This is a genomic window from Pseudomonas guineae (assembly GCF_900113745.1).
In the GTDB taxonomy this organism is placed as follows: domain Bacteria; phylum Pseudomonadota; class Gammaproteobacteria; order Pseudomonadales; family Pseudomonadaceae; genus Aquipseudomonas; species Aquipseudomonas guineae.
On record NZ_FOQL01000002.1, the window covers coordinates 1 to 115,343 of the forward strand.

Below are 115,343 nucleotides of genomic sequence, written 5' to 3' on the forward strand. Positions count from 1 at the left end.
ATACTAATTGCCCGTGAGGCTTGACCATATAACACCCAAACAATTTGATGTTTGTGTGTCTAATACACGAAGACCGCAACAGCCGAAAATTTGTAAGAACTGCAAAACCTTTATCACATACCCAATTCGGAGCAACGTCTAACGACGGTACTCCAGCTGAATCGCTTGACGACCATAGAGCATTGGAACCACCTGATCCCATCCCGAACTCAGTAGTGAAACGATGCATCGCCGATGGTAGTGTGGGGTTTCCCCATGTGAGAGTAGGTCATCGTCAAGCACCTACACCAAAACCCCCGATCAGGAAACTGATCGGGGGTTTTACTATGCGCGCCGAAAATTTTTAAAAGCCTAGCGCTGGCTCTGTTACGAAGTGCGCTCCTGCAGAGCGCACTTAAACTCAGTTTATTGCGTCGCTTAGCGCTTTTGCGGGTACGTATTTGACGATTTTCTTGGCGGAAATTTGTAGCGCTTCACCGGTTTTGGGGTTTCGGCCGGTACGTGCAGGGCGCTCGTTCACTTTGAGTTTGCCAATGCCAGGTAGAGTGATCTCGTCACCATTTTCCAGTGCGTCGGATACGATCTCGCTCAACTGTTCGAGTGCTGCGCGTATTGTGCTTTTCGGTGTGTCGATGGCTTCCGCAATGTCGCTGATCAATTGGTCTTTAGTTATTGCCATGGTTAGTTCCTTTGGGGTTTATGCGGATTGAGTGCGAGTCAGGATATCTGACCTCGCTGAAAATTTGCGTGTGCAAAAGTCATTAGCAATGAGTCTGGGGCGCAGTCTATGCTGATGTTACTTAGTCATTGCCTTGGAGAGCCAGCATGCTGCGTGTCTTTGCTGATTTAGGTTTTCGCTGGAAGATCGCACTTCCCATTTTGTTGCTGGCGGTTTTGCTTGTTTCTATGGGCGTTCTCGGTATGCGAGGGATTACCCAGGTCGCTGACTCAAGCACGAAGCTGACTAATCGTTTCTTGCCAGGCATTAGCCTGCTGTTGAATGCGGATCGCGATCTCTATCAGGCGTTTGTTGCAGAGCGCAGCTTACTTGATGAGGGGGTGGGAGAAAATGCTGATGCGCTGACAGCTACGCATGCGGAGAACTTGCAGCAGGCTTATGACCGCGTACATAAATTCGCAGGCATGCAGCCTAGCAGTGAGGCGATGATATTAGTTACGCAGTTCGACGCGGGCTTCGAGCGCTGGAAGACAACCTCGCAAAAGGTCTTACAGTTAGCTATCAATGATCCTCAGGCGGCAAGTGTGTTGAGTTTCGGTAGCAGCGAAGAGCAGTTTGAGGCAATGCGCACCGCGATCGACAAGCTGGGCGAGATGGATGATGTGGCAGCTAATGCCGAAGGGCTAGCAGCCATAGCGCTGGGCGAAACTTTGAGCTGGCAGCAGGGGGTGATTATTGCCATCGGCTTAGTCGTTTGCCTCGTATTGGTCGTTGGTTTTCCAATCCTTATCACTGGGCCGTTACATAATTTACTTAACCGTATTGAGCAGGTCGCTGACGGTGATGGCGATCTGCGGGTGCGCTTGGATGTGTTGTCTAATGATGAGTTGGGTAAGCTCAGTCATGCATTCAATCGCTTTCTCGATAAATTGCAGCCGTTGATAAAAGAGGTTGGTCGAGTTACGGGTGAGGTCGAAAGCGCTGCGCAAAATCTGGCAGGGATGGCTGCAGCCAATGATAGGTTGATCAGCAGTGAGCACGCAGCAGTAGATCAGGTGAGTACTGCGGCAACGCAGATGAGCTCTGCTGTGCATGAAGTTGCACGTAATGCGCAAAATGCAGCTGACGCGGCTCGTGGTGCAGAAGCTCAATCACGAGAGGGTGCGCGAGTAGTTGGAGCAACGATTAACTCTATTCGTCAGTTGGCGCAAGAAGTCGAAAGCGCTTCGGTAACTATCCAAACCCTTGAGCAGGAAGCCACCAATATTGGTGCGGTACTAGCTGTTATCAGGGGCATTGCTGAGCAAACCAACTTGTTAGCATTGAATGCAGCGATTGAGGCGGCACGCGCTGGAGAGCAGGGCCGCGGTTTCGCGGTTGTGGCGGATGAGGTGCGTGCACTGGCAGCGCGCACGCAAGAATCGACCAAGGATATCCAAATGATGATCGAGCGCCTGCAAGTTGGCGTGCAGAATGCCGTTAAGGCTACTCATTCAGGAAGTACCAGGGCGCGACAAAGTGTTGAGCAAGCGGCCGGTGTAGATCAGGCACTCACTGACACTAGCGATTCGGTAAAGCGTATCAACGACATGACGGCGCAGATCGCAACAGCTTGCGAGGAGCAGAGCAGTGTGACTGAGGAGATTGCACGTAATATCAGTGATATTCGCGATCTTTCTGATGAAGCAGCAAAAACCTCTGAGCAGAGTGCCAAGGCCAGTCAGCGGCTATCTGAGCTGTCACATGGATTGACTAAGTTGGTTGGTAGGTTTCGTGTCTAGTGCGCGATTAAATAGGCTAAGTGTTTGAAACGGTTGTAACTTCAAGTCAAGCCGGTACAATACCTCGGCTCGCTTCTAGTGAGCTGCGTTATGGTGGTCCTGCCGGTCCCCTCGCAACGATCAGCCGTGAACCCGGTCAGGCCTGGAAGGGAGCAGCCGCAGCGGTGACATTGTGTGCCGAGGTGTGGCTGGTAGGGCTGCCTCCAATCTCTCCATGGTAACGACTCATCTGCAGAGTAAGTGCCAGTCTCGACACCCTCGATCGTCAAATATCCGCCTGTCAGATCTGAATCTCCCCAGGTTTTCTAGGCACTTTGAATCGCCCCGAACTGTCTAGACACTCTTCTGGCTCTTGTGTATCGAACCACCTGCGTAATGATAGATTTCACCTTCCGAATTTCTGTTATTGGGCGAAAAAGTCCGTTACTAAAGTTCGAGTCGGGTGGTCCCCGAGCGTTAGGTTAGGCTGAATTCATTGCGCTGGTCGCAGGGATTTGCCATTCACGCCGTTGCTCGACAAACTCTCGCTCCGATCCGGTCAAGGGTGCCGGTTACTGATGGTGAAAAGGGGCTGTAGTTGAACGAGCGGAAGTTGTCTATGCGTCTAGAACGTGTGGCCGCGCATGTACCAGCAGGTGCGCGGCTTGCAGATATTGGCTCGGATCACGGCTATCTGCCGGTCGCATTGATCAGCCGCGGTGCCATCGCGATTGCGGTTGCTGGTGAGGCGGGCTCGACACCTTTCCACGCTGCTGAACGTTCCGTCCGCGAGAGTGGCCTGAGCCAGTTGATCAGTGTGCGCCTGGCAGATGGTTTGGCGGCAATCGAGCCGAGAGACGAAATTACAGCAATCAGTCTCTGCGGTATGGGGGGCGAGAAGATTCGCGACATACTCGACAGTGGTAAGGCTCGATTGACTGGCCGGGAGCGTTTGATTTTGCAGCCGAATGGCGGAGAGCAGGCGCTGCGCCAATGGCTGATGGAAAATGGCTACCGTATCCTGTTTGAAGAGGTGCTCCGGGAAAATCGCTTTGCATACGAAATCATTGTTGCTGAACGCTCTGGACCGGTGACGTAAACCGCCGAGGAACTGTACTTTGGCCCTCAGCAGATGCAGAAGCGCAGCCCGGCGTTCCTAGCCAAGTGGCAGCGCATACTGTGCTTGAAGCAACAGACACTAGCCAACTTCGCTCGGGCGCAATTGTCGGTGCCCGAGGAAAAGGTGCATAAGCTAGCCCTGCAGACGCAGTGGATTATTAAGCTACTGGCTTGAGTCTGGGGCGAGGGAGGCGCAAGGGGCCACCACGATCTCAGGTCGCACAATGTAGCGTGAGGCTATATCCCTTTGGCCTTCATGATTGACTTGCTCTGACAGATGCCTCTCGCTGTTGCAGACGCCGCTTACTGGTCACTGCAATGTTAAACCTGAGAAATATAAGTGCATTGACTGGTTTCTTAGGTCAATTGTGCAACCCAGCAATAGACGACTAATCAGTCGTTAGAATGCGTACCTAATAGGCCGAAATATATTTGGGATAAATAAGGCCTGTTTGAGTTTTGTGTCCTGCTGGAAACTATTTCTTCAGGTTTTTAGCGGGCCGCAGCGGTATGCAATAGCTACTGCAAGCATTCAAATTCCTTTCTATCTAGATAGGCCTCTAGACTAACTCTGAAAAGCTTTCCTGTTTTGCCCAAAAATCGGACATCACTCGTCGAATTTCCTGATGAAGTAGGTAGTCGCTTCGACTGACCTGACATGCGTTAAAGCGCTGAAGCTCCATCAGGAAGTCCGAGAAGAATTAATCGGTGTTTTTAGCCGGCAGTTTGTCTTGTGTTTTTAGGTCGAAGTCCGAGGCGTTATGCCTTTCGTGTAGTTGCTCTGACGGTTCACCCCAGGTGCGATTTACTTTGCAGCCCCGCTGAACGGCGGGTCGCTCAAGGATATCTTCAGCCCATCGGCGCAGATGGGTGTAGCTTTCAACCTGAAGGAACTCACCTGCGCTGTAAGCCTTGCCCAGCACGAGATTGCCATACCAGGGCCAGGTGGCGATGTCAGCAATGGAGTACTCGTCGCCGCCCAGATAGCGGTGCTCGCTCAGCTCACGCTCCAATACGTCCATCTGGCGCTTCACCTCCATGGTGAAACGGTTGATTGGGTATTCGAATTTCTCGGGTGCATAGGCATAAAAGTGCCCGAAACCACCACCTAAATACGGCGCCGAACCTTGTAGCCAAAATAACCAGTTCATGACCTCAGTACGCGCGGCATTATCCTTGGGCAGGTAGTGGCCAAATTTCTCTGCTAGATAGAGCAGGATCGCCCCGCTTTCAAAGACGCGACTGCCCGTATCGGTATCGAAAAGTGCCGGAATCTTAGAGTTAGGATTGACGGCGACGAAGCCTGATGAGAACTGGTCGCCGTCACCAATCTTGATCAGGTGTGCGTCATACTCCGCTCCCGCTTCGCCCAACGCGAGAAGCTCCTCAAGCATGATGGTGATCTTCTGGCCATTGGGCGTACCCATCGAGTAGAGCTGCAGAGGGTGCTTGCCAGTGGGTAAGTCAGCCTCGTGTGTGGGGCCGGCAATGGGGCGGTTGATCTTTGCCCAATTGCCACCATTTTCACTGTTCCAAGTCCAGACTTTTGGAGGTGCGTAACTGTTCGTGGCTGACATGTTTAAGGCCTCATGGGTTCATATTCAGAGCAGGCTTGGACGCTACTGGCAGTTAGAATGCGCGCGGTTGTTATGGGCATCCCCGCGCGGTTTCTGAAGGTCGTGATGGGGCCGCCAGGCCTATGGCTGTTGCACGGGATCAGTGAGTTTCCTCAGCCAGCTGCTCAAGAATGCGCGTGTAGTTTTCCGCCCCTTGTGCGCCCGTCACCAGGTGTCGGCGGTTAAAAACCATCGCAGGAACCCCGCGAATACCTTGGTTAGTCCAGGCATTCTCAGCAGCGCGAACGTCTGCGGCAAAGCGCTGGTCGGCGAGCACGGCCAAAGCCTCGCTACGTTCCAATCCGATTTCTACAGCTACATCGGCCAATACCTGATCGTCAGACAAATTCGCGTGATGGGTGAAGTGAGCGGTAAATAGCGCCTGTTTCAAGTCGTGCATGCGCCCTTGCTGATCGGCCCAGTGCAGAAGCTGATGCAGGTTGAAGGTATTGTGCATACGCATGTCGTCAGCAAAGCGGAATTCAAACCCCAGCTCCAAACCGATCTCGGTCATTTTGATTCGACTGTCCTCGGATTGCTCCCGCGTAGTGCCGTATTTCTCGGCTACATGTTCACGTAAGTTTTGACCTTCGGGCGGCATATCAGGGTTGAGCTCGAACGGATGCCAGTGAATTTCATGCGCAGTGCCTGTTGCTTCGAGTGCCTGTGCCAACTGGCGGTAACCGATGATGCACCAAGGGCAGACCACATCCGACACGATGTCGATCCTTAATGGTTGGGGTTGGGGGGTCATGGTTGCCTCCTTGGAGTGAATGTGATGAGTAACTCTAGGCCGTAGCGCGATGGTTACGGCCTTTTGAGCAAGCCTGGTGGCTCGGAGTCATACCGAAACCTTTCTGCGACTTCCCCAGCAGGGGCTTGGGTACGCGAGGTTCGCCGCCCTGGTCCTGCAGGTTTGAAGCACTCGCTATAGGTATATTCAGTATTTGAGTGATCGCTCAAGTACTGGGCTTAGACTAAGTGCACGCTTAGTGAGCAGTCAAACTGAAGTTGAACGATCACCCAAGTTTAGTTCTGCCGGCTAAGTTAAAGCCTTTTGCCCGAGAGATGAGCCGCCTCTGTACCATTCACGTTGGTCGTCACATACCTATGATAGAGAAGTTGAAACTAAAAACTGGATCGCATTTGATTTTTTAGGTGCCTACAAGCTCTGGAAATATTGCTCTTTCAACTCTAACGGCGGCATTTCAACCGATAGCTGCCTGGGCTTTCGCCAGTCCACTGTTTGAACGCACGGTGGAATGCACTTGTTTCCCTGAAACCAACCTTCTCAGCAATCGCCGCGATGCTCAGGTCGGTATTACGCAAGCAGTCAAAGGCAATGCTGCGGCGCACTTCATCTTTGATCCCTTGAAAGGAAAAACCTTCCCGCTGCAGTTGGCGGCGAAAGCTGGTGACGCTCAGGTTATCTTCGCGGGCCAGCTCGACTAGGCTCGGCCATTGCGGGTAATGGCAGTTATGCAGCCGTCTATGCACCTGTGCGCTGAGGCCTTGGCGATTACTAAAGCGGATGATCACCCATTGCGGAGCTGTGCGCAGGAAGGCTTTTAGCGAGTCCAGATTCTGCATGACGGGCAGTTTCAGATAGTCAGCATCGAACTCGATTTCGGTTTGCGCGGCCTTGAATGTCAGATCCAGCCCCCAGAGCAGGTGGTCGTCATCATGGGCGGGGCGAGGGTGGCCGAATTGCGCGCGGCTAATCGGTATGCGTCGCCCGGCCAGCCAGCACATGAGACTGATGACCACCGTCAGGAAGGTTTCTTCGATGATGCTGCGCAGGAATGGAGCCTCTTGTCGATTGTGCAGGGTGATCACCGCGCTATTGCCGCGCAGCGATAGGCTGCCCTGGATATCCCGAAGAAACAGCCGCCAACTGGATAGGCATTGGTGCAGCGCCTGGCCAATGGTTGATGCCTGGATCAGGCCGCGACAGATCAAGGCAAAACTGCCGACGGGCATGCCGTGGGAGTCGTAGCCGAAGAACTCATCGTCCAGCTCCTCAATGACCATCAGCCATAACTTGGCAAATGCCGTAGCCGGTACCCGCGCTGCGCGCTCGGCTAGCAATCGCTTGGGAATTCCGGCCTGCGCCAAGAGCGCATCCATGCGGGCGGGTTGATCGTGCAGGCGGTACAGCGCCGCCTGGACAAAATAAACAGACACCGAGTCTTTCTCTTGCATGGCCTTGGTCCGTTGCGAATCCACCCATGTTGGGTGGCAAAAAACGTCAGCCACATCGGCTATTTTTGGCATAGGCCCAAATGGGACGCCTCTTTAGACTAAAGGACTGTTTACGTCAGGCGGCTCGATGTCGAGGTATTCCTGGTCGTAGTTGTTCAGTCGAATGTAGCCGCGCCAGTCGCGCCCATGCTGTCGGAGTGCTCTATGCCCAACCCCGAAGTTTACATCGTCAGTGCCGTCAGAACCGCAATCGGCTCCTTTGGCGGTACGCTTAAGGACACTCCGCTGTCCGCGCTGGCCACAACGGCGGTGCGCGCTGCCTTGCAGAGAAGCGGGTGTGCTGCCGCGCGCGTTGGCCATGTGGTGATGGGCAACGTGATTCCGACTGAGCCGCAGGACAGCTACATCTCGCGTGTTGCCGCCCTCAATGCAGGCATTCCACAGGAAACCCCCGCGTTCAACGTTAACCGCCTGTGTGGCTCGGGGTTACAGGCGATCATTTCGGCGGCCCAGAGTCTGCTGTTGGGCGAAACCGATATCGCCGTTGCTGGTGGTGTTGAAAGCATGAGTCGCGGCCCCTACCTGCTGCCCGGCGCTCGCTGGGGCGGGCGCCTTGGCGATATGCAGGCCGTTGATTACATGCTGGGTATTCTGCATGACCCCTTGCACCGCATTCATATGGGCATCACTGCGGAAAATGTTGCCGCGCGCTACGGCATCAGCCGTGAGGCGCAGGACAGCTTGGCCCTTGAGAGCCAACGGCGAGCCGCCCAGGCGATCGCTCAGGGGCATTTCCTCGGCCAGATCGTGCCGCTTGAAATCAAAACGCGCAAAGGCACCCAGGTGTTCGAAGTTGATGAGCATGTGCGCCATGACTTTTCACTTGAGCAACTTGCGCGCATGAAACCTGCATTCAAGGAAGGCGGCAGTGTGACGGCGGGCAATGCCTCTGGGCTGAATGACGGAGCGGCGGCGTTGCTGTTGGCCACCGGTGCGGCGCTGCAGGCCGATAATCTGCGCCCGCTGGCGCGGCTGGTCAGTTATGCGCATGCCGGTGTCGAACCTGAGTTTATGGGCTTGGGGCCAATCCCGGCGACGCGCTTGGCGCTTAAACGGGCCGGCTTGAGCATCGCCGATCTGGATGTAATTGAGTCCAACGAGGCGTTTGCCGCCCAGGCCTGTGCGGTGGCCCGTGAGCTGGATTTCGACCCGGCCAAGGTCAATCCAAATGGCTCCGGCATCTCCCTCGGTCATCCTGTGGGCGCGACGGGTGCGATCATCGTCACCAAAGCTATCCATGAACTGCATCGCACCCAGGGACGCTATGCCTTGGCGACGATGTGTATCGGTGGTGGACAGGGCATTGCCGCAATTTTCGAGCGCGTCTGATGGCTGTCGGACGCGCCACCGTTTTTAAGCGAGGCAGGGGCCGCAATGAATAGCCGGCACGCAGACTGCAACGCCTCCGTGGCACTGCAGTCATGCACCCGTGAGTCTGCGCTGTCGCGGCTTGAGCAGATTCGCTACAAGGCGCTTGAGCTGTTTGCCGAGCGCGGTTTTGCCCGGGTGAGCATGCGCGAACTCGCCCTCCACGTGGAGATTGGCTGCGGTTCCCTGTATCACCACTTTGAAAGCAAAGAGCGCCTGCTATTCGAGCTGATCGAAGAGCTGTATGACGACCTGCTGGAAGCGGTGTTTAGCACGTCTCGGGGCAGTGCTGCCGAGCGCTTGCGGGGTTTGCTAGGTGCGCACATCGCCTTGCATGAGCGGCGCGGTTTGCAATTTGTGCTGGCCGAGCAGGAGTTCCGTTGCCTTGGCGCGCAACACCGGGAGCAGATCCAGCAGATGCGCCAACGTTATGAGGACAACCTGCTGACTCGCTTGCTTGAAGTGGGGGCTGCGGGCCCGGCTCGGCTGCTTAGGCCAACGGTGCAGGGGGTGATCGCGTGGCTCAACAATCTGCCGAGCTGGTTGCCACAAACCGCCCTGGAACCTGCGGAAAAACAAGCGCTGATTGAGGACATGGTTGTTGCCATGCTCTCCAGCGTGATCAAACAACCACAGCAGGCTGCCAGCCCAGCCACGGCTGCCTTGGCGACTCATGGCGCGGCCGAATGACTTGCTGTCTCGTTGCTGAGGCATGCACACACCTACAGGGCGTTACGCTTAACGCCTGAGCAAAGGATGATTCGATGAACTATGCAACGCTGGACTGGCAGGTCGACGATGGCTTGTTGAAGCTGACACTCAACCGCCCTGAACTGATGAATGCGTTTACCGTCGAGATGGCGAATGAGCTGGAGCATGCTTTTAAGCGCGCGAGCTTGGATGATGAGGTGCGCGTGGTGTTGGTTACTGGGGCGGGGCGGGCTTTTTGCGCCGGCATGGATCTGTCGGTAGAGGGCAATGTGTTTGGCCTGGATGAAAGCCTCTCGCCCAGCCTGCGCGATATGCATGAGCGAATGGAGTCGGCGGAAATCCAAAACGGGGTTCGCGATACCGGCGGTCAAGTGACCTTGGCCATTCGCGCCTGCCGCAAGCCTGTGGTTGGCGCGATCAACGGCCCCGCCGTTGGTATCGGGGCAACGATGAGCCTTGCGATGGATTTTCGTCTAGCCTCGGAAAAAGCGCGCTTTGGTTTCGTTTTCGGTCGTCTGGGGATCGTTCCTGAAGCTTGTTCGAGCTGGTTTCTTCCGCGCATCGTTGGCTTGCAGCAGGCGCTGGAGTGGATCTACACCGCCGACATATTCGACGCTAACGAAGCCCTGCGTGGCGGCCTGGTTCGCTCGATTCACAGCGCCGACACACTGCTGCAAGAGGCTGAGGTATTTGCTCGACGTTTGGTTCATGGGCGCTCGCCCGTGGCCATCGCGCTCAGCCGGCAAATGCTCTACCGCAACAGTGCTCAGGCCGATCCGTTTGAGGCTCATCGCATCGAGTCACTGGCAATGTTCTACACCAGCATCGGTGATGGTAAAGAAGGTGTGGCCGCCTTTCTCGACAAGCGTGCACCTAACTTCACCGGCAAGGCGTCAGAGCTGCCCGCGTTCTATGAGCAGTGGGTGGCTAATAGCGCCGATGAGCAAATATAAAGGCCACATCTGAGTTGCCCGTCCTTGGCGCTAGAAGCGCCCGCGAGTATGTGCAGGCCCTGATCCGATCTACCGGGTTATGGCTTCTGGCCGGTGCAGTCGCGAGGTCAACAGGTCAACTGTAAAAACAATTCCGCCTAGGAGCTAACTTAAGGTTGTAGGTCTTGTAATAGGCGCTGTTGAAGAGGTCATCTGGAGCAATATCTCGGAGTAGTAGCAACCTTCGGCTAAGCCATCACCACACTAAGTACTGCTGCAAGAGGTAGATGCATGCCAGTCCTACCTTTATTGTTGTTGTCAGGCCCGTTGTGACCGCAGGCTCCACTATTCATGCCTAGCTTGCGCATTGCTTTACTCCGATCGGGTAGGTAAGTCACCCATCTTGCTGTACATTCGTTCAATACCGCCTAAGTCAAAAATGGAGTTGTCGGCATGACCTTGGGAACACGTTTTTCTCGCCTAGAACCTGAACAACGCAAAGCGAACCTAGTCGAAGCGACGCTGGTATGTCTCAAACGCCATGGATTTCAGGGTGCCTCGGTCCGAAAGATATGTGCCGAAGCAGGCGTGTCAGTCGGCCTTATCAATCACCACTACCAGAGCAAAGATGAGCTTGTAGCTGAAGCCTATTTGACGGTCACAGGGCGTGTGATGCGGTTGTTGCGCGATGCCATTGAGGCCAGTGCGGTCAATCCCAGGGCGCGTTTGTCTGCCTTTTTTAGCGCGTCGTTTTCCCCAGAAGTGCTGGCGCCAGAACTGCTAGACGCCTGGTTAGCTTTCTGGGGTGCGGTGCGTACGTCCGAAGTGATTAATTTGGCGCATGAGCAGTCCTACGGTGAATACCGAGCCATACTCGGCCAAGTCTTGTCCGAACTCGCTGAAAGTGAGGGCTGGCTCGACTTTGATGCTGAGCTTGCGGCCATCGGTCTCAGCGCGTTGCTTGATGGGCTTTGGCTGGAGTACGGCCTCAACTCCACGACCTTTACTGCGGTTCAAGGCGTGCAGATCTGTGAGGCCTGGGTCGATGGCCTGCAAGTCAACGGATTTCGCCGCGTGGGTTAGCCGATTACACTCTATTGATCATCTGTTCAGTAGTGGCTACATTGGCTTGCAAAACCAGTAATCGTTTCACCCCATATAAATACAAGAGTTGGCTGCGCCCATGGCGTGGTGAGGGCGCTGTAATGACGGCAACACCCTGTGTGCTGATCGTCGATGACGATCCAGTGATCCGCGAATTACTCACTTCCTATTTGCTCCGTGATGGTTATCAGGTATGCAGTGCCGAGACGGCAGAGCAGGCTGAGACCATGCTGCTGGAGTACCCGGTGGACCTGGTCATGCTGGATATTCGCTTGCCGGGCAAGGATGGCTTGACGCTGACGCGCGAGTTACGCGTCCGCTCCGAGGTCGGGATTATCCTGATCACCGGCCGCGATGATGAAATTGACCGTATCGTCGGACTGGAGTGCGGTGCCGACGATTATGTGGTCAAGCCGTTCAACCCGCGTGAGCTGGTGTCGAAGGCGAAGAATCTGGTGCGTCGTGTGCGCCACGTTCAGGCAACAACGGCGCAGGCGGAAACCCGGCAATTGAAGTATTTCGCCGGCTGGGTTCTGGACATTGACCGACGTCGATTGATCGCCGAAGACGGATGCGAGAGCCTCCTTACCCAAGGTGAATTCCAACTACTCAACGTGCTGCTGCGCAACGCCGGGCATACCCTCAGTCGTGACCAGTTGATGGATCAAATCCGTAACCGTGAATGGCTGCCGAATGATCGTTCGATCGATGTACTGGTCGGCCGTTTACGGCGCAAACTCCACGATGATCCGGCCGACCCGCAGCTGATTATCACCATTCATGGCGTCGGTTATCTGTTCAGCACCGTGGTCAGTAACCGCCCATGAGCCTGCAAGCATGCCTACTGACGTTGTTTGTCGGGATGGGCTTGAGTGCCGCGAGCCTGGCAGCGCCTGCTGCTGTGCGCTACTGCGATTATCCGGTGTACCCGCCGATTTCCTGGAGTGATGCCGCCGGTGAGATACAGGGTGTAGCACCGCGGGCGGTTCGCGAGGTCGTCGGCGCGCTTGGCTTGCCGTTACAAATGGTGGTGCTGGGCAACTGGAATCGCTGCCTGACGGATGCGGCTGAAGGCCGTGTCGACCTGGTGATTGCTTACCGCTCGGCCGAGCGCGAACGTAGCCTGGTGTTCAGTACGGTGCCTTTGTTGCGCGAAGAAGTGTCGGTGTTTTACAACCGGCGCAAGCCACTTAAGGTGTCCCGCCTAGAAGATCTTGCGCACTACCGTGGCGGCCTGCTTTTTGGTGAGAGTTACGGTCAGGCCTTTGATCGTTTTGTGGCGGACAACGGCAATATCGAGTGGGTGGCGAGCAATCAGCAGAACTTCGGCAAGCTGATCCGTGGGCGGATTGACTTCATTGCCCATGAACGGCGCACCGGCAAGTTGTTTCTCGAATACCTGCCCGGCGCTGCCGATATTGATGTGCTGCCGCTAACCCTGGCCGTGGATCATCTGTATTTCGCTGTGTCGAAACGCTCGCCACTGGTGACGCGCATGGCCGAAATAGACCTGCAGTTGCAACGCTTGAAATCCGCGAATAACGTCGAGCGCTGGTTGCACGAAAGCGAGCAGGCTTATCGCGCCTCGCAGGCGCAAGCGGATAAGCAACCATGAAGTCATGGACGGTGGCTCAATCGGGCGAATTGTCGCGGCGCTTGCTGCGTTTTATTTTGCTCTTCAGTCTGTGCTTCACCTTGTTGGCCAGCGCGCTGCAGTTGTATTTCGAATACCGCCGCGAAATGCAGGGCATAGACTCGCGCCTTGAGCTGATTCAGCGCGGCTACCTGACGAGTATCGAGCGCAACCTTTGGGATTTAAATCAGCCGCAACTGGACGTGCAACTGCGCGGGTTGGTGGATTTCCCCGACATCGCCTGGGTGCGCCTGCGCAGCGCTGATTTTGACCTGCTACACGGCCAACAACTGCCTGCCGAGGCCGCACGAATTCAGCGCTTCGATCTTGCTTACCACTTGGCTGACGCCGAGCAGCGAGCGCTCGGCTACCTTGAGGTTGGCGTCGATCTGGCCGCGGTGCACCAACGCCTGTATGCCAGTGGCTTATCTAACTTGTTGTGGATGGGCTTATTCATCTGCGGCTTGGCGATAACCCTATCCTGGTTGTTTCACCGCCTGGTAACCCGCCATCTATTGGCCATGGCGGGTTTTTCGCAGCGCCTTGCTGGTGGCGAGTGGACGGTGCCCTTGCAGTTGGAAAAGCGCCTAGGGGCTCCAGAAGACGAGATTGATGCGGTGGCCCATGCGCTAGACGAGATGCGCCAAGCAATTGTTACGGACATGCGTCAGCGTGAGGCCGATCGCCTAGTGCTGGAAGACAAGAAAGACGAACTGCAAAAAATGGTCGAGCGCCGCACCGCCAGTTTGCACAGTGCCAAGGAGGAGGCGGAAGCCGCGAACCTGGCCAAGTCGCGCTTCCTGGCCACCATGAGCCATGAACTGCGCACGCCACTCAACGGCATTCTCGGTATGGCTGAGCTGCTGCGCGATGCGTCATTGGACGAACTATCCCGGCGTCGCTTGCATGCGCTGCACCGAGCGGGCGATGGCCTGTTGGCATTGCTCAACGATCTTCTCGACTTCGCCAAGTTGGAGGAGGGTGAAGCCAGGGCCGAAATGGTGAATTTTTCTCTGCGGCAACTAATCGACGAGGTGCTTACGCTGCTTGAGCCCCGTGCGCAGATCAATGCCACGCTTCTCTTGCAGCGACTGGATCCGCAACTCGGCGAACACTTTTACGGGCCGGAGCAGTTTTTACGTCAGGTGCTGACCAACCTCTTGGCCAATGCCATCAAATTCACCCAAGACGGCACTGTCGAGTTGCGCGTTGAGTTGTTGCAGCAGTCTGAAGGTCGGCAGAGCCTACGGATCGAGGTGAAAGATAACGGTATCGGCATTCCTGAGAGCGTGCAGGCGCGAATTTTTGAACGTTTTGTTCAGGCCGATGAGCAGGTAGCGCGACGTTACGGCGGTGCCGGGCTTGGTTTGTCAATCTGCAAGCGACTGGTGCTTGCGATGGGCGGCGAGATCCAGCTGTACAGCCGTGAAGAGCAGGGCAGTCGCTTCTGGTTTGATATCTGGCTGCAACAGACGCAGCCTGCGCTTGTGCCTGTTAGCGCGGCAGTCTCTACTGCTGTAGTTAAACCGAGCTATGTGCTGGTGGTCGAGGACGTTGAGCTGAACCGCGAGGTGGCGCAAGGCCTGCTGCTACGTGAGGGGCATCGAGTGAGCCTGGCCGAGGATGCCGTGCCGGCTCTGCAGCAATGCCAGACGACGCGTTTCGATCTTATCCTGCTCGATGTGCAGTTGCCGGGGATGGGCGGCGTGGAACTCTGCCGGCGCATCCGCCTGGATTCTCAGGGCGCCAACCGGAAAACGCCTATATTCGCCTTCACCGCTAGCTTGCAGCCGGTAATGGTGCAGCGCTACCTGGATGCCGGGATGCAAGGGGTCATCGCCAAACCCATTCAACTGCCGGCCTTGCGCCAGGCCTTGGCCGGCGTGCCGCAGAGGGATGCACAAGCAGTCACTGACGAAGAGCTATTCGATGCGCATATCCTGCACGCGCACCGTGAAGCCTTGGGCGCGAGCAAGCTCAGCCAGCTGCTGCGCCTGCTCCAAACGAGCTTGGAGCAACAGGGGCCGCTGCTGTTGGAAGCCATGCAGGCATTGGATTACCCGGAAATCTCGGGCTTGGCCCATCGTCTGGCCGGCGCCTGCGAATCACTCGGTGGGCGTTCACTGGCGGCTTTGTTGCATCGCCTAGAACAGGCCGCTGAGGCGCAGGCGCAACAACTATGCCTGGAGCAGTTGGCGCCGCTGCGTGAGCTTCTCAGTGCAACTCAACAGGCGTTGCGCCACCTGCTGGTAGAGCTGTAACAGCGCTGTTACTACTTTTTACATGATCTTTCCCTATGTTCAACGGAAGCTTACATCGCTTGCCAATAATCGAGTGGGGACCGGGCGCTGACCTGGTCAAACTTTGGTTACTGGGAGACAACAATAATGAAGCTCCGCAAACTATCCGCCCTCGACGCGCTGCTGGTCGGCGCCGTCCTGCTGGCATTGATCGCTGGCTCGCTGAGCCTGTTCGACGATCCGATGTCCGGTCCGCTGCAACTCGCCCTGATCATGGTCGGCTGCTTCGCCGCGATGGTCGGCATGAAAAATGGTGTCACCTGGGAAGAGCTGGAGCGCGAGATCGTCGCCACCAACGCCAAGACGGTGGGGGCTATCTTTATCTTCCTGTCGATCGGCGTATTGATCGGCTCATTCATCATCGCCGGCACTGTGCCAACCCTGTTGTATGCCGGCCTTAGCCTGCTGTCACCGGCGTTCTTCTATCCGATGGCTTGCCTGATTTGCGCCATCGTTTCCCTGTGCATCGGCTCGTCTTGGACCACCGCCGCAACCATCGGTGTAGGCCTGATGGGCACTGCTCACGGCTTTGGTCTGTCGGCGGAAATTACCGCTGGTGCCGTGGTGGCGGGTGCTTACTTTGGCGACAAAATGTCGCCGCTCTCAGAAACCACCAACCTGGCTCCAGCTGTGGTGGGCACTGATCTGTTCGCGCATATTCGTCACATGGCCTGGGTCTCAGTGCCGAGCTTTATGATCGCCCTGGTGGTGTTTTCCATCCTAGCGCTGAACGCCGATTTACAAGGCGATGCGGTGTCGAATGTTGGTGAGCTCAAGGCGCAATTAGCCAGCTCGTTCAATATCGCTTGGTACAACCTGATTCCATTAGTCGCCTTGCTGGTCTTGTCGGTACGTAAAGCACCGGCCTTCCCGGCGATCATGCTCTGCAGCATCCTGGCCTGTGTGTTTGCGCTGCTGTTCCAGGCCCCAGTGATCGAGCGCTTCATGGCTGACAGCGGCCAGACCGGCGCACTTATGGTGGTTAAAGCACTGTGGACCGTGATGGCCACAGGCTTCGTTTCCAACAGTGGCAACGAGGTGGTCGACAGCCTGCTCAGCCGTGGCGGCATGGCCGGCATGGTGTTTATGGCCTTCCTGGTGTTCTGCTCGATGATGATGACAGCGGTACTTGAGCGTATTGGCTTTATCCGCTTACTGCTCAGCCTGATCGTGCGCAGTGTGCACTCGGTCGGAGCCTTGATCGGCGCAACGTTGGCCACCAGCATCGGCGTTAATGTGCTGACCGGTGACCAATACCTGTCCCTGGTTCTGCCTGGGCAGATGTGGAAAGAAGAGTACCGTCTGCGTGGCCTGGCCGCGGTCAACCTGTCACGCACCATCGAAGATGGCGGTACCGTGACCTCCGCGTTGATCCCCTGGAATGCTTGCGCCGTGTACATGGCCGCGACGCTGGGGGTCGCCACCCTGTCGTATGCACCGTTTGCGCTGTTTAACTGGATCAACCCGATCATCGCGCTGATCTACGGCATCTTCTGCATCAAGATCTTGCCACTGGTCAACCAAGACGCTGAGCAAGAGCCGCAGATGGCTGCCAAGCCTCTGGTGGGTGCCGCAAGCTAAGCCCGCGCGCCCTAAAGCTCTACCGCAAAGGCCTGACCGGCAACGGTCAGGCCTTTTTGCTGTAAAGGGTTGTGCAAAGTTGTAACGCGACGCCAATCTAAAATATTTAATCCTTTAAATTCAGATGGTTAGAAGTTTTTTTATATCTACGATGTCGATTGCCAGGCTACTGAACAAGTGTTTAGTATTGAGGCCGCAGAGGAAGACCATTCCGCATTTCTCGCCAGAATAAAAACCGAGGATTCTCATGAGTACTGCATCGAGCCTGTTGACCCACGTGGAAGGTGGTATCGCCTTCATCACCTTGAATCGCCCCGAGCAACGCAATGCGTTGGACATTCCCACGCTCAAGGCCTTGCACGCACTGCTCGATGAGCTCAGCGCTGATTCCGCCGTACGCGTGTTGCTGTTGACCGGCAGCGGCAGAAGCTTCTGTGCCGGCGCTGATCTGGCTGAGTGGGCCGCGGCCGAGGCGCGCGGCGATCTCGAAAGCTACGGCTGGACTGAAGCCGCCCATGCGCTGATGACTCGCCTGCATGCTTTTCCCAAACCGACCATTGCAGCCATCAACGGCACAGCCGTTGGGGCCGGCATGGACCTGACCCTGTGCTGCGATTTCCGCCTGGCCGCGCAGTCCGCGCGCTTTAAAGCCGGCTACACCAGCATGGCCTACGCACCGGATGCAGGTGCCAGCTGGCACCTGCCACGGCTGATCGGCAGCGAGCAGGCCAAGCGCCTGTTGTTCCTCGACGAACTGTGGGGCGCCGAGCGTGCCCTGGCTGTCGGCCTAGTCGGTGAAGTGTATGCCGATGAGCAGTTGCAGGCAGCGGCCGGTGAGCTGGCCGCACGTTTGGCCAGCGGGCCGACCTTCGCCTTCACCCAGACCAAACGCCTGATCGAGGCCGGCGCTCAGCGCAGCCTGCCCGAGCAGCTCGAAGCCGAGCGCCTAGCCGGCCTGCTCTGCGGTCGCAGTGAAGATGGTGATGAAGCCTTGCGCGCCGCCATCGAGAAACGTGCCCCCCTATTTATTGGCCGCTGAAGCGCCGCCTAACAGCACAGGACACAGTGATGAATTTTCAACTCAGCCATGAACACGAAATGTTGGTCGACACCGCGCGCAGTTTCGTCGAAAAAGAATTGCTGCCCCATGAGGAAGCGGTAGACCGTGCCGATGCCGTCTCCCCGGAACTGGCCGCAGAGATTCGCAACAAAGCCATCGCGGCCGGCCTGTATGCCTTCAACATGCCCGAAGAAGTGGGCGGTGGCGGCCTCGACTATTTCTCCCAGGCGCTGATCGAGCGTGAGTTGTCGAAGTGCTCATGGGCGCTGCATGTATTCGTTGCGCGGCCATCGAAAATTCTCATGGCGTGCAAAGGCCAGCAGATCGAGGACTACCTGCTGCCCACCGTGCGCGGCGAGAAGATCGACTGCTTCGCCCTCACCGAGCCAGGTGCAGGCTCCGATGCCAACGCGATCAAAACCCGTGCGCTGCGCGACGGTGATGACTTCGTCTTGAATGGCAGCAAGCACTTCATCAGCCACGCCGGCCACGCTGACTATGCGATCGTTTTTGCGGTCACCGACAGCTACGAGAAGAACGGCAAGAAGCGCAACGCTGTGACTTCCTTCCTGGTCGACCGCGACACCCCCGGCATGACCATTCGCCGTGGGCCAAAGTGCGTGAGCAACCGCGGTTATCACACCTATGAAATTTTCTTCGATGACTGCCGCGTACCCGCCAGCAAGGTCTTGGGTGAAGTCGACAAGGGCTGGGAAGTGGCCAACGCCTGGCTCACGGCTGGCCGCGTAATGGTCGCCGCCAACTGCGTTGGCCAGGCCCAGCGCGCCATGGACCTGTCGCTGCAATGGGCAGCCGACCGCCAGCAGTTCGGCAAGCCGATCGGCACCTATCAGGGCGTGTCGTTCAAGCTGGCCGATATGGCCACGCAGATTCGCGCTGCCGAATTACTGGCACTAAACGTCGCCTGGAAGATGGATCAGGGCAGCATGACCGATGCCGACGCCGGTATGGCCAAACTGTTTGCCAGTGAAGTGCTGGGCAAGGTGGCCGACGAAGCAGTACAGATCTTCGGCGGCATGGGTTTGATGGATGAGGGCCCAGTGGAGCGCATCTGGCGTAATGCGCGGATCGAGCGCGTCTGGGAAGGCACCTCTGAGATCCAACGTCACATCATTTCCCGTGAGCTGTTGCGGCCGCTGCTGCGTTGAGGAGGTCGTCATGAGCCAAAGAGATAACCTCAAACGCCTGCTGGCGCCGCGCCATCTGGCCTTTATCGGCGGCCGCAGCATGGCCCGCGCCCTCAAGCGCTGTGCCGAAGGCGGCTATGCCGGTGAGTTGTGGCTGGTCAACCCGCAGCACGCCGAGCTCGAAGGCGTGCCCTGCGTGGCTAGCATCGCCGAGCTGCCCTGTGGCCCGGATGCGGTGTTTATCGCCACGAACAAGGAATTGACCGTACAGGCCGTGGCCGAGCTGGCCGCCAAGGGTGCCGGCGGCGCTATCTGTTACGCCTCCGGCTTTGCTGAAACCGGCGCCGAAGGTGAAGCACTGCAAGCCCAGTTACTCGAGGCCGCCGGTGATATGGCCCTGCTCGGGCCAAACTGCTACGGCTTGCTCGACTACCTACACGGCGCGGCGCTGTGGCCAGTGGCCCATGGCGGCCAGTTGGTGGAGAAGGGCGTCGCGGTCCTTACCCAGAGTGGCAACTTCGCTTACAACCTGTCGATGAGCGACCGCTCACTACCCGTGGCCTATATGGCCTCGGTGGGTAATCAGGCGCAAATGGGCGTCGCCGAGTTGATGGACGTGCTGCTCGACGAGCCGCGCGTCACCGCCATTGGCCTGCACCTGGAAGGGCTGAAAAACGTCCCGGGTTTTGCCAAGGCAGCGCACAAGGCGCTGGAAAAAGGTATTCCGATTATCGCCCTGAAGACTGGCGTGTCGCAGATCGGTGCTGAGTTGGCCCTCAGCCACACCAGCTCCCTGGCTGGCTCCGATGCGCTGTATGACGCGCTGTTCGATCGCCTTGGGGTGATCCGCGTGAGCGGTCCGGTAAGCTTCGTTGAAACCCTTAAAGCGGCGGCCTGTGGCCATTTGCCGGCCGGGCCAAGCCTGGCCGCGATGGCCTGCTCCGGTGGTGATGCCGGGCTGATCGCCGACTACGCCGAACGCAACGGCCTGAGTCTGCCGCCGTTGGACGATAAGCAGCGCAGCGAGCTGGTACAGGTGCTGCCGAACTACGCCAATATCGTCAACCCACTGGATTTCACCACCGCCATCTGGGGTGATCGTGAAGCCCTCGACAGCATGCTCGACAGCGTCTTGCGCAGCCCGGCCGATGCCGCCCTGTTAGTGCTTGATTACCCCGATGAAGCGTCGGGTGAACGCCCGCAGTGCGACCTGTTGCTAGAGCTGTATTGCGCCGCACTGGCGCGCCACGGCAAAAGTGGGTTTGTCGCCTCGGCTTTCCCCGAGCTGCTTCCGGCCAGTGCCCGTGAGCGCCTGCATGCGCAGGGCGTAGCGGCGCTGCAAGGGGTCGAAGATGGCCTCGCGGCCTGGGGCCGTATCGCCCATTACCAGCAGCGCCGCACGGCCTTGCTGGCGCGCGGTGAATCGGCGCTGACGCCGATCTGCCCACAGGCCTTAAGTGATAACGGACAGTTGCTCGACGAGTGGCAAGCCAAGCAGGCTCTGAGCGCCTTTGGTCTGCCGTTGCCGCAGGGCCAGTTGAGCACCCCGCAGCATGCCGTGGAAACGGCGCAAGCATTGGGTTATCCGCTGGTGCTCAAGGTAGTCAGCGCCGACTTGCCGCACAAGACCGAGGCTGGTGGCGTAGCCCTCAATCTGGGTAACGCCGAGGCGCTGCAAACCGCGCTCGATAGCATGCGTGACAGCGTGAAGCGTTATGCCCCCGATGTGGCCTTTGACCAAGTGCTGCTGGAACGGATGGCGCCGGCGCCGTTGGCTGAGCTGATTGTCGGCATCAAGCGCGAGAATGGCTTCGGCCTGGCCCTGGTGCTTGGTGCCGGCGGGATTCTCGTCGAGTTGCTCAAGGACAGCCGCAGCCTGTTGCTGCCGACCACTGATGCGGCAATCCGCGAGGCGTTGCTGAGCCTGCGAAGTGCACCGCTGCTGCAAGGCTTTCGCGGCCGCCCGGCGGTCGATCTGGATGCGTTGGTGCAAGCGATTCGCGCAGTTGCGGATTACGCCTGCGAACACGCCGAACAGCTGCTGGAACTGGACGTCAACCCATTGTTGGTGAATGCCCAGGGCGCGGTTGCCGTGGATGCACTGATTCGTCTCGGCCAACCCGCCACTCAATGTTAAGGAATACCCCATGACCACAACCAAAGCCTTGACCGGCGGCCAGGCGCTGGTGCGCCTGCTGGCCAATTACGGCGTCGATACCGTATTCGGCATTCCCGGGGTACACACCCTGGAGCTCTATCGCGGCCTGCCCGGCAGCGGCATTCGTCACGTGCTGACCCGTCACGAGCAGGGCGCTGGCTTTATGGCTGACGGCTATGCGCGGGTGACCGGCAAACCCGGGGTGTGCTTCGTCATCACCGGTCCTGGCGTAACCAACGCCGCCACGGCGATTGGCCAGGCCCATGCTGATTCGATTCCGATGCTGGTAATTTCCAGCGTCAACCACAGCGCGAGCCTCGGCAAGGGCTGGGGTTGCCTGCACGAAACCCAAGATCAGCGCGCCATGACGGCGCCGATCACCGCCTTCTCGGCCGTGGCCAACAGCGCCGAGGATCTACCACAGCTGATCGCCCGTGCCTTCGCGGTGTTCGACAGCGAACGTCCGCGCCCAGTGCACATCTCGGTGCCGCTGGATGTACTCGCCGAACCGATCGCCCGCGACTGGAGTGCCGAGGTGGTGCGTCGTCCAGGTCGCGGTCTGCCGAGCGCCGAGGCGCTGCAACAGGCCGTCGCTAAACTGGCGGGTGCCAAGCGGCCGATGATCATCGCCGGTGGCGGTGCTCTAGACGCCGGTAACGCACTGGCCGCGCTGAGTGAGCGTCTGGCCGCGCCGTTGTTTACCAGTGTCGCCGGCAAGGGCCTGTTGCCACCGCAGGCGCCGCTGCATGCTGGCGCAACCCTATGTGTTGAGCCCGGCTGGCAGCTGATCGAACAAGCCGACGTGGTGCTGGCCGTCGGTACGGAAATGGCCGACACCGATTTCTGGCGCGAGCGTTTGCCGCTGACCGGCGAACTGCTGCGCGTGGATATCGATCCACGTAAGTTCAACGACTTCTACCCGTGCAGCGTGGCGCTCAAGGGCGATGCGCGGCAGACCGTCGAGGCGCTGCTGGCAGGCTTGCCGCAGCAGGCGCGCGACCCGGTTCAGGCGATTGCCGCCGTAGCCGGGCTGCGTGCCGCCGTCGAGGACGGCCAGGGACCGTTGCAGCGCATCCACCAGGCGATTCTGGCGCGCATCGCTGCCGTGCTGCCGGATAACGCAGTCATCAGCACCGACATGACCCAACTGGCCTACAGCGGTAACTACCTGTTTGCCAGCCGTGCGCCGCGCAGCTGGTTGCACCCCACCGGTTACGGCACCCTCGGCTACGGCCTGCCAGCCGGTATCGGCGCCAAGCTGGGCGCTCCCGAGCGTCCGGGCCTGGTGCTGGTCGGTGATGGCGGCTTCCTCTACACCGCGCAGGAACTGGCTACCGCTGTGGAAGAGCTGGACACACCGCTGGTGGTGCTGCTGTGGAACAACGATGCCCTGGGGCAGATCCGCGATGACATGATCGATCTGGACATCGAACCGATCGGCGTATTGCCGCGTAACCCGGATTTCGCCGGCCTGGCCGGCGCCTTCGGTTGCCAGGTGCGCCAGCCGCAAAGCCTGGATCAGCTGCAAGAACAGCTGGCGGAAGGCTTTAGCCATCCCGGCGTGACCCTGATCGAGCTCAAGCACGCCTGCGCCCAATAAGGCGGGCAAGGAGATGTTTATGCGTTTTTCCAACCTGACTCAACGAATCGCCGGTGACGGCGCTGCCGCCTGGGGCATCCACTACCGAGCCCTGGCCCGCCAGGCGCGTGGCGAGGACGTGCTGCTGTTGTCGGTCGGTGATCCCGATTTCGACACCCCGCAACCGGTGGTACAGGCCGCAATCGACAGCCTGCTGGCCGGCAATACCCACTACAGCGAGGTCACCGGCAAGCGTGCACTGCGCGAGAGCATCGCCAAGCGCCATAGTCAGCGCAGCGGTCAGGCGGTCGACGCCGACCAGGTGGTGGTGCTGGCCGGTGGCCAGTGCGCACTGTTTTCTGTGGCCCAGTGTGTGCTCGAAGCCGGCGATGAAGTAATAGTCGCCGAGCCGATGTACGTGACCTACGAGGCCGTATTTGGTGCCTGTGGCGCCAAGGTCATTCCGCTGCCCGTGCGTCCCGAGAACGGCTTTCGCGTGCAGGCCGAGGATGTTGCCGCGGCCATCACCCCGCGCACCCGCGCCTTGGTACTGAACAGCCCGCACAACCCGTCCGGGGCGAGCATCCCGCGCGCCACCTGGGAGGCCTTGGCCGAGCTGTGCGTCAAGCACGATCTGTGGCTGATCTCCGATGAGGTCTACAGCGAGTTGCTCTACGAGGGTGAGCACGTCAGCCCGGGCAGCCTGCCGGGCATGGCCGAACGCACCGCAACCATCAACAGCCTGTCCAAGTCCCACGCCATGACCGGCTGGCGGGTGGGTTGGGTGGTGGCGCCGCTAGCATTGGCTGAGCACCTCGGCAATCTGGCGCTGTGCATGCTGTATGGCTCGCCGGACTTTATTCAGGACGCCGCCTGCGTCGCCCTGGAGGCACAAATGCCTGAGCTGGAAGCGATGCGTGAAGCCTATCGGCAGCGTCGCGATCTGGTTTGTGAATGCCTCGCCGGCAAACCCGGGCTGCGCGCCCTGAAACCTGACGGTGGCATGTTCGTCATGGTCGATATCCGCGCCACTGGTTTGTCTGCTCAGGAATTCGCCGACCGCCTGCTCGACCGTCATGGCGTTTCGGTGCTCGCCGGTGAAGCCTTCGGCCCTAGCGCCGCTGGGCATATCCGCCTGGGTCTGGTGCTCGGCAGCGCACCGCTGCAGGACGCTTGCCAGCGCATTGCACGATGCGCTGGCGAACTGATTGAGCAACAGATTGAGGAGCCGTGCCATGCATAAGCACACGCAGTTGTTTATCGATGGCGCCTGGGTCGCGCCTGCGGGTAGCGGTTTGGCTGAAGTGCTCAACCCCGCGACCGAGCAGGTAGCTGGTCTAGTGCCGCTGGGCGATGAGCGTGATGTTGAGCGTGCGGTGCAGGCTGCGCGCCGAGCATTTCCAGCTTGGGCGGCGACCCCGTCCACGGTACGTGCCGGTTATATCCAGGCCTTGGCCGATCAGCTCGAAGCCCGCGGCGATGAGATGGCGGCATTGATTACCACCGAGCTGGGCATGCCGGTGCAATGGTGCCGGTCGATTCAGGTCGACGGCCCACTCGACGGCCTGCGTCACTACGTCGAGGTCGCTGCCCTGATGGATGAGGTGCGCGAGGTCGGCAACTCCTTGGTGATACGCGAGCCAGTAGGTGTGTGCGCCTTTATCAACCCCTGGAACTACCCGCTGCATCAGTTAATCGGCAAGCTCGCGCCGGCGCTGGCGGCTGGCTGCACCGTGGTGGTCAAGCCCAGTCAGGAGACGCCGCTGCACGCCTTCCTGCTGGCGCAGATTATCCAGTCCATCGGCTTGCCGGCAGGGGTGTTTAACCTGGTCAGCGGCCCCGGCTCCAAGGTCGGTGAAGCATTGGCCAAGCATCCTGAAGTGGACATGGTGTCGTTCACCGGGTCCACCGGTGCGGGTGTGCGCGTGGCCCAGGCGGCGGCGCCGTCGGTTAAGCGCGTGTGTCTGGAATTAGGCGGCAAGTCGCCGCTGCTGATCGCCGAGGACGCCGACCTGGCCGCCGCCGTGCGCCACGGTGTGCAGGACGTGATGATTAACTCCGGGCAGACCTGCACCGCGCTGACGCGCATGTTGCTGCCAGCCAGCCGCTACGCCGAGGCCCTGGAACTGGCCGTGGCCGAAACCGAGGCCTTGCGCCTGGGCGACCCGCTGGACCCGCAGAGCTTCCTTGGGCCGATGTGCTCGGCCGGTCAGTTGCGCACAGTGCGCGACTACATCCGTATCGGCCAGGAAGAAGGTGCGCGGCTGCTTCATGGTAGCAGCGCTGTGCCGAGTGGCTTTGAACGCGGTTTTTACCAGCTACCGACCCTGTTCGCAGACGTCGACAACCGCATGCGTATCGCCCAGGAAGAGATCTTCGGTCCGGTGCTCTGCCTGATCCCCTATGCCGACGAAGCGCAGGCCGTGCAGCTGGCCAACGACTCACCGTTTGGCCTGTCCAGCGGCGTCTGGGCCGGGACGCCCGCGCGTGCCTTGGGTTTGGCGCGGCAGTTGCGGGCGGGCCAATGTTTTATCAACGACGCAGCTTTCAACTACCACGCGCCCTTCGGCGGTTACAAACAGTCAGGAAATGGTCGCGAGTGGGGCGAAGAGGGGCTGGCCGAGTTCGTCGAGATCAAGGCCGTGCAATGCTGAGAGAGTTAACAATGACTGGAATGCCGCATACCGCTGAGCTGCATTAGCGCGGCTTGCCAAGTGAAGCCGCACTCGCTAGCGACTTCATTTGGCTTAGCGTTCGAGCCCGACGAGCAAAGGTCAGTCTCTGGCCTCAAGGGGAGGGTCGAAGGCGACAAATAGTTGATCAGCGGTGATCCCCTGCAGGTCCTGACGGATGTTGTTTTCCATCAGAGCAAAAAGGTTGAGGAATACCGAATGGACTTTGCAGTGGTCTTCCATGCCAGAAAATGGGTTATCGATTTTCTCGGCAATCAGCGAGCTTTCTTGTACCGCATCGTAGACCTCGCTGAGGGTTATTTCATGCGGAGGCCGAGCCAGGGTCAGTCCGCCACGGGCACCACGGTAAGACTTGAGAATATTGGCCTTGACCATCAGCGCAACCAAATTGCGCACCCGCGTCGGATGAGTTTTTACCCACTTGGCGATGGTCTCGGTGCGCAGCTTCTGCGGCGCGTTGGCCGCGACGAAAGAGAGGATGTAAGAAGCAGTGATCAGCCGGGTCGACTGGCTCATGGCGAGCTCCGTAATGGGTGGAAGTCGGCGCAGAAACAGCTTCCAAACGGTTGGGCTGAGCGTGCCGTACGATCGGTCAAGCTGAACAGATAAATGGTTAATATCCAAGTAACAATTAGTAAACGCTTTGTACGAGTAGCCCTTATAAAAATCAATGCTGCCATTTAACGAGGCCCTGGTAATGACTGATCTGTTGAATGCGTTACGTGAAATAGTGGGTGAGCAGGGCGTTCTGCAGGGCGAGGCTGTGCGCAGTCGGCAGAGTAGTTACTGGCATCGTCAGCCCATGCAGGCGCAAGCCATATTGCGCCCGGCAACTGTGGCTGAGCTTTCAGCTTGCCTGCGCCTATGTCATGCGGCCGGTCAACCAGTCATCCCGTTGGGCGGTAATACGGGCTTGGCAGAAGCGACCGCTAGCACCGCCGAGCACATGATGCTGTCGTTGGAGCGCATGCAGCGGATTGAGGAGGTGGATGAGGCTGGCCGGAGCATGACCGTGGAAGCGGGCGCCATCCTGCAGACGGTTCACGAGCGGGCGGTCGAGTCGGGTCTGTTATTTCCAGTGGACCTAGGGGCGCGAGGCAGTTGCACCATTGGTGGCATGATGGCGACCAATGCCGGCGGCTTCAGCGTGCTGCGCTACGGCATGATGCGCGAGCGGGTATTGGGGCTGGAGGCGGTGCTGGCCGACGGCACAGTAATCTCATCTCTCGGTGGTTACCTGAAGAACAACACCGGCTATGACCTCAAGCAGTTATTTATTGGCAGCGAAGGCACGCTGGGGGTGATCACGCGGGCGGTGTTGCGCCTGGAAGAGCTGCCTACGGCGCGAACCTGCGCGATGATCGCCGTGCGCGACTTTACCCAGGTAACGGCCTTGTTGAAGCATCTGGATCGTGCGGCAAACGGCGCACTTTGTGCGCTTGAGGTGATGTGGAGTGAGTTCTTCTCGCTCAATACCGGGGTGCATTCCGCGCATCGTTCGCCTTTCGCCGAGGTGTGGCCCTTCTATCTGTTGGTGGAGTGGCAGGGTTGTGATGAGAACGATTTGCGCGAGCGCTTTGAGCAGGCGCTGGCTGTTGCTTTCGATGAGGATCTGCTGACCGATGCGGTCATCGCGCAGTCGTTGAATGAGCGTGAAGCGCTCTGGGCGATCCGTGAGGCAAGCGAGCCGGAGGAATTATTTTTCGACCGGACCCAGGGCTTCGATGTCAGCTTGGCGATCCGCGATATGGAGGTCTTTGTCTGCCGCTTGAAGGTTGATCTGGCCGAGTTGGATGAGCGGGCGACACTTTTGGTCTTCGGGCATTTGGCAGATGGCAATTTGCACCTGACCGTGGGGCTGCATGAGTCTGGGCCGAGCCACGCTGAGGTGGAACGGGTGGTTTATACCTGCGTGCAAGCCTTCGCCGGTGCGGTATCCGCCGAGCATGGTATTGGCTTGGAGAAAAAGGCCTGGTTACCCATTAGTCGGCAGCCGGCTGAACTTGATCTGATGCGTTTACTCAAGCGCACTCTGGATCCCCGCGGAATACTCAACCCAGGGAAAATTTTCGACCTCTGAAAAGCATTGGCATGTGCGCAATTTTTGCGTTATAAAATTGTTAATGTCATCGTTGCACTAACATTTGAAAGGTAACCATTTTTCACTGAAGCGCAGTGCACATACCGGCCGAAAATCTTCAAACCTTGAAAGGGGCAACGCCATGAACAATAAGAAAAATAATCTGACTCAAGCAATTACCGACGGCCACCTGCCGCGCCGCGACTTTCTCAAGTTGGCCGGCATGGTGGGGGTGGCGGGAGCGGCTTTGTCTTTCGGCTTCCCCCTGAATGCCTGGGCGCAGGAGGGCACTCCCAAGTCCGGTGGCGTGCTGCGGCTCGGCTTGGCCGGTGGTAGCACCTCAGACTCCCTAGATCCAGGCTCATGGAGCGACACCTTTACCTTTGTTGGCTTCTCCGCTGTGTACAACAGCCTGGTGGAGATCGGGGTCGATGGCACCGCCACCCCTGAGCTGGCAGAGAGCTGGGAGGCTTCCCCGGATGCGCGCATCTGGACGTTCAAGCTGCGTCAGGGCGTGCAGTTTCATAACGGCAAGACCCTGGCCGCAGAAGACGTAGTGGCTTCGATTGAACACCACTTGGGCGAGCAGTCGACGTCTGCCGCAAAAACCGTGCTCGGTGATGTTCTCGCGGTCAAGGCACAGGGCGAGGACAGTGTGGTTTTCGAGCTGCGCTCAGGCAATGCCGACTTCCCTTATGTTATGGCCGACTACCATCTGGTCATCATGCCAAGCAAGGACGGGCTGGCTGACTGGCGCGCCGGCAGCGGTACTGGTGGCTATCGCATCAAGTCGTTTGAGCCAGGTGTGCGCATGGCCCTGGAGCGTAATCCAGGCTACTGGAAGCCGGGCCGCGCGCATTTCGACAGTGCCGAACTGATCGGTATTTCCGATGGTGCTGCGCGGATCAATGCGCTGATTACCGGTGAAGTCGATGTAATCAACAAGGTCGATCTGAAGACCATCAACTTGCTCAAGCTCAACCCCAATATGGTGATCGAGGAAACCAAGGGTGCCCAGCATTACACCTTCCCGATGCTGTGCGACAGCAAGGAGTTTGGCGACAACAATATTCGCATGGCGATGAAGCACGCCATCGACCGTGAAGCCATGCTCGGTTCTGTGTTGCGCGGCTACGGCTCGGTCGGTAATGACCACCCGCTGCAGCCCGGTCATCGATTCCTGAATACCACGCTGGAGCAGCGCACATACGATCCAGATAAAGCGCGTTTCTACCTGCGCAAGGCTGGCATGGAATCCCTCAACGTACGATTGCAAGCTTCCGATGCGGCTTATTCGGGCGCGGTGGACGCTTCGGTGCTGTTTAAAGAGCAGGCCAGAGCGGCTGGCATCAACATCGATGTGGCGCGCGAACCGGCCGACGGTTTCTTCTCCAACGTGTGGAACAAGCAACCCTTCACCACTTCCTTCTGGTACAGCAGCCTGACCGCCGATCGGATGTTCAGCATCGGCTATGCCAAGGGCGCCAGCTGGAATGAAACCCATTGGGAACACGAGCGCTTCAATGAACTTTTGAATAGCGCCCGGGGCGAGCTCAACGAGCCGCTGCGCCGTGAGATGTACAACGAGATGCAGCAGCTGTGCAGGGATGAGGGCGGTGCCTTGATCCCATTGTTCGCCAACTCGGTGGCGGCGCGCTCCAAGCGAATTGCCCACGGTCCTGAAACCGCACCCTACGGTGAGCTGGATGGGCTGCGGCTGATCGAGCGTTGGTGGCAGGCCTAAACGCTGTACGCCTGCTGCAACTAACGGCCTGTAGGGTTGGTGATTAACTCGTTTGTGGATGCTGAGAAGCGCTAACGCGCTATCAATGCATCTCGATAATGATTCATCACGCTTACCGCGCAGGTCGCTTGCAGCCACAACGTTTGCAGAGGATTGATGTGGTGAAAAGTATTTTATTGCTGCTAGTGCAGCGCCTGGCTTTAGGCCTGCTGTCGTTGTTCGCAGTATCGGTGATCATCTTTCTGGCGGTCGGTTTGCTCCCTGGAGATATTGCCCAGGCGATGCTCGGGCAGGCAGCCACGGATGAAACTGTCGCGGCCTTCCGCGCACAACTGGGGCTGGATCAACCGCCGTTGATGCGCTTCATGCAATGGATTGGCAATTTTCTGCAAGGGGACTTGGGGGTCTCCCTGGCCAACCAGCGGGAGATCTCCGAACTGGTCGGCGCACGATTGGGGAATACCCTGACCCTCGCCGCTATGGCCGCACTGGTCTCGGTGCCGCTGGCACTGTTGCTGGGCATGCTCGCGGCGCTGTACCGCAACTCCTGGTTCGATCGCGCACTTAACACTTCAGCCCTGAGTGCGGTGTCTTTCCCCGAGTTCTTCGTCGCCTACATCCTCATTATGATTTTTTCGGTGAAGCTCGGCTGGTTCCCAAGTATCTCCAATTTGGCACCGGATGCGTCCTTCGCTGAGGTGTTCGAACGTTCGGTGTTGCCGGTGGCGACTCTGAGTCTGGTGGTGATTGCACAGATGATGCGCATGACCCGTGCGGCGCTGATCAATTTGCTCGCTAGCCCCTACATTGAGATGGCCCGGCTCAAAGGTATCAGCCAGGCGCGGATCATCTTTCGCCACGCCTTGCCCAACGCCTTGGCGCCCATCGTCAACGTGGTGGCGCTGAACCTGGCCTACCTGGTGGTGGGTGTGGTGGTGGTCGAGGTGGTCTTCGTCTATCCGGGGCTAGGCCAGTTGCTGGTGGACTCGGTGGCCAAGCGCGATATCCCCGTGGTGCAGGCCTGCAGTCTGATTTTTGCGGCGACCTACGTAGTACTCAATACGCTGGCCGATGTGCTTGCCATTGCGAGCAACCCTCGCCTGATGCATCCAAAGGGGTAGGACATGACGCGTTTGTTCAAAGAGCTGTACCGAGCGCCACTGAGTGCGCAATTCGGTTTTTTAGTCATTATCGTTTACGTGTTGCTGGCTGTGCTGGCACCTGTGCTGGCGCCGTTCGGCGAAACCGAAATCGTCGGCGATGGCTTCGCTCCGTGGGGCGGAGACTTTCTACTGGGTACCGACAACCTTGGTCGGGACATGTTTAGCCGACTGATCTACGGGGCGCGCAACACCGTGGGTATCGCCTTCGCGGCCACGCTATTGGCCTTCTTGATCGGCGGCCTGGCAGGTTTGGTCGCGGCGCTCAAAAGCGGTTGGGTGGACCAGGGGCTGTCGCGCCTGGTGGACATTCTGATGGCCATTCCGCAACTGATCTTTGCCTTGCTGATCCTCAGTGTGGTGGGCACCACTGCCACATCGCTGGTTCTGGTGATTGCCTTGCTGGACGCCACGCGGGTGTTCCGTTTGACCCGTGCAGTGGCGATGAACGTGGTGGTTCAGGATTTCGTCGAGGCCGCGCGGTTGCGTGGTGAGGGCCTGTGGTGGCTGGCGACCCGCGAGGTCTTGCCCAATACCGCGGCGCCACTGATCGCCGAATTTGGTCTGCGCTTTTGCTTCGTCTTTCTGTTTATCAGCGCCTTGTCCTTCCTCGGTCTGGGCATTCAGCCACCTACGGCCGACTGGGGCAGCATGGTCCGCGATAACGCGGTGCTCATCACCTTCGGCAATGTCACGCCGCTGCTGCCCGCGCTGGCGGTTGCAGTGCTGACGGTCGGGGTCAATTTCGTTGTCGACTGGATGCTGCACAAATCCAGCGGACTCAAAGGATGATGGACATGAGCCTAAATAAACCAACCGGCGAGTTGCTGCTGGACATACGTGATCTGCACATCGAAGCGCAATGTGACGAGGGCTGGCTGTCTTTGGTTCAAGGTGTCGACCTGAGCCTGCATCGGGGCGAGGTACTGGGGCTGATTGGTGAGTCGGGCGCGGGTAAATCGACCCTTGGCCTGGCCGCTATGGGCTATACCCGTGATGGTTGCCGCATCAGCCGCGGCTCGATTCACTTCGACGGACAGGACCTGGTGAACAGCTCGGCCGAGCAGTTGCGCAAGTTGCGCGGCCTGCGCATCGCCTACGTCGCGCAGAGTGCGGCGGCCTCGTTTAATCCGGCGCAACGGCTGATTGATCAGCATGTCGAAACGGCGGTTAAAAACGGCGGAATCAAGCCTGCGCAAGCCGAAGCCGAAGCGCTGGAGTTGTACCGTGTACTGGGTCTGCCAGACCCGCAGCGGATTGCTCGCAGTTATCCGCATCAGGTTTCCGGCGGTCAGTTGCAGCGGGCCATGACCGCTATGGCGATGGCCTGTCATCCAGACCTGATTATTTTTGATGAGCCAACCACTGCACTCGATGTGACCACACAAATCGAGGTGTTGGCGGCGATCCGCAACGCGGTGGCGCATTTCGGTACGGCGGCCATCTATATCACCCACGATCTGGCGGTGGTCGCGCAGATGGCAGACCGCATCATGGTGCTGCGCCACGGCAAGTTAGTGGAGGAGGGCGCGACGCGGAAAATGCTTGCCGATCCTCAGCAGGATTACACCAAGTCGCTGTGGGCTGTTCGCTGTTTTCGCACCGAGCCCAAGCCACGCCCCGAGAATCAAACGCCTTTGCTGGAGGTGCGTAACGCTTCTGCCAGCTATGGCCAGCAGCCCGTGCTGAATGATGTGTCGCTGAGCCTGTATCGCGGGCAGACGTTGGCGGTAATTGGTGAGTCGGGGAGTGGAAAAAGCACCACGGCACGCTTGATCACTGGGTTGTTGACGCCTACAGCAGGCTCGGTGTTGCTCGATGGTGCCGAGTTGCCGCGCAGTTTCCAGCAGCGCAGTAAGGAGCAATTGCGCAGCATTCAAATGATCTACCAGATCCCCGATACGGCGCTGAACCCGAAACAGCGCATTGTCGACATCATTGGTCGGCCACTGGCGTTCTACCTCGGCCTCAAGGGCAAAGCCCTGCGGCAACGGGTCGCCGAGTTGCTGGAGATGATCGAACTGGATCCCGATGTGTACATGCACCGTCGGCCTACGGAGCTTTCCGGCGGGCAGAAACAACGTATCTGTATCGCCCGTGCGCTAGCGGCTGAGCCGCAACTGATCATCTGCGACGAAGTGACCTCAGCCCTGGATCAGTTAGTTGCTGAAGGCATCCTCAAACTGCTGGATCGGGTCCAGCGCCAGTTGGGCGTTTCCTACCTATTTATTACCCACGATGTGGCCACGGTCCGTGCCATTGCCGATGAGGTGCTGGTGATGCAGCGCGGCAAGGTGGTCGATGCAGGTCTGCGTGACGCTATCTTCACCCCTCCGCATCAGGACTATACCAGCCTGCTGTTCTCATCCGAGCCGGAAATGGACCCCGACTGGCTAGACCGCCTGCTCCACCAGCGCGACACGAATAAGCCCGTTGAACCACAGCTTTAGTTACCCTAGGAATTGTTATGAAAGTACTGATCGTCCACGCCCACCCCGAGCCACAATCCTTCACCACGGCCATGCGTGACCTGGCCCTGGAAACCCTGCAAGGGCAGGGGCATGAGGTGCAGGTTTCTGACCTCTATGCGATGAACTGGAACCCGGTTGCCAGCGCCGCTGACTTCGTCGAGCGTGAGAATTCGGACTACCTGGTGTATGCCCTCGAGCAGCGTCTAGGCGTCAAGAAAGGCTGCCTAGCTGCGGATATCCAAAGCGAGCTGGATAAGCTGCTGTGGGCCGATACGCTGATTCTTAACTTTCCCCTGTATTGGTTCTCGGTGCCGGCCATTCTTAAAGGCTGGATTGACCGAGTACTGGTGTCCGGCGTCTGTTACGGCGGCAAGCGTTTCTACGATCAGGGCGGCCTAAGTGGCAAGCGGGTGTTGGTCAGCCTGACCCTGGGCGGGCGCGAGCACATGTTTGGTGATGACGCCATTCATGGCCCACTAGAGGACATGTTGCGCCCGTTGTTACGCGGTACTTTGGCTTATGTGGGTATGGATGTGCTGCAACCATTCGTAGCCTGGCACGTGCCTTATATCAGCCACGAGGAGCGCCAGAAGTTTCTAAGTGCCTATCAACAGCGGTTAGAGACGATCGGCCAGGACCAGCCTATTGAGTTCCCACGCTTAAGCCAGTTTGACGAGTTTCTCTATCCGTTGGCACAAAAGTCTTAAAACCTCACGGACTGAGTCACAGCTGACAGGTCTGAGCGTTAAACAGGCTCGGTGGTAATGGATGGCTCGATTACTTGGTCGCGCAGCTGTGCGAGCACCTTGCAGGGTATTGGCGAGCGCACTTGTCGGCCGAGTCGTCGAGCAACTTGCAGCATCAACATGGCCTGAGCTAGGTCACGTGACCTTGCAGTTGCCAGTGGATGGAAGCGGGGCGGTAGCTATACGCCTTGCAGCCGGGTTCAGACGTTTTTGTAAGGCTGTAGCGGATTAGACCAGGGGAGGCGAGTGATGAGTGCAACGATCAGGACGACAGGAGCACTGCTGTTTAGCATGGGCTTGCTGATGCTGGGGAATGGTCTGCAAAGCTCGCTGATTAGCTTGCGCGCCTCGTTAGAGGGGTTCTCTACGCAGCTTACCGGGATCCTGATGACGGGCTATTTTGTCGGATTCCTCGTCGGCTCAACGCTAACGCCACGAATTGTCGCGCAGGTCGGGCATATCCGCGTATTTGCGGCGCTGGCTTCGCTTGCATCGAGCATGGTGTTAATCCATCCGGTACTCATTGAACCGTGGTCGTGGTTTGCGATGCGCCTGGTTACTGGCTTCTGTATCGCCGGTTTATTCATCGTCGCTGAGAGCTGGCTGAATGACAGCGCGAGCAATGCCACTCGTGGTCAGCTGCTGTCGCTGTATATGGTCATCACTACCGGCGCTATGGCCTGTGGTCAGCTGCTACTGAACCTGGCCGACCCTGGTGGGTTTGAGCTATTCATTCTGATTTCAGTGCTGGTTTCCTTAGCACTGCTGCCTATTTTGCTCAGTGCTACGCCGGCACCTAGTTTTGCTGCGCCGGAGCACATGAGCCTGTTGCGCCTATATCGCAGCTCTCCCCTGGGTATTCTTGGTTGTTTTGGTACTGGCATGTCGACGGGGGCGATGCTCGGAATGGGGGTGATCTATGCCCAGCAAATAGGGCTAGAGCTAAGCCGAATTTCTTTGTTTATGGGGCTTATATTCATTGGTGGCGTAACCCTGCAGTGGCCAATTGGCAAGCTTTCCGACACGTTTGACCGGCGCAAAGTGCTCTTCGTTGTAACATTTTTAGCCGCGCTTACCGCCTTGCTCGCAGTCGCAGTCGCAACGCTTTCAGTGCCTGGCCTGTTGGTCGTTGTGTTCTTGTTCGGCGGCTTGGCCTTGCCTATGTACTCCATGTGTGTGGCCCATACCAATGATGCGCTTGAGCCCCAGCAAATGGTTGCGGCCAGCAGTAATCTGGTGCTGACTTTTGGTATTGGCGCCGCGCTAGGGCCTAGCCTTGCCGCCGCCGTTATGGGCCTGCTGGGGCCTAATGGCTTCTTTTGGTACTTAACAGTCGTGCATGCGTGTATCGGTATCTTCGCCTTGTACCGCATGACTCGGCGCAGCTCCGTACCGACCGACGAGCAAGGGCTTTGTGTGCCTATTGGCTCGGGTACCTCCCAGGTCGCTATGGCCATGGTTCAGGAGGCTTCAGTCAACCAAGTTGTTGGCAGTGATGGAAAACCTCAGGATCTTATTTAAGTTCTGTAGGTATTCATGACGTTAGGGGCGATTCACTCGAAGGGTCGCAGCGGAGTTTGCTTAATACAGGCATCCATCAGGACATTTGTGCCAGCGTCTTACGAAAACGCAGCAGAGCCCCGGTAAAAAATAGTGCGCCGATGACGATGATTGCCAGGAACTGCGGCCAGACGGTTGTAAACCCTGCACCGCGGTAGAGGATCGCCTGGGCCAGGTCGACAAAGTGGGTAGTGGGGGCCGCCCACATGATCTGTTGCACCAGCTCGGGCATGCTCTCGCGCGGTGTGGTGCCGCCAGAGAGAATTTGCAGCGGGATCAGCACCAGAATAATCAGCAGCCCCAGCTGCGGCATCGAGCGCGCGATGGTGCCGAAGAAAATACCCATCGAGGTAGTGGCAAACAGGTGCAGTAAAGCTCCGCACAGAAACAATGGCAGCGAGCCAGCAATTGGCACCTGCAGCCAGCCTTGCACCACCAGTAGCAGCGATAGCGCAGTGGCCAGCAACACCACCAGCCCCATCGACCAGACCTTAGCCAGCATGATTTCGGGCGGTGTCACGGGCATCACCAGCAGGTGTTCGATGGTGCCGTGCTCACGCTCACGAATCAGCGCGGCACCGGTGAGGATGATCGACAGCATGGTGATCTGGTTGATCACCTCCATCACCGAGCCGAACCAGCTGCGCGTCAGGTTTGGGTTGTAGGCTATGCGCACGGCCAACTCCGCTTGCTGCGGCAGGTCGGCCCGGTAGTGACGCAAGAACGCGCTGACCTCCTGCGCGCCGATCACTTGGATATAACCGGCACCGGTGAAGGCCATGCTTACCTGAGTGGCATCGACGTTGAGTTGGATGGCTGGGCTGCGTCCGGCGAGAACGTCGCGCTGAAAGTCCGGTGGAATGTTCAAGGTAAAGGTGTACTGCCCGGAATCCATGCCGTGGTCCATCTCGCTCAGTTGGATGCGTTGTGGCGGCCGAAAAAACGGCGGTTGAAAGGCATCAATCAACCGTTCGGAGAGTGGCGAGCGATCCTCATCGACTACCGCAATCGAGGCGTTGTGCAGGCTCTCAGGCATGCTGGTGGCGGCGGTGATGATGCCCAGGCTAAAGGCCCAGATAATCAGCAGGAGTAATGCTGGATCACGCTGCAGGCTGCGCAGCTCCTTGAGCCCCAGGTGGAAAATATTGGCGAGCTGCTCCATGTCAGGCCTCCTGCTTCTTCAGCAAGCTGGTACAGAGCGCCAGCAACAACGGAATGGTGATGAGCAAAGGGATGAAGTAGCCGTACAGCTCAGTGAAGCCGAGCGCCTTGGAAAATACCCCGCGACTGATGATTAAAAAGTGCGAGGTGGGGTAAATCTGGCCAATCACTGCGCCAAAGCCTTCCAGTGACGACACCGGGTAAATCAGCCCGGAGAACTGGATGGCCGGAATCAAGGTAACAATGGCCGTGCCAAATACCGCCGCGATCTGGCTGCGAGTGAAGGTCGACATCAACAGGCCCATGGCGGTGGCACAACTGATGTACAACAAGCCTCCGGTTAGCAAAGCCAGCAGGCTGCCCTTGAGTGGTACATCGAAGACGAATACCGCCGCAATCAACAGCAGAACGAAATTGAGCATGCCCAGGGCGATATAGGGCAGTTGCTTGCCGAGCAGGAACTCCAGCCGGGTGACCGGCGTGACATACAGGTTGATGATCGAGCCCAGTTCCTTCTCACGCACCACGCCAAGAGCCGTGAGCATGGCCGGAATAAGCATTAGTAACAGCGGAATCACCGCCGGCACCATGGCGTTAAGGCTTTCCACATCAGGGTTGTAGCGGTACCGCACTTCTAACGCCGGCAGGCTGCTGCGGGTTGAAGCGCTGTCCTTACGGGCCAGTTCCTGCAAGTAACTGGCATGCAAGCCCATTACATAACCTTTAATAGTTTCGGCGCGCATCGGCATGGCGCCGTCGATCCACATGCCGATCTGCGGCACGGCCCCACGCTTGAGATCACGGCCAAAATCAGGCGGAATTTCCACCGCCAGGCTGATCTTGCCGCTGCGCATGCGCTGTTCCAAATCGTCGTAATCGTGCAAGGGTGGTTGTTCGATGAAGTAGCGCGAGCCGGCCAGGTTGAGTGCGTAGGCCTGGCTGGTAGTGGTCTGGTCACGGTCGAGCACCGCGTAGGTCAGGTCTTCAACGTCGAGGCTGATGCCATAACCAATGATGAACAACAGTAGCAGGCTGCCGAGCAGGGCCATGCTGCCTCGAATCGGGTCGCGGCGCAGCTCCAAGGCTTCGCGGCGGGTATAGCTAAACAGGCGCAGCAAACTGAAGCGTTTGCGTTTAACCGCGACTGCCTGTTGCGCTGGAACGGCGGCTGTTGCTTCAGATGTAGGTGCTTGCGTTGGTTCGCCCACCGCCTCTTTCAGGTAGGCAATAAAGGTCGCTTCCAAAGTGGGCAGGCCGCGCTTATCAATCAGTGCCTGCGGCGTGTCACTGTCCAGCACCTTGCCCGCATGCATCAAGGAGATGCGGTCGCAGCGCAACGCTTCATTCATAAAATGGGTGGAGATGAAGATGGTCACGCCGTCATCGCGCGACAGGTCGAGCATCAGCTGCCAGAACACATCGCGGGCAATGGGGTCGACGCCTGAGGTCGGCTCATCAAGAATGAGGATTTCCGGTTTGTGGATCACCGCCACGGCCAGCGATAAACGCTGACGAATGCCCAGCGGCAGACGCTCAGGCAGCTGATCCATGACGCTGCCAAGGTTGAAGCGCTCGGCCATTGCCGTCACCCGCGCAGCGATATCTTCGGTCGGTACGTGAAATAGCTGGGCATGCAACACTAAGTTTTGCCGCACGCTTAGCTCGCCGTACAGCGAGAAGGCCTGCGACATATAACCAACCCGCTTACGCGTAGCCATGTCATTGGCGTCCACGGTTTGGCCGAACAGCAGGGCTTCCCCCTCACTGGCGGGCAACAAGCCGGTAAGCATCTTCATTGTGGTGGTTTTGCCGCAGCCATTGGAACCGAGAAAACCGAAGATTTCGCCGCGCTCAATGCGAAAGTCGACGTGGTCGACCGCGACAAAATCACCGAAACGCATGGTCAGGTCACGCGCCTCAATGGCAATTGCCTGTTCGCCTGCGGGCCGTGGCGGAATGACCAATTGCGTATGACCCTTACGCTTGGCTTCCGGCATCAGGGCGATAAAGGCCTCTTCCAGACTTTTGCATCCTGTGCGTTGCAGCAGTTCGGCTGGGCTGCCGGTGGCCAATACAGCGCCGTCATCCATGGCGATCAGATGATCGAAGCGCTCGGCTTCTTCCATGTAAGCCGTGGCCACCAGCACGCTCATCTGCGGGCGCTGGGCGCGAATGCGCTCGATCAACTCCCAGAACTGGTTACGCGACAGCGGGTCGACCCCGGTGGTGGGCTCGTCGAGGATCAGCAAGTCGGGGTCGTGGATCAAGGCGCAGCACAGCCCGAGCTTTTGCTTCATGCCGCCCGATAACTTGCCTGCCGGGCGTTCGCCAAATTTACTGAGGCCGGTACTGCGCAGCAGGTCATCGATACGGCTTTTGCGCTCGGCCTCGGCCTGGCCGAAGAGGCGGGCGAAGAAGTCCAGGTTCTCGATCACCGAGAGCGTCGGGTAAAGGTTCTTACCCAACCCTTGAGGCATGTAAGCGATATGCGGGCAAACCTGTCGGCGATGATCGCGGCTGGCCATGTCGCCACCGAGCACTTCGATCTGCCCGCTCTGGATTTTACGGGCGCCGGCAATCAGTGCCAGCAAGCTGGATTTGCCCACGCCATCCGGGCCGATCAAGCCGACCATGCGTTGCGCCGGCACTTCCAGGCTGACTGCATCAAGGGCGCAGGTTTTACCGTAGTGCAGGCTGACTTCATGCAACTGTGCGACGGTTGCCGCTGCTGTGCTCACTGCGGAACCTTAATCGCCAGATGTTCAGGCCACTCGAGCTGCGGGTCGAGGCGCAGATACGCCACGCCGGGTACGCCGGTTTTTACTTGCTTGAGGTGGCGCTGCAGCAGCTCAGGATCCAGCCGTGCTTTAACGCGAAACATGAGCTTTTCGCGCTCATTGGCGGTTTCCACGGTTTTTGGGGTGAACTGAGCGACGCTGGCCACATAGCTGACTTCAGCCGGGATCACATACTGCGGTATGGCATCGATCACCAGGCGCACCTCGGCGCCCAGCGCGACTCGACCAGCCTGTTGCTCGGGCAGGAAGAAGGTCATGTACACATCACTCAGGTCGACCAGGTTAAGCACCTTGCCGCCTGCACCGATGACCTCGCCCGGTTCGGCGATGCGGTATTGCACGCGGCCCCCGCGTGGTGCTTTGAGCTGGCTGTCTTCAATGTCGATCTGCAAGCGGGCCACGCTGGCTTGAGTGGCTTCTAAGGCAGATTGCGCCTCGATCACCTGCGACTGTGCGGCGGCAATGCCCGCTTCAGCGGAGATGACTTGAGACCGCGCGGCGGCCAGTGCCGCCTGAGTGCTTTGCAGACGGGCGAGGTCATCGTCCAGTTGCTGCTGCGCCATGGCGCTGCGTTTGACCAAGATGGCGCTGCGGGCGTGGCGTTTTTGCGCGGCCGACATTTCCGCCTGGCGCTGACGGACGATCGCCTCGGCGGTGATTTTCTCGCTTTCGCGCAGACGTACCTGGGCACGTGCGGTCAGCTGGCTGTTCTGTGCCTGGCGCATTTGTGCCTGGGCCTGGGCCAACTGCGCTTCAAGTACTTGGGTGTCCATGCGCGCAATAACTTGCCCAGGTTGGATGAACTGGCCTTCCTCGACGTCGATACTGGCGATTCGTCCGGGCAGCTTGCTGGCCGCGTCGACGTCGGTGGCTTCAATGCGGCCGTTGCCGCTGGCAAAGCCATCCCCCAAGCCAGTAGGGCGCAGGGTGTACCAGAGCATACCGGCGATAATTGCCACGGCTGCAACGCTCACGGCAGGAAAGATCCATTTACGACTGACTGACATAGTTACCTTGTGAAGCTAAACAGAAGAGTTGGACAACTGCGGCTCTCGCCGTCACTTAGGGCCGGTTAGGGTTGCTCGAAGCGGTTCAAGCGTCGGCGCAGATGGTTGTTTTCCACGCGCAGGTGCTCCAGTTCATCGAGCAACTGCAACGCCAGGGCAATCCCGGCCCATTCAATTTGCAGTTCGGCTTGTAAGCGAAACGCACGCTTGACGATGGCCAGTGCGTCGGCATCGAACTGCCATTGATCGGGTGTTAGGCCTGCGGGTTCGACGATGCCATGCTCGACAATTTCCAGCACAACCGTCTGCGGCAGCTCGGCACACTGGCAGAACTCATGAATGTTAAGTTGCATGATCAGGCTACTCATCACTGACTCCACTGCGCGCGCGGATTAAAAGCGACTTGCTCGGCCAGCTGTGCCCATAGCGCACGCGTAGCCTCGTCGGCTTGAGCCGGGATGACGATCTTGAACAGCGCATACAGATCACCCGGCTCGCTGGATTTATTCAGCAGCCCCTTGCCCTTGATGCGCAGCCGTTGCCCACTTTGGGTGTTGGCGGGAATGCGCAGGTTGATTTTGCCGGTCAACGTGGGGACCGTGATTTGCCCGCCTAGCGCGGCTTCCCAGGGTGCCAACGGCACAGTGAGAATCAGGTTGTGCCCCTCAACGTCGAACAGCGGGTGCGGCACCAGGCGAATAATCAGGTACAGATCGCCATTTGCGCCGCCGCCCAACCCTGAAGCACCTTGGCCCTTCAAACGAATACGTTCGCCGTTGCTCACACCGCGTGGGATTTTTACGTTTAAGGTCTTGTTGAGGGCAGGCAGTGGCTGGCCATCGGGGCTGTACTGCGGCAATTGAAAGGCGATGGTCTTCGTCTCTTCTGCCAATGTTTCTTCGAGCAGCAGCGCCAGCTCCATTTCAACATCTTGCCCGCGCCGCGCGCTGTTGCGGCCGCCACGCTGGGCGCGCCCCGCACCACCAAACAGCGACTCGAAAAAATCCGAATATTCACTGCTGCCGCCCATGCCATCGGCAAATCCAGGATTGCCGTGCGCGTTCCAGCCGGGTGGCGGCTGGAAGGGTTGGCCTTGTTCTGCGTGTTTACTCAGCTCATCGTACTCGGCACGTTTTTCAGCGCTTTTCAGCACTTCGTAGGCCTCGGCGACTTCCTTGAATTTATGCTCGGCGTCCTTTTCCTTGCTGACGTCAGGGTGGTATTTGCGCGCCAGCTTGCGATAGGCCGCTTTGACCGCCTTGTCATCTGCACCCGGCTCAAGCCCGAGTGTCTTGTAGTAATCCTTAAAGTCCATCGGGCCACCTTGGGTTATCCACCGAGACGTTCTTACACCTGTATACGCCTACTCGGTGCAAGATGTTTTGTCTGAGATCAGGGTTTTAGGTAGTAGCGTCCGTCGCTGCTTGGCAAACCTGAGTGCTGGCCAGCATGGCCTCGATTTGATCGGGCGCGCCGATTACCGCGCGCCGGCTTGTAGCTAAAGCAAAGGCCCGCGGGCTCTCGACCTTAGGCCCCATCGAGCCTGCCGCGAAGTTGTGCTGGCGTGACCCTAGCCAGCGCAGGTTGGTTGGGCTTACCCCGGTCGAGGTAAACCGCCGTTACGTCGGTGGCTGATCGCGGCGTAGCAGTGCATTGCAGACTAGGGCAATGACGACTCTCATCAGTCAGCTCCGCGAGGCGTCATCCGAGGGTCGCCACCAGCACGGCTTTAATGGTGTGCATGCGGTTTTCGGCTTGGGTGAAGACGATGGAAGCCTCGGACTCGAACACCTCGTCGGTGACTTCAATCTCGCTCAGGCCATATTTTTCATGCACCTCGCGGCCTACCTCGGTTTCCAGATTGTGGAAGGCGGGCAGGCAATGCATAAACCTGGCGCGTGGCTTGCCGGTGGCCTGCATCAGCACGGTGGTCACCTGATAGGGCAGCAATTTGTCGATACGCTGCTGCCACACCGCGTCGTCCTGGCCCATCGAGACCCAGACATCGGTATAGAGAAAGTCTGCACCAGCCACAGCCTTGATCGGGTCGGTCTCCAGGGTGATACGCGCACCTGTGGTGAGCGCGAGCTCGCGCATCTGCGCCACCAACTCGGCAGGCGGTTGCAGGTCGGCAGGCGAGCAAATGCGCACATCCATGCCCATCTGCGTACCGCCCACCAGCAACGAACTGCCCATGTTGAAGCTGGCGTCGCCGAGGTAGCAGAAGCTCAGTTCGTGCAGCGGCTTTTCGCCGAATTCCTGCATGGTCAGCAAGTCGGCGAGGATCTGCGTGGGGTGCATTTCATCGGTCAGGCCGTTCCACACCGGTACCTTGGCGTAAAGCGCCAGCTCCTCAACCACGCTCTGGTGGAAGCCACGGTATTCAATGCCATCGTAGTAACGACCCAACACGCGGGCGGTGTCTTTCAGCGACTCCTTGTGCCCCAGTTGTGAGCTGCCGGAATCGAGGCAGGTGACATGGCCGCCTTGATCATGCACGGCGACCTCGAACGCACAGCGGGTGCGTGTCGAGGGTTTCTCGAAGATCAGGGCGATGTTCTTGCCCTTTAAACGGGGCACTTCGTTGCCGGCTGCTTTGGCGCGTTTGAGCTCGGCAGACAGATCGAGCAGGTAGCGAATCTCATCAGGGGTAAAGTCCTTCAGCGCCAGCAGGCTGCGGTTATGCAGATTGAAGCTCATAGGGTGCTCTCGTTTTTACAGGGATCAGAGCGCGTCGCGCTCGATCGGGCAGGACATACAGTGGCTACCACCGCGGCCGCGACCTAACTCGGAGCCGGAAACGGTGATGACCTCGACGCCCGCTTTGCGCAGCAGGGTGTTGGTGTGGGTGTTACGCGAGTAGCCCATGACCACGCCCGGTGAGAGTGCCAGCAGGTTATTGCCGTCGTCCCACTGTTCGCGCTCGGACTGCCAGGCGTCGCCGCCAGTGGCGACAGAGCGCAGCTTGGCCAGGCCCAGCGCTTCGGCTACGACCTCAAGGAAGGGTTTGCTCTCGGTACGCACGTCCAGGCTGCCTTCGCGCTCGCCTGGGCGCAGGCTGTGCACGCGAATCGCGTCGACCATCTCGGGAAAACAGGTCACCAGGTCCACATCGCAAAAGGTGAACACCGTGTCCAGGTGCATAGCCCCGCGCGACTTGGGGATCTGCGCCGCCAGCACGTGGGTAGCACTACCCTGGGCAAACAAGGCGCGGGCCAGTTGGCTGACGGCCTGCGGTGAGGTGCGCTCGCCCATGCCGATTAGCACCACGCCATTACCCAGCGGCATCACATCGCCGCCCTCCATGGTCGCACCGCCATGATCGACGTCGGGGTCACCCCACCAGGTCGTGACCTTGCCGGCAAACAGCGGATGGAAGCGGTAGACCGCAGCGGTCAACAGGGTTTCCTGGCGGCGGGCGGGCCAGAACATCGAGCACAGCACCACGCCTTTACCGATCCAGCAGCTGCTGTCGCGGCTGAACAGGGTGTTGGGTAACGGCGGCAGGAGAAAGTCGCTGGCGGCGGCATAGCGTGCCAGCAACCCTTCGGGCTCAAACGGCAATTCTGCGCGGGCCAGGCCGCCGATCAGGTGTTCAGCCAAACGCATGGGGGGCAGGTCTTCTAGCCAAGGACGCAGCTGTTGTGCCAGCTCGGCATCAACGGTGCCTGGGGCGAGTTTGCGATCCAGTAGCCAGGTGCGTGCCTCTGGGTTGGTCAGGGTGGTAGCCAGCAGATCATGCAGCTCCAGCACCTCGACATCGCGGCTGAGCATGGCATTGGTGAAAGCGTCGTGATCATTGCGCGCCTGACCGACCCAGAGCACGTCGTCGAACAGTAAGTCGCGGCAATTGGCCGGGGTTAGCCGTTGCTGCGCCAAGCCGGGGCGGCACACCAGTACACGGCGCAGGCGGCCAATTTCAGAATGCAAACCTTGGGTCGTCATGACATTGATTTCCTGTTTACAAATACGCGATAGATGAAGGGCTTACAGCCCGAGTCGACCCATGATCAGCAGCGTGGCGGCTACACCGGCCAGTACCACCAGCGTGGCCAGAATGGCCCACTCCCAAGGGGTGAACACACGTTCCTGACGCTGGCGCTTGGCCCAGGCGTAGAGCACCACCCCGGGGACATAAAGCAGGGCGCTTAGCAGCAGGTACTTGAAGCCGGCGGCGTACAGCAGCCACAAGCAGTAGACCGTGGCCAACGCCGCGATGGGCACGTCAGCACGCTGGATGGCCGCTTTGACACCCTCTCCACGCCAGGCCAGCAACAGGCCGTAGGCCGCGCTGAACAGGTAGGGCAGCAGAATCATCGCCGTGGACAGCGAGATCAGCGCCAGATAAGACGCCTTGGAAAACAACGTCAGAATCAGAAACAGCTGCACCATGCCGTTGGTTAGCCACAAGGCGTTGGCCGGCACGTGCTTGTCGTTGGTCTGCCCCAGCCACTTCGGCATCACGCCGCCGCCCGCTGGAGTGAACAGGGATTCCGCTGCCAGCAGCATCCAGGCCAGGAAGCCGCCGCCGACCGAGACAATCAGGCCGACATAGATCAGTACCGCGCCCCAGGTGCCTACAGCGTCTTCCAGCACGCCGGCCATCGATGGGTTTTTCAGGCCGGCCAGCGTCGGCTGGTTGAACACACCCAGTGATAACAGCGACACCGACATCAATAGCAGCAGGCAGATCAGAAAGCCGATGACCGTGGCGCGGCCCACGTCTTCACGCTTGCGCGCCCGTGCCGAATACACACTGGCGCCTTCAATGCCGATAAACACCCAGACCGTAACCAGCATGGTGCTCTTGACCTGATCAAGCACCGAGCCGAGGCTGGCATCGCCCCAGAAGTTAAGACTGAAGGTTTCCACCTTGAAGGCCATGGCCACCAGCGCGATAAACAACAGCAGTGGCACGATCTTGGCCAGCGTGACCACCGCATTCAGCACCGCAGCGCCTTGAATACCGCGCAGCACCAGCAGGTGGATGACCCACAGCACGACCGAAGCACCGGCAATAGCCGCTGGTGAATTACCTGTGCCGAACACCGGGAAGAAGTAACCCAGCGCACCGAACGCCGCCACCAAATAGCCGACATTTCCGATCCAGGCGCTGACCCAGTAACCCCAGGCCGAGTTGAAGCCGACGTACTCACCTGAAAGTGCACGGGCGTACGCATAGACGCCGTTGTCGAGCTCGGGTTTGCGCATGGACAGCATCTGGTAGACCCGCACCAGCAACAGCATGCCGATGCCGGTAATGGTCCAGCCAATCAGAATGGCGCCGGCGCCGGCGCCGGCAGCCATGTTTTGCGGCAGACCAAAGATACCGCTGCCGATAATCGAGCCGACTACCAGCGCCACCAACAGATTCAGACCTAGCTTATGAACAGGCTCTGCTGCGGGCTGTGTGAGGTCTTTCGGTGCTGCACGTGCTGTGACTTCTTTGGCGTCCGTGCCACTCATACTGCCTCGTCCGTTGTGACCTGCGCATGGCTCAGCTCTTTGACCTTGGCCTGCAGCGTGTCGGCGATGCTTTGCGCTTCAGCGGTCGTAGTACCCGCTTGCAGGTGCAAGGTTATTTTCTTGCCGGTATTTACCTTGCCGGGAACACTGACCGGCTCACACACAATGCTGAGTGGCAGCTCATCGGGCTCATGCGCGGTGGGCGCAAGCTCCCTTACGATGTAGCGATAGACGTCGGAATAGGGCTGGTTCATAGCAGGTACCTGTGCAGGGTTTAGCTAGCCGCAGCGTTTAGACCGAGGGTTAGCCTGGCTTGTCTAAGCAGTCTCTGCGCCGTTCCTTGCGCTGTCTGTTCGACAGCGAACAGAGTGCTGGCAGGGCTATGGCGTGGCAGCGTCGCTTGGCGCTAACGCATCGAAGCCGGCGATCACATCAAAAAGCTCTTCGTCGATACCGGCTTGGCGTAACTGGTGAAAATTGGCCTGCAGTTCCTGCAGCAGTTCGCCGATGTTGCGATCGGCGCGCTGCATGGCGGCGAGACGGCTGGCGTTTTCACTGGCAAGTGACTCAGCACAGGCTCGAAACAGCGAGACAAACAGGTGCTCACGAATAAAAGCGCTCAATGCCTGTCGACTGTGGCCCAGCACCTCTGGTAGCTGCGCTGTAGGCCAGGGTTGCGTGGCTAGTCGGCGCTGCCAGCTTCCGTCGAGCGGTAGCAGGCGCTGGCTTACTGGGGCGTAACCGCCCGCGTTTGGCCGGTTATAGAACAGCATCAGCGTTGCCTCTTGGGCGTAAGCCGACGCCGCACTGTCCGGGAGCTGAACCTTGAGCAGCAGCTGGCCGACCAGACGGGTGATCAGCTCCACCGATCCCGGCACTAAAAATACGCTTTCGGGTGTCAGGCCCGCATCGACGAGCCGCGCCTGCACGCGCTCGCCGACTGCCCAGACCTTCAGCGTCGGCTTAGCCGGCGCCAGCTGCGCCAGTGCATGCTCGACCACCACTTCGTTGAAGCGGCCCACCAAGCCCTGGTCGGAGCCGAACACGATGGCGTGTACCACGGCGTCATCGGCGCGTGCTGGCGGGGAGGGTGCTGGTGCACCTTCGGCGGCGATCGAGCGCAGGCAGACGCTGAGGCCAAGTTCGACCGTATGCGCGTAATCGGCGAGTGCGGCCACCGAGCGCTCATATTGGCCAATGGCTGACGCAGCTGAGGCCTTCATGGTGCGCACCACGGACTTGAGGTCCCCGGCGCTACCAATCTGCCGGCGTAGCGCAGTCAGGCTAGTGGCCATCAGTGTGGTGTGTCTTTACTGTCGAGTGCTGGCGCTTCCAAGGTCTTATCGCGATGCTTATTCAACCGTCCAAGTGTGCTCTCCAGCAGGTGCACCATCTTCTGCGCTGCGCCATGCACCGCCTGCTCCAGCGTTGCTGCGGTCTCTGTCACCGCCACCGGTTGGCGACCTTCGAGGCGGGCTTCGAGCATGCAGCGCTGATCGTTCTGCCCACTCTTGTCGCCATTCTCGTCGCTTAAATGTACCTCCAGCCGGGTGACGTGATCGCTGAAGTGTTCCAGCGAATGCGCCAGCGTAGCCCTGAGCTTTGCGGCCAGCGCTTCGTTGCCGTCGATGTGGTTGTCAGTATTGATTTGGATTTTCATGGGGTTTCCTTTTTTGCAGTCTTGGAGCTGGCCTCGGGTGGAGTCGAGTGTGGCTCCGGCCGGGCCAGTAGGGTGGCAATTGCTTGACGGGCTACTTCGGTAACCTGCTGGCGATCAGCGTCGGTTAGCTTTTCGGCATCGGCCAGGCGCTTGCCGAGTTTATCGGGCAGACCATTGGCCGCCTCAATCACTGCCTGCTGGGCGGCCGTCATGTGCTCAAGCGGTACCGGATCGAACAGCGCCGCGTTCAACGCCAGAAGGATGGCGATTTGTGCGGGCACCGATACCGGCGCGAACTCGGCCTGGCCCAGGCAAGCGCGAATACGTTTGCCGTGGTCGATGGATTGCCGAGTGTCTTCGTCCAGCCGTGCGCCGAAGCGGGCGAAGGTTTCCAGTTCCTCGAACTGCGCATAAGCCAGCTTGAGATCGCCGGCTACCGCGCGATAGGCGGCGCGCTGCGCCTTGCCGCCCACCCGTGAGACCGACTGGCCGACATCGATGGCCGGCAGTACGCCCAGCTCAAACAGCGAGGGCGACAGGACGATCTGCCCGTCGGTGATGGAGATCAGGTTGGTCGGGATATAGGCGGAGATATTCTGCGCCTCGGTCTCGATGATCGGTAGCGCGGTCAGCGAGCCACCCCCACGCTCGGCATTTAAATGGGTGGCGCGCTCTAACATGCGCGAGTGGATGTAGAAAATATCCCCCGGAAAAGCCTCGCGCCCCGGGGGGCGCCTTAAAAGCAGCGACAGTTCGCGGTAGGCGCGAGCGTGGTGGGTGAGGTCGTCATAGACGATCAACACGTCGCGCCCGGCCTCCATAAAGTATTCGGCAATACTGGTGGCCGCATATGGCGCAATATAGGCCAGGCCGGGGGCTTCGTTGCCCTCGGCTACCACCACGACGGTGTAGGCCAGTGCGTCTTTCTCGCGCAGCGTGGCCACCGCTTTGGCCACCGCCGAGGCGCGCTGGCCGATGGCACAGTACACGCAGAGCACGTCCTTGCCGCGCTGGTTGAAGATGGTGTCGAGGGCGATGGCCGTCTTGCCGGTCTGGCGGTCGCCGAGGATCAGCTCGCGCTGGCCACGGCCAATTGGGATTAGCGCGTCGAGTACCTTGAGGCCAGTTTGGAGTGGTTCCGTTACGGGGGCGCGGTCCATGATCGCCGCCGCCGGCCGCTCGATGGGTAGGCGTGTACTGGCCGCTACTCGGCCCAAACCGTCTAACGGGCGGCCCAGCGGGTCGATCATGCGGCCGAGCAAGGCCTCGCCCACCGCCACGTCCATTACCCGGCCGCTGCGTTGCACCTCCTGGCCTGCCTGTAGGTGTGCGTAGTCGCCGAGTAACACCACATCAACGCTGTCTTCGTTGAGGTTGAACGCGATGCCAGACAACCCCCCAGGAAACAGCAGCAGCTCCTCGAAGCTCACATGTGGCAGCCCGTGAATGCGCGCGATGCCGGTGGAGACGCTGGCGATGGTGCCCACTTCGCGCGGCAGCAGTTGCGGTTCAAAGGCGTGCAGGCGCTGCTGAATACCCGCGAATGCGCCTGTATAAACGCTGCGTAGCGGGGTGTTATCGGCATTCGCAGTGTTCATGCGGCCCCCGTCGCAGTGGACGATTCGTCCAGTGCAGATGACAACTCACTCAGGTATCCGGCAATACTCCACGCCAGCTTCTGCCCTTGCGCACTGAATTCGATACCGCCGACTAATTCAGGTGCGGTCTCAAACGTCAGTGCAATCGCTTGACCAAAGGTGTCGTCCAGCGCGGACTGGATCGCTACTTGCTGCGCGACTGGCAGGTCGAAGGCACTGCGCAACAGGGCGGTCGCCGATTCGTCAGTGGCTTTGAGTGCTGTGTTCAGTGCGGCCAGCGTAGTGGCATCGGCAGCCCGCAAACGTTGGATAAACACTGTGCAGGCCTGTTGTTCCAGGCTGACATCGGCGAGGTCGCGCAGCACGCGGCGGGAGATGTCGAATACCTGCTGCTGGGTGTGGCGAACGATCTCGGCATGCAACTGCTGAGTGTCCGTCAGCAGTGCCTTGGCGCGTGCTGCGCTGGCGGTGTCGGCAGCTTGGCGTGCTTCAAGCCGTAGACGCTTGCCTTCAGCCGTTGCGGCGTCCGTGGCCTGGCGCAGCAACTCGGCACGCTGCTCGTCGAACGCCTGGTTCTTTTGCTCGAACACGTGCTGTTGTTTGTGGGCCTCAGCCTTGGTCGCGGCAGCGTCTGCCAGCTGCGCGGCGATCTTTTGTTCGCGCGCAGCGATGGCGTTTAGCACCGGTTGGTAGAGGAAGCGTTTCATCAACCACACCAGGATGATGAAGTTCAGCAGCTGTGCGCCGACGGTGAACCAGTCGATAAGCATGGCTTACTTGCCTGCGGCCTGGGCGGCAGCAGACAGTGCGGCATTCCAGAATGGGTTGGCGAAGATCAGAATCATCGACACCACAAAACAGTAGATGGCAGTGGACTCGATCATCGCCAGGCCGACGAACAGCGTACGGGTGATGGTGGCGGAGGCATCGGGCTGCTGGGCCAAAGCGGTGAGCGCGACGGATACCGCTTTGCCCTCAGCCAATGCAGGGCCCATGGTGCCGAAGCCCGTGGTCAGCCCCGCCATGACAATGGAGGCAATGGCGATCCAGGTGAGAGCGTCCATAAGCATTAGGTACCTTTTTGTGGGTTGATTGGGGGCGCAGCGGCTCAGGCCTCTGGCTTCGTGAGGGGGGGGCTGGTGCGGGTGGCCGCGGCGATATAGACCGCCGCTAGAATGGTGAAGATGTAGGCTTGAACCATGCCGGTGAGTAGCCCCAGCAGGGTCATCACGATGGGGAAAACAAAGGGTGTAATCGACAGCAGAATGGCGATGATCATCGCCCCGCTCATCATGTTGCCGAACAGGCGCACCGCCAGCGCCAGGGTTCGCGACACTTCACTGATCAGGTTGAAGGGCAGCATGATTGGCGTCGGTTGCATGTATGACTTTAGGTACGCCAGCAGGCCCTGACTCGAAATACCGAATAACGGCACGGCCACCAGTACGCACAGGGCCAGGGCTACGGTGGTCGACAGTGATGCGGTGGGTGGCTCGAAGCCGGGAATCACCGTGGCCAGCGCTGCAGCGGCGACAAACAGGAACAGGGTGCCGAGAAAGCTCAGATAGCGACGTGGGTTCTGCAGGCCGACATCCTTGATCTGCCCCATGATCGCGGTCACCACTATTTCCAGCAGGTTCTGCCAGCGTGACCGTTCATGGCCAGTAGCCAGGCGCCGAGTAATCAGCGCGGCACCCAGCACCAGCACCGCCATCAGCGCCCACGTAAACAGGATGGTGGCGTTCAGTTTAATAAAGCCGTACTGCCAGAAAATCCAGGCATCGGGGGTCAGACGCATGGCGGTTCTCCGTACGTGTTAAGGGCTGCTGAGTTATCGGTCAGGCGCAAGACAATTGCGCGCGCCAACACAAACCCCAGTAGGCACAGGCCCAGCCGCAGCGGTTGTCCCGCGCCCACGGCGTAGAAGCCGCTCAGCACGATGGCGGTGCGCAGTAGCAAGCTGGCGATAAACCAGCGCGCAGGTGTCGCCGACGCTGCGCCTCTACGCACCGTCCACCAGAGGCCGCCGAAGAAGATCACGCCCAGCGTGCCGCCGACCAGTAACGCGGCCAGCCAGGTGATCCAGTTGCCGTATTCAGGCATCGTCGTCCTCCTGCTTGGTGTGCATGGCTCGATCTTCCTGGGAGACCCAATGCCAGGCGTTCAGACAGCCGATGGTTAACCCTGCCATCAGCAGGGCCAGCGTCCAGGAGCGACCTTCGGGGTAGTGCTGGTCGAGCCACAGACCAAGCCCTGCACCGAGCAACGTCGGTACGACCACTGACCAGCCGATCAGGCCGATCATGCCGAGGCCGAACCAGACCCCCGGCGTGCCGCTGCGACGTGCTTTGAGTTTGCGTGCTGCTTTGGCGCCGACCTGCTGCGCCAGGGTGGGCTCGTCAGGCGCTGCAATGGGCGGTTTACGCTTAGGCTGCTGGCTCATGACGAACGCTCGCGCAGCGAGGCAAAGCGTTGCATAAAGCCGCTTTCCAGCTTGGTCAGCGATGCGCGCAGCTGTTGTTCTTGGGCGTCCTGGCTCAGAAACTCCTGCTCGACTGCGTCGCGCAGGTGCGCAAGGTCAGCACCGCGTAGGGCATGCCGTACGGAAATCACCACGTCCGGCCCCGTCTTGACCAACACGCCTTCGTCCAGCGCCAGAAATACTTCGCCCTGGATTGCGCTCTCAAAACTGAGGATGCCGGGTACCAGCGCTGCGGCGCAGTCGAGCCGCTGCGGCAGCAAACCAAACGCGCCCTGCGCCGTCTCGACCACGATGCTCGACACCTGCGTTTCTTGGGCAAATACCTCGAAGGGCAGCAGCACCTTAAGCGTCATCGACGACATGGGCTTGCTCCTTGGCGTTTGGCTGCTCGGGCTTGGCGGTGGCTTTCGCCTTGACGGTGGCTTCATCTATCGTGCCAATCATGTACAGCGCGCTCTCGGGAAGATCCTTGAACTCATCCGCGAGGATGCGCTCGCAGCCGTCCAGTGCGTCTTGTAGGCTGACCAACTTGCCGCTCATATTGGTGAACTGCTCGGTGGTGAAGAATGGCTGGGTCAGAAAACGCTCCAGCCGCCGCGCACGCGCCACGACTTTACGATCATCGGGTGAGAGCTGTTCCAGCCCGAGCATGGCGATGATGTCTTTTAACTCAGCGTACTGTGCCAGCGTACGGCGGATGGCCTGCGCGATTGCATAGTGGTGCTCACCGACGATACCCGGCGTGACCATCTTCGAGCTGGACTGCAATGGGTCAATGGCAGGAAATAGACCTTCACTGGCGCGTTTGCGCGACAGCACGATAGATGCCGAAAGGTGGCCAAAGGTGTGCACGGCGGCCGGGTCGGTAAAGTCATCAGCCGGCACGTACACCGCCTGCAGCGAGGTGATTGCGCCGCTGTCGGTATTAGCGATGCGTTCTTCCAGCGCCGCCAGCTCGGTACCCATGGTCGGCTGGTAACCCAGGCGTGAGGGCATCTGCCCCATGAGGCCGGAGACTTCTGAGCCTGCCTGGATAAAGCGGAAGATATTGTCGATCAGCAGCAGCACATCGCGGTGCTCGTCATCGCGGAAGTACTCGGCCATGGTCAGCGCCGCATGGCCCACGCGAAAGCGCGCGCCAGGCGGCTCGTTCATCTGGGCGAAGATCATCACCATATTGGGCAACACGCCGGCTGCTTTCATCTCGCGATGCAGTTCTTCGCCTTCACGCGAGCGCTCGCCAATGCCGCAGAAGATGCTCACACCCTGCTGGTGGCCGACCATGTTGTGGATCATTTCGGTCAGCAGCACCGTCTTGCCAACGCCAGCGCCGCCAAACAGACCGGCCTTGCCACCGCGCTCCAACGGTGTGAGCACGTCGATGGCTTTGATCCCGGTTTCGAATATTTCTGACTTGGTTGAGCGACGTACCAGCGGTGGCGGTTGGCTGTGCACCGAGCGCCACTGCGCATTTTCGAGTGCAGGCTCCCGGTCGACGGTGTTGCCAAATACATCAAACATGCGTGAGAGGATTTGCTTGCCCACTGGTGCCAGCAATGGCCCACCCGTGTTTTGCACCGGCATACCGCGTGCAAGCCCTTGGGTTGGCGTTAGGGCGATACCGCGAACGTGACGCTCATCGCGTTGGGCCAACACCTCGATGGCCACATGGTTGCCATCACCGGCGCGGAGCAAGGTGTGAATGGGCGGCAGCGCACCATCGAAGCGTATATCGATAACACTGCCACGGACCGAAACGATCATGCCGACGTTTGCCGCATGCGTTTTGACCTCAGCTCGGCGCTCCGTCATGCCAGGTACTCTCATCAAGTTTGCGTGCACGAAGTCACGGCTGAGCAGCTCAGGCATGCATCACGCCATGACGGCTTCTATCGTGCCTGCAGCTGTAACGGTTCACCGTGCGCTAGCGAACACAGGCTGCGTCACAGTGGTCAAGGGCAAGGCATTTAATGTGTATCCGGCCCCACCATGAGGCATTCGGTCTAAACGCAAGCCGCTTATTTATCCCAAGAGCCAGCACGGTGGTTATTACTCGGGAGGGTTGAGCACAGCGGGTTAATTTGCGTGGGGCGGTTGGGTCATTGGTACTTCATCGTTATGCTCTGCACCACTACCAAGCCAGTGGGTGAGCAATGTTCAAGTCAGTGCGGACAGTAAGACTTCTGTTGTTTCCCATGCTTTTTCTGCTCGGTGCTTGCGCCAGTGGGCCGCAGTTGTTGCCGGAAACCAAGCGGCTGCCTGAGCGGGTTGAGTTGGCAGATGTGCCGTTTTTTCAGCTCAGTGATGCCCAAGGTGGACCTTCGGCATTGGCGGCGTTGCTCAACCATCATGGTGTGATTAGCAGCCCTGGTTTGGTGGATGAGCGCATGCAACAACTGGCCAAAGAGCAAAGCCCGCAGGCAGGGCTTGAGGCGGTAGCGCGGTCTTATGAACTGTTGGTTTATCCCTTGCCCGGTAATTTGGACGCCCTGATGCAGCAGGTATCTGCGGGGCACCCGGTGCTGGTGATGCAAGATCGCTTATTTGGCGGGCCTGGTTCGCAGTTTGCTGTGCTGGTGGGTTATGACCAGCGCGAGCGCACACTGGTTCTGCGCTCAGGCAATACTCGGCGCTGGTACACCAGTTTTGCCAGTTTCGATGATGCTTGGGGCGAAGCGGGGCGTTGGGCGGTACTGGTTCAGCCGACGAATCAACTACCCGCGCAGCCGGTTGAGCAAGTCTGGCTGCAGGCCGCCCGAGATCTGCAGCAGCAGGGCAGAGGCGAGGCTGCGCAGCGTGCGCTGCGCGCAGCACAGCAGACATGGCCGGATGCAGCCCTATAACGGGCTGTTAGCAAGGCTATTGGAAATGCAAAACGGCACCTGAGGTGCCGTTTTTGTTTGCGCCACTGATTTTAGATGCCCAGCTTGTCACGCAGGGTGTAGTACCAAGCGCCCAGAGCACTAAACGGCACTTGGAACAGGCGACCGCCCGGGAATGGGTAGTGCGGCAAATCAGCAAAGGCATCGAAACGTTCGGCCTGACCACGCAATGCCTCAGCCAGCACCTTGCCGGCCAGATGGGTGTAGGTCACGCCGTGGCCGCTGCAACCTTGCGAGTAATAGATGTTGTCGCCCAGGCGACCGACTTGTGGCAGGCGCGAGAGGGTCAGCAGGAAGTTGCCGGTCCAGGCGTAGTCGATCTTCACATCTTTCAATTGCGGGAAGGCTTTGAGCATATTGGGGCGAATGATCGCTTCGATATTTGCCGGGTCGCGTGCACCGTAGACCACGCCACCGCCAAAGATCAGGCGGTTATCCGCACTGAGGCGGTAGTAATCGAGCAGGTAGTTGCAGTCTTCAACGCAGTAATTTTGCGGTAGCAGGCTCTTCGCCAGCTCGGCAGACAGCGGCTCGGTGGTGATTACTTGGGTGCCGCATGGCATCGACTTGGCCGATAGTTCGGGGATCAGGTTCCCTAGATAGGCGTTACCGGCCACCACTACGAACTTGGCTTTAATTCGGCCGTTGGGAGTGTGCACGACAGGATTGGCGCCGCGCTCAATGCGAATAGCTGGGGACTGCTCGTAAATCACCCCGCCGAGCAACTCGACTGCAGCGGCCTCACCGAGTGCTAGGTTGAGTGGATGGATATGACCGCCACTCATATCGAGCATGCCGCCGGCGTAAATGTCGGTACCCACGACTTCTTGTATGCGCTTGGCGTCCATCAGCTCAAGCTGGGTGTGACCGTAGCGCTCCCAGAGCTTTTTCTGCGACTCCAAGTGCTTCATGTGCTTAGGTGTATTAGCCGCGAATACACCACCGTCCTTAAGGTCGCACTGGATGTTGTACTTGGCGATACGTTCGCGAATGATGCGGCCGCCTTCGAATGCCATATCGCCCAGCAGCTGTGCCTGCTTGGGCGCGCAGCTGCGCTCGATCACATCGATATCACGGCTGTAGCTGTTGACGATCTGGCCGCCATTACGGCCTGAGGCACCGAAGCCAACTTTGGCGGCTTCGACGATGCTGACCTTAAAGCCATTTTCTAGCAGAGCGATGGCTGTCGACAGTCCGGTGTAGCCGGCGCCGACAATACACACGTCAGTCTCGACCTCTCCATCCAGTTCCGGGCGAGCCGGAACCGGATTGGCGGAGGCCGCGTAATAGGATTGTGGATAAGCTGTGTGCGCCATTTTGCAACCTCTGTTCTTTATTTTTTACGGATGAGCAGATGCTACCTGAGTTCAAAATGCCCGGCTAGTAGCCTTTACGAAATATAAAACTCGCCACAAAACAGTAAAAAATTCAATTATTCAGGCAGTTAGCGAAAAAAATGTTGACAGTTTTTTTCGCGGTCGTAGAATGCCCACCCATCGTAGGCACGTAGCTCAGTTGGTTAGAGCACCACCTTGACATGGTGGGGGTCGTTGGTTCGAGTCCAATCGTGCCTACCAAATTTGGTAGAAAAAAGGGTCGCTTAGGCGGCCTTTTTTTTTGGGTTCTTGTCAGTAAGCCAGGCTTTCTGCAAGCATTCATGCGGTTAGTTGTTGTTTAAAACCTCCAGTGACTGCGGTTCGGTTTTGGTTAGGCGTACATGCTCCTGCTTCTGTATGGCAGGTTTACCGCCGAATCGCTTACTGGCTCATCCCAACCCATGTGGCCTTTGGTAGAGGTCACCACTAGGAGAGGAGGCGCCATGCCCATCATTACTCTTCCCGACGGCAGTCAGCGTTCGTTCGATCACCCGGTATCTGTACTCGAGGTGGCGCAATCCATTGGTGCTGGCCTAGCTAAAGCTACGGTGGCCGGCAAGGTTAACGGCAAGCTGGTTGATGCCTGCGACTTGATTGATAGCGACGCAACCCTGCAGATCATTACGCCAAAAGACCAAGAGGGGCTCGAAATCATTCGCCACTCGTGTGCGCATCTGATTGGTCATGCGGTTAAGCAGTTGTTTCCTACTGCCAAGATGGTGATCGGTCCGGTCATTGATGACGGTTTTTACTACGACATCGCCTCCGAGCGCCCCTTCACTCTAGATGATGTGGCGGCCATCGAGCAGCGCATGCAGCAGCTGATCGAGACGGATTACGACGTCATCAAGAAGGTAACCCCGCGTGCCGAGGTTATTGATGTCTTCACCACCCGTGGTGAGGATTACAAGCTGCGCCTAGTTGAGGGTATGCCGGATGAGCAGGCAATGGGCCTGTACTACCACGAAGAATACGTCGACATGTGCCGCGGCCCGCACGTGCCCAATACGCGCTTTCTCAAAGCCTTCAAGCTGACCAAGCTGTCCGGTGCTTATTGGCGCGGCGATGCCAATAACGAGCAGTTGCAGCGTGTGTATGGCACGGCCTGGGCGGATAAGAAGCAGTTGGCGGCTTATATCCAGCGTATCGAAGAAGCCGAGAAGCGTGATCACCGTAAAATCGGCAAGCGTCTTGATTTGTTTCATACCCAGGAAGAAGCGCCGGGTATGGTGTTCTGGCATCCAAATGGCTGGACCATTTATCAAGTGCTAGAGCAGTACATGCGTGGCGTGCAGCGCGAAAATGGTTACCAGGAAATCAAGACGCCGCAAATTGTTGACCGTGTGCTGTGGGAGAAATCCGGGCACTGGGGCAACTACGCGGACAACATGTTTACCACGCAGTCTGAAAGTCGTGATTACGCCATCAAGCCGATGAACTGCCCGTGCCATGTTCAGGTGTTCAATCAAGGGCTCAAAAGCTACCGCGAACTCCCGCTGCGTTTGGCTGAGTTTGGCTCCTGTCACCGCAATGAGGCCTCGGGTGCGCTGCACGGTATTATGCGGGTGCGCGGTTTCACTCAGGATGATGCGCACATCTTCTGTACCGAAGAGCAGGTCAAGAAAGAGGCGGCGGATTTCATCAAGCTGACCTTGCAGGTTTACGCTGATTTCGGCTTCAGTGATGTCAAAATGAAGCTCTCAACGCGTCCGGCCAAGCGGGTGGGTGACGATGCGTTCTGGGATCGCGCTGAAGATGCGTTGGCCAATGCGCTGAATGAGGCGGGTCTGCCTTGGGAGTATCTGCCAGGGGAGGGTGCATTCTACGGCCCGAAGATCGAATTCACCCTGCTCGACTGTCTCGGTCGTGCCTGGCAGTGCGGTACGTTGCAGTACGACCCGAACATGCCACAGCGTCTGGATGCGAGCTACGTTTCTGAAGACAACAGCCGAAAAGTGCCAGTCATGTTGCACCGGGCGATTCTTGGATCGTTCGAGCGTTTTATCGGTATTTTGATTGAGCACTACGAGGGTGCATTCCCTGCGTGGCTCGCGCCGACTCAGGCTGTGGTGATGAATATCACCGACAAACAGGCCGATTTTGCCCTCGAAGTTGAAAAAACACTCAATCAAAGCGGTTTTCGTGCCAAGTCTGACTTGAGGAACGAGAAGATAGGCTTTAAAATCCGCGAGCATACTTTGCTCAAGGTTCCTTATCTCTTGGTTATCGGAGATCGGGAAGTTGAGACGAAAACTGTCGCTGTGCGTACCCGTGAAGGTGCTGATTTGGGCTCGATGCCCGTCGCTCAATTCGCTGAATTTCTTACGCAAGCGGTTTCCCGGCGTGGTCGCCAAGATTTGGAGTAATCATTATTAAGCGTGATATGAGACAAGATAAGCGAGCTGCACCGAAGGCACCGATCAACGAGAATATCTCGGCACGTGAGGTACGGTTAATTGGCGCTGAGGGTGAGCAGCTCGGGATTGTGTCAATTGAAGACGCGCTTCTTAAGGCCGAAGAGGCCAAGCTGGATCTGGTAGAGATTTCTGCCGATGCAGTGCCACCTGTTTGTAAGCTGATGGACTACGGTAAATCGATCTTCGAAAAGAAGAAGCAGGTTGCTGCCGCTAAGAAAAACCAGAAGCAGATTCAGGTTAAAGAAATCAAGTTTCGTCCAGGGACGGAGGAAGGGGATTACCAGGTAAAACTACGCAACCTGGTACGTTTCCTTAGTGAGGGGGACAGGGCCAAGGTTTCATTACGATTCCGTGGCCGTGAGATGGCCCATCAGGAGCTGGGCATGGAGCTGTTGAAGCGAGTTGAAGCTGACTTGCTTGAATACGGCGCCGTTGAACAGCATCCAAAGATGGAAGGACGCCAGCTGATCATGGTCATCGCCCCCAAAAAGAAGAAGTAACCACCAGGGCACGGCAGGCCTTACGGTTATGTTTATCAACTGAATGCGGAGTATCCGAACATGCCAAAGATGAAAACTAAGAGTGGTGCAGCCAAGCGTTTTCTCAAAACCGCTAATGGCTTCAAGCACAAGCACGCTTTCAAGAGCCACATCCTGACCAAGATGTCCACTAAGCGTAAGCGTCATCTGCGCGGTAGCACCATGGTGCACCCGTCTGACGTGGCAAAAGTGGCGCGCATGCTGCGCGTTCGTTAATCGGTCAAGATAGAGGAAATTACTCATGGCTCGTGTTAAGCGCGGCGTTATCGCTCGCAAGCGTCACAAAAAAATTCTGAAACTCGCTAAAGGCTACTACGGCGCACGCTCACGCGTGTTCCGCGTTGCCAAGCAAGCGGTAATCAAGGCAGGCCAGTACGCCTACCGTGACCGTCGTCAGAAAAAACGTCAGTTCCGCGCTCTGTGGATCGCTCGTATCAATGCTGGTGCTCGTGTTAACGGTCTGTCTTACAGCCGTTTCATTGCCGGCCTGAAAAAAGCGTCCATCGAGATCGACCGTAAGGTACTGGCTGATCTGGCAGTGAACGAAAAAGCGGCGTTTGCTGCGATTGTCGAGAAAGCGAAAGCCTTACTGGCTTAAGTCCCCGACAGTCACCGGGCTCGCCCGGTGCTAAACGTCACCAATAGGGGAAGAGCCTTCAAGCTCTTCCCCTATTTCGTATCTGGAGTCTGTAAATGGAAAATCTGGATGTGCTGGTCTCGCAAGCGCTTGAGGCCGTTAGCCACACCGACGATGTGAATGCTCTTGAGCAGTTACGGGTTCACTATCTGGGCAAGAAAGGCGAATTAACTCAGGTGATGAAGACCCTGGGTAATCTGTCGGCAGAAGAGCGTCCGCAAGCGGGTGCACTGATCAATGCTGCCAAGGATAAAGTTCAGGATGCTCTGAATAGCCGCAAAGAAACACTGGAGCAGGCTGCGTTGAGCGCCAAGCTCGCGGCTGAAAAAATTGATGTCACTCTGCCAGGGCGCGGGCAGGTATCGGGTGGTCTGCATCCGGTCACCCGTACGCTGGAGCGTGTGGAGCAATTCTTCACTCGGATAGGCTACGGCATCGCCGAAGGCCCCGAGGTCGAGAACGATTACCATAATTTTGAAGCGCTCAATATCCCGGGGCATCATCCGGCGCGGGCGATGCACGATACTTTTTATTTCAATGCGAACATGTTACTGCGCACCCATACCTCGCCGGTGCAGGTGCGTACCATGGAATCGCAGCAGCCGCCGATCCGCATTATTTGCCCAGGCCGCGTATACCGCTGCGACTCCGATATCACTCACTCGCCGATGTTCCACCAGGTCGAAGGCCTGCTGGTCGACGAGAATGTGAGCTTTGCCGACCTCAAGGGCACCATTGAAGAATTCCTTCGCGTGTTCTTCGAGAAGCCATTGGGCGTGCGCTTCCGTCCGTCCTTCTTTCCGTTTACCGAGCCCTCGGCTGAAGTCGATATGCAGTGTGTGATGTGCAGCGGCAAAGGTTGCCGCGTATGCAAGCAGACCGGCTGGCTGGAAGTGATGGGCTGCGGCATGGTTCACCCGAACGTGCTGCGCATGTCTGGCATTGATCCAGAAAAATACTCCGGCTTCGCCTTCGGTATGGGGGTTGAGCGTTTAGCCATGCTGCGCTACGGCGTCAACGATTTACGACTGTTCTTCGATAACGACCTGCGGTTCCTGGCGCAATTTCGCTAGGGCCGCACGACCGTAACCGATCAGTTTTAGGAGAGCAGGATGAAATTCAGTGAACAGTGGCTGCGTAGCTGGGTAAACCCGGAGGTTTCCCGTGATGAGCTGGTGGCGCGCCTGTCCATGGCGGGCCTCGAAGTAGATAGCGTGACCCCGGCTGCCGGGGTATTCAGCGGCGTGGTGGTGGGTGAGGTGCTCAGCACTGAGCAGCATCCGGATGCCGACAAGCTGCGTGTGTGCCAAATCAGCAATGGCGCGGAAACCTTTCAGGTGGTGTGTGGCGCGCCTAACGTGCGGCCCGGCCTGAAGATTCCCTTCGCCATGATCGGTGCCGAACTGCCGGGCGACTTCAAGATCAAGAAGGCCAAGCTGCGCGGCGTCGAGTCCAACGGCATGCTCTGCTCGGCCTCCGAGCTGCAGATCAGTGAAGAAAACGATGGTCTGATGGAACTACCGAGCGACGCGCAGGCGGGGCAGGATATTCGTGTTTATCTCGAGCTGGACGATGCCAGTATCGAGGTCGACCTGACGCCGAACCGCGGCGACTGTCTATCCTTGGTGGGCCTGGCCCGTGAAGTCGGTGCCTTGTACGACGCGCCTGTTGCTCGTCCGCAGATTGCTGCGGTTGCGCCGAGTCATGATGATGTACGCCCGATCGAGGTGTTGGCGGCGCAAGCCTGCCCGCGCTACCTCGGACGCGTGGTGCGTAACGTCGATCTGTCCAAGCCAACGCCGTTGTGGATGGTCGAACGTCTGCGCCGCGCCGATGTCCGCAGCATCGATGCCGCGGTGGATATCACCAACTACGTAATGCTTGAGCTGGGTCAGCCGATGCATGCCTTCGATCTCGCGGAGATCAATGGCGGCATCCGTGTGCGCATGGCCGAGGAGGGCGAGAAGCTGGTGCTGCTCGACGGGCAGGAAGTCAGTCTGCGTGCCGACACCCTGGTCATCGCCGACCACAATCGTGCACTGGCGATTGCCGGCGTGATGGGGGGTGAGCATAGCGGCGTGAGCGCAAAAACTTGCGACCTGTTTCTGGAAAGCGCCTTTTTCGACACCATCGCGATTGCCGGCAAGGCACGTTCCTATGGCCTGCACACCGACTCTTCGCACCGTTTCGAACGTGGCGTAGATTGGCAGCTCGCGCGTGAAGCCATGGAGCGGGCCACTGGATTATTGCTGGCAATTATCGGTGGTGAGGCCGGTCCGATCATTGAGGTCGTTGATCAGCATCAATTGCCGAGCGTCGCCCCGGTTACCCTGCGGGTTGAGCGCATCGAGCAAATGCTCGGATTGAAAATGGACGATGCAGAGATCGTCCGTTTGCTGGCAGCGTTGGGACTGGGTGTCAGTGCTAGTGGTGAGGGGCAGTGGCAAGTGACAGTTCCCAGTCACCGCTTCGATATCAGCATCGAGGTCGATCTGATTGAAGAGCTGGCGCGCCTGTACGGCTACAACCGTTTGCCGGTGCGTTATCCGCAAGCGCGCCTAGCACCGCAGCCAAAGGCGGAGGCGGGTGTCGAGTTGCCGGCGCTGCGTCGTTTGTTGGTGGCACGGGGTTACCAGGAAGCCATCACCTACAGCTTTATCGATCCCAAGCTGTTTGAGCTGTTCAATCCTGGTGTTGAGCCGCTGATGCTGGCGAACCCTATCTCTGCAGATATGGCGGCGATGCGGTCTTCCTTGTGGCCGGGTCTGATCAAGGCGCTTGAGCACAACTTGAATCGTCAGCAGTCGCGTGTACGCCTGTTCGAAAGTGGTTTGCGCTTTGTGGGTCAGCTCGAAGGTTTGAAGCAAGAGCAGATGCTGGCAGGTGTGATTTGTGGGGGGCGCTTGCCAGAAGGCTGGGCGCATACTCGTGATGATGTCGACTTCTATGATGTGAAGGCTGATGTTGAGGCTTTACTAGCCAGCGCGGGCGCGGGCAATAGCTTTGCTTTTGTACCAGGCGAGCATGCCGTACTGCATCCGGGGCAAACGGCGCGCATCGAGCGTGAAGGGCGCGTTGTGGGGTTCGTTGGTGCCATTCATCCTGAGTTGTCGAAAGTGCTAGGCTTGGACCAGCCAGTCTTCATGTTTGAGCTGGTGTTGGGCGAAATCACTCAGGGTGTTATGCCGAAGTTTCAGGAGCTTTCCAAGTTCCCTGAGGTGCGTCGTGATCTGGCCGTCCTAGTTGATCGCGGTGTGTCAGCGCAAGACTTACTTGGTCTTGTTCGTGAGGGTGCAGGCGAGTGGTTGACTGACCTCAAGCTATTTGACGTGTATCACGGTAAAGGTATTGATCCTGATAGAAAAAGCCTTGCCGTTGGCTTGACCTGGCAGCATCCATCGCGCACTCTTAATGACGATGAGGTGAGTATAACAACGCAAAATATTCTCACCTCCCTGGAACAAAGGTTCAACGCCACGTTAAGGAAGTAGCGTATGGGGGCTCTGACGAAAGCTGAGATGGCAGAACGTCTGTATGAAGAGCTGGGCCTGAATAAACGGGAAGCCAAGGAGTTGGTTGAGCTGTTCTTTGAAGAAATCCGCCAAGCGCTGGAGCTCAATGAACAGGTCAAGCTCTCGGGGTTCGGTAATTTTGATCTGCGCGATAAGCGCCAGCGCCCCGGTCGCAATCCAAAAACAGGAGAGGAAATTCCGATCACGGCTCGTCGTGTGGTGACTTTCCGTCCAGGCCAGAAACTTAAAGCCAGGGTCGAAGCGTATGCTGGAACCAAGTCATAACGACGAATTACCCGTCATACCCGGCAAACGCTATTTCACCATTGGTGAAGTAAGTGAGTTATGCGCCGTAAAGCCGCACGTACTGCGTTACTGGGAGCAGGAATTCCCTCAGCTTAATCCGGTTAAGCGGCGCGGTAACCGCCGTTATTATCAGCGCCAAGACGTGCTGATGATTAGGCAAATACGGGCACTGCTGTACGATCAAGGCTTTACAATCGGTGGGGCGCGCCAACGCCTCTCCGGTGATGAAGCCAAAGATGACAGCACTCAATATAAGCAGTTGATCAAGCAGATGATTACTGAGCTTGAAGACGTTCTTTGGGTGCTCAAAAAATAGTCGATTTATTCAAAAAGGTTCCATATTTCAAAGCCTTAATGTATAGTTGGTGGTGTTTTAGGGAGATCTATAAAATAGATTGACGCCTAGTCGGGGCGTAGCGCAGTCCGGTAGCGCACTAGCATGGGGTGCTAGGGGTCGAGTGTTCGAATCACTCCGTCCCGACCAAATAACCCTAGAAAATCCAATCACTTAACGGTGGTTGGATTTTTTTATGGGTTAAGGTTTTCGTTCTCTGTTCAGATTTTTGCGTTTTGGTCACCGTTGGGTCACCGTTAGCCCTAACCTGTCTTTTGCCCTGCAGGTCTCCTCATTGATCTGCCATGTTGAACACCGATGTGCAGCGTGGGCTCTCAGCTAACTCTCCCAAGACGCAATACGAAAAATCTCTCGGCAGGCTTGCCAATCTTGTTCCCGATTGTCTTACCTCGCCGGGATGGTCGGCAGTGGGTAGAGCTGCATCTATTGATATAGCTATTAACTATTTATTCAAGTAATTCGATAGTGGCAATCGCTAATCCTGCTCAGCATGGACTTCCAGCAGGGGCCAAGTAGAACGGTTAAAAAATACACATCACGTACTTGGTATGAGTTCAACCAACCAGGTACCCACCATGAGCAATCGTAAGACCTATACCCACCTTTCCCAATCCGACATTGCCCTTCAAATTGAGTCACTCGTCCAGGCTATCGAGAAGACCGACACACCTGCATTTCGAATCACGCAAAGCCGCTCAGGCTACGAGCGTGTAGAGGCGACCAGTCTGTCCCGCTACTTTACCCACATCAAGCAGATGCTCGACCTGTGTGACGATGATCGAGTCGAGTACAGCTACAGCGAACACCTGCAAGCATTCAAGGAGGTCTGCCAGGACATTCAGCTTCAGCGTCATCCCGATGGGCCTGTTTGCCTGAATGAACGAGGTGCGGTGTACCTGGATCACCACCACAGCATGAACGTACTGACAGCACGGATTCGTCAATTGACCCGTCAGCAACGGTATCAGCGCAGGCCTGGTGATCGTCGCTTTGAGGCCCGTAAGCAGGAGAGGGAGATAGTGGAGTACACGGATGCTGTAATGAGTCTTTACTCCCGCACCACGATAATCAGGCTGGATCTTTACTACCGTCCTGAAGCTCAAGCCAGGCTCCGAGTCGAGCATGTCCTTGATGATGTCGACGCCTTGATCGCCAAGCACAGTCGTCATTCGATCTTCGAGCACCTTATAGGCTACATCTACTCGGTGGAGCAGGGGGATCGCAATGATGGAAGGGGCTTCCACATTCATGCAGCCTACTTCTTCAATGGCAACCAGGTATGCCGCGATGTCTGGAAAGCCATCGAGATCGGGGAGCTGTGGGAGGACATCACGCGTGGCCAGGGCTATGCGCACAGCTGCAACCATGACAAGGGTCAATATGGCGACAAGTGTGGCATCGGCCATATCCAGAGAAGTGATCAGGCTATACGGCCTCATACCCACATAACTATGAAGTACTTAGCCAAGGATGATCAGCACCTGCGCCTGAAGCCGGGAGGAGCTCGATGCCTGCGTAAGGGTAATCTGAAACGTCTCCGTTTCTGAGAAACGACTGTTTCCAACAGAATCAGCCGGGAGCGGCAATTCGGACTCCAGCGGGTTATGTGATCAACCGATAGCGACGCAAGAGACACTTGTTTAAGGAAGGCCAAGACTCTCTAAATCAGCGGGATTGAAGAACACAACGAGACGCCCCATGGCAAGTTGTGACGGAATCACTTCTCGAGCGAAGATGCTAGACAACCGCTTAAAATCGAACATGAGCCGTGGATCATGTGAGTAACTGAATGCTCTGGAGATGGATGCTAGCGGTTCAGGGCTCCCGCAGGGTCTTCGTCCATCTAGAGTCGAGAGCGTCAAGAAGCCCCTTATCGTCTTCAAAAGTATTTCCCTATATCAAGCCTCAGCTCAGGCTGGCCGTTTTTTATATCCAAGTGCCTGGTCACTCTGTGTTGGCCCAGCGGCCGCTCTTGTCCGCTAGCTACCGGTTATTGCTGGTGTGCTAATCACATGGGTTTTGACTTCAACCTAAAGTCAAAACCCATCTCCATTGTTTTTATCTTCGTCTCTTCACGCCATTTGAGTCGTTTCCAAATGGTCCTAAATATCGTTGCACATTACTGTCGGTGTACTCGGCCATTACATCCTCCACAAGGCTTTCGATTCGGCGAACTAGGGACTTATCTTCAGTGATAAAGCCAAACGGAATAGGCACTGGATGAAGCTCAGGCAGCACAAGGTGATAAGCAACCACGGCAAAGCTGTCCGTAAGGCTGATTATCTCAAGCGAGGACAGGCTCGTAGACTCGATAAAACCATGCAATATCTCGCCAGCTTCACTGCAGTCAGCGCTGGCTTTTTTGCGTGTTGACCTATCATTAGCGTCAGCTAGAGGGATCAGTAATCGGGGGTTAAATACGACTTTTTCTTTATCTTTTGTCTTAGCTGTAGCTGCGCCCACAAAGCTGCTCAAGGCCTGACCATGGCGTGAACACTTGCCCCATAATCCGTGAGCTGCCGGTGCCAGCCACGTTAATGTAATCGGTTGCTCAGCTCCTGCTTTGGCATTTTTATCCTTATACTTTTTAAACAGCGTTTCTACTTGATCCCAATTCCTACTGAGTTGCAGTGCGCCGTAAATACGCGCCTGTTTGCTCTTTCCTGAGTCGCTGAATGTTAGTGCTCGCTGAATCAGACGGGTGAAGTCGAGCTCTCCAGCGGCTAGCAGTTCAAGCGTTTGTTCATCACCTATACGGTCTGCAAAAGCCATGATTGAGTTTAGAGTGCTCTGTCCAATTAAGGTCGCTAGTTGCACACTGCGTTGGCTGATATAAGCCTCGTGCTCTGCGATCTCTGCAGGCTCCTTAAATCCGACATTTAGACTCTCAAGATCTAGGCAGTAGCTGTCTTCAATTTTCAGCCAGCCATCTCTTTCTTTCTCAACTTGGCTGATTTTGTAGAGTTCTGGTGTTTGCTGTTCTTTTGCCTGGCCACAGAGTTCACCTCTTTTATAGATATCATGCAAATTTCGCTGAAAAGCGACTTCGGCCAACTTCACTGACTCGCTACGAACTTCTGAGCAAGCACTCAATACCACGGAGCGTTTTTGATTCTCTAGACGAGGTTTAGCCCCAAGATATGAGAATGCGAGTAGGTCAAAGGTAAACAATTTACGGTGGTCTTCACGCGATTTAACGATTGGTGTTTCTCCATTTTCGTCGAAAAGCCTCAAGCCTTTTTCCGTCAGTGTGATGCGACCTTCAGCTGTCGATTGCAATTCGCCTTGCTGCAAGAATGGCGTCAGCGCCGTATTTAACTCCTTGGGCGTAAAACCAAAAAAGCGAGCTATATCTGCCGGTAAAAGGGCTGAGACCTTCAGCAGGCGCAGTAGGAACTCCGGTACAAATGGAAATCCGCCTTGTTCAACCAGTGTGTATTCAATACGAAATTGCTGGGCTGGAACGCAGATGTCAAATTCAAATAAAACCAGTGACTCAGTGGTCATTTTGCGGCACTCCCTGTGAGCTCAACCGGCTTGATCGCGTAGATATCCTCATGTTGACGTGCTCGGATGTAGGAGGTGACCTTGCCCAGTGGTAGTTCGGCATTTCGTCCCGCCCACATACGCATATCGCCAACGATTACCAAACGGTCCATAGCCCTTGATATGGCCACATTGATTCGGTTAGGTGAACGCAGGAAGCCAGGCGAAAGGTCACTGTTTGAACGGGTCAGGGAAATGATCACGATACGATTCTCCTTGCCCTGATAGCTGTCTACGGTGTCAATCTTGACTAAGCGCTTGAACTCCTCAGACCAATTTTGCTCTGCGAACTTCCGGCGAATCAGCTTTTTCTGCTCACCGTACATGCAGATGATGCCAATAGCGGGCTCTTGACACTCGCTCATCTCATCAACCAAAGCGGTAGAAAACTCCGCCTCATCTTCAATGTTCTTAAGCATGCGAATAATGGCATCGGCTTCGGCATGGTTTACTAGGCTGGTGCTACCTTGCTGCTCCTGATGGTGTGCTTTTTTGCCCAGTACGCCGGTATCCAACCAAGTAAAGACAGAGCCGATGCACTCGGGGGGCTGTTCAAAGTGTGCCGGAATCGGGCGCTTGCCGGTTTCTAGCTGACCTTGGTAGAAAACTTCAGAGACAATGTCGCCAATCGCAGGCTGCATGCGGTATTGGGTCTTCAGTGTGGCACTGACGAGCCTGCCGTAAGCCGATTCGAATGCTCTTTCGAAGTCGCTGCGCATTACATGCTGGAACTCCGCTGAGGTCGGGTGCGTTTCGAGTTGGCGAGCAATTGCTTTCTTATGCTCATCTTCATAAAACGGCGGTAGTTGACGATGGTCACCGACCAAAAGGACGCGCCGCCCTACCTGCATGGCTATAGCCAGTTCAGTAGGAGACGAACGCGCTGCTTCGTCGATGATCACCCAATCAAAGCGGTTCTCTGCCAGCTTGAGGTGATGCAGGCCAATGCCCACGCATGTACCGCAAACGAGCGTTCTTGAGCGCACAAGGAACTCGTCATAGTTTGCTCGCTCACTGGCCATACGTTCCAGTAAGTCATCCGACAACTGAATCAATGACAGACATCGATTAAGCTCATGGGTACGTACACCATGCTCACTGGCAACCTTAGTTTGGGCCTGCTCCAGCCACGAGCGGGGCGATACCTGTGGGTCAGGTTGAATGTTGAAATCTTCGCGTAACAACTCTTGCAGTTCACTATTTAGCATCTGCACTGTAGCTTTCTTATGCTTGTCGGTATCTATTTCATCGTCGGTTATATCTAGATCCTTATCTAGGCGTTCAATGCTTCTGACTAGGCCAAAAACTCTGCACTGAACATCCAAGAGACTCTCGATAAAGGCGGTACTCACTCCGAGTGAGGGTGCCATTAACGACAAACGATGCTTTAGCTCAGCCCTGAACGACTGCTGCTGTTGGGTCACTATGGAGCGGGAGTAAACATCACGCAGCTCATCAGAAACAACGTGCTCGCGGTTGCTGAATCGAACCACATCTAAGTCAGTGTTAAGCCTACGACAATGCGCCCGAATTCGTTCTGCCGCCGTGTTCACTGCTTCATGCGACTGGCTCACCAAAAGGATGTTGCGTACGCCTTCCTGGCTGACCAAGTAGTGGCAAAATGCAGCAATGAACTCTGTTTTGCCTGTGCCTGGTGGACCCTGCAACAAACCCAGTGGGCCACGGCTCACTAACCGAGCAAATGCCTCTTTCTGAGCATCATTCAGGCCTATTACTTGGCCATCAGGCATCCGGCGTTGATACACCTCAAAGTGCTCTTCGGTCGGTGGTTCGCCATAACGCTCTGGATCTATGTCACAGGCTTCATCAAAGTAGTCAACCAGCTGAGGGACCACTGAGAGTCGTTCCAGTATCCGCTCCATCGCCTTCTTGCGCCGCGTAAAAGAGGAACGAGTCGAGCTGGACTGCAAATAGAGCTGATCCTCTGGATTGATCCCTTTAGCCTTATTCGTTATTACGAGATACAGCTCGGATTTGGTGCTCTTGCGGACATTTATTGCGCCCAGTTCAAATGTTTTTCCGTCTTTCTTTTTTGATAGCAAGACGGTGTCATCGGCCTCGAAGGACTCAAGTACCTCTCTTTGTGCGGTGTACGGAATCATTAAACCCAGCTTGTCCTTATTGAGCTTTGGCTCATCAGCGACTTCGACCATGGGGAGCGCTTCGGACTCTGTATCCAGAATTGCTTTCCAGATCTTCGAGACTGAAAAGGTTCTAGGTTTTAGTTCTGTGCTGGGCTCTGGCTGCACATCTTCATCATGCTCATCCAGTGCAATATCGACTGGCTGACTCGTTTCGCCTGGCAGAGCTTTTTCAGCAACTGCTGCACGAGCTTCACTGAGGATACTGCTCACGAGAACATCAAAGTCCGGCTGTTGCGCCATATAGGCTGTTAGCGCTCTTAGCTTGGAGTATTTCCTTACGGATACATTGATGCGGACATCTACTTCAAAAACTGCAGAACGGGACGCATAGGAGTGGACGGCCTCCTGAGTCGCAGCCCCCAGCGACTTCTCAAATGATTTTGATGTCGGGTCGTAAGTTGCGCTGAGACGACCGCCCACGCCTTGAAAGCTTATTGCTGCTAATCGGGCGTCAGCACGGGCGGGCTCAATACTGATGAAAATCCGGCCATTGTCAGGGTAGATGGTGAAGTCCATTTCATCGTGGCCCCACACCTCTACGGAGATAAGCTGCTGAGATGATTTGGGCTGAAACGCTTTGTCTAACGCCTCACGAAAGCGCTCCAGTGCAATAAACCCTGAGTCGCTGTTGCGTTCGTGAGTAATAGCTACTCGTATTTCTGGGATGTCTGCATCGCCTGGTTCATCCCAGTTCATGTCCAGCAGTTCAACCGCCATACGCATGACTGCAAAATTATCACGCTCAAAGGTCGTGCAGTTTTCCCTTAGAGGGCTGTAGCGGTTATTGAATGGCTGTGAACCACTTGCTGATAAGTCGGGCATATCCAGCAGATAGACCTGGATCTGATCTTCTTCACTTGTCGGCAGCAAAACTTTTATGTTGTTCGGATGCAGGTCGCCGTGGCTAATTAGCTGTTCGTGCAGGCATTCAACCCCAGCCATGAGCTTACGAATTACCGTTAGGGCGCGCTCAGGCGTTACTTGCGGTAGTTCATTCCAGTGCAGGCCAGCAATAAAATGCTGCACCAAGAAAGGCATGCCACCTTTACCGTAGCCAAACTGCTCGATAACCGGCAAGAATGCGTAGTTACTTTTCTGTAAGGTTCCCAGCTTTTCGAAAAAGGCCAACAGCATGGGGCCTTGGCCACCCTGCGGTGTATTGGCATGGATCGATGGCCATAGTTTTACGATTGAGAGGCCTGAGCGATAGACCTCCTTATCCTCGGCATCTAGGATTTCTTCTTCCACTGGAAAGGCCTTGTATGCCGTGAACATAGGCAACGCAAAAGGCTCGAGCACCGCTGGATCAAAGTCAAAAATACCATCTAGTACTGGCGTCGACTGGTTCAGTTTGTCCAGTAGCTCGCCGGCATCGGCATATCGAGCGTCTGGAGTCTCATTGAGTGCTCCAATCAGTACATCGGCGTACCAAGTATCTGAACACTGCATCGCTGAGCGGACGCTCTCGATGTAACTCATATCCAGCTTCAATGGCAGTGGCTTTGCCTGAATCAGGTGCCAGCAAAGCATCCCTAAGGCAAAAACATCACGCTGAAATGGAGTGCCTCTGTGCGCTATTTCGGATCGATCCTCCGGCAACTCAATTGCGCCAATGCTTAACTGATCTCTCCTTGGTCCGACAGTGCCAACGGGCTGATGGTAGGCTGCAATGAAGTTGGACAAGGCAATTGCACTGGATGGAGAGAACCAGATGCTATGGTCACCAAGATCTCGGTGAGCGACCTTAAAGCTGTGCATGGTGGCGAACTGTGCCACCATGATTTTGGCTAGTTTTATTCGCCCCGTTTCAGGGAACTGCTCTACATAACGATTGATGAATTCATTAAGGCGGTAATGCTCAGCCGGCAGCTCGCAGAGCTCAGAGAATTCCTGAGTGATCGAGTCTTTGGAGGGGTTCTTGATGGGCTTCAGACACCTTCGTGAAAGCTCAAGATCCCTTTGTCCGAGATAGACTAATACATCCCGTTCTCTTGAAAGTATCTTGAAGCGTCCTTCTGGGGTTTTGGCATCTACATCATCGAGTTTGCTGAAGTCCCACATGCGGAGCAGAGCGCGCTCGGCCTTGTTGTTTTCATTGGTTGCTTGGTACTCAACGTACACCTTGCCCGGGTGTTCGAAAATTAACTCTCCAGCTCTGAATCCATCGACCATCAACTCCTTCGGCTTGGCATTGCCCTGCTTGAGAAGCTGATCGAAAACCTCAAAGTGCTGATTTAATCCTGCCGCTTCAGGGTGAGGCCGGAATTTTTTGTTGTATTGATGTTCATTGGCCAGCACCAAAAAATCGTTTAAATGCAGAACATGTTCACGCTCCGCATCTGGCAGCTCATCGAAGCTACAGGTCCCGCTCAGAACTACACAAAACTTGATGGTGGGCACACGGCTATCAGGAAATTTGCTCTTAACTGCATTGAGCTTTTTTTGTAGCAAGTAGACTTTGTTTTGGGTAATGGATACGGGCGAACGATCGCGCTCATCTCCGTTTTGATACCACTTGCCAGCGTTGCTGGTGATTTTGCCGTGCCAGTGTTTGAGCTCGACGATTAGCACGTTCTTGTGGGTAACAATGACAAGATCGAACTCACCTTCTTTGCCGCGTGAGTCTGCAAAACGAAAGCCGGCATAGCCTTTCCATGGCCACATGACAGGAGAGCTTTGGGCTTTCACTTTTAGCGCTTTTAGCTGTTGAGCAGTGGACTTTTCTGAGCCTGATTTTTTTGATTTCGGTAACTCAGATAAAAATTTTCCCTGGAAAGCCTTACGCATGGTCTCAATGGCTTCGACTTCATGTCGAAGCAGACCGCCTTCCCAATACACAACTTCCATTGTTTCGTCTCCATTGCGGCGCAATGCCAGTCGTTCAGTGCGTAAAATATTTAGCAGCAGGGTTTTCCTGCTGGTTAGGGCCACGTGTTACTAAGTGAAAGTCCGTCCGCTAACCCTCGGTATGACAATTTCCCAACGTTCAGATTTGTAGCGCATACGGTATTCATCCTCACTGTCTTCGGCATAGCGAGTGATGATGCCGGCGACCTCACATGTTTCGACTTCAAGGTTCAAACGGAAGGATTTCGATGTGCAGCCGACGGTTCGGCCTTGCTCGTCTTGGAGTAAGTAGCGTTCGCCTTCGGCGTGTACACGCAATGAGGCGCCCGTTTTAAGTTCTTGGATGGCCTGATGAATAGGGGCTGTTGCAGGCTGACGGCCTGGGTAGCCAATATCAATGTCCTTCATGCTGAATACTTGGTACTGGGTATCCAATGTAGGGTCATGCTGGCCATTGAAGCTATGTTTTAGCAGGGCTGCACCGAGCGACTGGGTGAAGGCGTTGGTGGATGCAAACTCACAAAGGGTTAAGGTTTCTTCGGCGCGGGTCATGCCGACGTAGTACAGGCGGCGCTCATCTTCTAACTGTTGCTGTTTTTGGTTCCAGCCACCATCCAGTAATGCCACATGCCGAAACTCTAGGCCTTTGGCCGAGTGCACGGTGCCGAGGTAAAGGCCGGTACGCGGTTGTTGGCGCATTTCCCGCGCGTAGTCATATAGCCAATCAATCAGCGTTGCACGTGCGAGCTGGCATTCGCCGAACTCGCCCTTCAGTTGTTCAAAGGCTGTTTGAAAAAACTCATGCCATTGCTCATCGAGCGATAGGCTTTGCAGAGAGGCGTTTGCACTGTTCGCATCGAGCAGCGGCGCTTGGTTTGTGCGCAGGTGCTCAATGGCTTGGATGTAACCACGCTGGCGCGTTAGTGGGAGTGCGCTCTGCTTGTCAGCCGCCAAGTAATAGGGCACTGAATGTTGCTCACACCAAGCCTGGATCGGCAGCAGATAGCGGTGCGTGCGTGCGAGAATTGCGCAGCCCTGCCAATCATCGCATTGCTCTAGATCTTTTAGACGCTGGAACTCTGCCAATACCGCTTGTGCTTGGATGTTGCCTGCTGGGCTGTCTGCTGCAGGTAGCTGAATACATGAAACATGGCCCTGACGCAGCTGATCAAGGCCCTGCCAGCGCCCCCCCATGGGAAGCCCTTGGCGAGTGTTGTTGATCTGGATCGGATGCTCAGCTTTGAGCCGGTTACGATTTTTTTCAATCAACGCGTTGGCGGTAGTAATGATCATTTTGCTGGAGCGAAAGTTTTCCACCAGGTAACTGATGTCGGCGTTGTACTCTTGCTGGTAGCGCTCGATATGCTGATTACTGCCGCCGCGCCATTGGTAAATATTTTGATCATCGTCGCCTACCGCCAAAATGCACAGCTCGTCATCGTTCTCACTGTGGCGTTTGGCAAGGGCGCTTACTAGGTTGTACTGACGTTCATCGATGTCTTGATACTCGTCGACCAAGATGTAGCGATAACCACGCAATAGGCGTTCGCGCAGATCATCTTCACCTTCCGCTGAGTGCTTGCCTTCGAGCAGCTCGGCGGCGCGTTCGAGCAACGCGTCGAGTTCCCCATCATCAATCTTATCGCGTTGTGAGTAGCTAACGCCGGTCAAGCGCATTGCCATCGAGTGATAGGTCAATATGGTTAAGCCGTAGGCCTCGTTACCGACTAGGCTAAACAGGCGCTTACGGATTTCGTTAGCTGCATGACGGTTAAAGGTTAGGGCGATGATGCTGCTGGCTGGTATGCGCCGCACGCGCAATAGATACGCGATGCGGTGGACGATCACGCGTGTTTTGCCAGAGCCAGGACCCGCGAGAATCAGTCTATTACGGTCGTCGGGGTCTGTGACCACGATTTTTTGCGTGGTATTCAAAGTGTAGATAATCGACTGCCATGAGGCCTCGCTGGTCGCCAGCTTGAGTACTTCGTCTTTGCCGGCAAAATACAGTTTGAGGAAATCCTGCTTGCTCTCTTTGAAGTAGTGCATGACTAAGCCCAGTGCGGCAGCCATTTCTTTCAGGGCAACTTCTGCGTATTCACGCATCACATGCACCTGAATGCGTTTCTCCCGGTAGTGCTCATCGAGCTTCAGGAAGTCTTCCTTGAGATAGCGCTGGCCATGCTTGTCGGGATTAACTTCGATGGTCATGGCGCGACGCATCACCGTCATCCCGTGGTTCAGCGTGAGTACTTCTTGCTGGTGCAGATAGAGCAACACATGCTCAACGGCCTTTTTTCGTTGCTCGGGTTTAATGGTGGCATTGAGCACTAGATCGCTTTCGATCATTTTCATTAGCTCGCCAAAAGTTGTTTGCACCAACAGGTCTTTGGCGCGTGCGCCACTGGGCAATTTGGCGATGAGAAAAGGCATCAGCACAGCTGCGATGGCACGACGACTATCCCCCTGTTTCTGAACTTGATCCCAGGTGTAGCCATGGCGAATACGTAATTTCAGGTAGTCGCGGTTTAACTGGCTAAGTTCGAAATTACTGCGCTGTGAGCTTTCGCCGTCACGATCCTGCGTCAGGCTACGCAGCAAACGAAGAACGTGTAGCGGCAGTAAGTCTGCTTGTGCGGTGATTTGTCGGAGATGCGCGGTGAGCGGCGGCAAATTGATATCTTGCCAGCCACCCTGATCCGCATCGGGTGCTTGTTCACGCAGTTCGCTGAACAAGGCACTTTCCAGCTGCATTGATTGGCTCAAACGTTCATTGGATGAGCCAACCACTCCATGACGCAGGTAAATCGTCAGCTGTGAATCATTTTCCAGCAGGCCTAGATTTTCCAGCTGTTTCAGCGTGCTACTTATTTCTTCTTGGTTTTGCTCGGTGAGTGCCATCAGCTGGTCGGTATTGACTCGCTCATCGGCATCAGCGGAATAAAGAAAGCGGAGCACAGCTCGAAACTCTTCGAGTAGACGTTCGGGCAGCTTGGATTTTAATAAGCGCGCATCGGCTTCTTCTTCGCTAAGGCAGAGGCGCGCAGGAAATACCTTCGTATGGTTTTCTTCACGGCTCAGATATTGGTCGCGCTCAAGCCAAGCAATGGCTGTGACCACTTTGGTTTCGGCATCACGGTCGTCAGCTTCGAAGCTGGTATTAACGCTTTCATCTTGAAGGATTTCACCGGCGGTGATGATCAATTGCCCGCCTTTGCGCCGATTACCCTCACTGCGAACTTTACGCAGTATTTGCTGAATATCTTGCAGGCTTAGCTTGGACTTTTCACTGAGGCCGAATTGCGTTTCGATATCTTGTGGGTCGTACAGCAACACGCATTTAGCTTGCTGTTGATCGCGCCCAGCACGACCAGCCTCTTGTAAGTAGTTCTCCAGGGAACCTGGGATGTTGGCATGTATCACTAGTCGCACATCAGGCTTGTCCACCCCCATGCCAAAGGCATTGGTGGCGACGATCACGCGAAGCGCCCCGGCTTTGAAGTCGTCCTGAATGTCCTTTTTCTCATGGGGCTGTAAACCCGCATGGAAGAAGCGACAGGCCCAGTCTTGTCCGATCAAAAAAGCCGCGAGTTCTTCCGCATTTTTGCGACTAGAAACAAAAACCACAGCGCCACCGTCCTGATGGCCTAGCTCATCCTCCAGTAGCAGATGAGTGCGCTGCCATTTTTCACCTGATGCTGTCGGGAGCACCTCAAAGCACAGGTTAGTTCGCTCGGGTGTGCCAATAAATGCGGTAAATAAAACGCCCAACTCTTCTTGGAAGTGTTGGTGAATGTCGTCCAGTACATCCTGCTTGGCCGTGGCGGTAAAGCAGCCAATCGGGGCTACAGGTGCGTCAGCACTGAACTCACGAATGAAGCGCGCGGCGTACAGATAATCTGGGCGAAAGTCGTTGCCCCACTTCGACAGGCAGTGAGCTTCATCGAAGATCCACGCGCCGATCTGCCGATTGGCGATGGCCTTGCGAAAGGCTTTGTTGCGAAACTGCTCCGGCGACACCAAGAGGATGCCAATATCGCCCATCTGGATTTTCTCCAGTACATCGGCTCGCTCGGGCATGGTCAATAGACCATTGAGCGCCGCCGCGCACTGCACATTGCTGGCGAGCAGACCATCGACCTGATCTTTCATCAGCGACTGTAACGGCGAGATGATGATCGTCAGACTGCCGTTGCGGTGATAGCGGTTCAGCGCAGGCAATTGATAACAAATGGACTTGCCGCCGCCGGTGGCGAGCACCGCTAATACCGATTTGCCCTGCATGCCAGCCAGAACGATGTCGCATTGTGCGCTTTTGCCGTCGGCTTCGTAACGGAAGTCATCGAAGTTGAAGTAATGTTTTAGTTCTAGCCGAGGGTCATGAACACTTTGGCAGTACTGACAGCTCTGGTCGGTGCAGGCTACGTCGCGAAGTTCTGAGATCAGTTGGCTTACCGCTGGGAACTGATAGCGAACCCAGGGTGCAAGCACAGAGTTCCCCCCAGATACCCGCAGCCAAGCCAGGGCATAAGCAATTGGCCAGTTCAAGTCAGGGAGATTCAGGTCTTGCTCGATAAGCGTCGTAAGCCTCGTCCTGCAGACCTTCAAGTCTCGCTTTAGCGCAGGATCTGTCTCTTGCAGGAGCACTGGAAGTAATCCACGCAAGCGGGATAGTTCTATTGGCGGTTGGCCGCTCATGGCCAGGAAGAAGTTACCCAACCCCGTCCCGATTTGTGGCGCGGTGAGGGCTTGATAACACAGCAGTTCGTTTGGCTGGCTTTCAGCCAGTCGAGTAAAGGCTTGGTGCTGGTCATTAAATAAAGTCAGCGTCGAGCGGCAGTCGGCCAGTGGTGAGTTCAGGCTGTCGCGGATCAGCTTGTAGTCTTTGATCAGGCGATGGTAGGGGTTTTGCGGGAAGGCCAGTGGCGACAGACGCAGGGTGTCTATCACCGGCAGTGTAAGCAGCTTCAGATGGGGGGCGGTGGCGCGAAGCAACGGCAGGTCATGGGCGAGCAGGTTATGCCCCAGCAGAAAGCTGGCGCCTTCAGCCATTTGATCCAATCGTTCCAGCGCTGCAGCAAGATTTTTGTCGATGTTTAATTCGAACTCTTCACCGGTATCGGGGCGCAAAGCTCCAATCTTAAAAATCTTGGTTGGTTGATTCAGTTGCTCTGGCACTACCTCAAGGTCGAATACCAAACACTTGGGCTGAGGAAGCTGCGCCATGTACTACACGTCCCTGAAGTAAGCACTATAAAGGTAGGGACTTTAACCTATCAGTTGCGACGTAGGAAATGGCACAGTTGCTCAGGCTAGAGCGGTCTGTCTTGTGAATTCTGACTAGTCACTCATGAATAGTGCATTCGATTCACAAGTCCGGATTCATCCGCTCAACACCGCACGAAGTCTGGCTACACCGAACGAATACTCTGCGAAAGGCTGCCAGGCAATTGGAGCGTAAGCATCCGGCTGTAATCCATGCCTTGCAAGCTGACTCAGATTTACGCGCCCGTCTTGGGCTCAGCGAGCACGAATCGATTTCAGCTCTGCACGCTTGGGTTGTCGATACGTCGATTGAGCTTGATGGTGAGATTGTTGATGGCTTTCGTGTCGTGTCGCGCGAAGTCATTGAAGTGACCTTGCGCGATGAGCAGCACTACCTGAGAGCGTTTGATCAAGACGAAGAGGAAGAGCCTGAGTCGCTGTATCCTGTTGGGTTCAGCCCGCAGGCGTTTGTCCAGATCATTGAGCGCAACGAGATTTGGCGAGGCCTGCTTTGATGAGATCTATTTGGCAGGTGCCTTAGCAGGGCGCAACCAGAGCTCCGAGTGAAGTGTCCGGACGATGCTGAATCGTCACGGCCAGGGCGCGACTCGCACTCTCTGCTGTATGGAAGACTTCATAATCAAAATGAGTACCATCATGTTTGTAAAATACAAATATGGACGTACGTATAAGGTGTGCAATAAGATCCGTTCTAATGCTCAGATCAAGTGCTTCCAACTCATATGGCGCCCATAACCCCTCTTGCAGAACTCGCTCAGCCACAGCGCGATCGCCTGGCTTTTATCGAGCTGCGCGTGCGCTTCGTTGGTGATATTCGGCGGCAGGATCTGGTCGAGCGCTTTGCCATCCAGTCCGCGGCTGCGACCCGGGATCTTGCGCTATACAGGGAGCTAGCTCCGGGCAATATCGACTACGACTCCAAGGCTAAGACCTATGTTCTTGGTGCAGACTTTCGTTCGCTGTTCGATTACCCGGCTGAAAGAGTCATGTCGTGGCTGACCAAGGCCTTCGGTGATGGCGAACCGCTGAAGTTCAAAACTTGGGTGCCCAGTGAAACTCCTTCCCGGCTGACGAACCCCGATTTGGATGTGCTTGCGAGTGTGACTCGCGCCATTCATCAGGGCTGTCCCTTGGCTGTCGAGTACTACTCGATTTCCAGTGGTAAATCGAAACGCGAGATCGTGCCTTTCGCCTTGATCGATTCAGGACTGCGCTGGCACGTCCGCGCGTTCGACCGGAAGTCAAAAGAGTTCCGCGATTTCGTGATCACTCGGATAAAACGCCCAGTGGTGTTTTATGGCCAGGCCGTGGCAGCTCACGAGGCGAGCGATCAAGACATTCAGTGGACCCGAATCGTCGAGTTGGAGCTGGTGCCGCACCCAGACCAGCCTCGACCGGAGATCACCGAGATGGATTACAGCATGCAGGGTGGCGTACTGCGGATGAAGCTTCGGGCTGCCACCGCCGGCTACACCCTTCGCCAATTGAGTGTGGACTGCACTCCCGACCATAGCTTGCGTGGGCATGAATACCGACTTTGGCTGAAGGACCACTTAGCTCTATACGGAGTCAAAAACGCTGTTTTGGCACCCGGTTATAAAGAGCTCCGTCCGAGCGAAGCGAAGGCGAACCCTTGACAGTGCTGCCTTGCATCACAGTCAAAAACCGATTTAGGACCTTGTATGAACACTATCGCAACAACAATTGCAGAACTTAGGGTTCTGATTGGTTACCTCGGAGAGAAGGGCCAGGCTAACTGGTGGGGAAGCGAGTTTTTCAGCGCTACAGCCGAAGCTTTTTTGGCACCAATATTCAACCGCTCTTTGTTTCTTGCCCAATACCAAGGGGCAACGGCAGCGGCGGCAAAGGTCCACGACGAGGCCATTGGTGTTGGCCGCATTTACCACCTTTTCCGCTTGCCTATCGGACTAGAGCAGGCATCGGCAGATGTTCTCAATGACGCCGCATTCGTTCAAACAGTGCAAGCTAGATTGGCGAATCGTGAGTTGGCGCTGGCGCGCCTGGCTGAATTGGCGGAAAAGGCAGAATCCGCATCGCCTGGCCCCGTTTCGCTAGGGCAAATGAGTCAAGATATCAAAGCCGAACTACAACATGCTGCGGGCTTTTATTGTGCGGCCTTCACCTCCGGAATTCAGACCTTCCCCTACGTTCGGGAGGTTGAGTGAGCCAGAAGCGTTACTACACCACACAGCTTCAAGCCGGGCTGGGTCTCCTGGAAGAAACAAGGCAGCTGCTCCAGGTTTATCAACCTGGCATGAGTGCATCGCAGCTCTGTGAGGCCGCGCTGGCATCGGGGCGTTTCCCTTTGGTAACGGCGAGGCGCCTACGCAATATCGTTGCTGAGTGCTTTGCCCCACGCTACATGCGCCCCCCGCACGTTGCCGCGCTCCTCAAATCCCTGGCGGATCGTTTCACGACCGTCGAGCTAAATCAGCTGCTCTTTATCTATACAGCGCGCGCCAATCTTGTGTTGGCGGACTTCGTTCGAGAAGTTTACTGGGCGCGCTATTCAGCCGGGCGAAATGACCTTCAACTGGAAGACGCACGCACCTTTGTTGCCAACAGCGTGCGCGAAGGAAAGACGCACAAGCCTTGGTCTGAAACCACGATCAAGCGCATCTCATCGTATTTGCTGGGCTGCTGTACGGACTATGGATTGCTCACGACCACCGGCCGTAACCAGCGCTCAATTGCTGCGTATCGCATCTTGCCAAAGGTCGCTGCCTACTTAGCCTACGACTTGAAGTTCAGTGGTCTTGGCGACAACCAAATTGTTTCAAGCCCGGACTGGGATCTCTTCGGACTGGAACGTGCCGATGTCCGAGACCAACTGAAACGTTTGTCATTACAAGGCCTGCTCATATTCCAGGCCGCCTCCGATGTGGTGCATATCGGGTGGACCTATAAAAGCATGGAGGAACTGATCGATGTCATCGCTCAAAGCTGATTTCAATGAGTTGATGGAGCGAGTTAAGCAGGGGCGCGAGTTCGGCCATGCTAGCTTCGAGCCCATTTTCTATTTGGTCTTTCCACCAAATCAGATCCTCAATGTGAAGCGCGAAACACCCGCGTGGATGCATCGACTGCGCAACGAGGGCTGGGAGGTCGAAACCTTTTCGATTGCCGAGCATGTTGCAGACATTATCGAAAAGGCACCTCCGGTTATTCGCAAGACCTGGCTAGCCGCTGATCAAAAGGCACCCTTGGCATGGGACAAGACCAATGCGTCGCTTGCCAACGCCATAGGCAATGGCGCATTACAAGCTCGCATCGAAGCCAAGCTGGCCGAGCTTGAAGACAAGCCTAAGGCTATTTTGCTGGTCACCGATCTTGAGGCGTTGCATCCCTTCACACGCATCGGTGTCATCGAAGGCGGGCTGCAAGGAAAGTTTCATGTGCCCACGGTGTTCTTCTACCCTGGCGTGCGCACCGGCAAGACACGACTCAAATTCCTGGGGTTCTACCCCGACGATGGCAACTACCGCTCTGTCCACGTCGGCGGCTAATCATTAAGGCATATCATGACAATCAAAAAACTCTTCGACCCCAGCAAAAACATTAATCGCAGCATTGAAAAAGTCATCACCTATGGCGTCTCACAAGAGGCGCGCCTGAAATCGGAAATCTCGGAGTACGTGGTTACCGACAGCATCGACCAGCAGTTCGAGAATCTCCTGCTCAAGATGGAAGCTGCCATGGATATTGGTGGCGAAAATGAAGTCGGCGTCTGGGTGTCAGGCTTTTATGGCTCGGGCAAGAGCTCGTTCACCAAGTATTTGGGCTTGGCATTTGATGATCGCATCACGATTGATGGCGTGCCATTCATCCAGCACCTACAAGATCGTCTCAAGCGCCAGCAAACCAAGTCCTTGCTGTCGAACGTAGCCAAGCGCTTTCCTGCTGCAGTGCTGATGCTTGACCTGGCCAGCGAACAGGTCGCCGGTGCAACTATGGAGGAGGTGTCAACGGTCCTGTTCTACAAGGTCCTGCAATGGGCTGGCTACTCGCGCAATCTTAAAGTCGCAGCGCTGGAACGCAGGCTCAAGAAAGAAGGTCGTTACAACGAATTCCTGGATGCATTCAAAGAAGCTGCAGGCGGTGAAGACTGGAACAGCTACCGTAACGACGAGTTGGTGGTCGACAGCCTCATTCCAGAGATTGCACACCAGCTGTATCCCACGCTTTTCAAAACGCCCAGTTCGTTCACGACCGAATCAAGTGAAATTGTCGTTTTTGAAAATGACCGTGTGCGTGAAATGCTCGAGATCGCCCGCGAGGCATCGGGCAAGGAATACATCATCTTCATCATCGATGAAGTGGGGCAGTACGTTGGCCCGCGGCCTAATCTTATTCTGAACCTTGATGGACTAGCGAAGAACCTGAAGAACATCGGCGACGGCAAGGTTTGGATTGTCGGCACGGCGCAGCAAACGCTCACCGCTGATGACGCGAAGGCCGCCCTCAACTCGCCAGAGTTGTTTAAGCTCAATGACCGCTTCCCGATTCAGATCGCTCTTCAGTCCAACGACATCAAGGAAATTTGCTACACACGCTTATTGGGCAAGTCATCACCTGCGGAAGCTGAATTGGGCGGATTGTTTGATCAATATGGTCAGCAGTTACGCCAGAACACCAAGCTTGTCGATGCGCGCGTATATGGCGTCGATTTCGATCGCAAGACCTTTATCGATCTCTACCCGTTCCTTCCCGCGCATTTCGACATCCTCCTGCACTTGCTAGGAGCACTGGCCAAGTCCACGGGTGGCATCGGTCTGCGCTCGGCGATCAAGGTGGTGCAAGATATTCTGATCGACGGCTCTGAAGGCAAACCTGCTGTTGCAGAACAAGCCGTTGGCTGGCTAGCAACCACGGTCACGTTGTTTGATGCTTTGGATAAAGACATCAAGCGAGCCTTCGCCTCTTTGCACGCTTCGGTCGAGAAAGCCACCAAGATCCGCTTTTCACATTCCGAGTTGCATCAAAACATCGCCAAGACGGTCGCCGTTCTGCAAATCCTTGGCAATCTGCCGATCACCCGTCAAAACGTTACCAGCTTGATGCACGCCAGCATTGTCGGTGCGTCTCAAGCAGACGTTGTGGCCAAGGCGGTCGAAGACCTGATCAACGACTCCCTAGTTCCATTTGGTGAACAAGACGGCAACCTGTGCTTCTTCAGTGAAAAGCTCAATGATATTGAACAGGAACGTAGCCAAGTTGCACTGCGCGGCGTTGAGCTGCGTCGCATCGTTAACGAAGCCTTGACCAGTGTCTATGCGCCATTGCCCTCCACCCAACTGCACGGTTCTTATGCTGTATCGACCGGCTTAAAGGCGCAATCGGCAGGCAATGTGCCCGCATCATTGGCAGGTGACCGCAACCAGATCCAAACCATTGTGGAGCTGGTCGACCCTAAAGAAATCGACAATGCACGAACTCGCCTCACTGACGAGTCGCGTCAAAACTCTTCCAAGTTCAACATCTACCTGGCGGGCCGCACGACGCCGGAAATGGACGAGCTCACGGCCGACATTCACCGCTGCCGTGAGATCGCCAATCGCTACCGCAGCGATCCCGACCAGGAAATCCGCGAATACTGCAACGGCCAGGCCGATCGTGCAGAACACCTCAGCACGAAACTGCGGGCACAGATCCAGCGCAGCCTGATTCAAGGCTCGTTTATTTTCCGAGGTCAGGTTGTTGCGGTCGATACGCTGGCGACCGAATTGCCAGATGCCGCACGTAAGCACCTGAGCGAAGTGGCTGAACAAGTGTTTGATCGCTACGCAGAGGCGCCAGTGCGCGCTGGAACCGAACTTGCCGAGAAATTCCTCCGGGTTGGTAACTTGTCGGGCATCACCAGCGCGCTCGATCCGCTGAACCTTGTGCAGACCCAAAGTGGACGCCACAGCATTCGCACCGACCACCTGGCCATGGTGAGCATTCGTGACTACATCGATCGCAATGGCACCGTGGATGGCAAACGCCTCACAGATATCTTTGCCGATGCTCCCTTTGGCTGGTCGGCAGACACCCTGCGCTATCTGGTGGCGGCCATGCTGCTGGCCGGTGAAATCAAGCTCAAGGTGGCGGGGCGCGAGGTTACCGTCAATGGCCAGCAAGCCATCGACGCTATCAAAACCAATAACACCTTTAAGAGCATCGGTATTTCGCTTCGCGGTGGCGATCGTCCGTCCAACGATGTACTTGCACGCGCAGCAATCCGGCTGACCGAGCTCACCGGCGACACCGTTGTGCCGCTGGAGGACGACATCAGCAAAGTCACCACCAAGCTCTTTCCCCAACTGCAGCACCAATATGGCCCGCTCACAGAGAAGCTGCGCGGCCTAAACCTGCCGGGTGTGGATCGCCTGCAAAACCTCACCCACGAGATCAACGACGTGCTGCTTACCGATGCCTCGGATGCATCGCGCCGCCTTGGCGGCGAGCAGTCTGAGTTATTCGATAGCCTAAAATGGGCTGCCGAAGTCAAACTCAAGTTGGAGCAAGGCCTGGAGCAAACCCTGCGCGATCTTCGCCAGCACTGCACGGCCATTGCCAACCTGCCGAACGTGTCCTTGCTGGCCACGCTGAAAGAAGAGTTGGCCGAGGCCCTCAGCCTTATCGAAGAACGCCTACAACAGGCGGACTTCTATCGCTTTGCGGCCGATTTCAGCACCAGCCTAACTACCATTCGCGCCCGCATTCGCGATACGGTGATTGCGATGCAAGACCTGCTCAAAACGCGCATCAAGGAGGCCGAAGTCGACCTCAAGCGTGTGCCGGAATGGATCAAGCTCACCCAGCAAGAGCAGGCTGAACTGTTGGGTAGCCTAGAGCGCTTGATTGTGGAAGTGACGCCTGATTTGTTGGGGCTCAATGCCATTACCAACAAACTCTCTGAATTGCAGGATGAAGTTCAAGGCTTGAAACACAGCATTGAGCGTCTTGGCACGAAGCGGATAAAGGAGGAACTTGAAGCTGAGATTCCTGTGCCAAGCGCTGTAAATGAACCGAAACCAGCTATCACACGAAGTATCAAAGCGCGCACCAAGATCACCACGATGGACGACTTAGATGCGCTGATCACGCAACTGCAACAACTGCGTGGGGAGCTGAAATATGCCCACGCTTTTGCCGTCAACCTCGAACTGCAGGACGATCAATGACTTTTGAAAAGAAGGGGGCTTTCGATCAAACCACCCGAGGTCGTCTGCAAAAGCTGGTTAACAGTTGCCGCAGCCTGCTGTCCGACGAATTCAGTATCCAACTGCAGCAAATCTATGGTCTAGACCCCAATACTGGCGATGTAACTCCGATGGCGCGGCTCACCCATCTGGATGACAGGCAGCGCCACACGGCTGAAGTGCTGCGCCAAACTCTGGCGCACTACCTGGGCGCCGATGCCGACGACACCGACCACCGCATCGCGGTGCTCGGCCGTATGGTGCGCGAGCAAGCCTTTACCGTGCTCAACCGTCTGGCTGCACTGCTCATGATGGAAGCACGCGGACAATTTCCCAGAATTGAAATCCTGAGCAAAGGCTATCAGTCCAGCGGCTACCAGCTCTACAGCAAGATTGCAGGTACAGCGTTGGGAGAAACCGGCCAGGCCTACCAGGTCTATCTGTTCAGCGTATTCGATGAACTGGCCCAAGAGCTGCCCGCCCTGTTTGACCGCTACGCCGCTAACGGCTTGCTATTCCCGCGTGAAACAGCGCTGCGTGCATTGCTGGATGAACTAAACCACTTTGAGATTGAGCCGCTCTGGGCCGAAGACGAAACCATTGGTTGGATATACCAATACTTCAACTCCAAAGAAGAGCGCAAGGCCATGCGCGATGCTAGCTCGGCACCGCGTAATAGCCGCGAGCTGGCCGTGCGCAACCAGTTCTTCACACCGCGTTATGTGGTGGAGTTCTTGGTCGATAACACGCTGGGGCGCCTGTGGTTTAACGCCACTGGCGGGCAAACCGAACTGCGCGACCGTTGCCAATACTTGCTGGTAAAGCCTGAAGAGCAACCGCAGGCCTCAAGCAAAGTGCGCGACCCGCGCACACTGAAGCTGCTGGATCCTGCTTGCGGCTCCATGCACTTTGGCCTGTATTCCTTCGATCTCTTTCTGGAGATTTACCGCGAAGCGTGGGCATGGGAGCAGCAAAATGGCCCTGGCTCCTTGGATCTGTCTACGCAACCGCAAGCGGGCTTTAAGCCGCTTTGCCAGACCTATGAGGACGAATCCGCCTTCCTGCGCGACGCACCTCGCCTGATTATCGAGCACAACATCTACGGCGTAGATATCGATCCGCGCGCCGCGCAGATCGCCACGCTAGCGCTGTGGTTGCGGGCGCAGCGTGCTTGGCATGATGCCAGCGTAAAAGCCAAAGATCGTCCGCGTATTGGTCAAGGCCATGTGGTGGCAGCGGTCGCTCCACCCGCCGAGCGAGAACTGCGCGTGCAGTTTGCTGCCCAGCTCGATCAACGCGATGCTGAGTTGTTCGAGAAAACGTTGCAGATGCTGAAAAACTTACCCGAGTTGGGGGTATTACTTCAGGTGGAGAAGGAGTTGCCGTCCCTTATCCGTCAAGTTTATGTAGGTGAGGGCACAGGTTTGTTTGCCGACCAGGAACAAGAGAACTGGCAAGGGGCCGAAGTGCGCCTGCGTGAGGCACTTTCTAACTTTGCACACGCCACTAAGGCAACCTACCAAGGGCGACTCTTTGCGCAAGATGCATTGGACGGATTACGCCTAATTGATTTGTCACGTGAAAAATTTGACGTGCTAGTCATGAATCCACCTTTTGGGGAGCCAGCGCGTTCAACCAAGTTATATCTTGAAGAAAGTTTGCCTAGGTCGAAGGGGAACATTCTCGCGAATTTCATTGAGCGAGCAACCGAAATTGTTAGGCCTGGTGGGCGAATCGGAGCAATTGTCAGCAGAACATGTTTCTTTCTACAGAGCTTTTCAGAGTTCCGCACATCGGTGCTCGCAAACGAACTTTCACTCGAAAGCTTTGCCGATCTGGGACAGGGCGTGCTTGACGCGATGGTGGAAACCGCTGCGGTTACCTGGGAGAGAGGTGGGGGCCACACGAATGACGCTCTCTTTTTCAGAGAGCTCAACAGAACCAATAAAAACGACGGCCTGCTTGAGTCAATAAGACTCGTGAAAAAAGGAGTTCCAGGAGTCAATTATTTCAAAAGGCAAGCATCGCAGTTCCTCGCGTTCACTGATGCACCATATGTCTATTGGATTGATGATTCGATAGCCAGAAAAATTGCTGCCCATCCAGCAGTCGATCCAGTGGCGAGCTCAATAAGAGTTGGCCTACAAACAGGCGACGACTTTCGTTTTTTACGACTGTGGTGGGAAGTAAAGTCAAAGGACATTGTCGTTCCAGATAAGTCGAGCGAACTGGATGAAGTACGTCAGCAATGTTTGACGCTTTGTATTCCTACCAAGTGGGCGTGGTACTCAAAGACTGAAGCGGCTTCTCCGATGCTTTCGTCAATTCATATGTGTGTGAACTGGCTAAATGATGGATGCGAAATAAAGGCTTTTCACGTGAGTAAGGGAGACTCACCATCTAAATATGTTCGTTCCGAAGCGTTCTATTTTCTTCCTGCCTTTAGCTACATGTTGCGGTCAAGTCGACTGGTTCCATACCTAGTCCCAGCAGGAGTTATTCCGACAGCCGGCAGAAGCCAGGTCTATCCAAAACAGGGAGAAGAAACTTGGTTGGCAGCGCTTTTGTCATCCAACTTTGCAACAGCAGTCGCTCGATTTCGAGGAGAGGCGTTTTGGCAGCCAAAATTCCAAAACTCCATGGTTTCCGCAATTCCCTATATCAAGCCTGGAGCGAACGACATTGCTGATGCCAATAGCGTCATTGCTTCAGTTCGAGAAAAAATGGCTGAGCGGTTTAAGCGTGATGAGACGGAAATTTTGTTTGTCATGCCGTCGCTCAGCGGCACAACCGAAACACTACTGCCAATCAATCGGGAAACGCTTATTGGCGCGGAGCTTGACCAGCGAATAGCTAGTTTATTTGGTCTGACTCCATCCGAATTCAAAGTACTGCAGCGTGATCACAATGAGGCATTGGTTCGAGTAACTGGCGAAATCGAAGCGGATGACCCAGATGAGGGTGATGATGACGTGGAAGAATGCGTTGCGGCCCTTAATGATGATAATTCCCGCTTGTCGTGGGCAGTCGGTGTGTCTTTCGGGCGATTCGATTGGCGCTTGTGCTCTGGAGAGAGGGAGCTTCAATCGGAGCCAGCCCCGTTTGACCCATTACCAGCTATGAGTCCCGGCATGTTGCCTGATGGCGTCACGCCATTCCACGAACACTCCGGGATATTGGTAGACGATCTTGGCCATTCGCACGATTTGCCGCGTCTGCTTGAGTCGGTGTTGGATCGAGTTGGTGCGACTCTGCCTGGCGATGTACGTCGTTGGTTGCAGAAAGATTTTTTTGCCTTCCATCTGCAACGTTATTCGAAGAGCCGCCGCAAAGCGCCGATCTATTGGCCGCTTTCCACCGCATCGGGCAGCTACACGCTCTGGGTCTATTACCCATCCTTGAGTAATCAAACACTATTCACTGCAGTGAATGATTTTCTCGATGGTCCCAACGGCAAACTGACGCAAGCCAGCCGTTCGTGCGCAGAGTTGCGCATAAAGGGCAGCGGCCGCTCTCGTGATGAAGAAAAACAGTACGAAACGCTGCAAACCTTCGAGCAAGAGCTGACCGATCTGCGCGACAACTTACTCAAGATCGCACCCACCTTCCAGCCCAACCAAGACGACGGTGTACAAATCACCGCCGCCCCGCTGTGGCCATTGTTCCGGCACAAACCTTGGCAAAAGATCCTCAAAGACACTTGGGTCAAACTGGAGAAAGGCGACTACGACTGGGCGCACCTGGCCATGGCCTACTGGCCCGAACGAGTGAGCGAAAAGTGCAAAACCGACAAGTCTCTGGCCATCGCCCATGGGCTTGAAGAACTGTACGTTGAGCCCGAGGCCAAGCCCAAGAAGACTCGTACCAAGAAGACTAAGGGAACTAGCGAATGACCATCATGCAGCAGTCCAGTAAAGCTCAGGACAGAACCCTTGGGGTGTGGTTTCAGAATATTCAGCAGGGCATGGTGAAGCTACCGCGCTTTCAGCGCTTTGAAGCCTGGGATCGCGGTCGAATCGCGAGCTTTATGAACACCATCATCAATAATCTTCCGGTGGGTGTAACGCTCGCGCTTGAAGTGGCGGGTACCGAAAAATTTGAGTCGCGCTACATAGCGACCTCAGATCCAGAAACCCCTGGTACCGTCACGCAGCACTTGCTTGATGGCCAGCAACGGCTAACCGCGTTTTGGCGGGCGATGCACAACAACTACGAGTGGGAAACTTTTTTCGTTTACTTGCCCCAGTTTGATCGCCATTGGGAGGAGCCTGGGGAGAATATGGAGATAGCCTGCATACCCCGCTGGGTTAATAAACATCAGCTGCGGATGCCGCGTTGGGCAGAGGAGCCGGCGCATTGTTTTAAGCGAGGCTTGTTGCCCGTTTCACTCCTTCGCCCAGGCGACATTTCAACAGAGATTGACCTCTGGTTGAACGATGCGACCAAGCCGCTAGAACCTACGGATGATGACCCAAATGCGCTCGCCAAGTACAAGGCCTATACCTCTACGCGCGATAGAATTAAGGCTGAAATTACTACGCTGCGCGAGCGTGTAACGCATTTCAATTTACCGTTTCTCTCACTGCCGGCTGAAACCAGCAAAGACGTGGCGCTGCAGGTGTTTATCAATATGAACACTAACAGCAAACCACTTTCTCTCTACGACATCATCGTTGCCGAGGTTGAAAGCGTCGCCGAAAAGTCGCTTCACGCGCTGGAGGCTAGTCTGACTGAAAAGTGTCCGAAGGCGGGTCGATTTGCAGATGTGTCTGATCTCATCCTCTCAACTTCTGCGTTGCTCCAGGAGAAGCTACCAAACACGCGCGGCATGATTGAGATGGACAAGAAGCAGCTGCTTGAAAATTGGCCAAAGCTGGAGCGTGGGTTGGAGCGTATGGCCTCGTTTCTCGAGGGGCAGCGTATATTTGATGGCCCCCGGCTACCGACCAACGCCGTGTTGGCTGTTATTGCAGCGGCATATGAGCTGATTCCCGATAACGGTGACTTTCTGGCAAAGGCGGAGAAGCTATTACGTCGCTATCTTTGGTCTTCTTTTTTTACTGATCGATATGAAAACTCGGCAGCTTCACGCGCATTTGCCGACTTTAAGGCAATCAAGGCGCTGCTCAAGAATCCAGCCTTCACCGAAGACGAGCTCATTACGGTGCCTGCATTAAACCGCACTGAATTCCCGCTTGCGGATGTGGACTCGTTGATGGCTGCAGGTTGGCCGAAAGCGGCCGGTATCGAAGCTCGAGCCATTCTTGCGGTTACTACGTACCTTGGCGCGATTGATTTTGCAGATCACAAGACAGCAAGTTATGAAAGTATTCAGACTCGGGAGTACCACCATATCTTCCCGGATGCCCTGCTCTCGGAAGCTGGGATCCTTAGTTATTTGGCATTGAACTGCGCCCTTATTACCTGGAAGACAAACCGAATGATTGGTCGTAAGGACCCTTTAGATTATCTCCAGGAGCGCGTGCAATGGGCCGACGAAAATGTCATCCGAGAGCGTCTGAAGTCTCATTTAATTTCATACGATCGATTAACTAGCGCGCATTACGCAGACCTAGAAGGGGATGCGTTTAAACAAAAGCTGGCTAACGACTTCAACGAGTTTTTGCGAGATCGGGCCAATTTGGTTGTTGCTGCAATGAGTGCGCTCACCGAAGGAAATAATCCTTCCCTGGACGCTTTGTGGATGACGTACGCAACCAAAAATACCGAAAGCGCGGAGACGCTAGCATGAGTATTGCTGAATTTATTCAGAGCAAGATCCTTCGGCCCCGCCTGCAAAAGACCGGCAGTCTCGTGGTGTATGACCCAGCAGGACATTACCAAGATGTCTGCAATGGCCTGGCTGACGAAAAACTGCTGGTTGTGGATGCATCAAAGAGCAGCATTGAAAGCCGGGTTGCTGCCATGCAGGGCTTGCGTGATGTGATCGATCAGCAACTCGCCGGAATGCTGGTCTATGTCCCTAGAAAGGCACCCGAGAGCGATGAAGAGCGGCAGTCTGATCCCTTCGCTGCCATTGCGGCGGCGGGATGCGTTTTTCCGGACGGCGATGGTGACAGTTTTGAGAGTCTGTGCCTGAAGGCGAAGCCTGATCACACCACGGCAATCAGGGCGATCTTTAGTCAGGATGTATCGCCAAGCTTTGCTGTCGTGGATGCGATCGGTGGTGGCTTGGGTTGGCCCAACTTGCGTGCGCTGCTGTCAGTCGAGTCCGCGCGTGACATTTTGTTCGCTCTTCTCGCTCCGAGCGAGGCGCAGCAAGCCGCACTGAAAGGCAGCGACAGCTGGGTGATGGAAACGCGAGATCTACTCCGTAACAGCATGGGTTTGACATTAAAAACCCGGGGCAAGACTTGGGACTCTGTTGCCAACGAGTTATGGCGTTTTGTTTTGTTCAGTGAGTTTGTGTTTGATCTGCCGGGGGCATTGCCAGCAAGTCTGGCTGATGTGCCACGCGCCGAAGCCCTGGCTAAGCCACTGATTGAGGATTTGTGCGATCGCTTGCGAAATGACCGTCGCACCCAGAGCGCCTACATCGATCGCGCTGACGAAATTGAGAGTGAGTTCAATCTTGTCAGCCTGTTTAGTGGCTGGTCTGACTTAGGTGATCGAGACACCTTCCCATTTGAAGAACGCACGTTTTTGAGCAGTGCCATCGAAGGCATCCTGCGCGATGACATCGATCGGGTGCGCCACATCATGGAGCGTCATCAGCAGTCGGTGTGGACGGGCAAGGGAGAAAGTCGGGCTCAGTGGGACTTGATCCGCTCGGCCACCGAATTAATGCAAACCTGTGACGACATGGAGAGACAGCTTTCCGACAACGCGCGCAATCTTGATGTGCTGTTGGCTTTCTACGTGAGCAGTCTGCGTGAGGCAGATCGCTTGCATCGTGAGTTTGAGCAGGCAGTCAGCGATTACGACTGGCAAGACAAGCAAGGCGTCATGACACCGGTGAAGAGCCAGGTGCGTAAGCAGTACGGTAAGTTGGTCGAGAAAGTTCAGCTGATCTTTACTCGCCATGTCGAACAGAGTGGATGGCCGCTGGCGGGCCAGCTTTCAAATGCTGACGTATTTGACCGTATCGTCGCACCTAAGCTGCAGAAGAATGGGCACAAAGTGGCGTACTTCATGATCGATGCGCTGCGCTACGAGTTAGGTGTGGCGCTTGAGCACCAACTGAAGGAAGACGGCCAAGTTGAATTGCAAGCCGCTATGGCCCAGCTGCCTAGCATTACGCTGGTGGGTATGGCCAGCTTGCTGCCTGGCGCAGGGCAGCTGTTGCGCATCAAAAATGACGATCAGAGTCTGGTGCCGATGTTGGGCGATCAGGTGGTGGCCACGGTCGCACAGCGCATGGATGTGTTACGCAAAAAATATGGTCAGCGTTTTGAAGAGGGGCGACTGGAAGAGTTTGTGCGCGGCCGCTTCGATTTTTCTCCAGAGACTGACTTGCTGGTATTACGAGCTGTTGAAATCGATAGCCACTTTGAAAACCATCCCGACACTGCGCCAACAGAAATTACCAATGCACTGAAGCGCATTCGTGTTGCGATCCACAAGCTAAAGGAGCGCGGTTTTCATGAAGTGGTGATCGCTACCGACCATGGTTTCTTTATGAACACCCACGCCGGTGCAGGTGATGTGTGCAGCAAACCATCCGGCAATTGGGTTGGCGTACATGATCGTTGCGCGCTCGGCGATGGTTCTGGCGATAGCAACCACATTGTGGTTGCAACGGAGAAGATGGGTATTCGCGGTGATTTCGCTAAGTTTGCTGCACCACATTCGCTTGCCTCCTATCGCAACGGTCTTCTGTACTACCACGGAGGTATTTCACTGCAAGAATGCGTAGTGCCGGTTATTACGATGCAGCTAAAAGTATCGAATCAACCGACTTTGCAGAAAGCGTCTGTGGCTATGGGCTACAAGAATGGCGCCAAGTTCATCACCACTCGCATGCCAGTGATTGACCTTGCAGTCGAGACGGCAGACATGTTCTCGAAGGAGAGTGATTTCGAGATTTTGCTCGAGGCGCACGACAGTAAAGGCGAGGTTGTAGGAGAAGCCAAGGCCGGAGGCGCGGTAAATCCTGCGACTGGTACCTTGTCGTTGAAACCCGGTGACAAGGTTCAAGTGACGATCAAGATGCAAATGGACTTCGAGGGGAAATTCAAGATAAAGGCTTTGAACCCCACGACTTATTCGGTGTACTGCCAACTCGACCTGGCAACTGACTATGCGGTGTAAAGACTATGAATGAACTTGACCAAAAGTTGATTGCTACCTTCGATGGGAAGGTGCTACGCAAGGATTTACTCCATCGAATTAAAAAGGGAACCAACGTTCCCACCTTTGTTTTGGAGTTTTTACTTGCTCGCTTTTGCGCGAGTGATGATCAGGCTGAAATGGATGCAGGCATGGAGGCTGTGCTATCCAGCCTACAAGACAACTATGTAAAGCCTGACGAGGCGAATGCCGCACAGTCCAGGGTGGCAACCAAAGGCAAGCACCGATTTATCGATAAAGTGCATGTTCGGTATGTCGAGAAGGAAAAACGCCACTGGGCATCGTTAGAGAACTTCAACTCGCAGCGAATCGCGATTGGTGAGAAGTTTTATCGAGACAATGACCGCTTGTTGGAAGGTGGCATTTGGGCTGAGGTGACGTTGTCGCACAACCCGATCGAAGATGATGATTACGCGTTCTATATCGAAGAACTTCGACCGATTCAGATCAGCCGATTTGATTTTGATCGGTATTGTGAAGGTAGAACTCAATTTACCCGTGATGAGTGGATTGCCTCGATCCTGCGTACTGTCGGACTAGAGCCGACGAAGCTTTCAAAGCGCGTTTCAATGCACTTTATTGCGCGTCTAGCGGCACTTGTTGAGCCCAATTTCAACTATATCGAGCTTGGGCCACGCGGCACTGGCAAGTCGTATTTTTTTAGTGAGTTCTCGCCATATGCGACCTTGATTTCTGGCGGCCAGGCCACGAAGTCAGCTCTGTTCTACAACAATGCACGCCGCAAAGTTGGCTTAGTGGGTTTCTGGGATACGGTGGCTTTCGACGAGGTTGGCGGTATCAAGGTCAAAGATCCAGACACCATTCAAATCATGAAGGATTTCATGGCAAATGGTCGCTTCTCCCGAGGCGCAGAGGTGATTGCTGATGCCAGTCTGAGTTTTGTCGGAAACTTCGATCTATCTATCAGCCAAGTGGTTAACTCAGAAAAACACGATCTGTTTCAGCCTCTGCCAGCTGAGTTTGACTTGGCGATCATGGATCGATTCGCTGCCTATATTCCAGGTTGGGAAATGCCCAAAAACAGCAGTGAATTTCTCACCAATAATTACGGGTTCATCACCGACTACTTGGCGGAAGCGTTTCACTACCAGTTCAAGCATACCAACCGGTTTGAAGAGGTCAGCAAGCGTATTCGGCTTGGCAAGAGCGTTGAAGGCCGTGATGAAAAAGGGATCAAAAAGACCGTCTGCGCTTTCCTGAAAATTCTTCACCCGGCCGGATCGCCGACTGATGAAGAGTTCGAAGAATACGTTGCTTATGCTGTTGAGTGCCGTCGTCGCGTCAAGGAACAGATGAATAAACGCAAACCAGATGATGAGTTTGCGCGTATTGATCTCTCGTTTGTTAATGCACAGGGTCAAGAGATTGTTGTCTATTGCCCTGAATCGAAGGATGCTCCAGCAACACAGCAGCCGATGAGGAGACAGCTAAACGACAGTCTTGCGCCAGAACGCGACGTTAAAACCGAAGTTAAACAAGAGCCACTGGCGACAGCGCCTGCGAGAAAAATTGAATCAACTGCCCCCGTCATCACGCCAGACGTTGCTCCAGAGGAGTTAATCGAGCGTCATTTCACGATTATGTACGGCGATGTTGGCCACAGCTATGAGTCGATCATTGGTCCCTACTTGCAAGGGGCAAAGGCTGTCGTAATTGAAGATCCATACATACGACTCCAGCATCAGATCCATAATTTCGTTCGCTTTTGTGAGTGCGCCTTGAAGGCTGGAACGGTTAAAAAAATCACCTTGGTCACTGGGTACGATGACAACACTCAGGTGGCGGAGATCGCAGAGAAGCTTGAGGAGTTGAAGCAGAGCTTGCTAGAGATGGATGTGGAGCTCGAGGTGAAGCTCAACCCCAACATCCATGATCGGGAAATTCGCCTGGATAACGGCTGGGTCATCAAAATAGGGCGAGGGCTGGACTTTTATCAAAAGCCGGGTGGCTGGTTTGAGGTGGGTTCGAACGACTTGAGCCTGCGGAAGTGTCTTGAAACCAAGGTGGATATTTTTCGTGGTTAATTAGAGAACCATTGATTTTTGCTTTCATAGCCAATGTTCAGGGACTTCTATTCCGTAGTTTTTTGACACTGTTTTTAATGTGGAGATGATCTCAGCATGTCGGGCCTGATCGTAAGCCTGCGAGAGTGACCGGCTATCTAGGAGGCTTTTCAGTTCGCCAAGGTTGTACATGCCCAATCGATGGAAATTACCCCAGCTGGGTATGCCAAACAGGTTATAGATAACAACAGTGGCATCACGCTCGCTTGCTAAGCGTTTCTCGCCTGTTAGCTTTTCCGCAGCTTCTTCAGCTTTGTCGCGGTCTTCGTAGGTGTTGAGCAGTTTCATAGGTTTAGGATGCTAGCTTGAAGGACCCTAGATTTTGCCCGACTGGCAAAAAAAGAACATCAACAGGAATTGCTCAGGGAGATCCGCATCCAGACGGGTCTCCCTGAGTATGAGGCCAATTGAATTAAGCCCGCTGAAGTCGACTGAAGATCCAGCACGCAAGCACTAGCGCTATTAGTACTAGCGGAAATCGCACCATCAGAATCACCAATAGCAGCAGGGCCAGGCAGCCAGCGAGTATTCCGGCAAACACGAATACAGCGGTGAAGGTGCCTAACAGTAGTTTCATGCAGTCTCCTTATAGGTGTCCCAGCTCAGCCAGCGATACACATCCTTCACTCCCTACCACAACGTGATCGAGCATTCGGACGTCTACCAAGCTCAAGGCATCTTGGAGCTTGCGGGTTAACAGTTGGTCAGCTTGGCTGGGCTCCGGGTCACCAGAGGGGTGGTTATGAACCAGGATTACGGCAGCAGCATTGTGTTTGAGGCATAGTTTCACTACCTCTCTTGGGTATACGTTCGCACTGTCCAGGGTTCCACGAAACAGCTCTACGAACTCCAAAATGCGGTGCTTGCTATCCAGCATAAGCAGCGCAAATACCTCGTGCTCATAGCCTCCCAGCAACGTCTGTAAATGGCTGAATACAGCATTCGGTGTAGTCAGCGCTCGTCCACGTCGCAGGCGTTGACCAGCTAATTGCTGAGCCATCAATAAGATGTCGGCTTCGCTTACAGGTGACTCGACCAGATAGGTGCCAGTGGCTTCACCGGCTTTAAGCTTGTGCAGTTTCATTTCTTGCTCCTTGGGCCGGTTGGCCACTTCAGCTATTAAGGGGTTGGATCTGGCATTGGTTCTCAAGCTTTTCAGCCAGGCTTGGTTTGCTCGAGGTTTGTGGAGTTGGAGCTGGCGTTGGTAAAGGCTGTTCACGACTGCCGTCGACCGAGAAGAACTCCTCAACAATGGCGCCGCTGTCTTCTTCGCTGTCTTCAAAAGCGCCATTGCCAAAGCCGCGCCGTGCAGCCTCATCCAGCGCGATTTGATCAAAGCCTGCGGTTTGCCGTTGTTCATCCAGCTCATTGGCAACCCTTAGCGCCTCACTCATGTCGATGCCGTTGCGTACCGTGAGGTCGACGTAAAAGATCGGTGTCCCATGGCTCTGCCGTGTCGACTTGCCACGTAAACGCAGCTCCAACGGCAGACATGCCAAGCGGTTACCCGAGATAGCCTGGAAGTAATGCAGCCGTGCAGCGAGGGTGCGGATGCTGTTGAAGCCTGTGGTACGGAATACAAAGCTACCCAGTGGATCGTCATCACCGATCAGCACGTTCAGCCGACCATAAGGCTTGCAGGCACCACCCTTAGCTAGCGGACAAGCATCCGGCGAGGGGCAGGGCAGTGACTGCATACCGTCCTGGGTAACACGCTTGCAGGTCTCGCCATTGCCCACGCACAGCGGCCGCCCGGTCTGCCGATCAAACAGGGTGTAGTCAGCGCGGAAATTCAGCTCCGGTTCGTTAAACAGCAGGCGTACCGGGATGCTGCGTAGCTTGTCTTCCTGGGATTTACGCAGTTCATCGTTGAGTGGGTGCAGCAGCCAGCCGTCCTTGCCTTGCACTTGTGAGGTGATGGTGAACTGATCATCTTTCTCCGGCAGGCGTTTGCCGTTTTTCTCGACGACCTTACCGATGGATATACGACCGAGCACCGGCGGGGTAATAGCCAGACCTTTAAGCATGGTGGTTCTCCTTGAAATTAAAAAAGGCCACCCACACAGCTACCACCGCGTGGATGACCAAGAGGGGCGTGTTGCGATGGGTTATTTAGCTGACGAGGAAGCGGCGACTGCCTTCCTTGAGCTTGGTGTAACGAACTTGCAGGTGGGGTTTGTCTTTGAGTAGCTGGACTACATCGAACGTAGTGCTGTCCTTGGCTTTCTTCCAGCTGATAAAGCCGTGGCTGAACTCTGCGCGGGTGGCTTCACCCATTGCCTGTTGCAGTATCTGCTTGAGCTGGGCTTCGCGCGTCTCCTTCTCGCTAATGGATTGGCGAACGGCCTTGAGTTCCAGATAGGCCGCTGCCAGCCCAGCTCGGCCACTGAAGTCCACAGTCTGGCCGTTGTCTACCGGATAGAGCGCGCGCAGTGCCATTTCAGCTGAGGCTGAGCCATCGGCCGGCGGTGGCGTATCGGTTTCTACGAAGTGCCAGAACTTGCGCTCCAGCTCAATCAGCCGAGCAATCATCTGCTCGTCGCGTTCAATACGGTGGATCTCCAGCGTTTGGCCACCCAGCAATACAGCCACATCCGCAGCTTTCTTACCGGTGACGGCGAGCTGGTGCATTACCTGCAACTGCACATATTCGGGTACGCCTTCCTTCCATAGGCGTGCACCGTTTATGCCGGCCGTTTTGCATTCAAGGATCTGCACATCGTCAGCACCGATGACCTCACGGTCGATGTTGGCCAGCATCCAGGACAGCTCTGGATCAGGGTGCTGCAGCACGGCGTTAATGCGCCGCACTTTGTTCTTGGTGCGTTTGCTGTAATGCCAGGCCACGACCGGTTCCAGCACATTGCCCCAGTACATAGGGCTTTCTTCATCGTGCGGATCGGCCTTCGGTAATGCGGTGTCGCGACCGGTTTTCTCCAGCCACAGCTCCAGCTGCGACTTGTAGGGATTTAGGCCAACAGCTGCGCCGGCATCCGAGCTGCCGATACCCTGTTTACGCACGGCCAACCAATCTTCACGCGGTAGTTCCTTGGTACTGATCAAGCGCAGCGCCGTGCGCGGTTTGCTGGCGCTGGTAGTCGCTAGTGTCTTCATGATGAGCTCCTGCAGGCATAAAAGCGCCCGACCAGCACAAGGCTGACCGGGCGTTATTGAGTGGAGTGAGGGTTAAGCGGCAAGCGTGAGTGCAGCGTCCAGTGCGCGTTGCTTTATCTGTGCGCCTTGGCCGAACCAAGCTGAGTCCAGGCGGTACTCAGTGCTGCGAGCACGGCGTTCGTGGTCGACGTACTCCGTGACTGCGTTGAGCAGGCCCCATGCAGTACCGCGCGCCGACTCCAGCTGACTGCCACGGCCACGCCCTTCATACAGCTCCTGCACTTTGCGCAGAGCGCGTTCGTTGGGAAGCTGCTCGGGTAACTGGCTGTTCGGATTGACGTCGCACATGACGTTCATGAAGAAGCCCATCGCCTCATGCCACTGCACCTTGCGTTCAGCCAGGTGGCGCATGCGGTACATAAAGTCATCCCATTGCGAGACAACGATACCCAGCTGCTTTTTGACTGCCTGTGAGTTGAAGCGCGTGTTGTGCGGGACTTTGATGGCACGGCTGGTGCCGTCCAGAGCGATAGTCAGGGTGTTGTTGCACACCACACGAACGGTGGTTGGCGTTGCTGTAGTGGCTAGCGTGCCGTCACAGGACGTGGCCAGCAGTAGGTAGCCATTTACCTGGTCATTACCTTTGATCGACGTGCCTTGCCCTGTACGTGCCAGTGCCCAGAACTTACGCCCCCCTTTGAGCACGCCAGCTGTTTCCAGCTCGTAGCCGGAAACCTCGGTCAGATCTCGATAGAACTCCAAGACTTCCCGTGGCTGCACGGTTTGGTAACGCTGGGAAACCACCGACAGCGGTGCCTTGGTGTCCGAGCGGAACAGTACCTTTTGTTCTGGGAAAGAATGAATACTTCCCAAGTGGGCAATGGCGTCTGCTTTGAAATGCACAGGACTTTCCTGGATCTGCCAGTCCATGCCGGCTTCGCGCTGCCAGATTTCGATGGGCTGTTTCTTGGGAAGATTGTTGCCCAGACCGTGCCACGGGGTAGCGCCGACGTAGGCCATTTGTTCGATTTGATGAGCCATGGTTGAGATTCCATTGGGTGCAAGCCGGCATAAAGCGCCGCGCACAGCGCAGCACAGTCCGGACGATATGGATAGAAAAGAGAGATGCGGCCCGATCACGCCGGTAGGTTGAAGCGGTGATCGCAAAGCAAGCAGAGGTTGTTAGATAGGACGTGACGGTCGAGCGTATCGCCCAGCTGCGCGCCGAGCGCACAACCACCAATACCGCCGGCCAGACCGCCGAGAATGGCACCTGACACGTAGCCTAGAGTGATGCCGAAAGGTCCTGCGATAGTGCCAATCAGCGCACCTGCCGGACCTCCAGCCAATGCAGCGCTGACGCCACGCGCAACACCGCCTAAGGTGCCGATGGCTGCGCCAACTTTCATGGCTTGATGGAATGAAGCAACTTTGGGTGAGTGACAGCGGGGACACTGCAATGACATGGGACGAACCTTCTTGGTGGTGATGTCATTGCAGTAATGTGTGGCTGAGATTTATTGGAGTCTGTTTCTGTCGATTTTGATTGGATCAGTGCAATTTTGGTGTTCAAACAGAGCTCAGTCGACTGAGGGCTGCACGAGGGGCAGGTGGCCTTGTGCCGCAAATTATGGATAAATAAGAACGCCGGCAATGCCGGCGTTGATGAAGTAATATCTCAAGTAACTTCTGAGTTAATAAATAATTTCAATTCTTGTTGGTTTGTGGTTAGTTAGCTCACGAACTCTCCCAGTCCTAATTAGGCAGTCCAGTACTGGGCCCAACTTGATAATCGATCTAAGTTTTGCTGGGCCGTAGCGGAGAATAGTATTTTTATCCACGTATGGAAATACTTTAGAACCTTTAGTTCTGGCCTGTAACCAATTCAGGAGTATTTCGGCATCATTCTCGATTTTTGGCATGAACATAAACTTCTTTCTGAAGGTTTTTGAGCAATGGAAGGCAATATGCTCCGCTGCCTTTAGTTCTTTTAATGTTATAACTCTCGTGCCATGTTCAAAAAAATGTAGTGACGCAGCAATTCTTGCAATATTCTCGCTCAGTTTTGAGGCGTGGTCTTTTGAACGATCAAATTCTCCACCTTCTTGTAGCCCAGCCTCTATACGGTTATAAGTTGAAATCCACCAGTCTTCAGCATCGGGATCGAATTCAATTAGAATTTTCTCACTTGATAGGTTGTTTAGCATTTCAGCATTTTTTGTGAGTAGAAATTTAACCTTTTCCGTATATTTATCCAGGGCGCTGTTGTTCATGATGCGATTGGAAATGAATCTGGTGCCTTGAGTTGATTCTGGCTGAAAGGTTAATGATCTAGACAGTAGGCCGACGGATCGAGCAAGGTGACCTTTACCTTCTAGGTAATCATGCAGTACTTCATGTTGTAGCATCATGCATATAGTTAAACGTGCGTCATGCAACGAACATCCCTCAACAGAGGCTCGATCTACTTCAATATTGGTGCCACTCCATAGAGCATTGATCTTACCAAAATCATTAAGTGCACCTTTAAGGATTGATATTCCTTCGCTTGACATCAGTGCTGCGGATGGACTGTCCAGTCTCATGCCTTTTAGCAGGGCTGCCATGGTTGCGTCTTCGTAGATAAGCTTCATTCCTCGGGGACGTTCTGGCTTCTTTTCTTGGTGGAGGAGTAATTCTTTCTCTAACATTAAGTATTCATCTGAGTCTATAGGCTCTTTTGCCATGTCGACTTGGATTTTTTTCTTTCTAACTTCCCATGCATCAATTCGAATCGTCCAAATCCCAAGCGCCTTTTTATGCAACGCTAGATACGCTCGAACAGCTTCCCAGATGTAAGCAAGTAGAATACTTTCGACAGTGGTTTTTCGCTCCCCAGAGGCAGCTATCAAGATGATAATAAGTGAGACGGGACCAATCATTCCGCCTGGTCTTTGTACATTTATTAGTTGTTGGGTCAGTAGGGATATAACTGAAAGCACTGAAGCTAAAACTAGCTCAATCGGGGCTTGTGTTCTTTCCGATAGTTCAATGACTAGTTCCTTGACTAAAGGAAACGCATCTAAGTGATCTAGATTTATTGATTCGTGAGCGTAATGGCTTTTATCACTGTTTGACATTTTGTGTCCTTATTTAGCGGTTTGTTGGTGTTAAGTGGCTGCCAGAAAATCAGGTAATCATGCTGCCCGCCCCAAGCGCTGAGGTATTAGCGTCCGGGCTCGCACTGGCTGAATTCGGATTGCCGGTTTACTTTTTGGCGACCGCTTATCACTGAATAAAATTCAGTGATAAGTTCGGCTTTCTATCCAGGCTAATACTTCTGACTCTCGCCAGCCGACAGCACCGCCTTTCGTTCTCGATGAAAGACGTATCTTTTTTGGAAAAGATGCGTCATGTCTGGGTGACTTCGGGTTAATCCAGTCGTATATGCAGGATCGTGAAACGGATAGCATCTTGGTTAGCATGCTGAGTCGTATTATTCGATTTTCAATATCTTGAAATTTATCAATCTTCATGTAGTGAGTATGCTCGGAAGAGCCATTGCTCAATAAGTTATTAACCTGCTTTGCATCTTGTTTGCTATTCATGTGCGGCTTCCTCATCTGGTCATGCCAATGCTAGATAGCTGCGGAGGGCATTTGACCTGCTTTGCTTCCAGTATTTTCTAGCCGCCAAGCAGGGGTATTGATTTCTTTTGTTTTTTATGGTTTTGATTTTTTCTAGCGATTGCTTTGGTTGCGGGGGTATGGAAAAAGCCGCTACAGCTGCTACATCTGGGTGGCTTGTAGCTATGCTCAGAGGAATGTGGGCCGGCGCATCTGGGTAGATATCGATCCAGGTGTCATGAGATCCTGAGGGCGATTCGCATGGGGCTCGACGATTTTCGGGCTATGTCAGCTTCTGCTCGGGCGTGGTTTTTTTGCTTAGGAGGGCGGTCGCGATATGGTTGCTTATATGGAACTGCAGTAAGAGAGGAATTATGAAGTCTGTTATGCCTAGTGCGGTAAATTTCGGGGCGTCAGCTTACGGCGGTTTTATAGTTAATGATTCTGGTCGAATTTTAATGCGCAAGGATTTGCAGTTGGGGCATGGTTACTTTTTCAGGTGGCGTCATGATTCTCACGTTACACCTGAGCAGCTTGTAATCTCTGGCATGCATACTGAGGCTGGGTTGGATGTAGAGATAGTTGAGGTTTTAGATGGGGTTTGTTTTTGTGACATGGGGCAGCTTGCAAATATAGTAGTGCAATGCGTAACGCCGCCTTCTGAGGTGGCTTGCGAAGAATTTGGAGTCCGATGGGTAGGGTTTGATAAGGCACAGAAACTTATTTTTGATGGCAGGGGTGAGATGGATTTTGACGCTGAGTTAGTTACTCTTAATACCGCTCGGCTTTGGTATATGAATCGTAGGAAAAGTGATATTGAATCCGCTATGGATTCTGATCATAAAGTGCATTACGCAAGATTTAATATTTTGTGTGATGAGGTTCATAATGAATTATCAAGGTGTCCGAACTTTGCTGGCAATGGTGATGGAGTTTTCTCTTCATTTATACAGTCTGTTTTTAAGAGTGCTGCTCGTCAAATTATGTCAGATGGCTTTGAGGAGTATTTATCGGATCAGATTGGTCGGGTAAAGAAGCCTAAGCGCTCTAAGGTATATGAAAATGACCTGAGAAATTTGATTTGTATATTTATAACTGCGGCATATGATTATTTTAGCTTGAAAGAATACGATCAATTTTCGGCGGCCTGCGACCGCGTCTCTGGTTACCTGATGTTGTATCGCGGAATTTATGTGAAAACCTCACCGAATATATGGGCACGTGCGGTTGCGGGAGGCTATGGCCAGGCTGAGATGAGAAAGAAGGTTGTTGATGCTATTATTCATGTCTTGGCTTTAAAGGGGCCGTATCGAAAAAGAAATCGACTAGATATGATTGTTGACAAAATTTGTGATGATGTGTCTGCGGCCTTAATTGAGAAACAGTTAAGTCATCCGAAAGATCGGGATGATTTGCGTCATTTGATCAATATAACAATTTCTGAAAATAAGAAAGCACAAAATATTTTGAAAGAGCGATGCTAGTGATTTATAAGAGCCGCATTGTAATAAGTTTATGGTTAATTTATTAATATTTATGTCTTTGTCTGTTTTCTCTAATCATGGTCTTGGGGTTGTATTTGGCCGGTGTTACTTATTAGGTAGTCGAGGCGTGCCCCAAGTTTATTCCATGCATCTGTCATTTCCTTTTTGTAACTATGTCTTTGGTAAGTTCTCTTTACCTTGTTCTCCTCCGTATGGTTGAGGCACCTTTCGGCAACTTCAGGTAATACCCCTAGGGCTGTCATTGTTGTTGCTCCTGTTCTCCTAAGATCATGAGGTGTCCATTTCCCTGCTTTCAGGATGAGTGACTGAGATTTAGAACTTCGGTTGCTCATAATTTTTTGGTCTGTTTGGCGTTGTCTATCGCTTAATTGTTTGGTTACGGTTTTTGTGCAAACAGGTCCGCTATTTCTGGTGTTCGGGTAGCACCATTCGCTTTTGGAGTTCAGTGCTTGGAGGCGTTTGAATTGCTTCAACGAGAACTCAGAAAGAACGATGTTGTGGGCTTTGCCGTTTTTACTGTTTTCTGCAGGAATCCACCAATTTCTGTGAGTTAGGTCGACGTTTTCCCAGCGGGCATTCATCAACTCGCCGATGCGGCAGCAGGTGGATAATGCAATCCAGATTGCAGCGTCTGTCGAGGGAAGCAGACCTGCTTCCGGGACAAGTTTTGCTAGTAAGCGGATTTCCTCCTCACTCAGAATTCTGTCGCGCTCAATATCTTTACCGCCTATTTTGGCTTTACGAATGCTTGCGGTCGGGTCGTATTCAATCAGGTCGCGATCTACTGCAAACCTGAACATTTGCCGCATAAGGGAAAAGGCTATCTTTGCTGCCCGGTTGACTCCTCGAGCTAGCATTGTGTCCGTGACCTCAGTGATATGTCCCTTCTTAACATCACCTACGGCCATTTCGCCTAGGACGGGTAGTACGTCTTTCTGAAACATTCGACGTACCTCGGCGCCTCCATCTTTACGGTTAATGAGGTCGACCTTGGCCCAGTGTTCAAACAGATCAGTGACCGTTTTTCGTGCAAGCTGTCTGGCGTGCTCTGCTTCTATGCCCGCTTTCTCTGTGGCTAGGCGGGCCTGTTCTGCCTCCAAGGCAGTTGTTCGTGCATATTCTTCAGCTTGGATGTGTTCCCTAAGGTCACGGGCACCGCTTTGATAAAGTCTGGATAGCTCCCCGGCCTTTACGCGTGCTTCCTTAAGGGTTAGACCATCTATCCCAGCGGAGTCATAGGTCCCGAGTGGAAGGAAGACGCGCTCGCTATTTGAGTTCGTGTACCGAAAGTAAAAGTGGCGCTCTCCGTTGGGGCGTAGTCTGGCCATGAATCGACCGCAACCACGTGGTGCGTCCTCAATTAGCCAGCTCGGCTTTTCTGCTTTAGCTCCCATTTGCTTGTCGGTAATTGTGGTCATTGGATCCTCTCGCCATGCTGGTCACCGTATGGTCACCGTTTCTCATAGGCTTTGTTAGGATTCTATAGCATGCGATTGGACTACTAAACAGCTATAAAGCCTGAATTAACTAGGGCTTAGCTCATTTTTTGGACTTATTAGGAACGCATAGCGCATAAATTCACCTTTATGGGGTGCTAGGGGTCGAGTGTTCGAATCACTCCGTCCCGACCATATAATTGAATGACTTAGCCCGGTTCCGAAAGGTCCGGGCTTTTTCATACGCGTGACTTTTGCGTAACTTCTCCAAGTTTTACACCTGCTGCTGAATCGTCTACTTTGGCCATCGTAAGTTGGTTGAGCGGGTGGAGGTCTTGCTGATGCTGCAGTATCGGACATCCTTTTTACGGTCAGTCCAGCAATTAGTCTGACTATGCAGTTGGCCGTTTTTATGCCGGCATGCAGCCAATGGTGTCTCCGGCCGACACTATGCGCTTGCCGCGACAGGCGTTGCGAAGCCTTTGCCCAGCCATAAAAGCACTGCCTAATAAATGCACGTTTCAATGTGGGTTTACGACAGTTAACGGATACCCATAAAAAAGCCGACCCAGAAACTGGGTCGGCTTTTCATAGCCTTGCGAGCTATTACTTGCGGCTGGCTTTTTCCAGCATACGCAGAGCGCGCTCATTGGCTTCGTCAGCAGTTTGCTGAGCCTTCTGAGCAGCAGCCATAGCGTCATCAGCCTTACGGTAAGCTTCGTCGGCACGGGCTTGAGCGCGAGCAGCTGCATCTTCAGTTGCAGTCAGACGGGCTTCAGTTTCTTTGGACATGCTGCTGCAACCGGTAGCCAGAACTGCGGCTAATGCCAGAGCAGAGAATTTCAGAACGTTGTTCATCGTGTTCCCCTTGAGGTGGAGGTTTTCCATAAAAGCAATTTCCTGATAGTAGGAAATTAGCCGGCGTACATAGTACCTATAACTTGTAGTAAGTAAATGGAGTCAAGGCAAGGCGCAAAGTTTTTTTCTGATTGCTGCAAAACTCACCATCGATTGCTTAAAAAATAATCAACTGAGAGTGGTTGTCCATTCCTTACACAGTAATCACCGACGTTTTGCGACCGCAGTCGTTGAAAAATATCCGGTAAGCAATTTCCGGTATTGCTCCGACTTATGAACTGCTGAAATGCGGTGAAGGCTAATTAGAGTGCGGGTAGATGCAATGGCTGGGTTTGGCACATAGCCAAATGCTTCTCTGTATGATCTAAGTCGTTGATTCACGTGACCTAGCAGGTTGTGGCCTGATAAGCTCGTGGAAATCGCCTACAACTTAGATAGGTAAGAGATGTTGTAACCCTCTTGCTGCAAAAGCAACGAGCGGGTTACACGAGTGAACAGAGGAGTTACGATGAGCGAGGCGTTGTCCATTCACCATGACTTAGTAGGCCATCAATTCGAGACCACAGTGGATGGTGATCGGGCATATCTGGCTTACATGGATCTTGGCAAACAAACGCTGGATATCTACCGCACCTTTGTTCCTAACTCGTTGCGGGGGCGAGGCATCGCGGCAGCTTTGACCGAGCATGCACTGCAGTATGCTGATCGCCTGGGCTACACGGTGATTCCCTCTTGCTCCTATGTAGAGCGTTACATGCAGCGCCAACAGGGCCAGGCGGATAAAAGCTAAGTGATTTGGGTAATGAAGAGGGCCAGTTAGTGACTGGCCTTTTTTATATCTGTGTCGACTATCAGGTCTTGGCGATCAGGTTGCCGGCATGCAAGCCGCACTCTTTCTGTGTGGCTTCTTCCCACCACCAGCGGCCTTCGCGTTCATGCTGATTCGGCAGCACAGGGCGAGTGCAAGGTTCGCAGCCGATGCTGATAAAGCCGCGCTCATGCAGGCTGTTATAAGGCAGTTCCAGCATGCGGATATAGGCCCAGATATCTTCACTGCTCATCTGTGCCAGCGGGTTGAACTTGTACAGTGTGTTGTCTGCTGTGGAAAAGGCCGCATCGATTTCGACCGCTGCAACCTGGCTGCGTGTACCAGGGCTTTGATCGCGTCGCTGGCCGGTGGCCCAGGCTTTTACCGTGGCGAGTTTGCGGCGTAGTGGGGCGGTTTTACGGATGCCACAGCACTCACCATGACCGTCCTTGTAGAAGCTGAAAAGGCCCTTTTCCTTGACGAGGGACTCCAGTGCCGTGGCCTCGGGAGAAAGTACGTCGATGCTGATGCCATAGTGCTCACGCACCTGGTCGATAAAGCGATAGGTTTCCGGATGCAGGCGGCCGGTGTCGAGGCTGAATACTTTGACGTTTTTGTTGAGTTTCCAGGCCATATCGACCAGCACCACGTCTTCCGCGCCGCTGAAGGACAACCACAGTTCATCACCGAAGTGTTCGAAGGCGAGTTGGAGAATCTCTTGTGGCGACTTGTTGGCGTAGCTCGTCGCCAGTTCGGCTACGTCGAAGGGAAGGCTCATCGGGCTTAATTCCTAGTTAGGGTGACGTCGAGCGTCTTGTGCCGTGATGGTAGCAAAAGCAAGTTATGCGACTAAATAACGAAGTACCTCAGTAGACCTGTCATTTGGGTATAAGGCTCTGCGTTGCAGAGCGCTGGGGGAGCCGCTAGAGTGCCGCCTCTCAAATAAATCCAAGCTAGGAGTGTCCTGTGGAAATCGCGTGTCTCGACCTGGAAGGCGTGCTGGTCCCGGAAATCTGGATCGCTTTCGCGGAAAAAACTGGCATCGAATCGCTGAAGGCGACTACCCGGGATATTCCGGACTATGACGTGCTGATGAAACAGCGTCTGCGCATTCTGGATGAGCACGGCTTGAAGCTGTCCGACATCCAGGAAGTGATTGCCACACTCAAACCTTTAGACGGCGCAGTGGAGTTTGTGAATTGGCTGCGAGAGCGCTTTCAGGTGGTGATTCTTTCGGACACTTTCTATGAGTTCTCCCAGCCGTTGATGCGTCAGCTGGGTTTCCCGACGCTGTTGTGCCACAAGCTGATCACGGATGAAACCGATCGCGTGGTGGATTACCAACTGCGACAGAAGGACCCCAAGCGTCAGTCGGTACTTGCCTTCAAGAGCCTGTATTACCGGGTCATTGCAGCGGGTGACTCTTACAACGACACCACCATGCTTAGTGAGGCTCATGCCGGCATTTTGTTCCATGCCCCGGACAATGTGATCCGTGAGTTCCCACAGTTTCCGGCTGTGCACACGTTTGCAGAGCTCAAGGGCGAGTTCCTCAAAGCGTCCAATCGCCAGCTGAGCCTGTAATCAATAGATGATTGAAAACCCGGTATTCGCGGGTTCTTCAGAGAGTTATCCCAGCACCCTGCGTGGACTTGATTCGCGCAGGGTGTTTTGTTTTCAGCTGCGATCAGGTTGAGCGCTTGTGGTGGGGCGTACCACTAGCCACAGGGCGATCGCAATCAACACGCCACCGTACAGATAGGCCCAGGACAGTGGCTCATCCAATAACAGTGCGCCCCACAGCACGCCGAAGGGCGGGATTAGAAAAGTCGTGGTGCTGGCCTTGATCGGACCAACATCACTTAGTAGGCGGAAGTACAACACGTAGGCGAGCGCCGTACAGATAAAGCCCAGACCAGCCAAGGGCAGCCAGACGTCGAGCCCACCCCAGTTGGCAGGCGGTTGAATAACTAGGGCGCTGCCGAACAGCGGCAGCAGGAACAGGCTGGCGCCACACAGGCTGGCAAAGGCGGTCAAACGGTTATCCAGGCCGCCCTGCATGCCGATCCAGCGCCGTGTAAGAAAGCCGGCAAAACCATAGCAGACAGTCGCGATCAGGCAGGCACCTGCGCCGAGTAGTAGGGTCAAATCAAACTCGACTGGACCGGTGCGGGTCAGCACGGCGACCCCGAATAGGCCAATCGCAACCCCGGCGGCCTTGCTAAGGGTCATGGCTTCAGCAAAGAACAGCATGCCGATCAACACGCCCATCATCGGTGTGGTGGCATTGAAGATGGCCGAATAACCGGCGGGCAATACCAGTGCTGCCATGCAGTACATGGCAGAAGGCAGACCTGCGTTAATTACTCCCAAAATCAGGCAGTGCTTGAGCTTGCCGTTGAAGTCCCAGCGCACCCGCATCAGCAGCAGAATCGCCAGCAGCCCAAGCATGCCCAGGCTGGCGCGGAAAAAAGCAGTCGGCATGCTGCCGAGCACAGGCGCAACGATGCGCATAAACAGAAAGCTTGCACCCCAGATAGCAGCAAGCAACAGCAGACGCATCAGGTCGACAAGGCGCACAACGGGCTCCACGGCAGTTAAAAAGTCGAGCAGTGTTGCCGGGCTGGTGTGCCAAGGCAATTCGAAATGCGCGTTCCAGGCGACTGATTGGCAATATTTCGTTGTAGATAAGCCTGTATCCATTCAATGCCGGCTTTTACTTGGCGCGGTCACTGGATAAGCTCGAGGAATTGTCCGCATTCACCTGTAGGGGTTCGTTTATGCCACAGCAATGGCCGGCCAGCGCGATAGCTGCGTTTATCCTCGAAGGCTTTGACGATTATCGTGAGCAGTTTCGCCAGATCACCAACGGCGCACGCGTGCGATTTGAACAGGCTCTGTGGCAGGAAATTCAGGATGCATCGGCGGCACGCATTGCCCTGTATGAAAAGTGCGTGAGCACGGTGAGTCGGCAGTTGCGCGAGGCTTATGCGGCCGAGGTATTGCTGGAGGTGGAGCAGTGGCCACTGGTTAAGTCGGCCTATATCGCGTTGATTAACCTGCGCGATGACGATGAGTTAGCGGAAACGTGGTTCAACTCGATTTTCTGCGGGTTGTTCAGCCATGACCAGATCAATGACGGCTGCATGTTTATCCACACCACCCGCCCGGCACTGCGGGTTAATGCACGTACCCCGCAAACCCGCTTGTACGAACCTAAGGGCGATGTCGAGCAGGCTTTGCGGCAGATCTTCGAGGATTTCAGTTTTGAGGTTGGCTACGAAAACCTGGAGCGCGACTTAAGCCGGCTGCTCAAGCAATTGCGGCAAAGCCTGCCGGACTGGGTGTGCAAGGACCCTGATCTGCGCATTGAGCTGTTTGCTTCACGCCTGTATCGCAACAAGGGTGCGTACCTGGTGGGGCGTATCTACACCTGTGATGAGCAATGGCCGCTGGTGATTCCGCTGTTGCACCGCGAAGGGCAGGGCATCCAGGCCGATGCGCTGATCACCGACGAGGCGGAAGTGTCGATCATTTTCTCTTTTACTCGTTCCTATTTCATGGTGCGGGTCGGTTACCCGGCGGAGTTCGTCGGCTTCCTCAAGCGCATTTTGCCGGGCAAGCACATTGCCGAGTTGTACACCTCGATCGGCTTCTACAAACACGGTAAGTCGGAGTTCTACCGCTCCTTGATCGACCACCTGGCGACTACGGATGACAAATTTGTCATGGCCCCCGGTGTCCGTGGCATGGTCATGAGCGTATTTACCCTGCCGGGCTTCAACACCGTCTTCAAGATCATCAAGGACCGTTTCTCACCGTCGAAAAACGTCGACCGCAACACGGTGGTCGAGAAGTATCGCCTAGTGAAAACGGTCGACCGGGTCGGGCGCATGGCCGATACCCAGGAATTTGCCGACTTTCGCTTTCCGTTGAGCAAGTTTGATCCGGAGTGCCTGGCCGAGTTGCTAGAGGTCGCACCGTCGACCGTCGAGGTTAATGGCGACACCGTGCTGGTGCGCCATTGCTGGACCGAGCGGCGCATGACGCCGCTGAATTTATATGTGGAAAGTGGCAGTGAGGCTCAGGTGCGTGAAGCGCTGGATGACTACGGTCTGGCCATTAAGCAGTTGGCCGCAGCGAATATATTCCCCGGCGACATGCTGTTGAAAAACTTTGGCGTGACCCGTCATGGCCGTGTGGTGTTCTATGACTATGACGAAATCTGTTTTCTTACTGAAGCCAACTTCCGTCGTATACCTCAAGCACGCTACCCGGAAGATGAAATGTCCTCCGAGCCTTGGTATTCGATTGCACCGATGGATGTGTTCCCTGAAGAGTTCCCGCCGTTTCTGTTTGCCAATATGCAGCAGCGCAAGCTGTTCAATGAACTGCATGGGGAGCTGTATGACGCCGATTACTGGAAAAGCCTGCAGGAGGCAATTCGTGCGGGCAAGGTGATCGACGTGTTCCCCTATCGACGCAAAGATCAAGCCGGCCGGGAGTATTGAGCTGCATGCGTCTGCCGCTTGGTTTAGTTGCTTCCGGCCTGTGGCTGCTGGTGGATAGTCGCGTATTACTGGCGGCCGAGATTGACAATACAGCTGTCGAATTGGCTCCACTAATCATCACCAGCCCACGCAGTAACGCGCGTTGGTTGAGTACGCCGGCGGCGGTGACAGTGGTTGAGGCGGGCACTGCACCGGGTGAGCAGAACCTCGCCCTGGATACCTGGTTAGCGCGCGTGCCGGGCGTGTTCAGCCTCAACCGTTACAACTTGGCTCAGGGCCTACGTCCGTCGATTCGTGGCTTCGGCGCGCGCGGCAATTTCGGTGTGCGCGGTATCCGAGTGCTAGTCGATGGTGTGCCCTTAACCATGCCAGATGGGCAAACCGAACTCGACGGCCTCGACCTTGGTTTGGTTGAGCGCATGGAGGTTTTACGTGGGCCTGCCTCGGTGCTCTACGGCAATGCTGCCGGTGGAGTCCTGGCGATCGAAACTCGCGAACCATCGGTTTTACCCTCAATGCAGCTTGACCTTAGCGCTGCGGGTCTTGGCTATCAACGTACACGTGGCGAAATCGGAGGTAGCCACGGCAACGTGGGTGGGCTGCTGGCCTTTAATAGCACCCATTTAGACGGATATCGTGAGCACGGCCGAGCGCAGACCAACAGTCTGACCGGCAAACTGAACTGGTATGCCCCTGCAGGGCGCTTACGCTTGAATTTCAATGCGATCGATAACCGCGCCGAAGACCCCGGCGGTTTGACGGCGACTCAAGTTGACGCAGACCGCCGGCAAGCTGCGCCGAATAATCTGCGATTTGACGCCGATGAATATATTCGTCAACAGCGCCTGGGCTTAGTTTGGGATGGCTATGCTGCTGGAGCCGATCAGTATCAGCTGCGCAGCTACTGGGGCCACCGTGAATTCGGTAATCGGTTAGGGTTTACCACGAGTGGGCAGACAACCTTCGATCGATATTTCGGTGGAGTAGGCGGGCAGTACAGCCATTATCGCGAGTTGATCGGCGTACCACATAAAATCACCACAGGGTTTGACCTCGAGGCGCAGCGTGATGATCGCAGGCGATATGACAATCTGTTCGGTGAGCGCGGGCAGTCGCGTCAGCAGCAGGATGAAGCGGCGCTTAGCCAGGGGCTGTTTATTGAGGATCAGCTCGACCTGACTAAGAAGTGGCAAGCTACCTTTGGCCTGCGTTATGACCAAGTACGCCTGGCGGTTGATGACTTCTATCTGGCCGATAACCGCAATGATTCAGGCTCGCGCAGACTGGAGGACTGGAACTACAGCGCCGGTCTGAGTTATCGCTTTACCCCGCAACAATCGCTATATGCGCGGCTGGCCAGCTCCTTTGAAACGCCAACCATCAGCGAACTCGGTAACCCTCAAGGCGGCGGCTTCAATAGCGCGTTGCAGCCTGCCCAGGCGTTCAGCCGTGAGCTGGGCATCAAAGGCGAATGGCCCTCGCTGCGCTATGCTCTTGCGTTATACCGAATCGATCTTGATGATGAACTGGTGGCGTTCAGCTTGCCGGCCCAGCCAGGGCGTAATTTTTATCGCAATGCTGGTGAGTCGCGTCGTGATGGCTTGGAGTTGAGCCTTGACTGGCAGCTTGCCGATGCCTGGCGCTGGTCCGTGGGCTATGCCTACAACCGCTACCGTTTTATCGAGTATGAAGCGACTGCGGGCGATTTAGCCGGTAGGCATAGTCCCGGTATTCCGAGACAAACCCTTTTCAGTGAACTGGCTTATGAGCATCAAGGTGGCTACGTACGCCTGGGTGTTACGGCGCAAGCGCGGGTGTATGCCAATGACGCTAATACGCAGTCCGCGCCTGGTTATGCCCTGTTCAACCTACGTGTTGGCACGCGCATGCAGCTTGGCGAGCAAAGCCTGGAGCCTTATCTAGGCATTGATAACATGCTGGCGCGCGCGTACTTCGATAACGTGCGGATCAACGATGCTAACGCTCGCTATTTTGAGCCTGGGCCCGGGCGAACGCTCTATGCGGGCTTACGCGTGCTGTTTTAGCGTGTAACAGTGCAGCGGGCGACAGGCTCAGCCCGTATGGACTAAGCTAAAAGCAGATACACAAGCCACTGTTCAATAACCTTGGTAGGAGGGTGTTTTATGAACGCCAAGTTGCAGCAAGCCCTGCTAGACCTGTTGAGTGCCCTTGGCCTGCTTGAGAAGCCAACATTGCAACCTATTCCCATCCGCAGCGATAAACCTGTAGCTCAGCCTGCAGACCGCCGGCGTGGCTAATACGCCCGCGCTGTTTACCTGAATGTCTAACTCGTTAGATCAGTAGCCACGGTTGTACATAGGCTACTGATCTTTACACTCGATTATTTGTTGTGCCTGGCTGACTCTGCGCAATGCGGAGCTTTGTTTTAGCTATTACTGAATTATTCAAGCAAGGATTTGCTAGCGTGTTGCTACTGCTGTGCTAGACCTTCATCTTTAGTTACGGAAAAAGCTCAGACAGGGATAACTCAGATGCGCCAAAACCTTCCAGTGACGCAACGGGAAAAAACCTTTCCGGGGCATGAACGTCTTATTTCTACCACCGACCTAAACAGTAATATCAGCTACTGCAACGATGCTTTTGTGGAAGTCAGTGGTTTCACTCGGGAAGAGTTGATCGGCCAGCCGCATAATTTGGTGCGTCATCCTGATATGCCTCCTGCCGTGTTTGGTCACATGTGGGAGACCATCAAACAGGGCAAGCCATGGATGGGTATCGTCAAGAATCGCTCGAAAAACGGTGACTACTACTGGGTTAGCGCCTATGTCACACCAATCTATGAAAATGGCCGCGTTGCAGGTTATGAATCGGTGCGCTCTTTGCCCGATGAGGCGCAGAAACGTCGGGCTGAAAAGCTTTATGCGCGTTTGCGTGAAGGCAAGCCACCGGTGCCAAAATTGGAATACTGGACGCTCGATATTATCCAGTCATGGCCGCTGATTCTGGCCGGCCTGTTTATTCTCGGTGCACAATTTGTACTCAGTGGCCCTTGGTTGTGGATCATTATTTTTATCGTCATGTTTGGCCTTAGCTCCTATCAGTTATCCGCTAAGCGCCGTTTGATCAGGCAGACTCTTGCCGAACATCCGAAGGCGTTTATCAGTGCACTGGTTGCCTTGACCTATACCGACAACCGCGGCGCGCAAGCCTTGCTTGATATGGCTATGATCAGTGAAGAAGCACGCTTACAGACGGCGCTGACGCGTATTGAGGATGCGGGTAACAATGTCAAAAAGCATGCCTCACGCTCGGCTGACCTGTCGCGCTCTAGTGCGAAAATGCTTGATCAGCAGCGCAGTGAGACGGATCAGTCGGCGACGGCTATCAACGAAATGGCCGCCACCATTCAGGAAGTCACGCACAACGTACAGAGCACTTCGCATGCCGCCGAAGAGGCGGATCGTCTGGCCAAACAAGGTCTACAGTTGGCCGGCGGTAGCCTGGATTCCATGCATCACATGGCCAAAGCCGTGGTGGATATTGGCCAGGCGGTCAATGATCTAGCCAACTCAACCCAGTCAATCGGTAGCGTGGCTGATGTGATCACCTCGATTGCCGAACAGACCAACCTGTTGGCGCTTAACGCTGCAATCGAAGCGGCGCGTGCCGGTGAGCAAGGGCGCGGCTTTGCCGTGGTGGCCGATGAAGTGCGTTCGCTGGCCTCACGCACGCGAGAGTCGACTGAGCAGATCCACCAGATCATCTCTTCGCTGCGTGCGGGTGCCGAGCGTGCAGTGGTCACTGCGGGCAAAGGTGAAGCCATTTCCAAGCAGAGTGTCGAGAGCGTGGAGTCTGTGCGCAGCGCATTGGATGGCATCAGCGCGGCTGTCAGCCGGATTACCAGCATGAGCCAGCAGATGGCCTCGGCCTCCGAAGAGCAGACCCATGTGGCGGAAGATATCAGCCGGCAGATTACGCAGATTGCCCAGCTCTCTGACCGCAGTGCCGAGCAGGCGCATCAGGGGGCGACGCTTGGTCAGGAGTTGGAAGACATGGCTGATTATCTGCACAGCTTAGCGGAGCGCTTCAACCGCTGAGTGAGGGTTTGACTGCATGATTATCGGCCTGCCTCATACATGAGGCAGGCCGATTTTCTATGGGGTATGGCAAACTGCGTGACTGAGGAGAAACCCATGCCGCGCGCGCAATGCCCACGATGTACCCGTCCATCCGAGCGCTGTCTTTGTGCGCTTATCCCGAGCCTACCGAGCAGCACTCGAGTGCTGATTCTGCAGCATCCGAGTGAGGTTAAGCATGCGCTGAATACCGCGCGGTTGGCTGTACTTGGTTTGAGCAATGCTGAGTTGCTGGTTGGTGAAGTGTTTGAGGCACTCCCGGTATTGTTGCAACAACCCGGATAT

At 55.7% G+C, this 115,343-nt stretch carries 91 protein-coding genes, 2 tRNA genes, 1 rRNA gene, 1 other RNA gene and 2 pseudogenes (1 of these 97 running past the window's edge); 56 read left to right on the forward strand and 41 right to left on the reverse strand.

What is annotated here, in order from left to right; genetic code table 11:
• The first annotated feature begins 164 nt into the window (after positions 1-164).
• Positions 165-280, forward strand: a 5S ribosomal RNA gene (gene rrf, locus BMZ32_RS08995).
• A gap of 120 nt (positions 281-400) precedes the next feature.
• Here rrf and BMZ32_RS09000 read toward each other — a convergent pair.
• Positions 401-679 carry an HU family DNA-binding protein gene (locus BMZ32_RS09000; RefSeq protein WP_090241636.1) on the reverse strand — a complete coding sequence of 93 codons (279 nt, stop codon included), beginning with the start codon at positions 677-679 and terminating at the stop codon, positions 401-403.
• A 146-nt stretch (positions 680-825) separates the two neighbouring features.
• Between BMZ32_RS09000 and BMZ32_RS19780 the strand changes: the two are divergent.
• The 4 genes and pseudogenes from BMZ32_RS19780 to BMZ32_RS09015 all read left to right on the forward strand — a co-directional run.
• A pseudogene (locus tag BMZ32_RS19780) lies at positions 826-1,602 on the forward strand (HAMP domain-containing protein); the annotation flags it as partial.
• A gap of 78 nt (positions 1,603-1,680) precedes the next feature.
• Positions 1,681-2,460: a methyl-accepting chemotaxis protein gene (locus BMZ32_RS19785; protein ID WP_425272874.1), complete on the forward strand. Its 780-nt coding sequence runs from the start codon at positions 1,681-1,683 to the stop codon at positions 2,458-2,460.
• 100 nt (positions 2,461-2,560) lie between these two features.
• An RNA gene (ffs, locus tag BMZ32_RS09010) (signal recognition particle sRNA small type) lies at positions 2,561-2,657 on the forward strand.
• 380 nt (positions 2,658-3,037) lie between these two features.
• Positions 3,038-3,733, forward strand: a pseudogene (locus BMZ32_RS09015) (tRNA (adenine(22)-N(1))-methyltransferase).
• A gap of 526 nt (positions 3,734-4,259) precedes the next feature.
• Here the strand turns inward: BMZ32_RS09015 and yghU are convergent.
• From yghU to BMZ32_RS09030, 3 genes are all read right to left on the reverse strand, one after another.
• Positions 4,260-5,135: a glutathione-dependent disulfide-bond oxidoreductase gene (gene yghU / locus BMZ32_RS09020; RefSeq protein ID WP_090241638.1), complete on the reverse strand. Its 876-nt coding sequence runs from the start codon at positions 5,133-5,135 to the stop codon at positions 4,260-4,262.
• Positions 5,136-5,274: 139 nt separating this feature from the next.
• Positions 5,275-5,928, reverse strand: coding sequence for a DsbA family oxidoreductase (locus BMZ32_RS09025; protein ID WP_090241639.1), 654 nt, complete (start codon positions 5,926-5,928; stop codon positions 5,275-5,277).
• A gap of 440 nt (positions 5,929-6,368) precedes the next feature.
• On the reverse strand, positions 6,369-7,376 hold the full coding sequence (locus BMZ32_RS09030) for an AraC family transcriptional regulator (protein ID WP_090241641.1): 1,008 nt from the start codon (positions 7,374-7,376) through the stop codon (positions 6,369-6,371).
• 204 nt (positions 7,377-7,580) lie between these two features.
• Between BMZ32_RS09030 and BMZ32_RS09035 the strand changes: the two genes are divergently transcribed.
• The 14 genes from BMZ32_RS09035 to BMZ32_RS09100 all read left to right on the forward strand — a co-directional run bounded on the left by BMZ32_RS09035 (position 7,581) and on the right by BMZ32_RS09100 (position 25,664).
• Complete coding sequence (locus BMZ32_RS09035) at positions 7,581-8,765, forward strand: acetyl-CoA C-acyltransferase family protein (RefSeq protein WP_090241642.1); 1,185 nt, start codon at positions 7,581-7,583, stop codon at positions 8,763-8,765.
• A 45-nt stretch (positions 8,766-8,810) separates the two neighbouring features.
• Entirely contained in the window at positions 8,811-9,494 is a 684-nt protein-coding gene (locus tag BMZ32_RS09040) for a TetR/AcrR family transcriptional regulator (protein ID WP_090241644.1), read from the forward strand.
• A gap of 74 nt (positions 9,495-9,568) precedes the next feature.
• Complete coding sequence (locus BMZ32_RS09045) at positions 9,569-10,468, forward strand: crotonase/enoyl-CoA hydratase family protein (protein ID WP_090241645.1); 900 nt, start codon at positions 9,569-9,571, stop codon at positions 10,466-10,468.
• 432 nt (positions 10,469-10,900) lie between these two features.
• Positions 10,901-11,530 (forward strand): TetR family transcriptional regulator C-terminal domain-containing protein, encoded by a 630-nt coding sequence (locus BMZ32_RS09050; RefSeq protein ID WP_090241647.1) that lies wholly within the window; start codon positions 10,901-10,903, stop codon positions 11,528-11,530.
• Between the two features lie 122 nt (positions 11,531-11,652).
• A complete protein-coding gene (locus BMZ32_RS09055; RefSeq protein WP_090241648.1) occupies positions 11,653-12,378 on the forward strand; it encodes a response regulator in 726 nt (241 codons plus the stop codon).
• Positions 12,375-13,166: a substrate-binding periplasmic protein gene (locus BMZ32_RS09060; RefSeq protein WP_090241649.1), complete on the forward strand. Its 792-nt coding sequence runs from the start codon at positions 12,375-12,377 to the stop codon at positions 13,164-13,166. The genes BMZ32_RS09055 and BMZ32_RS09060 overlap by 4 nt, the downstream gene beginning before the upstream one ends.
• The gene (locus BMZ32_RS09065) at positions 13,163-15,445 is read left to right on the forward strand and encodes an ATP-binding protein (protein ID WP_090241650.1); all 2,283 of its coding nucleotides are present in this window, start codon (positions 13,163-13,165) and stop codon (positions 15,443-15,445) included. The genes BMZ32_RS09060 and BMZ32_RS09065 overlap by 4 nt, the downstream gene beginning before the upstream one ends.
• A gap of 126 nt (positions 15,446-15,571) precedes the next feature.
• On the forward strand, positions 15,572-17,065 hold the full coding sequence (gene nhaC, locus BMZ32_RS09070; RefSeq protein ID WP_090241652.1) for a Na+/H+ antiporter NhaC: 1,494 nt from the start codon (positions 15,572-15,574) through the stop codon (positions 17,063-17,065).
• 247 nt (positions 17,066-17,312) lie between these two features.
• Positions 17,313-18,104, forward strand: a complete 792-nt coding sequence (locus BMZ32_RS09075; protein ID WP_090241653.1) for an enoyl-CoA hydratase/isomerase family protein — start codon at positions 17,313-17,315, stop codon at positions 18,102-18,104.
• A 29-nt stretch (positions 18,105-18,133) separates the two neighbouring features.
• Entirely contained in the window at positions 18,134-19,294 is a 1,161-nt protein-coding gene (locus BMZ32_RS09080) for an acyl-CoA dehydrogenase family protein (protein WP_090241654.1), read from the forward strand.
• Between the two features lie 10 nt (positions 19,295-19,304).
• A complete protein-coding gene (locus tag BMZ32_RS09085) occupies positions 19,305-21,410 on the forward strand; it encodes an acetate--CoA ligase family protein (RefSeq protein ID WP_090241656.1) in 2,106 nt (701 codons plus the stop codon).
• A gap of 10 nt (positions 21,411-21,420) precedes the next feature.
• Positions 21,421-23,031 carry a 5-guanidino-2-oxopentanoate decarboxylase gene (locus BMZ32_RS09090; RefSeq protein ID WP_090241658.1) on the forward strand — a complete coding sequence of 537 codons (1,611 nt, stop codon included), beginning with the start codon at positions 21,421-21,423 and terminating at the stop codon, positions 23,029-23,031.
• Positions 23,032-23,050: 19 nt separating this feature from the next.
• Positions 23,051-24,253, forward strand: coding sequence for a pyridoxal phosphate-dependent aminotransferase (locus tag BMZ32_RS09095; RefSeq protein ID WP_090241659.1), 1,203 nt, complete (start codon positions 23,051-23,053; stop codon positions 24,251-24,253).
• Positions 24,246-25,664: an aldehyde dehydrogenase family protein gene (locus BMZ32_RS09100; RefSeq protein ID WP_090241661.1), complete on the forward strand. Its 1,419-nt coding sequence runs from the start codon at positions 24,246-24,248 to the stop codon at positions 25,662-25,664. Before BMZ32_RS09095 ends, BMZ32_RS09100 begins: the two co-directional genes overlap by 8 nt.
• Before the next feature lie 120 nt (positions 25,665-25,784).
• Here the strand turns inward: BMZ32_RS09100 and BMZ32_RS09105 are convergent, their stop codons facing one another.
• Positions 25,785-26,219, reverse strand: a complete 435-nt coding sequence (locus BMZ32_RS09105) for an RrF2 family transcriptional regulator (protein ID WP_090241662.1) — start codon at positions 26,217-26,219, stop codon at positions 25,785-25,787.
• A gap of 181 nt (positions 26,220-26,400) precedes the next feature.
• Here BMZ32_RS09105 and BMZ32_RS09110 point away from each other — a divergent pair, with 181 nt between their 5' ends.
• From BMZ32_RS09110 to BMZ32_RS09140, 7 genes are all read left to right on the forward strand, one after another.
• Complete coding sequence (locus BMZ32_RS09110) at positions 26,401-27,783, forward strand: FAD-binding oxidoreductase (RefSeq protein ID WP_090242090.1); 1,383 nt, start codon at positions 26,401-26,403, stop codon at positions 27,781-27,783.
• A gap of 142 nt (positions 27,784-27,925) precedes the next feature.
• Positions 27,926-29,527, forward strand: a complete 1,602-nt coding sequence (locus tag BMZ32_RS09115; protein ID WP_090241664.1) for an ABC transporter substrate-binding protein — start codon at positions 27,926-27,928, stop codon at positions 29,525-29,527.
• A 161-nt stretch (positions 29,528-29,688) separates the two neighbouring features.
• On the forward strand, positions 29,689-30,648 hold the full coding sequence (locus tag BMZ32_RS09120; protein WP_090242091.1) for an ABC transporter permease: 960 nt from the start codon (positions 29,689-29,691) through the stop codon (positions 30,646-30,648).
• Positions 30,649-30,651: 3 nt separating this feature from the next.
• Positions 30,652-31,479: an ABC transporter permease gene (locus BMZ32_RS09125; RefSeq protein WP_090241666.1), complete on the forward strand. Its 828-nt coding sequence runs from the start codon at positions 30,652-30,654 to the stop codon at positions 31,477-31,479.
• A 5-nt stretch (positions 31,480-31,484) separates the two neighbouring features.
• Positions 31,485-33,137 (forward strand): ABC transporter ATP-binding protein, encoded by a 1,653-nt coding sequence (locus BMZ32_RS09130; protein ID WP_090241667.1) that lies wholly within the window; start codon positions 31,485-31,487, stop codon positions 33,135-33,137.
• Between the two features lie 17 nt (positions 33,138-33,154).
• Complete coding sequence (locus tag BMZ32_RS09135; protein WP_090241668.1) at positions 33,155-33,865, forward strand: NAD(P)H-dependent oxidoreductase; 711 nt, start codon at positions 33,155-33,157, stop codon at positions 33,863-33,865.
• A gap of 288 nt (positions 33,866-34,153) precedes the next feature.
• The gene (locus BMZ32_RS09140) at positions 34,154-35,425 is read left to right on the forward strand and encodes an MFS transporter (protein WP_090241670.1); all 1,272 of its coding nucleotides are present in this window, start codon (positions 34,154-34,156) and stop codon (positions 35,423-35,425) included.
• Between the two features lie 76 nt (positions 35,426-35,501).
• Here BMZ32_RS09140 and BMZ32_RS09145 read toward each other — a convergent pair whose 3' ends face one another.
• The 19 genes from BMZ32_RS09145 to atpD form a co-directional block, all read right to left on the reverse strand.
• Positions 35,502-36,626, reverse strand: coding sequence for an ABC transporter permease (locus BMZ32_RS09145; protein WP_090241671.1), 1,125 nt, complete (start codon positions 36,624-36,626; stop codon positions 35,502-35,504).
• A 1-nt stretch (position 36,627) separates the two neighbouring features.
• The gene (gene rbbA / locus BMZ32_RS09150) at positions 36,628-39,363 is read right to left on the reverse strand and encodes a ribosome-associated ATPase/putative transporter RbbA (protein WP_090241673.1); all 2,736 of its coding nucleotides are present in this window, start codon (positions 39,361-39,363) and stop codon (positions 36,628-36,630) included.
• Complete coding sequence (locus tag BMZ32_RS09155; RefSeq protein WP_425272875.1) at positions 39,360-40,364, reverse strand: HlyD family secretion protein; 1,005 nt, start codon at positions 40,362-40,364, stop codon at positions 39,360-39,362. Before BMZ32_RS09155 ends, rbbA begins: the two co-directional genes overlap by 4 nt.
• Positions 40,365-40,495: 131 nt before the next feature.
• On the reverse strand, positions 40,496-40,798 hold the full coding sequence (locus BMZ32_RS09160; RefSeq protein WP_090241675.1) for a chaperone modulator CbpM: 303 nt from the start codon (positions 40,796-40,798) through the stop codon (positions 40,496-40,498).
• Positions 40,798-41,745: a curved DNA-binding protein gene (gene cbpA / locus BMZ32_RS09165; protein ID WP_090241677.1), complete on the reverse strand. Its 948-nt coding sequence runs from the start codon at positions 41,743-41,745 to the stop codon at positions 40,798-40,800. Before cbpA ends, BMZ32_RS09160 begins: the two co-directional genes overlap by 1 nt.
• A gap of 386 nt (positions 41,746-42,131) precedes the next feature.
• On the reverse strand, positions 42,132-43,130 hold the full coding sequence (gene argF / locus BMZ32_RS09170) for an ornithine carbamoyltransferase (RefSeq protein WP_090241678.1): 999 nt from the start codon (positions 43,128-43,130) through the stop codon (positions 42,132-42,134).
• A 24-nt stretch (positions 43,131-43,154) separates the two neighbouring features.
• Positions 43,155-44,375: an arginine deiminase gene (arcA, locus tag BMZ32_RS09175; RefSeq protein ID WP_090241679.1), complete on the reverse strand. Its 1,221-nt coding sequence runs from the start codon at positions 44,373-44,375 to the stop codon at positions 43,155-43,157.
• Between the two features lie 42 nt (positions 44,376-44,417).
• Positions 44,418-45,896: an arginine-ornithine antiporter gene (arcD, locus tag BMZ32_RS09180; protein WP_090241680.1), complete on the reverse strand. Its 1,479-nt coding sequence runs from the start codon at positions 45,894-45,896 to the stop codon at positions 44,418-44,420.
• Positions 45,893-46,150: a hypothetical protein gene (locus BMZ32_RS09185; RefSeq protein ID WP_090241681.1), complete on the reverse strand. Its 258-nt coding sequence runs from the start codon at positions 46,148-46,150 to the stop codon at positions 45,893-45,895. The genes arcD and BMZ32_RS09185 overlap by 4 nt, the downstream gene beginning before the upstream one ends.
• Before the next feature lie 126 nt (positions 46,151-46,276).
• Positions 46,277-47,191, reverse strand: a complete 915-nt coding sequence (locus tag BMZ32_RS09190) for a F0F1 ATP synthase subunit gamma (RefSeq protein ID WP_090241682.1) — start codon at positions 47,189-47,191, stop codon at positions 46,277-46,279.
• The gene (locus BMZ32_RS09195) at positions 47,191-47,556 is read right to left on the reverse strand and encodes an HPF/RaiA family ribosome-associated protein (RefSeq protein WP_090241683.1); all 366 of its coding nucleotides are present in this window, start codon (positions 47,554-47,556) and stop codon (positions 47,191-47,193) included. Before BMZ32_RS09195 ends, BMZ32_RS09190 begins: the two co-directional genes overlap by 1 nt.
• The gene (locus BMZ32_RS09200) at positions 47,553-49,154 is read right to left on the reverse strand and encodes an alternate F1F0 ATPase, F1 subunit alpha (RefSeq protein ID WP_090241685.1); all 1,602 of its coding nucleotides are present in this window, start codon (positions 49,152-49,154) and stop codon (positions 47,553-47,555) included. Before BMZ32_RS09200 ends, BMZ32_RS09195 begins: the two co-directional genes overlap by 4 nt.
• The gene (locus BMZ32_RS09205; protein WP_090241687.1) at positions 49,151-49,924 is read right to left on the reverse strand and encodes a F0F1 ATP synthase subunit delta; all 774 of its coding nucleotides are present in this window, start codon (positions 49,922-49,924) and stop codon (positions 49,151-49,153) included. Before BMZ32_RS09205 ends, BMZ32_RS09200 begins: the two co-directional genes overlap by 4 nt.
• A gap of 3 nt (positions 49,925-49,927) precedes the next feature.
• Entirely contained in the window at positions 49,928-50,218 is a 291-nt protein-coding gene (locus BMZ32_RS09210; protein ID WP_090241689.1) for a F0F1 ATP synthase subunit C, read from the reverse strand.
• A gap of 44 nt (positions 50,219-50,262) precedes the next feature.
• Positions 50,263-50,952: a F0F1 ATP synthase subunit A gene (locus BMZ32_RS09215; protein ID WP_090241691.1), complete on the reverse strand. Its 690-nt coding sequence runs from the start codon at positions 50,950-50,952 to the stop codon at positions 50,263-50,265.
• Positions 50,943-51,257 carry an ATP synthase subunit I gene (locus tag BMZ32_RS09220; protein WP_090241692.1) on the reverse strand — a complete coding sequence of 105 codons (315 nt, stop codon included), beginning with the start codon at positions 51,255-51,257 and terminating at the stop codon, positions 50,943-50,945. The genes BMZ32_RS09215 and BMZ32_RS09220 overlap by 10 nt, the downstream gene beginning before the upstream one ends.
• A complete protein-coding gene (locus BMZ32_RS09225) occupies positions 51,250-51,597 on the reverse strand; it encodes an AtpZ/AtpI family protein (RefSeq protein ID WP_090241693.1) in 348 nt (115 codons plus the stop codon). Before BMZ32_RS09225 ends, BMZ32_RS09220 begins: the two co-directional genes overlap by 8 nt.
• Positions 51,594-51,998, reverse strand: a complete 405-nt coding sequence (locus tag BMZ32_RS09230) for a F0F1 ATP synthase subunit epsilon (protein WP_208598705.1) — start codon at positions 51,996-51,998, stop codon at positions 51,594-51,596. Before BMZ32_RS09230 ends, BMZ32_RS09225 begins: the two co-directional genes overlap by 4 nt.
• Positions 51,979-53,448 carry a F0F1 ATP synthase subunit beta gene (gene atpD, locus BMZ32_RS09235; RefSeq protein ID WP_090242092.1) on the reverse strand — a complete coding sequence of 490 codons (1,470 nt, stop codon included), beginning with the start codon at positions 53,446-53,448 and terminating at the stop codon, positions 51,979-51,981. Before atpD ends, BMZ32_RS09230 begins: the two co-directional genes overlap by 20 nt.
• A 383-nt stretch (positions 53,449-53,831) precedes the next feature.
• On the opposite strand from atpD, the gene BMZ32_RS09240 reads away from it, so the two are divergent.
• Complete coding sequence (locus BMZ32_RS09240; protein ID WP_090241694.1) at positions 53,832-54,479, forward strand: PA2778 family cysteine peptidase; 648 nt, start codon at positions 53,832-53,834, stop codon at positions 54,477-54,479.
• A gap of 71 nt (positions 54,480-54,550) precedes the next feature.
• On the opposite strand, the gene BMZ32_RS09245 is transcribed toward BMZ32_RS09240, so the two are convergent.
• A complete protein-coding gene (locus BMZ32_RS09245; RefSeq protein WP_090241695.1) occupies positions 54,551-55,834 on the reverse strand; it encodes an NAD(P)/FAD-dependent oxidoreductase in 1,284 nt (427 codons plus the stop codon).
• 184 nt (positions 55,835-56,018) lie between these two features.
• Here BMZ32_RS09245 and BMZ32_RS09250 point away from each other — a divergent pair.
• The 11 genes from BMZ32_RS09250 to BMZ32_RS09300 all read left to right on the forward strand — a co-directional run bounded on the left by BMZ32_RS09250 (position 56,019) and on the right by BMZ32_RS09300 (position 65,207).
• A tRNA-Val gene (locus BMZ32_RS09250) sits at positions 56,019-56,095 on the forward strand.
• A gap of 242 nt (positions 56,096-56,337) precedes the next feature.
• Positions 56,338-58,260: a threonine--tRNA ligase gene (thrS, locus tag BMZ32_RS09255; RefSeq protein ID WP_090241696.1), complete on the forward strand. Its 1,923-nt coding sequence runs from the start codon at positions 56,338-56,340 to the stop codon at positions 58,258-58,260.
• Entirely contained in the window at positions 58,260-58,811 is a 552-nt protein-coding gene (gene infC / locus BMZ32_RS09260) for a translation initiation factor IF-3 (protein ID WP_208598711.1), read from the forward strand. The genes thrS and infC overlap by 1 nt, the downstream gene beginning before the upstream one ends.
• A 60-nt stretch (positions 58,812-58,871) precedes the next feature.
• The gene (gene rpmI, locus BMZ32_RS09265; RefSeq protein ID WP_090241698.1) at positions 58,872-59,066 is read left to right on the forward strand and encodes a 50S ribosomal protein L35; all 195 of its coding nucleotides are present in this window, start codon (positions 58,872-58,874) and stop codon (positions 59,064-59,066) included.
• A 25-nt stretch (positions 59,067-59,091) separates the two neighbouring features.
• The gene (gene rplT, locus BMZ32_RS09270) at positions 59,092-59,448 is read left to right on the forward strand and encodes a 50S ribosomal protein L20 (protein WP_090241699.1); all 357 of its coding nucleotides are present in this window, start codon (positions 59,092-59,094) and stop codon (positions 59,446-59,448) included.
• Between the two features lie 95 nt (positions 59,449-59,543).
• Positions 59,544-60,560, forward strand: a complete 1,017-nt coding sequence (pheS, locus tag BMZ32_RS09275; protein ID WP_090241700.1) for a phenylalanine--tRNA ligase subunit alpha — start codon at positions 59,544-59,546, stop codon at positions 60,558-60,560.
• Between the two features lie 39 nt (positions 60,561-60,599).
• The gene (gene pheT, locus BMZ32_RS09280) at positions 60,600-62,978 is read left to right on the forward strand and encodes a phenylalanine--tRNA ligase subunit beta (protein WP_090241701.1); all 2,379 of its coding nucleotides are present in this window, start codon (positions 60,600-60,602) and stop codon (positions 62,976-62,978) included.
• 3 nt (positions 62,979-62,981) lie between these two features.
• Positions 62,982-63,284 carry an integration host factor subunit alpha gene (ihfA, locus tag BMZ32_RS09285; protein ID WP_003243414.1) on the forward strand — a complete coding sequence of 101 codons (303 nt, stop codon included), beginning with the start codon at positions 62,982-62,984 and terminating at the stop codon, positions 63,282-63,284.
• Positions 63,265-63,621, forward strand: coding sequence for a MerR family transcriptional regulator (locus BMZ32_RS09290; protein ID WP_090241702.1), 357 nt, complete (start codon positions 63,265-63,267; stop codon positions 63,619-63,621). The genes ihfA and BMZ32_RS09290 overlap by 20 nt, the downstream gene beginning before the upstream one ends.
• Positions 63,622-63,712: 91 nt before the next feature.
• Positions 63,713-63,789, forward strand: a tRNA-Pro gene (locus tag BMZ32_RS09295).
• A gap of 446 nt (positions 63,790-64,235) precedes the next feature.
• Positions 64,236-65,207, forward strand: a complete 972-nt coding sequence (locus tag BMZ32_RS09300) for a YagK/YfjJ domain-containing protein (protein WP_090241703.1) — start codon at positions 64,236-64,238, stop codon at positions 65,205-65,207.
• Positions 65,208-65,718: 511 nt separating this feature from the next.
• On the opposite strand, the gene BMZ32_RS09305 is transcribed toward BMZ32_RS09300, so the two are convergent.
• From BMZ32_RS09305 to BMZ32_RS09315, 3 genes are all read right to left on the reverse strand, one after another.
• Entirely contained in the window at positions 65,719-67,167 is a 1,449-nt protein-coding gene (locus BMZ32_RS09305; RefSeq protein WP_090241704.1) for a hypothetical protein, read from the reverse strand.
• Positions 67,164-72,218, reverse strand: coding sequence for an AAA domain-containing protein (locus BMZ32_RS09310; RefSeq protein ID WP_090241705.1), 5,055 nt, complete (start codon positions 72,216-72,218; stop codon positions 67,164-67,166). Before BMZ32_RS09310 ends, BMZ32_RS09305 begins: the two co-directional genes overlap by 4 nt.
• Positions 72,219-72,308: 90 nt before the next feature.
• Complete coding sequence (locus BMZ32_RS09315) at positions 72,309-77,444, reverse strand: RecQ family ATP-dependent DNA helicase (RefSeq protein ID WP_090241706.1); 5,136 nt, start codon at positions 77,442-77,444, stop codon at positions 72,309-72,311.
• Between the two features lie 224 nt (positions 77,445-77,668).
• Between BMZ32_RS09315 and BMZ32_RS09320 the strand changes: the two genes are divergently transcribed.
• From BMZ32_RS09320 to brxL, 10 genes are all read left to right on the forward strand, one after another.
• The gene (locus BMZ32_RS09320) at positions 77,669-77,998 is read left to right on the forward strand and encodes a hypothetical protein (protein WP_244153950.1); all 330 of its coding nucleotides are present in this window, start codon (positions 77,669-77,671) and stop codon (positions 77,996-77,998) included.
• Between the two features lie 228 nt (positions 77,999-78,226).
• Complete coding sequence (locus BMZ32_RS09325; RefSeq protein WP_090241707.1) at positions 78,227-79,141, forward strand: WYL domain-containing protein; 915 nt, start codon at positions 78,227-78,229, stop codon at positions 79,139-79,141.
• Positions 79,142-79,186: 45 nt separating this feature from the next.
• A complete protein-coding gene (locus BMZ32_RS09330; RefSeq protein WP_090241708.1) occupies positions 79,187-79,690 on the forward strand; it encodes a BrxE family protein in 504 nt (167 codons plus the stop codon).
• A complete protein-coding gene (locus BMZ32_RS09335; protein WP_090241709.1) occupies positions 79,687-80,472 on the forward strand; it encodes a BrxA family protein in 786 nt (261 codons plus the stop codon). The genes BMZ32_RS09330 and BMZ32_RS09335 overlap by 4 nt, the downstream gene beginning before the upstream one ends.
• Positions 80,453-81,031, forward strand: coding sequence for a BREX protein BrxB domain-containing protein (locus BMZ32_RS09340; protein ID WP_090241710.1), 579 nt, complete (start codon positions 80,453-80,455; stop codon positions 81,029-81,031). Before BMZ32_RS09335 ends, BMZ32_RS09340 begins: the two co-directional genes overlap by 20 nt.
• Before the next feature lie 15 nt (positions 81,032-81,046).
• On the forward strand, positions 81,047-84,691 hold the full coding sequence (gene brxC / locus BMZ32_RS09345; RefSeq protein ID WP_090241711.1) for a BREX system P-loop protein BrxC: 3,645 nt from the start codon (positions 81,047-81,049) through the stop codon (positions 84,689-84,691).
• The gene (gene pglX, locus BMZ32_RS19575) at positions 84,688-88,602 is read left to right on the forward strand and encodes a BREX-1 system adenine-specific DNA-methyltransferase PglX (RefSeq protein ID WP_139213951.1); all 3,915 of its coding nucleotides are present in this window, start codon (positions 84,688-84,690) and stop codon (positions 88,600-88,602) included. The genes brxC and pglX overlap by 4 nt, the downstream gene beginning before the upstream one ends.
• Positions 88,599-90,461: a DUF262 domain-containing protein gene (locus BMZ32_RS09360; protein WP_090241712.1), complete on the forward strand. Its 1,863-nt coding sequence runs from the start codon at positions 88,599-88,601 to the stop codon at positions 90,459-90,461. Before pglX ends, BMZ32_RS09360 begins: the two co-directional genes overlap by 4 nt.
• The gene (locus tag BMZ32_RS09365; RefSeq protein ID WP_090241713.1) at positions 90,458-92,980 is read left to right on the forward strand and encodes a PglZ domain-containing protein; all 2,523 of its coding nucleotides are present in this window, start codon (positions 90,458-90,460) and stop codon (positions 92,978-92,980) included. Before BMZ32_RS09360 ends, BMZ32_RS09365 begins: the two co-directional genes overlap by 4 nt.
• A gap of 5 nt (positions 92,981-92,985) precedes the next feature.
• On the forward strand, positions 92,986-95,064 hold the full coding sequence (brxL, locus tag BMZ32_RS09370) for a BREX system Lon protease-like protein BrxL (RefSeq protein WP_090241714.1): 2,079 nt from the start codon (positions 92,986-92,988) through the stop codon (positions 95,062-95,064).
• A gap of 24 nt (positions 95,065-95,088) precedes the next feature.
• Here the strand turns inward: brxL and BMZ32_RS09375 are convergent, their stop codons facing one another.
• The 9 genes from BMZ32_RS09375 to BMZ32_RS09410 all read right to left on the reverse strand — a co-directional run bounded on the left by BMZ32_RS09375 (position 95,089) and on the right by BMZ32_RS09410 (position 101,804).
• On the reverse strand, positions 95,089-95,391 hold the full coding sequence (locus tag BMZ32_RS09375) for a hypothetical protein (protein ID WP_090241715.1): 303 nt from the start codon (positions 95,389-95,391) through the stop codon (positions 95,089-95,091).
• Positions 95,392-95,515: 124 nt separating this feature from the next.
• Positions 95,516-95,680 carry a hypothetical protein gene (locus BMZ32_RS19435; protein ID WP_167376745.1) on the reverse strand — a complete coding sequence of 55 codons (165 nt, stop codon included), beginning with the start codon at positions 95,678-95,680 and terminating at the stop codon, positions 95,516-95,518.
• 9 nt (positions 95,681-95,689) lie between these two features.
• Positions 95,690-96,187 carry a RadC family protein gene (radC, locus tag BMZ32_RS09380; RefSeq protein WP_090241716.1) on the reverse strand — a complete coding sequence of 166 codons (498 nt, stop codon included), beginning with the start codon at positions 96,185-96,187 and terminating at the stop codon, positions 95,690-95,692.
• Positions 96,188-96,215: 28 nt separating this feature from the next.
• The gene (locus tag BMZ32_RS09385; RefSeq protein ID WP_090241717.1) at positions 96,216-97,130 is read right to left on the reverse strand and encodes a recombination directionality factor; all 915 of its coding nucleotides are present in this window, start codon (positions 97,128-97,130) and stop codon (positions 96,216-96,218) included.
• 85 nt (positions 97,131-97,215) lie between these two features.
• On the reverse strand, positions 97,216-98,217 hold the full coding sequence (locus BMZ32_RS09390) for a YqaJ viral recombinase family nuclease (protein ID WP_090241718.1): 1,002 nt from the start codon (positions 98,215-98,217) through the stop codon (positions 97,216-97,218).
• A gap of 72 nt (positions 98,218-98,289) precedes the next feature.
• Positions 98,290-99,258, reverse strand: a complete 969-nt coding sequence (locus BMZ32_RS09395; RefSeq protein WP_090241719.1) for a DUF932 domain-containing protein — start codon at positions 99,256-99,258, stop codon at positions 98,290-98,292.
• 95 nt (positions 99,259-99,353) lie between these two features.
• Positions 99,354-99,626, reverse strand: a complete 273-nt coding sequence (locus BMZ32_RS09400; protein WP_244153951.1) for a hypothetical protein — start codon at positions 99,624-99,626, stop codon at positions 99,354-99,356.
• Positions 99,627-99,911: 285 nt separating this feature from the next.
• Positions 99,912-101,336 (reverse strand): YfjI family protein, encoded by a 1,425-nt coding sequence (locus tag BMZ32_RS09405; protein WP_090241721.1) that lies wholly within the window; start codon positions 101,334-101,336, stop codon positions 99,912-99,914.
• A 162-nt stretch (positions 101,337-101,498) separates the two neighbouring features.
• Positions 101,499-101,804, reverse strand: coding sequence for a helix-turn-helix transcriptional regulator (locus tag BMZ32_RS09410; protein ID WP_244153952.1), 306 nt, complete (start codon positions 101,802-101,804; stop codon positions 101,499-101,501).
• A gap of 392 nt (positions 101,805-102,196) precedes the next feature.
• Here BMZ32_RS09410 and BMZ32_RS09415 point away from each other — a divergent pair, with 392 nt between their 5' ends.
• A complete protein-coding gene (locus tag BMZ32_RS09415) occupies positions 102,197-103,306 on the forward strand; it encodes a hypothetical protein (protein WP_090241722.1) in 1,110 nt (369 codons plus the stop codon).
• 71 nt (positions 103,307-103,377) lie between these two features.
• Here BMZ32_RS09415 and BMZ32_RS09420 read toward each other — a convergent pair whose 3' ends face one another.
• A complete protein-coding gene (locus BMZ32_RS09420) occupies positions 103,378-104,745 on the reverse strand; it encodes a site-specific integrase (protein ID WP_090241723.1) in 1,368 nt (455 codons plus the stop codon).
• 624 nt (positions 104,746-105,369) lie between these two features.
• Positions 105,370-105,621: an outer membrane lipoprotei OprI gene (gene oprI, locus BMZ32_RS09425; protein WP_090242095.1), complete on the reverse strand. Its 252-nt coding sequence runs from the start codon at positions 105,619-105,621 to the stop codon at positions 105,370-105,372.
• Between the two features lie 508 nt (positions 105,622-106,129).
• Here oprI and BMZ32_RS09430 point away from each other — a divergent pair.
• A complete protein-coding gene (locus BMZ32_RS09430; RefSeq protein WP_090241724.1) occupies positions 106,130-106,411 on the forward strand; it encodes a GNAT family N-acetyltransferase in 282 nt (93 codons plus the stop codon).
• 61 nt (positions 106,412-106,472) lie between these two features.
• Here BMZ32_RS09430 and BMZ32_RS09435 read toward each other — a convergent pair whose 3' ends face one another.
• Entirely contained in the window at positions 106,473-107,207 is a 735-nt protein-coding gene (locus BMZ32_RS09435) for a phosphoadenylyl-sulfate reductase (RefSeq protein ID WP_090241725.1), read from the reverse strand.
• 188 nt (positions 107,208-107,395) lie between these two features.
• On the opposite strand from BMZ32_RS09435, the gene thrH reads away from it, so the two are divergent.
• Positions 107,396-108,013 (forward strand): bifunctional phosphoserine phosphatase/homoserine phosphotransferase ThrH, encoded by a 618-nt coding sequence (gene thrH / locus BMZ32_RS09440; protein ID WP_090241726.1) that lies wholly within the window; start codon positions 107,396-107,398, stop codon positions 108,011-108,013.
• A 93-nt stretch (positions 108,014-108,106) separates the two neighbouring features.
• Here the strand turns inward: thrH and BMZ32_RS09445 are convergent, their stop codons facing one another.
• Entirely contained in the window at positions 108,107-109,009 is a 903-nt protein-coding gene (locus BMZ32_RS09445; RefSeq protein ID WP_090241727.1) for a DMT family transporter, read from the reverse strand.
• A gap of 200 nt (positions 109,010-109,209) precedes the next feature.
• Here BMZ32_RS09445 and aceK point away from each other — a divergent pair, with 200 nt between their 5' ends.
• From aceK to BMZ32_RS09465, 5 genes are all read left to right on the forward strand, one after another.
• Positions 109,210-110,940, forward strand: coding sequence for a bifunctional isocitrate dehydrogenase kinase/phosphatase (aceK, locus tag BMZ32_RS09450; RefSeq protein ID WP_090241728.1), 1,731 nt, complete (start codon positions 109,210-109,212; stop codon positions 110,938-110,940).
• A gap of 5 nt (positions 110,941-110,945) precedes the next feature.
• Positions 110,946-112,985 carry a TonB-dependent receptor family protein gene (locus BMZ32_RS09455; protein WP_090241729.1) on the forward strand — a complete coding sequence of 680 codons (2,040 nt, stop codon included), beginning with the start codon at positions 110,946-110,948 and terminating at the stop codon, positions 112,983-112,985.
• A gap of 99 nt (positions 112,986-113,084) precedes the next feature.
• Entirely contained in the window at positions 113,085-113,219 is a 135-nt protein-coding gene (locus BMZ32_RS19635; protein WP_279626726.1) for a PA1414 family protein, read from the forward strand.
• A gap of 234 nt (positions 113,220-113,453) precedes the next feature.
• Positions 113,454-115,019, forward strand: coding sequence for a methyl-accepting chemotaxis protein (locus BMZ32_RS09460; protein WP_090241730.1), 1,566 nt, complete (start codon positions 113,454-113,456; stop codon positions 115,017-115,019).
• Between the two features lie 96 nt (positions 115,020-115,115).
• A protein-coding gene (locus BMZ32_RS09465; RefSeq protein ID WP_090241731.1) for a tRNA-uridine aminocarboxypropyltransferase crosses the window boundary here: on the forward strand, positions 115,116-115,343 show its 5' portion. The gene runs 402 nt beyond the window's last position; the window shows 228 of its 630 coding nt (coding positions 1-228); the start codon lies at positions 115,116-115,118; its stop codon lies beyond the right edge, outside the window.

Bases quoted from the DNA above. Each gene is read 5' to 3' on its own strand.
- BMZ32_RS09435 (WP_090241725.1), bottom strand. From the start codon at position 107,207: ATGAGCCTTCCCTTCGACGTAGCCGAACTGGCGACGAGCTACGCCAAC.
- BMZ32_RS09405 (WP_090241721.1), bottom strand. From the start codon at position 101,336: ATGTCAAACAGTGATAAAAGCCATTACGCTCACGAATCAATAAATCTA.
- BMZ32_RS09230 (WP_208598705.1), bottom strand. From the start codon at position 51,998: ATGTCGTCGATGACGCTTAAGGTGCTGCTGCCCTTCGAGGTATTTGCC.
- BMZ32_RS09420 (WP_090241723.1), bottom strand. From the start codon at position 104,745: ATGACCACAATTACCGACAAGCAAATGGGAGCTAAAGCAGAAAAGCCG.
- pheT (WP_090241701.1), top strand. From the start codon at position 60,600: ATGAAATTCAGTGAACAGTGGCTGCGTAGCTGGGTAAACCCGGAGGTT.
- argF (WP_090241678.1), bottom strand. From the start codon at position 43,130: ATGAGCTTCAATCTGCATAACCGCAGCCTGCTGGCGCTGAAGGACTTT.
- BMZ32_RS09290 (WP_090241702.1), top strand. From the start codon at position 63,265: ATGCTGGAACCAAGTCATAACGACGAATTACCCGTCATACCCGGCAAA.
- BMZ32_RS09395 (WP_090241719.1), bottom strand. From the start codon at position 99,258: ATGGCTCATCAAATCGAACAAATGGCCTACGTCGGCGCTACCCCGTGG.
- BMZ32_RS09245 (WP_090241695.1), bottom strand. From the start codon at position 55,834: ATGGCGCACACAGCTTATCCACAATCCTATTACGCGGCCTCCGCCAAT.
- oprI (WP_090242095.1), bottom strand. From the start codon at position 105,621: ATGAACAACGTTCTGAAATTCTCTGCTCTGGCATTAGCCGCAGTTCTG.
- BMZ32_RS09080 (WP_090241654.1), top strand. From the start codon at position 18,134: ATGAATTTTCAACTCAGCCATGAACACGAAATGTTGGTCGACACCGCG.
- BMZ32_RS09415 (WP_090241722.1), top strand. From the start codon at position 102,197: ATGAAGTCTGTTATGCCTAGTGCGGTAAATTTCGGGGCGTCAGCTTAC.
- BMZ32_RS09100 (WP_090241661.1), top strand. From the start codon at position 24,246: ATGCATAAGCACACGCAGTTGTTTATCGATGGCGCCTGGGTCGCGCCT.
- nhaC (WP_090241652.1), top strand. From the start codon at position 15,572: ATGAAGCTCCGCAAACTATCCGCCCTCGACGCGCTGCTGGTCGGCGCC.
- BMZ32_RS09090 (WP_090241658.1), top strand. From the start codon at position 21,421: ATGACCACAACCAAAGCCTTGACCGGCGGCCAGGCGCTGGTGCGCCTG.
- BMZ32_RS09360 (WP_090241712.1), top strand. From the start codon at position 88,599: ATGACCATCATGCAGCAGTCCAGTAAAGCTCAGGACAGAACCCTTGGG.
- BMZ32_RS09315 (WP_090241706.1), bottom strand. From the start codon at position 77,444: ATGGCGCAGCTTCCTCAGCCCAAGTGTTTGGTATTCGACCTTGAGGTA.
- BMZ32_RS09365 (WP_090241713.1), top strand. From the start codon at position 90,458: ATGAGTATTGCTGAATTTATTCAGAGCAAGATCCTTCGGCCCCGCCTG.
- BMZ32_RS09145 (WP_090241671.1), bottom strand. From the start codon at position 36,626: ATGGAGCAGCTCGCCAATATTTTCCACCTGGGGCTCAAGGAGCTGCGC.
- pheS (WP_090241700.1), top strand. From the start codon at position 59,544: ATGGAAAATCTGGATGTGCTGGTCTCGCAAGCGCTTGAGGCCGTTAGC.
- BMZ32_RS09310 (WP_090241705.1), bottom strand. From the start codon at position 72,218: ATGGAAGTTGTGTATTGGGAAGGCGGTCTGCTTCGACATGAAGTCGAA.
- BMZ32_RS09390 (WP_090241718.1), bottom strand. From the start codon at position 98,217: ATGAAGACACTAGCGACTACCAGCGCCAGCAAACCGCGCACGGCGCTG.
- ihfA (WP_003243414.1), top strand. From the start codon at position 62,982: ATGGGGGCTCTGACGAAAGCTGAGATGGCAGAACGTCTGTATGAAGAG.
- BMZ32_RS09065 (WP_090241650.1), top strand. From the start codon at position 13,163: ATGAAGTCATGGACGGTGGCTCAATCGGGCGAATTGTCGCGGCGCTTG.
- BMZ32_RS09140 (WP_090241670.1), top strand. From the start codon at position 34,154: ATGAGTGCAACGATCAGGACGACAGGAGCACTGCTGTTTAGCATGGGC.
- BMZ32_RS09195 (WP_090241683.1), bottom strand. From the start codon at position 47,556: ATGAAAATCCAAATCAATACTGACAACCACATCGACGGCAACGAAGCG.
- BMZ32_RS09325 (WP_090241707.1), top strand. From the start codon at position 78,227: ATGGCGCCCATAACCCCTCTTGCAGAACTCGCTCAGCCACAGCGCGAT.
- BMZ32_RS09225 (WP_090241693.1), bottom strand. From the start codon at position 51,597: ATGAGCCAGCAGCCTAAGCGTAAACCGCCCATTGCAGCGCCTGACGAG.
- BMZ32_RS09305 (WP_090241704.1), bottom strand. From the start codon at position 67,167: ATGACCACTGAGTCACTGGTTTTATTTGAATTTGACATCTGCGTTCCA.
- arcA (WP_090241679.1), bottom strand. From the start codon at position 44,375: ATGACGACCCAAGGTTTGCATTCTGAAATTGGCCGCCTGCGCCGTGTA.
- rpmI (WP_090241698.1), top strand. From the start codon at position 58,872: ATGCCAAAGATGAAAACTAAGAGTGGTGCAGCCAAGCGTTTTCTCAAA.
- BMZ32_RS09105 (WP_090241662.1), bottom strand. From the start codon at position 26,219: ATGAGCCAGTCGACCCGGCTGATCACTGCTTCTTACATCCTCTCTTTC.
- BMZ32_RS09045 (WP_090241645.1), top strand. From the start codon at position 9,569: ATGAACTATGCAACGCTGGACTGGCAGGTCGACGATGGCTTGTTGAAG.
- BMZ32_RS09085 (WP_090241656.1), top strand. From the start codon at position 19,305: ATGAGCCAAAGAGATAACCTCAAACGCCTGCTGGCGCCGCGCCATCTG.
- BMZ32_RS09185 (WP_090241681.1), bottom strand. From the start codon at position 46,150: ATGAACCAGCCCTATTCCGACGTCTATCGCTACATCGTAAGGGAGCTT.
- BMZ32_RS09125 (WP_090241666.1), top strand. From the start codon at position 30,652: ATGACGCGTTTGTTCAAAGAGCTGTACCGAGCGCCACTGAGTGCGCAA.
- arcD (WP_090241680.1), bottom strand. From the start codon at position 45,896: ATGAGTGGCACGGACGCCAAAGAAGTCACAGCACGTGCAGCACCGAAA.
- BMZ32_RS19435 (WP_167376745.1), bottom strand. From the start codon at position 95,680: ATGAAACTACTGTTAGGCACCTTCACCGCTGTATTCGTGTTTGCCGGA.
- BMZ32_RS09115 (WP_090241664.1), top strand. From the start codon at position 27,926: ATGAACAATAAGAAAAATAATCTGACTCAAGCAATTACCGACGGCCAC.
- brxL (WP_090241714.1), top strand. From the start codon at position 92,986: ATGAATGAACTTGACCAAAAGTTGATTGCTACCTTCGATGGGAAGGTG.
- BMZ32_RS09050 (WP_090241647.1), top strand. From the start codon at position 10,901: ATGACCTTGGGAACACGTTTTTCTCGCCTAGAACCTGAACAACGCAAA.
- BMZ32_RS09035 (WP_090241642.1), top strand. From the start codon at position 7,581: ATGCCCAACCCCGAAGTTTACATCGTCAGTGCCGTCAGAACCGCAATC.
- BMZ32_RS09190 (WP_090241682.1), bottom strand. From the start codon at position 47,191: ATGGCCACTAGCCTGACTGCGCTACGCCGGCAGATTGGTAGCGCCGGG.
- BMZ32_RS09430 (WP_090241724.1), top strand. From the start codon at position 106,130: ATGAGCGAGGCGTTGTCCATTCACCATGACTTAGTAGGCCATCAATTC.
- rplT (WP_090241699.1), top strand. From the start codon at position 59,092: ATGGCTCGTGTTAAGCGCGGCGTTATCGCTCGCAAGCGTCACAAAAAA.
- BMZ32_RS09030 (WP_090241641.1), bottom strand. From the start codon at position 7,376: ATGCAAGAGAAAGACTCGGTGTCTGTTTATTTTGTCCAGGCGGCGCTG.
- BMZ32_RS09400 (WP_244153951.1), bottom strand. From the start codon at position 99,626: ATGAAAGTTGGCGCAGCCATCGGCACCTTAGGCGGTGTTGCGCGTGGC.
- BMZ32_RS19785 (WP_425272874.1), top strand. From the start codon at position 1,681: ATGGCTGCAGCCAATGATAGGTTGATCAGCAGTGAGCACGCAGCAGTA.
- BMZ32_RS09200 (WP_090241685.1), bottom strand. From the start codon at position 49,154: ATGAACACTGCGAATGCCGATAACACCCCGCTACGCAGCGTTTATACA.
- BMZ32_RS09160 (WP_090241675.1), bottom strand. From the start codon at position 40,798: ATGAGTAGCCTGATCATGCAACTTAACATTCATGAGTTCTGCCAGTGT.
- BMZ32_RS09460 (WP_090241730.1), top strand. From the start codon at position 113,454: ATGCGCCAAAACCTTCCAGTGACGCAACGGGAAAAAACCTTTCCGGGG.
- aceK (WP_090241728.1), top strand. From the start codon at position 109,210: ATGCCACAGCAATGGCCGGCCAGCGCGATAGCTGCGTTTATCCTCGAA.
- BMZ32_RS09375 (WP_090241715.1), bottom strand. From the start codon at position 95,391: ATGAAACTGCTCAACACCTACGAAGACCGCGACAAAGCTGAAGAAGCT.
- BMZ32_RS09135 (WP_090241668.1), top strand. From the start codon at position 33,155: ATGAAAGTACTGATCGTCCACGCCCACCCCGAGCCACAATCCTTCACC.
- radC (WP_090241716.1), bottom strand. From the start codon at position 96,187: ATGAAACTGCACAAGCTTAAAGCCGGTGAAGCCACTGGCACCTATCTG.
- BMZ32_RS09025 (WP_090241639.1), bottom strand. From the start codon at position 5,928: ATGACCCCCCAACCCCAACCATTAAGGATCGACATCGTGTCGGATGTG.
- BMZ32_RS09075 (WP_090241653.1), top strand. From the start codon at position 17,313: ATGAGTACTGCATCGAGCCTGTTGACCCACGTGGAAGGTGGTATCGCC.
- BMZ32_RS09340 (WP_090241710.1), top strand. From the start codon at position 80,453: ATGTCATCGCTCAAAGCTGATTTCAATGAGTTGATGGAGCGAGTTAAG.
- yghU (WP_090241638.1), bottom strand. From the start codon at position 5,135: ATGTCAGCCACGAACAGTTACGCACCTCCAAAAGTCTGGACTTGGAAC.
- BMZ32_RS09095 (WP_090241659.1), top strand. From the start codon at position 23,051: ATGCGTTTTTCCAACCTGACTCAACGAATCGCCGGTGACGGCGCTGCC.
- BMZ32_RS09205 (WP_090241687.1), bottom strand. From the start codon at position 49,924: ATGCTTATCGACTGGTTCACCGTCGGCGCACAGCTGCTGAACTTCATC.
- BMZ32_RS09130 (WP_090241667.1), top strand. From the start codon at position 31,485: ATGAGCCTAAATAAACCAACCGGCGAGTTGCTGCTGGACATACGTGAT.
- cbpA (WP_090241677.1), bottom strand. From the start codon at position 41,745: ATGGACTTTAAGGATTACTACAAGACACTCGGGCTTGAGCCGGGTGCA.
- BMZ32_RS09330 (WP_090241708.1), top strand. From the start codon at position 79,187: ATGAACACTATCGCAACAACAATTGCAGAACTTAGGGTTCTGATTGGT.
- brxC (WP_090241711.1), top strand. From the start codon at position 81,047: ATGACAATCAAAAAACTCTTCGACCCCAGCAAAAACATTAATCGCAGC.
- BMZ32_RS09240 (WP_090241694.1), top strand. From the start codon at position 53,832: ATGCTTTTTCTGCTCGGTGCTTGCGCCAGTGGGCCGCAGTTGTTGCCG.
- pglX (WP_139213951.1), top strand. From the start codon at position 84,688: ATGACTTTTGAAAAGAAGGGGGCTTTCGATCAAACCACCCGAGGTCGT.
- BMZ32_RS09220 (WP_090241692.1), bottom strand. From the start codon at position 51,257: ATGCCTGAATACGGCAACTGGATCACCTGGCTGGCCGCGTTACTGGTC.
- BMZ32_RS09060 (WP_090241649.1), top strand. From the start codon at position 12,375: ATGAGCCTGCAAGCATGCCTACTGACGTTGTTTGTCGGGATGGGCTTG.
- BMZ32_RS09000 (WP_090241636.1), bottom strand. From the start codon at position 679: ATGGCAATAACTAAAGACCAATTGATCAGCGACATTGCGGAAGCCATC.
- BMZ32_RS09055 (WP_090241648.1), top strand. From the start codon at position 11,653: ATGACGGCAACACCCTGTGTGCTGATCGTCGATGACGATCCAGTGATC.
- BMZ32_RS19635 (WP_279626726.1), top strand. From the start codon at position 113,085: ATGAACGCCAAGTTGCAGCAAGCCCTGCTAGACCTGTTGAGTGCCCTT.
- BMZ32_RS09455 (WP_090241729.1), top strand. From the start codon at position 110,946: ATGCGTCTGCCGCTTGGTTTAGTTGCTTCCGGCCTGTGGCTGCTGGTG.
- BMZ32_RS09410 (WP_244153952.1), bottom strand. From the start codon at position 101,804: ATGAATAGCAAACAAGATGCAAAGCAGGTTAATAACTTATTGAGCAAT.
- BMZ32_RS09300 (WP_090241703.1), top strand. From the start codon at position 64,236: ATGAGCAATCGTAAGACCTATACCCACCTTTCCCAATCCGACATTGCC.
- atpD (WP_090242092.1), bottom strand. From the start codon at position 53,448: ATGACGGAGCGCCGAGCTGAGGTCAAAACGCATGCGGCAAACGTCGGC.
- BMZ32_RS09040 (WP_090241644.1), top strand. From the start codon at position 8,811: ATGAATAGCCGGCACGCAGACTGCAACGCCTCCGTGGCACTGCAGTCA.
- BMZ32_RS09215 (WP_090241691.1), bottom strand. From the start codon at position 50,952: ATGCGTCTGACCCCCGATGCCTGGATTTTCTGGCAGTACGGCTTTATT.
- thrS (WP_090241696.1), top strand. From the start codon at position 56,338: ATGCCCATCATTACTCTTCCCGACGGCAGTCAGCGTTCGTTCGATCAC.
- BMZ32_RS09110 (WP_090242090.1), top strand. From the start codon at position 26,401: ATGACTGATCTGTTGAATGCGTTACGTGAAATAGTGGGTGAGCAGGGC.
- BMZ32_RS09385 (WP_090241717.1), bottom strand. From the start codon at position 97,130: ATGCTTAAAGGTCTGGCTATTACCCCGCCGGTGCTCGGTCGTATATCC.
- BMZ32_RS09210 (WP_090241689.1), bottom strand. From the start codon at position 50,218: ATGGACGCTCTCACCTGGATCGCCATTGCCTCCATTGTCATGGCGGGG.
- BMZ32_RS09155 (WP_425272875.1), bottom strand. From the start codon at position 40,364: ATGCTCTGGTACACCCTGCGCCCTACTGGCTTGGGGGATGGCTTTGCC.